The sequence below is a fragment of the Curtobacterium sp. MCSS17_006 genome, from assembly GCF_003234215.1.
Lineage (GTDB): Bacteria > Actinomycetota > Actinomycetes > Actinomycetales > Microbacteriaceae > Curtobacterium > Curtobacterium flaccumfaciens.
In genome coordinates this window covers 57,672-172,139 of record NZ_QKSO01000003.1, presented here as the reverse complement: position 1 = coordinate 172,139, position 114,468 = coordinate 57,672, and the positions used below count along the sequence as shown (strand labels likewise).

At 71.0% G+C, this 114,468-nt stretch carries 104 protein-coding genes, 2 tRNA genes, 1 pseudogene and 1 riboswitch (2 of these 108 running past the window's edge); of the genes and pseudogenes, 67 read left to right on the top strand and 40 right to left on the bottom strand.

Going from position 1 to position 114,468, the window contains the following annotated elements:
* The 9 genes from DEJ21_RS04660 to DEJ21_RS04620 form a co-directional block, all read left to right on the top strand.
* On the top strand, positions 1-486 hold the final stretch of the coding sequence (locus DEJ21_RS04660) for a CoA-acylating methylmalonate-semialdehyde dehydrogenase (RefSeq protein WP_110864410.1). Its footprint begins 1,026 nt before the window's first position; 486 of the gene's 1,512 nt are visible here — the last part of the coding sequence; the start codon falls outside the window, past its left edge; the stop codon is at positions 484-486.
* An 8-nt stretch (positions 487-494) separates the two neighbouring features.
* Positions 495-1,418, top strand: coding sequence for a 5-deoxy-glucuronate isomerase (iolB, locus tag DEJ21_RS04655; protein ID WP_111223855.1), 924 nt, complete (start codon positions 495-497; stop codon positions 1,416-1,418).
* Between the two features lie 17 nt (positions 1,419-1,435).
* Positions 1,436-3,325, top strand: a complete 1,890-nt coding sequence (gene iolD, locus DEJ21_RS04650) for a 3D-(3,5/4)-trihydroxycyclohexane-1,2-dione acylhydrolase (decyclizing) (protein ID WP_111223929.1) — start codon at positions 1,436-1,438, stop codon at positions 3,323-3,325.
* 33 nt (positions 3,326-3,358) lie between these two features.
* Positions 3,359-4,312 carry a sugar phosphate isomerase/epimerase gene (locus DEJ21_RS04645; protein WP_042539399.1) on the top strand — a complete coding sequence of 318 codons (954 nt, stop codon included), beginning with the start codon at positions 3,359-3,361 and terminating at the stop codon, positions 4,310-4,312.
* Between the two features lie 44 nt (positions 4,313-4,356).
* Positions 4,357-5,430: a Gfo/Idh/MocA family protein gene (locus DEJ21_RS04640; RefSeq protein WP_111223854.1), complete on the top strand. Its 1,074-nt coding sequence runs from the start codon at positions 4,357-4,359 to the stop codon at positions 5,428-5,430.
* Between the two features lie 3 nt (positions 5,431-5,433).
* Positions 5,434-6,303 carry a sugar phosphate isomerase/epimerase family protein gene (locus DEJ21_RS04635; RefSeq protein WP_110864413.1) on the top strand — a complete coding sequence of 290 codons (870 nt, stop codon included), beginning with the start codon at positions 5,434-5,436 and terminating at the stop codon, positions 6,301-6,303.
* A complete protein-coding gene (locus tag DEJ21_RS04630; protein WP_111223853.1) occupies positions 6,300-7,412 on the top strand; it encodes a transaldolase family protein in 1,113 nt (370 codons plus the stop codon). Before DEJ21_RS04635 ends, DEJ21_RS04630 begins: the two co-directional genes overlap by 4 nt.
* 225 nt (positions 7,413-7,637) lie before the next feature.
* Positions 7,638-8,831 (top strand): Gfo/Idh/MocA family protein, encoded by a 1,194-nt coding sequence (locus DEJ21_RS04625; protein ID WP_111223852.1) that lies wholly within the window; start codon positions 7,638-7,640, stop codon positions 8,829-8,831.
* A gap of 61 nt (positions 8,832-8,892) precedes the next feature.
* Positions 8,893-9,300 (top strand): tautomerase family protein, encoded by a 408-nt coding sequence (locus DEJ21_RS04620; protein ID WP_111223851.1) that lies wholly within the window; start codon positions 8,893-8,895, stop codon positions 9,298-9,300.
* A gap of 143 nt (positions 9,301-9,443) precedes the next feature.
* Here DEJ21_RS04620 and DEJ21_RS04615 read toward each other — a convergent pair whose 3' ends face one another.
* Both DEJ21_RS04615 and DEJ21_RS04610 read right to left on the bottom strand, forming a co-directional pair.
* Positions 9,444-10,202, bottom strand: coding sequence for a GntR family transcriptional regulator (locus DEJ21_RS04615; protein WP_071405736.1), 759 nt, complete (start codon positions 10,200-10,202; stop codon positions 9,444-9,446).
* A gap of 156 nt (positions 10,203-10,358) precedes the next feature.
* Positions 10,359-11,024 carry an exonuclease domain-containing protein gene (locus tag DEJ21_RS04610; RefSeq protein ID WP_181435780.1) on the bottom strand — a complete coding sequence of 222 codons (666 nt, stop codon included), beginning with the start codon at positions 11,022-11,024 and terminating at the stop codon, positions 10,359-10,361.
* A 44-nt stretch (positions 11,025-11,068) separates the two neighbouring features.
* Between DEJ21_RS04610 and DEJ21_RS04605 the strand changes: the two genes are divergently transcribed.
* The 3 genes from DEJ21_RS04605 to DEJ21_RS04595 are packed head-to-tail and all read left to right on the top strand — an operon-like array spanning position 11,069 to position 13,195.
* Positions 11,069-11,638 (top strand): hypothetical protein, encoded by a 570-nt coding sequence (locus tag DEJ21_RS04605; protein ID WP_111223850.1) that lies wholly within the window; start codon positions 11,069-11,071, stop codon positions 11,636-11,638.
* Between the two features lie 59 nt (positions 11,639-11,697).
* A complete protein-coding gene (gene ychF, locus DEJ21_RS04600; protein ID WP_111088238.1) occupies positions 11,698-12,771 on the top strand; it encodes a redox-regulated ATPase YchF in 1,074 nt (357 codons plus the stop codon).
* A gap of 37 nt (positions 12,772-12,808) precedes the next feature.
* The gene (locus tag DEJ21_RS04595) at positions 12,809-13,195 is read left to right on the top strand and encodes a DUF2510 domain-containing protein (protein WP_111223849.1); all 387 of its coding nucleotides are present in this window, start codon (positions 12,809-12,811) and stop codon (positions 13,193-13,195) included.
* A 163-nt stretch (positions 13,196-13,358) separates the two neighbouring features.
* Here DEJ21_RS04595 and DEJ21_RS04590 read toward each other — a convergent pair whose 3' ends face one another.
* Positions 13,359-13,646, bottom strand: a complete 288-nt coding sequence (locus DEJ21_RS04590; protein ID WP_017887091.1) for a hypothetical protein — start codon at positions 13,644-13,646, stop codon at positions 13,359-13,361.
* Positions 13,647-13,918: 272 nt separating this feature from the next.
* Entirely contained in the window at positions 13,919-14,530 is a 612-nt protein-coding gene (locus DEJ21_RS04585) for an HD domain-containing protein (RefSeq protein WP_111223848.1), read from the bottom strand.
* Positions 14,531-14,669: 139 nt separating this feature from the next.
* Between DEJ21_RS04585 and DEJ21_RS18115 the strand changes: the two genes are divergently transcribed.
* Positions 14,670-15,479 (top strand): hypothetical protein, encoded by an 810-nt coding sequence (locus tag DEJ21_RS18115; protein WP_111223847.1) that lies wholly within the window; start codon positions 14,670-14,672, stop codon positions 15,477-15,479.
* Positions 15,476-17,347, top strand: coding sequence for an amidase family protein (locus DEJ21_RS04575; protein ID WP_111223846.1), 1,872 nt, complete (start codon positions 15,476-15,478; stop codon positions 17,345-17,347). Before DEJ21_RS18115 ends, DEJ21_RS04575 begins: the two co-directional genes overlap by 4 nt.
* An 82-nt stretch (positions 17,348-17,429) precedes the next feature.
* Here DEJ21_RS04575 and DEJ21_RS04570 read toward each other — a convergent pair whose 3' ends face one another.
* Positions 17,430-18,206: an isocitrate lyase/phosphoenolpyruvate mutase family protein gene (locus tag DEJ21_RS04570; protein WP_111223845.1), complete on the bottom strand. Its 777-nt coding sequence runs from the start codon at positions 18,204-18,206 to the stop codon at positions 17,430-17,432.
* Between the two features lie 112 nt (positions 18,207-18,318).
* Here DEJ21_RS04570 and DEJ21_RS04565 point away from each other — a divergent pair, with 112 nt between their 5' ends.
* From DEJ21_RS04565 to DEJ21_RS04555, 3 genes are all read left to right on the top strand, one after another.
* On the top strand, positions 18,319-19,506 hold the full coding sequence (locus tag DEJ21_RS04565; protein WP_258374877.1) for a MalY/PatB family protein: 1,188 nt from the start codon (positions 18,319-18,321) through the stop codon (positions 19,504-19,506).
* A gap of 191 nt (positions 19,507-19,697) precedes the next feature.
* A complete protein-coding gene (locus DEJ21_RS18460) occupies positions 19,698-19,904 on the top strand; it encodes a type II toxin-antitoxin system HicA family toxin (RefSeq protein WP_204166201.1) in 207 nt (68 codons plus the stop codon).
* Positions 19,901-20,281 (top strand): hypothetical protein, encoded by a 381-nt coding sequence (locus DEJ21_RS04555; protein ID WP_071404182.1) that lies wholly within the window; start codon positions 19,901-19,903, stop codon positions 20,279-20,281. Before DEJ21_RS18460 ends, DEJ21_RS04555 begins: the two co-directional genes overlap by 4 nt.
* A gap of 28 nt (positions 20,282-20,309) precedes the next feature.
* On the opposite strand, the gene DEJ21_RS04550 is transcribed toward DEJ21_RS04555, so the two are convergent.
* Entirely contained in the window at positions 20,310-20,495 is a 186-nt protein-coding gene (locus tag DEJ21_RS04550) for a hypothetical protein (protein WP_017887087.1), read from the bottom strand.
* A gap of 63 nt (positions 20,496-20,558) precedes the next feature.
* The gene (locus DEJ21_RS04545; protein ID WP_111223843.1) at positions 20,559-21,047 is read right to left on the bottom strand and encodes a GNAT family N-acetyltransferase; all 489 of its coding nucleotides are present in this window, start codon (positions 21,045-21,047) and stop codon (positions 20,559-20,561) included.
* Between the two features lie 68 nt (positions 21,048-21,115).
* Between DEJ21_RS04545 and DEJ21_RS04540 the strand changes: the two genes are divergently transcribed.
* On the top strand, positions 21,116-22,000 hold the full coding sequence (locus DEJ21_RS04540) for a LysR substrate-binding domain-containing protein (RefSeq protein ID WP_111223842.1): 885 nt from the start codon (positions 21,116-21,118) through the stop codon (positions 21,998-22,000).
* A gap of 46 nt (positions 22,001-22,046) precedes the next feature.
* On the opposite strand, the gene DEJ21_RS04535 is transcribed toward DEJ21_RS04540, so the two are convergent.
* The 4 genes from DEJ21_RS04535 to DEJ21_RS04520 are packed head-to-tail and all read right to left on the bottom strand — an operon-like array spanning position 22,047 to position 23,943.
* On the bottom strand, positions 22,047-22,301 hold the full coding sequence (locus DEJ21_RS04535; protein ID WP_111223841.1) for a hypothetical protein: 255 nt from the start codon (positions 22,299-22,301) through the stop codon (positions 22,047-22,049).
* Complete coding sequence (locus DEJ21_RS04530) at positions 22,298-22,780, bottom strand: FBP domain-containing protein (protein ID WP_027464546.1); 483 nt, start codon at positions 22,778-22,780, stop codon at positions 22,298-22,300. The genes DEJ21_RS04535 and DEJ21_RS04530 overlap by 4 nt, the downstream gene beginning before the upstream one ends.
* Before the next feature lie 37 nt (positions 22,781-22,817).
* Positions 22,818-23,555, bottom strand: coding sequence for a M56 family metallopeptidase (locus DEJ21_RS04525; protein ID WP_111223840.1), 738 nt, complete (start codon positions 23,553-23,555; stop codon positions 22,818-22,820).
* Between the two features lie 13 nt (positions 23,556-23,568).
* A complete protein-coding gene (locus DEJ21_RS04520; protein WP_111223839.1) occupies positions 23,569-23,943 on the bottom strand; it encodes a BlaI/MecI/CopY family transcriptional regulator in 375 nt (124 codons plus the stop codon).
* 247 nt (positions 23,944-24,190) lie between these two features.
* Positions 24,191-24,296, top strand: a riboswitch (glycine riboswitch).
* Between the two features lie 49 nt (positions 24,297-24,345).
* On the opposite strand from DEJ21_RS04520, the gene gcvT reads away from it, so the two are divergent.
* The 8 genes from gcvT (at position 24,346) to DEJ21_RS04480 (ending at position 35,370) form a co-directional block, all read left to right on the top strand.
* Complete coding sequence (gene gcvT / locus DEJ21_RS04515; protein ID WP_111223838.1) at positions 24,346-25,491, top strand: glycine cleavage system aminomethyltransferase GcvT; 1,146 nt, start codon at positions 24,346-24,348, stop codon at positions 25,489-25,491.
* 4 nt (positions 25,492-25,495) lie between these two features.
* Positions 25,496-25,873, top strand: coding sequence for a glycine cleavage system protein GcvH (gene gcvH, locus DEJ21_RS04510; RefSeq protein WP_111223837.1), 378 nt, complete (start codon positions 25,496-25,498; stop codon positions 25,871-25,873).
* Positions 25,870-28,791, top strand: a complete 2,922-nt coding sequence (gene gcvP / locus DEJ21_RS04505; RefSeq protein WP_111223836.1) for an aminomethyl-transferring glycine dehydrogenase — start codon at positions 25,870-25,872, stop codon at positions 28,789-28,791. The genes gcvH and gcvP overlap by 4 nt, the downstream gene beginning before the upstream one ends.
* A gap of 554 nt (positions 28,792-29,345) precedes the next feature.
* Positions 29,346-30,971 carry an ABC transporter substrate-binding protein gene (locus tag DEJ21_RS04500; RefSeq protein WP_110864434.1) on the top strand — a complete coding sequence of 542 codons (1,626 nt, stop codon included), beginning with the start codon at positions 29,346-29,348 and terminating at the stop codon, positions 30,969-30,971.
* A gap of 221 nt (positions 30,972-31,192) precedes the next feature.
* On the top strand, positions 31,193-32,122 hold the full coding sequence (locus tag DEJ21_RS04495) for an ABC transporter permease (RefSeq protein ID WP_027464553.1): 930 nt from the start codon (positions 31,193-31,195) through the stop codon (positions 32,120-32,122).
* The gene (locus tag DEJ21_RS04490; RefSeq protein WP_071404174.1) at positions 32,112-33,062 is read left to right on the top strand and encodes an ABC transporter permease; all 951 of its coding nucleotides are present in this window, start codon (positions 32,112-32,114) and stop codon (positions 33,060-33,062) included. The genes DEJ21_RS04495 and DEJ21_RS04490 overlap by 11 nt, the downstream gene beginning before the upstream one ends.
* On the top strand, positions 33,059-34,801 hold the full coding sequence (locus DEJ21_RS04485) for an ABC transporter ATP-binding protein (RefSeq protein WP_071404173.1): 1,743 nt from the start codon (positions 33,059-33,061) through the stop codon (positions 34,799-34,801). Before DEJ21_RS04490 ends, DEJ21_RS04485 begins: the two co-directional genes overlap by 4 nt.
* A 62-nt stretch (positions 34,802-34,863) precedes the next feature.
* A complete protein-coding gene (locus tag DEJ21_RS04480; RefSeq protein ID WP_111223835.1) occupies positions 34,864-35,370 on the top strand; it encodes a PH domain-containing protein in 507 nt (168 codons plus the stop codon).
* Positions 35,371-35,474: 104 nt separating this feature from the next.
* On the opposite strand, the gene DEJ21_RS04475 is transcribed toward DEJ21_RS04480, so the two are convergent.
* The 3 genes from DEJ21_RS04475 to DEJ21_RS04465 are packed head-to-tail and all read right to left on the bottom strand — an operon-like array spanning position 35,475 to position 39,534.
* Complete coding sequence (locus DEJ21_RS04475; RefSeq protein WP_111223834.1) at positions 35,475-37,619, bottom strand: dipeptide ABC transporter ATP-binding protein; 2,145 nt, start codon at positions 37,617-37,619, stop codon at positions 35,475-35,477.
* The gene (locus tag DEJ21_RS04470; protein ID WP_071404170.1) at positions 37,612-38,550 is read right to left on the bottom strand and encodes an ABC transporter permease; all 939 of its coding nucleotides are present in this window, start codon (positions 38,548-38,550) and stop codon (positions 37,612-37,614) included. Before DEJ21_RS04470 ends, DEJ21_RS04475 begins: the two co-directional genes overlap by 8 nt.
* 3 nt (positions 38,551-38,553) lie before the next feature.
* Complete coding sequence (locus tag DEJ21_RS04465; RefSeq protein ID WP_110864437.1) at positions 38,554-39,534, bottom strand: ABC transporter permease; 981 nt, start codon at positions 39,532-39,534, stop codon at positions 38,554-38,556.
* Between the two features lie 255 nt (positions 39,535-39,789).
* On the opposite strand from DEJ21_RS04465, the gene DEJ21_RS04460 reads away from it, so the two are divergent.
* Entirely contained in the window at positions 39,790-41,508 is a 1,719-nt protein-coding gene (locus DEJ21_RS04460) for an ABC transporter family substrate-binding protein (protein WP_111223833.1), read from the top strand.
* A gap of 87 nt (positions 41,509-41,595) precedes the next feature.
* Here the strand turns inward: DEJ21_RS04460 and DEJ21_RS04455 are convergent, their stop codons facing one another.
* The 3 genes from DEJ21_RS04455 to DEJ21_RS04445 all read right to left on the bottom strand — a co-directional run bounded on the left by DEJ21_RS04455 (position 41,596) and on the right by DEJ21_RS04445 (position 43,696).
* Positions 41,596-42,147 carry a PH domain-containing protein gene (locus DEJ21_RS04455; RefSeq protein WP_111223832.1) on the bottom strand — a complete coding sequence of 184 codons (552 nt, stop codon included), beginning with the start codon at positions 42,145-42,147 and terminating at the stop codon, positions 41,596-41,598.
* 193 nt (positions 42,148-42,340) lie between these two features.
* Positions 42,341-42,820: a peroxiredoxin gene (locus tag DEJ21_RS04450; protein ID WP_111223831.1), complete on the bottom strand. Its 480-nt coding sequence runs from the start codon at positions 42,818-42,820 to the stop codon at positions 42,341-42,343.
* 126 nt (positions 42,821-42,946) lie between these two features.
* Positions 42,947-43,696, bottom strand: a complete 750-nt coding sequence (locus DEJ21_RS04445) for a CPBP family intramembrane glutamic endopeptidase (protein WP_035807570.1) — start codon at positions 43,694-43,696, stop codon at positions 42,947-42,949.
* Positions 43,697-43,817: 121 nt separating this feature from the next.
* Here DEJ21_RS04445 and typA point away from each other — a divergent pair, with 121 nt between their 5' ends.
* The 7 genes from typA (at position 43,818) to DEJ21_RS04410 (ending at position 51,848) form a co-directional block, all read left to right on the top strand.
* A complete protein-coding gene (gene typA, locus DEJ21_RS04440) occupies positions 43,818-45,740 on the top strand; it encodes a translational GTPase TypA (protein ID WP_111223830.1) in 1,923 nt (640 codons plus the stop codon).
* 97 nt (positions 45,741-45,837) lie between these two features.
* Positions 45,838-47,031, top strand: coding sequence for an amidohydrolase (locus DEJ21_RS04435; protein WP_027464563.1), 1,194 nt, complete (start codon positions 45,838-45,840; stop codon positions 47,029-47,031).
* 117 nt (positions 47,032-47,148) lie between these two features.
* Positions 47,149-47,697, top strand: a complete 549-nt coding sequence (locus tag DEJ21_RS04430) for a hypothetical protein (RefSeq protein ID WP_071404165.1) — start codon at positions 47,149-47,151, stop codon at positions 47,695-47,697.
* A gap of 19 nt (positions 47,698-47,716) precedes the next feature.
* Positions 47,717-48,901, top strand: coding sequence for a PIG-L family deacetylase (locus tag DEJ21_RS04425; RefSeq protein ID WP_111223829.1), 1,185 nt, complete (start codon positions 47,717-47,719; stop codon positions 48,899-48,901).
* 35 nt (positions 48,902-48,936) lie between these two features.
* A complete protein-coding gene (gene fdxA / locus DEJ21_RS04420; RefSeq protein WP_017887060.1) occupies positions 48,937-49,254 on the top strand; it encodes a ferredoxin in 318 nt (105 codons plus the stop codon).
* A gap of 12 nt (positions 49,255-49,266) precedes the next feature.
* The gene (dapC, locus tag DEJ21_RS04415; protein WP_111223828.1) at positions 49,267-50,385 is read left to right on the top strand and encodes a succinyldiaminopimelate transaminase; all 1,119 of its coding nucleotides are present in this window, start codon (positions 49,267-49,269) and stop codon (positions 50,383-50,385) included.
* 164 nt (positions 50,386-50,549) lie between these two features.
* Complete coding sequence (locus tag DEJ21_RS04410) at positions 50,550-51,848, top strand: citrate synthase (protein ID WP_111103151.1); 1,299 nt, start codon at positions 50,550-50,552, stop codon at positions 51,846-51,848.
* A 397-nt stretch (positions 51,849-52,245) separates the two neighbouring features.
* On the opposite strand, the gene dapD is transcribed toward DEJ21_RS04410, so the two are convergent.
* Positions 52,246-53,211 carry a 2,3,4,5-tetrahydropyridine-2,6-dicarboxylate N-succinyltransferase gene (dapD, locus tag DEJ21_RS04405; protein ID WP_111223827.1) on the bottom strand — a complete coding sequence of 322 codons (966 nt, stop codon included), beginning with the start codon at positions 53,209-53,211 and terminating at the stop codon, positions 52,246-52,248.
* 152 nt (positions 53,212-53,363) lie between these two features.
* On the opposite strand from dapD, the gene dapE reads away from it, so the two are divergent.
* From dapE to DEJ21_RS04375, 6 genes are all read left to right on the top strand, one after another.
* Positions 53,364-54,446 carry a succinyl-diaminopimelate desuccinylase gene (gene dapE, locus DEJ21_RS04400; protein WP_071404160.1) on the top strand — a complete coding sequence of 361 codons (1,083 nt, stop codon included), beginning with the start codon at positions 53,364-53,366 and terminating at the stop codon, positions 54,444-54,446.
* Positions 54,431-55,675 carry a hypothetical protein gene (locus DEJ21_RS04395; protein WP_111223826.1) on the top strand — a complete coding sequence of 415 codons (1,245 nt, stop codon included), beginning with the start codon at positions 54,431-54,433 and terminating at the stop codon, positions 55,673-55,675. The genes dapE and DEJ21_RS04395 overlap by 16 nt, the downstream gene beginning before the upstream one ends.
* Positions 55,676-55,822: 147 nt before the next feature.
* The gene (locus DEJ21_RS04390) at positions 55,823-55,993 is read left to right on the top strand and encodes a DUF3117 domain-containing protein (protein WP_017887054.1); all 171 of its coding nucleotides are present in this window, start codon (positions 55,823-55,825) and stop codon (positions 55,991-55,993) included.
* A gap of 114 nt (positions 55,994-56,107) precedes the next feature.
* A complete protein-coding gene (locus tag DEJ21_RS04385; RefSeq protein ID WP_111223825.1) occupies positions 56,108-56,836 on the top strand; it encodes an AAA family ATPase in 729 nt (242 codons plus the stop codon).
* A gap of 39 nt (positions 56,837-56,875) precedes the next feature.
* Positions 56,876-57,382: a helix-turn-helix domain-containing protein gene (locus DEJ21_RS04380; protein ID WP_111223824.1), complete on the top strand. Its 507-nt coding sequence runs from the start codon at positions 56,876-56,878 to the stop codon at positions 57,380-57,382.
* 2 nt (positions 57,383-57,384) lie between these two features.
* Positions 57,385-57,933, top strand: coding sequence for a PIN domain-containing protein (locus DEJ21_RS04375; protein WP_111223823.1), 549 nt, complete (start codon positions 57,385-57,387; stop codon positions 57,931-57,933).
* A 3-nt stretch (positions 57,934-57,936) separates the two neighbouring features.
* On the opposite strand, the gene DEJ21_RS04370 is transcribed toward DEJ21_RS04375, so the two are convergent.
* A complete protein-coding gene (locus DEJ21_RS04370; protein ID WP_017887052.1) occupies positions 57,937-58,569 on the bottom strand; it encodes an O-methyltransferase in 633 nt (210 codons plus the stop codon).
* 64 nt (positions 58,570-58,633) lie between these two features.
* On the opposite strand from DEJ21_RS04370, the gene DEJ21_RS04365 reads away from it, so the two are divergent.
* Positions 58,634-59,002, top strand: a complete 369-nt coding sequence (locus tag DEJ21_RS04365; protein ID WP_027464570.1) for a twin-arginine translocase TatA/TatE family subunit — start codon at positions 58,634-58,636, stop codon at positions 59,000-59,002.
* A gap of 82 nt (positions 59,003-59,084) precedes the next feature.
* Here the strand turns inward: DEJ21_RS04365 and DEJ21_RS04360 are convergent, their stop codons facing one another.
* From DEJ21_RS04360 to DEJ21_RS04345, 4 genes are read right to left on the bottom strand one after another with little or no spacing between them, the layout of a single operon-like run.
* Positions 59,085-59,933, bottom strand: a complete 849-nt coding sequence (locus tag DEJ21_RS04360; RefSeq protein ID WP_111223822.1) for a bifunctional 2-polyprenyl-6-hydroxyphenol methylase/3-demethylubiquinol 3-O-methyltransferase UbiG — start codon at positions 59,931-59,933, stop codon at positions 59,085-59,087.
* A 10-nt stretch (positions 59,934-59,943) separates the two neighbouring features.
* Positions 59,944-61,104: a P-loop NTPase gene (locus DEJ21_RS04355; RefSeq protein ID WP_111223821.1), complete on the bottom strand. Its 1,161-nt coding sequence runs from the start codon at positions 61,102-61,104 to the stop codon at positions 59,944-59,946.
* Positions 61,097-61,594: a DUF1003 domain-containing protein gene (locus tag DEJ21_RS04350; RefSeq protein ID WP_111088261.1), complete on the bottom strand. Its 498-nt coding sequence runs from the start codon at positions 61,592-61,594 to the stop codon at positions 61,097-61,099. The genes DEJ21_RS04355 and DEJ21_RS04350 overlap by 8 nt, the downstream gene beginning before the upstream one ends.
* Positions 61,595-61,646: 52 nt before the next feature.
* Complete coding sequence (locus DEJ21_RS04345) at positions 61,647-62,966, bottom strand: magnesium transporter MgtE N-terminal domain-containing protein (protein ID WP_111223820.1); 1,320 nt, start codon at positions 62,964-62,966, stop codon at positions 61,647-61,649.
* A gap of 104 nt (positions 62,967-63,070) precedes the next feature.
* On the opposite strand from DEJ21_RS04345, the gene DEJ21_RS04340 reads away from it, so the two are divergent.
* Positions 63,071-63,952, top strand: coding sequence for a general stress protein (locus DEJ21_RS04340; protein WP_111223819.1), 882 nt, complete (start codon positions 63,071-63,073; stop codon positions 63,950-63,952).
* Positions 63,953-64,317: 365 nt separating this feature from the next.
* Here the strand turns inward: DEJ21_RS04340 and DEJ21_RS04335 are convergent, their stop codons facing one another.
* The gene (locus DEJ21_RS04335; protein ID WP_181435787.1) at positions 64,318-64,788 is read right to left on the bottom strand and encodes a GNAT family N-acetyltransferase; all 471 of its coding nucleotides are present in this window, start codon (positions 64,786-64,788) and stop codon (positions 64,318-64,320) included.
* Positions 64,789-64,803: 15 nt separating this feature from the next.
* Entirely contained in the window at positions 64,804-66,288 is a 1,485-nt protein-coding gene (locus tag DEJ21_RS04330) for an aminopeptidase P family protein (RefSeq protein WP_111223817.1), read from the bottom strand.
* A 70-nt stretch (positions 66,289-66,358) separates the two neighbouring features.
* Between DEJ21_RS04330 and DEJ21_RS04325 the strand changes: the two genes are divergently transcribed.
* A complete protein-coding gene (locus DEJ21_RS04325; RefSeq protein ID WP_111223816.1) occupies positions 66,359-67,231 on the top strand; it encodes a PHP domain-containing protein in 873 nt (290 codons plus the stop codon).
* Between the two features lie 150 nt (positions 67,232-67,381).
* Here the strand turns inward: DEJ21_RS04325 and DEJ21_RS04320 are convergent, their stop codons facing one another.
* Entirely contained in the window at positions 67,382-68,893 is a 1,512-nt protein-coding gene (locus DEJ21_RS04320; RefSeq protein WP_111223815.1) for a DEAD/DEAH box helicase, read from the bottom strand.
* A gap of 191 nt (positions 68,894-69,084) precedes the next feature.
* On the opposite strand from DEJ21_RS04320, the gene DEJ21_RS04315 reads away from it, so the two are divergent.
* Positions 69,085-69,798 carry a ferritin-like domain-containing protein gene (locus DEJ21_RS04315; protein WP_258372448.1) on the top strand — a complete coding sequence of 238 codons (714 nt, stop codon included), beginning with the start codon at positions 69,085-69,087 and terminating at the stop codon, positions 69,796-69,798.
* A 19-nt stretch (positions 69,799-69,817) separates the two neighbouring features.
* Here the strand turns inward: DEJ21_RS04315 and DEJ21_RS04310 are convergent, their stop codons facing one another.
* Together DEJ21_RS04310 and DEJ21_RS04305 are read right to left on the bottom strand one after the other, a co-directional pair.
* On the bottom strand, positions 69,818-70,114 hold the full coding sequence (locus DEJ21_RS04310) for a hypothetical protein (protein ID WP_111022629.1): 297 nt from the start codon (positions 70,112-70,114) through the stop codon (positions 69,818-69,820).
* 4 nt (positions 70,115-70,118) lie between these two features.
* Complete coding sequence (locus DEJ21_RS04305) at positions 70,119-70,343, bottom strand: DUF3107 domain-containing protein (protein ID WP_031259670.1); 225 nt, start codon at positions 70,341-70,343, stop codon at positions 70,119-70,121.
* A 127-nt stretch (positions 70,344-70,470) separates the two neighbouring features.
* Between DEJ21_RS04305 and DEJ21_RS04300 the strand changes: the two genes are divergently transcribed.
* Both DEJ21_RS04300 and DEJ21_RS04295 read left to right on the top strand, forming a co-directional pair.
* Complete coding sequence (locus tag DEJ21_RS04300; RefSeq protein WP_181435779.1) at positions 70,471-73,626, top strand: UrvD/REP family ATP-dependent DNA helicase; 3,156 nt, start codon at positions 70,471-70,473, stop codon at positions 73,624-73,626.
* The gene (locus DEJ21_RS04295) at positions 73,623-76,904 is read left to right on the top strand and encodes an ATP-dependent DNA helicase (protein WP_258374876.1); all 3,282 of its coding nucleotides are present in this window, start codon (positions 73,623-73,625) and stop codon (positions 76,902-76,904) included. The genes DEJ21_RS04300 and DEJ21_RS04295 overlap by 4 nt, the downstream gene beginning before the upstream one ends.
* A 171-nt stretch (positions 76,905-77,075) precedes the next feature.
* Here the strand turns inward: DEJ21_RS04295 and DEJ21_RS04290 are convergent, their stop codons facing one another.
* Positions 77,076-78,074, bottom strand: a complete 999-nt coding sequence (locus tag DEJ21_RS04290) for a phosphotransferase (RefSeq protein WP_111223813.1) — start codon at positions 78,072-78,074, stop codon at positions 77,076-77,078.
* Positions 78,075-78,190: 116 nt separating this feature from the next.
* On the opposite strand from DEJ21_RS04290, the gene nudC reads away from it, so the two are divergent.
* Entirely contained in the window at positions 78,191-79,126 is a 936-nt protein-coding gene (gene nudC / locus DEJ21_RS04285; RefSeq protein ID WP_111022633.1) for an NAD(+) diphosphatase, read from the top strand.
* Complete coding sequence (locus DEJ21_RS04280) at positions 79,123-80,889, top strand: ATP-dependent helicase (protein ID WP_181435778.1); 1,767 nt, start codon at positions 79,123-79,125, stop codon at positions 80,887-80,889. The genes nudC and DEJ21_RS04280 overlap by 4 nt, the downstream gene beginning before the upstream one ends.
* On the opposite strand, the gene DEJ21_RS04275 is transcribed toward DEJ21_RS04280, so the two are convergent.
* Together DEJ21_RS04275 and DEJ21_RS04270 are read right to left on the bottom strand one after the other, a co-directional pair.
* Positions 80,780-81,637, bottom strand: a complete 858-nt coding sequence (locus DEJ21_RS04275; protein WP_111223812.1) for a TOMM precursor leader peptide-binding protein — start codon at positions 81,635-81,637, stop codon at positions 80,780-80,782. The genes DEJ21_RS04280 and DEJ21_RS04275 overlap by 110 nt on opposite strands.
* 60 nt (positions 81,638-81,697) lie before the next feature.
* The gene (locus tag DEJ21_RS04270; protein WP_071246537.1) at positions 81,698-83,116 is read right to left on the bottom strand and encodes a zinc-dependent metalloprotease; all 1,419 of its coding nucleotides are present in this window, start codon (positions 83,114-83,116) and stop codon (positions 81,698-81,700) included.
* 152 nt (positions 83,117-83,268) lie between these two features.
* Here DEJ21_RS04270 and DEJ21_RS04265 point away from each other — a divergent pair, with 152 nt between their 5' ends.
* The 4 genes from DEJ21_RS04265 to DEJ21_RS04250 all read left to right on the top strand — a co-directional run bounded on the left by DEJ21_RS04265 (position 83,269) and on the right by DEJ21_RS04250 (position 88,709).
* Complete coding sequence (locus tag DEJ21_RS04265; RefSeq protein WP_111022636.1) at positions 83,269-84,378, top strand: PDZ domain-containing protein; 1,110 nt, start codon at positions 83,269-83,271, stop codon at positions 84,376-84,378.
* A 165-nt stretch (positions 84,379-84,543) separates the two neighbouring features.
* Positions 84,544-87,531 carry a UPF0182 family protein gene (locus DEJ21_RS04260; protein ID WP_181435777.1) on the top strand — a complete coding sequence of 996 codons (2,988 nt, stop codon included), beginning with the start codon at positions 84,544-84,546 and terminating at the stop codon, positions 87,529-87,531.
* Positions 87,532-87,594: 63 nt separating this feature from the next.
* Positions 87,595-87,671, top strand: a tRNA-Met gene (locus tag DEJ21_RS04255).
* Positions 87,672-87,869: 198 nt separating this feature from the next.
* Positions 87,870-88,709, top strand: a complete 840-nt coding sequence (locus DEJ21_RS04250) for a carbon-nitrogen hydrolase family protein (protein WP_111223811.1) — start codon at positions 87,870-87,872, stop codon at positions 88,707-88,709.
* 32 nt (positions 88,710-88,741) lie between these two features.
* Here the strand turns inward: DEJ21_RS04250 and DEJ21_RS04245 are convergent, their stop codons facing one another.
* Positions 88,742-89,950: an aminotransferase class I/II-fold pyridoxal phosphate-dependent enzyme gene (locus DEJ21_RS04245; protein WP_111223810.1), complete on the bottom strand. Its 1,209-nt coding sequence runs from the start codon at positions 89,948-89,950 to the stop codon at positions 88,742-88,744.
* 191 nt (positions 89,951-90,141) lie between these two features.
* Between DEJ21_RS04245 and DEJ21_RS04240 the strand changes: the two genes are divergently transcribed.
* From DEJ21_RS04240 to DEJ21_RS04220, 5 genes are all read left to right on the top strand, one after another.
* Entirely contained in the window at positions 90,142-92,148 is a 2,007-nt protein-coding gene (locus DEJ21_RS04240) for a S1C family serine protease (RefSeq protein ID WP_258374875.1), read from the top strand.
* 182 nt (positions 92,149-92,330) lie between these two features.
* Positions 92,331-93,374 carry a glycosyltransferase family 2 protein gene (locus tag DEJ21_RS04235; protein ID WP_071405450.1) on the top strand — a complete coding sequence of 348 codons (1,044 nt, stop codon included), beginning with the start codon at positions 92,331-92,333 and terminating at the stop codon, positions 93,372-93,374.
* A gap of 4 nt (positions 93,375-93,378) precedes the next feature.
* Complete coding sequence (locus DEJ21_RS04230; RefSeq protein WP_111038793.1) at positions 93,379-94,200, top strand: CDP-alcohol phosphatidyltransferase family protein; 822 nt, start codon at positions 93,379-93,381, stop codon at positions 94,198-94,200.
* Positions 94,201-94,244: 44 nt separating this feature from the next.
* Entirely contained in the window at positions 94,245-95,120 is an 876-nt protein-coding gene (locus tag DEJ21_RS04225; RefSeq protein ID WP_111223925.1) for a glycosyltransferase family 2 protein, read from the top strand.
* Between the two features lie 42 nt (positions 95,121-95,162).
* Positions 95,163-96,395, top strand: a complete 1,233-nt coding sequence (locus DEJ21_RS04220; protein WP_111029536.1) for a CDP-glycerol glycerophosphotransferase family protein — start codon at positions 95,163-95,165, stop codon at positions 96,393-96,395.
* A 47-nt stretch (positions 96,396-96,442) separates the two neighbouring features.
* On the opposite strand, the gene DEJ21_RS04215 is transcribed toward DEJ21_RS04220, so the two are convergent.
* The 4 genes from DEJ21_RS04215 to DEJ21_RS04200 form a co-directional block, all read right to left on the bottom strand.
* A complete protein-coding gene (locus DEJ21_RS04215) occupies positions 96,443-96,745 on the bottom strand; it encodes a hypothetical protein (RefSeq protein WP_071405447.1) in 303 nt (100 codons plus the stop codon).
* Positions 96,746-96,861: 116 nt separating this feature from the next.
* On the bottom strand, positions 96,862-97,632 hold the full coding sequence (locus DEJ21_RS04210; RefSeq protein ID WP_071405446.1) for an ABC transporter ATP-binding protein: 771 nt from the start codon (positions 97,630-97,632) through the stop codon (positions 96,862-96,864).
* On the bottom strand, positions 97,632-98,456 hold the full coding sequence (locus tag DEJ21_RS04205; protein ID WP_258374874.1) for an ABC transporter permease: 825 nt from the start codon (positions 98,454-98,456) through the stop codon (positions 97,632-97,634). Before DEJ21_RS04205 ends, DEJ21_RS04210 begins: the two co-directional genes overlap by 1 nt.
* Before the next feature lie 44 nt (positions 98,457-98,500).
* On the bottom strand, positions 98,501-99,196 hold the full coding sequence (locus tag DEJ21_RS04200) for an NTP transferase domain-containing protein (protein WP_017887019.1): 696 nt from the start codon (positions 99,194-99,196) through the stop codon (positions 98,501-98,503).
* A 297-nt stretch (positions 99,197-99,493) separates the two neighbouring features.
* Here DEJ21_RS04200 and DEJ21_RS04195 point away from each other — a divergent pair, with 297 nt between their 5' ends.
* From DEJ21_RS04195 to DEJ21_RS04185, 3 genes are all read left to right on the top strand, one after another.
* The gene (locus tag DEJ21_RS04195) at positions 99,494-100,801 is read left to right on the top strand and encodes an ABC transporter ATP-binding protein (RefSeq protein WP_258374873.1); all 1,308 of its coding nucleotides are present in this window, start codon (positions 99,494-99,496) and stop codon (positions 100,799-100,801) included.
* Complete coding sequence (locus DEJ21_RS04190; RefSeq protein WP_111223808.1) at positions 100,777-102,348, top strand: ABC transporter permease; 1,572 nt, start codon at positions 100,777-100,779, stop codon at positions 102,346-102,348. The genes DEJ21_RS04195 and DEJ21_RS04190 overlap by 25 nt, the downstream gene beginning before the upstream one ends.
* A gap of 129 nt (positions 102,349-102,477) precedes the next feature.
* Positions 102,478-102,738 (top strand): DUF3039 domain-containing protein, encoded by a 261-nt coding sequence (locus DEJ21_RS04185; protein WP_099051947.1) that lies wholly within the window; start codon positions 102,478-102,480, stop codon positions 102,736-102,738.
* A gap of 170 nt (positions 102,739-102,908) precedes the next feature.
* Here DEJ21_RS04185 and DEJ21_RS04180 read toward each other — a convergent pair.
* Positions 102,909-104,201, bottom strand: a pseudogene (locus tag DEJ21_RS04180) (nicotinate phosphoribosyltransferase); the annotation flags it as partial.
* Between the two features lie 112 nt (positions 104,202-104,313).
* Between DEJ21_RS04180 and murI the strand changes: the two are divergent.
* Genes murI through rdgB form a run of 3 tightly spaced genes read left to right on the top strand, consistent with a single transcriptional unit; the run spans position 104,314 to position 106,483 of the window.
* Positions 104,314-105,159 (top strand): glutamate racemase, encoded by an 846-nt coding sequence (murI, locus tag DEJ21_RS04175; RefSeq protein ID WP_111223924.1) that lies wholly within the window; start codon positions 104,314-104,316, stop codon positions 105,157-105,159.
* Complete coding sequence (gene rph / locus DEJ21_RS04170) at positions 105,156-105,893, top strand: ribonuclease PH (protein ID WP_111223806.1); 738 nt, start codon at positions 105,156-105,158, stop codon at positions 105,891-105,893. The genes murI and rph overlap by 4 nt, the downstream gene beginning before the upstream one ends.
* Positions 105,890-106,483 (top strand): RdgB/HAM1 family non-canonical purine NTP pyrophosphatase, encoded by a 594-nt coding sequence (gene rdgB / locus DEJ21_RS04165; protein WP_027464602.1) that lies wholly within the window; start codon positions 105,890-105,892, stop codon positions 106,481-106,483. The genes rph and rdgB overlap by 4 nt, the downstream gene beginning before the upstream one ends.
* A 95-nt stretch (positions 106,484-106,578) precedes the next feature.
* Here the strand turns inward: rdgB and DEJ21_RS04160 are convergent, their stop codons facing one another.
* The 3 genes from DEJ21_RS04160 to DEJ21_RS04150 form a co-directional block, all read right to left on the bottom strand.
* A complete protein-coding gene (locus DEJ21_RS04160; protein ID WP_027464603.1) occupies positions 106,579-107,286 on the bottom strand; it encodes a DedA family protein in 708 nt (235 codons plus the stop codon).
* Positions 107,287-107,430: 144 nt separating this feature from the next.
* Positions 107,431-107,511 (bottom strand) — tRNA-Leu (locus DEJ21_RS04155).
* A gap of 166 nt (positions 107,512-107,677) precedes the next feature.
* Positions 107,678-108,985, bottom strand: coding sequence for an MFS transporter (locus DEJ21_RS04150; RefSeq protein WP_111223805.1), 1,308 nt, complete (start codon positions 108,983-108,985; stop codon positions 107,678-107,680).
* Between the two features lie 56 nt (positions 108,986-109,041).
* On the opposite strand from DEJ21_RS04150, the gene mnmA reads away from it, so the two are divergent.
* The 4 genes from mnmA to DEJ21_RS04130 all read left to right on the top strand — a co-directional run.
* Positions 109,042-110,148 carry a tRNA 2-thiouridine(34) synthase MnmA gene (gene mnmA / locus DEJ21_RS04145; protein ID WP_031259645.1) on the top strand — a complete coding sequence of 369 codons (1,107 nt, stop codon included), beginning with the start codon at positions 109,042-109,044 and terminating at the stop codon, positions 110,146-110,148.
* Between the two features lie 66 nt (positions 110,149-110,214).
* The gene (gene ligA, locus DEJ21_RS04140) at positions 110,215-112,545 is read left to right on the top strand and encodes an NAD-dependent DNA ligase LigA (RefSeq protein WP_111223804.1); all 2,331 of its coding nucleotides are present in this window, start codon (positions 110,215-110,217) and stop codon (positions 112,543-112,545) included.
* Between the two features lie 193 nt (positions 112,546-112,738).
* Entirely contained in the window at positions 112,739-114,163 is a 1,425-nt protein-coding gene (locus DEJ21_RS04135; protein ID WP_111223803.1) for an alpha/beta hydrolase, read from the top strand.
* 260 nt (positions 114,164-114,423) lie between these two features.
* Positions 114,424-114,468, top strand: the 5' portion of a protein-coding gene (locus DEJ21_RS04130; RefSeq protein ID WP_111223802.1) for a transglycosylase domain-containing protein. 2,301 nt of this gene lie beyond the right edge of the window; the window shows 45 of its 2,346 coding nt (coding positions 1-45); the start codon lies at positions 114,424-114,426; the stop codon falls past the right edge of the window.

Here is a 114,468-nt window from a genome sequence, read left to right as displayed (position 1 = left end):
GAGGTCGCAGAGCAGGACGGTGCGGTGGTTGTGGTGGACGGCCGCACCGTCCGACCCGACGGCGACGAGAACGGCTTCTGGCTGGGCCCGACGCTGATCGACCAGGTGCCCACCACCAGCCGCGTCTACACCGAGGAGATCTTCGGTCCGGTGTTGAGCGTCGTGCGGGTCGCCACCTACGAAGAGGGCCTCGAGCTCATCAACTCCGGCGCGTACGGCAACGGCACCGCCATCTTCACGAACGACGGTGGCGCCGCCCGACGGTTCCAGCGCGACGTGCAGGTCGGCATGATCGGCATCAACGTCCCGATCCCGGTGCCGGTCGCCTACTACTCGTTCGGTGGCTGGAAGAACTCGCTGTTCGGTGACCACAAGGCGTACGGGGCCGACGGCGTGAGCTTCTTCACCCGCCAGAAGGCGATCACGAGCCGCTGGCTCGACCCGTCGCACGGCGGCATCAACCTCGGCTTCCCGTCGAACAACTGACCCGCGGCATGGCGAACGAACAGCACCAGCACGACCAGTGGTTCATCCCGGCGGGCTCCCGGCCCGAGGCGGGCTGGACCGACGTGGTCGACGGTCGCATCGAGGGGTGGGCGCACACCGGGCTCCGGACCGGGGCGCTGACCGACGGGGGCGAGCTGCGCCTCCCGGCCGACGCCGTGGAGCGCATCGTCGTGCCGCTCGCCGGGTCGTTCCACGTGACCCATTCGGGCGCCGCCGGTGACGGCGAGCAGACCCTGCAGGGGCGGGGGAGCGTCTTCGACGGCCCCACCGACGTCCTGTACCTGGGATCGGGCTCCACGGCCACCATCACCGGCAGCGGCCGGTTCGCCGTCGCGGAAGCCCCCACCGACACCGTCAAGCCGACCACCTACGTGGCCCGGCCGGACGTGCCCGTGGAACTCCGCGGTGCCGGGCAGTCGAGCCGCCAGGTGCACAACTTCGGCACCCCGGCCGCGCTCGACGCCGTCAAGTTCATCGTGTGCGAAGTGATCACGCCGGCCGGCAACTGGTCGTCGTACCCGCCGCACAAGCACGACACGAACGTGCCCGGTTCGGAGTCGAACCTCGAGGAGATCTACTACTACGAGGCGGCGGTGTCCCGTGGGCTCGAGTCGATCGCGCCCGAGGCCGCCGACCCGTTCGCCCTGCACCGCACGTACGCCTCGGACGACCGCGCCATCGACGAGTTCCGGCAGGTCCGGACCGGCGACGTCGCCCTGGTGCCGTACGGCTGGCACGGTCCGGCGGTCGCCGCTCCGGGCTACGACATGTACTACCTGAACGTGATGGCCGGGCCCGACCCGGAGCGCGTCTGGAACATCACCGACGACCCCGCCCACGGGTGGGTCCGGCAGGCGTGGGCATCGGAATCGATCGACCCACGACTGCCCTACGAAAGGAAGCAGGCGTGACCACCACCACGCGGAAGATGACCGTGGGCCAGGCACTCGTCGAGTTCCTTGCCAACCAGTGGACCGTCGACGGCGACGTCCGCGAACGCACCATCCCGGGGATCTTCGGCATCTTCGGGCACGGCAACGTCGCCGGGGTCGGTCAGGCCATCAAGCAGCTCCACGTCGAGCAGCCCGGGCTGCTGCCGTACCACCAGGCCCGCAACGAGCAGGCGATGGTGCACGAGGCCGTCGGCTTCGCCCGCATGCACCGCCGCCGCGCGACCTACGCGTCCACGGCGTCGGTGGGCCCGGGCGCCGCCAACATGCTGACCGCCGCGGCGCTCGCCACCACGAACCGGCTGCCGGCCCTGCTGCTGCCGTCGGACACCTTCGCCACGCGCACCACCGACCCGGTGCTCCAGCAGATCGAGCTGCCGCACGACACGTCGTTGCAGGTCACCGACGCCTTCCGTCCGCTCTCGCGCTACTTCGACCGTGTGGAGCGTCCGGAGCAGCTGTTCTCGATCGCCCTCGCCGCGATGCGGGTCCTCACCGACCCGGCCGAGACCGGTGCGGTGACGATCGCCCTGCCCGAGGACGTCCAGGCCGAGGAGTTCGACGTCCCCGTCGCGTTCCTGCAGCCGCGCGAATGGCACATCCGCCGTCCGCTGCCCGAGCGTGGCCCGCTCGAGCGAGCCGTGGCCGCGATCCGCGCCGGCCGGCGTCCGGTCATCGTGGCCGGCGGCGGGGTGCTGTACTCCGACGCCGCCGACGAGCTCCGCGCCTTCGTCGAGGCCACCGGGATCCCGGTCGGCACGTCGCAGGCCGGCGGCGGATCCCTGGTCTGGGACCACCCGCAGTACCTCGGCGGGATCGGCGCGACCGGCACCGCGGCCGCCAACGCGATCGCCGCCCAGGCCGACGTCGTCATCGGGATCGGCACCCGCTACAGCGACTTCACCACGGCGTCGCGCACGGCGTTCCAGAACCCGGACGTCACGTTCGTCAACGTCAACGTCGCCGCGTTCGACGCCTACAAGCACGGTTCGCAGCTGCCGCTGATCGCGGACGCCCGGGAGGCCCTGGTCGCCCTGACCGAGTCGCTCACCTCGGACACGGCGTACGTCGTCGAGCCCGGCTACGCGTCCGAGATCGCCTCGCTGAAGGCGGCGTGGGACGCCGCCGTCGACGGCGCGTTCGCGCCGACCGGCGCGGACCTGCCCGGCCAGCCCGAGATCATCGGCGCCGTGCAGTCGGTCTCCGACCCGCGCGACGTCGTGATCCAGGCCGCGGGCTCGCTGCCCGGCGACCTGCACAAGCTCTGGCGGGTGCGCGACGAGCTCGGCTACCACGTCGAGTACGCGTTCTCCTGCATGGGCTACGAGATCGCCGGTGGCATCGGGGTGCGACGCGGGGCTCCGGACCGCGACGCGATCGTGATGGTCGGCGACGGCAGCTACCTGATGCTGCACACCGAGCTCGTCACCGCCGTGGCCGAGGGCATCAAGATCATCGTCGTGCTCATCCAGAACCACGGGTACGCGTCGATCGGGCACCTGTCCGAGACCGTCGGCTCCGAGCGCTTCGGCACGAAGTACCGGTACCTCGACGAGACCGAGTCGTTCGAGAACGGCGAGCCCCTGCCCGTCGACCTCGCAGCCAACGCCCGCTCGTACGGCGTCGACGTCATCGAGGTGCAGCCCGGTCCGGACAGCATCGAGGACCTGAAGGCCGCGCTGCGTCAGGCGAAGGCGAACGACCACACCACCCTGGTGCACATCAACTCCGACCCGCTGGTCTACGCCCCCGAGGGCGACGGCTGGTGGGACGTGCCGGTCGCGCAGACCTCCACCCTCCCCAGCACCCAGGCCGCCCGCGCCGAGTACGAGCAGCAGGTCGCCACGCAGCGTCCGCTGCTCGGCTGAACCGTTCACGAGACAGAAAGCGACAGCGACGTCATGACCGACACCGCCACCCCCATCGGCAGCCCCGCCACCGACGCGGCGCCCGCCTCGATCCGCATCGGCACCGCCCCGGACTCGTGGGGCGTCTGGTTCCCGGACGACCCGAAGCAGGTGCCGTGGCAGCGCTTCCTCGACGAGGCGTCCGCCGCCGGGTACGAGTGGATCGAGCTCGGGCCGTACGGGTACCTGCCGACCGACCCGTCGCAGCTGTCCGACGAGCTCGAGTCCCGCGGGCTCAAGCTGTCGGCCGGCACGGTCTTCACCGGGTTCCACAAGGGCGAGGACCAGTTCCAGCGTGCGTGGGACCAGGCCGTCGCGGTCGCCGGTCTGGCCGCGAAGCTCGGCGCCGAGCACCTGGTGACGATCCCGGACCTGTGGCGCTCGGACGCCACCGAAGAGGTGCTCGAGGCGCGCACGCTCACCGACGAGCAGTGGGAGCGTCTCGGCAAGGGACACGACCAGCTCGGCAAGGCGCTGCTCGAGGAGTACGGCGTCCACCAGCAGTTCCACACCCACGCGGACAGCCACGTCGGCACCTACAAGGAGACCGTGCGGTTCCTCGAGGTCACGAACCCCGAGTACACCAACCTCTGCCTCGACACCGGCCACTTCGCCTACTACGGCGGCGACAACCTCAAGCTCATCGCCGCTCACCCGGAGCGCATCGGCTACCTGCACCTCAAGCAGGTCGACACCGACCTGCTGTTCGACGTGCTCAAGAACGACGTGCCGTTCGCCACCGCCGTGTCGCAGGGCATCATGACCGAGCCGCCGCACGGCACCCCGGAGCTCGCCCCGATCATCGAGGCCGTCGCCGCGATCAACCCGGACATCTTCGGCATCGTCGAGCAGGACATGTACGGCTGCTCCGTCGACGCCCCCGGCCCGATCGCCGAGCGCACCTTCCAGCACATCTTCGGCTCGACCTCGGCCGCCCGCGCCTCCTGACGCGCCGTCCACGCAGCGTCAACAACCCCCAGGAGAACACCACCATGACCACCACGCAGAACCTCCGCGTCGCCGTCGTCGGCGCCGGCATGATGGGCGCCGACCACGTCCGTCGCATCACCGCCAAGATCTCGAACGCCGACGTCGTCGCCGTCGTCGAGCCCGACCAGGCCCGTGCCGCTGCGGCAGCCGCCCTGGCGCCCGGCGCGATCACCGCCGCGTCCTTCGACGAGGCGCTCGAGCAGACCGAGATCGACGCCGTCATCATCGCGACGCCGGGTTTCCTGCACGAGCCGATCCTGGTGACCGCGCTCGAGCGCGGCCTCACCGTCCTGTGCGAGAAGCCGCTGACGACCAGCGCCGAGGACTCGCTGCGCATCGTCGAGCTCGAGCAGCGGCACGCCGCCCGGCCCGTCATCCAGGTCGGCTTCATGCGCCGGTTCGACGCCGGGTACCAGGAGCTCAAGGCCCTGCGCGAGTCGGGGGCGAACGGCGCCCTGCTCGCCCTGCACCACGCGCACCGCAACCCGACGACGCCGCCGAACTTCAGCGAGTCGATGCTCATCCACGACTCGGTGATCCACGAGATCGACATCATCCCGTTCCTGACCGGCGAAGCCATCACGAGCGTCGAGGTGAAGAAGCCGCGCAAGAACTCCCTCGCGCCGGCCGACCTGCCCGAGCCGCAGTTCGTCCTGTTCACCACCGAGTCCGGCACGATGGCGATCGTCGAGATCAACGTCAACGCCCAGTTCGGCTACCAGGTCACCACCGACGCCGTGTTCGAGTCCGGTGTCGCGTACATCGGCCGCGACACGTCGCTCTCGCTCGTCGCAGCCGGAGCGACCTCGCAGGGCGTCACGCCGTCCTTCAAGGAGCGCTTCGGTGCCGCCTACGACGAAGAGGTCCAGCGCTGGGTCGACGCTGCCCGGACCGGTGGCATCGACGGGCCGAGTGCCTGGGACGGCTACACCGCATCCGTCGTCGCCGAGGTGGCGGTCCGGGCCCAGCAGTCCGGCGCGCACGAAGCGGTCGAGTACGCGGTCACGAAGCCGGCGTTCTACGACGAGACGAGCGACGCGACGAGCGACGCGACCGCCGCGCTCGCCGGGGCCTGATCGATGCCGAAGATCGCGCTCGACCCGACCCCGTTCCACCACGACCTGTCGCTGCTCGAGTTCCCGCGCAAGGTCGCGGAGCTCGGCTACGAGTACCTGCAGCTCACCCCGCACAAGGACTTCATCCCTTTCTACCGGCACCCCAAGGCCGACGACGACCTGGTCGACGCGTTCGCCGCGGCCTGCCGTGACGCCGGGGTCCAGGTGGCGAGCGTGCTGCCCGTGCTGCGCTGGTCGGGTCCGGACGAGGACGCCCGACAGGCTGCGGTGCGGAAGTGGAAGCGGGTCATCGAGATCACGAAGCGCCTCGGCGTGGACACCATCAACACGGAGTTCTCCGGCCGCCCCGAGCGTGCCGAGGAGTCCGAGGACCAGTTCTACCGGTCGATGGAGGAACTGCTGCCGATCATCGAGGACGCCGGCATCCGTGTGCTCATCGATCCCCACCCCGACGACTTCGTCGAGGACGGGCTCGAGGCGCTCCGGGTGATCCGCGGCCTGAACTCGAAGCACGTCGGCTTCGTGTACGTCGCCTGCCACACGTTCCACTACGGCGGCAACATGGACGAGATCATCGACGCGGCCGGTGACTCGCTGCAGCTGGTCCACGTCGCCGACGCGTACGACCACCGTCGCTCGCACGGCCTGCGCTACATCACGAACCCGCCCGGCAACCCGGTCCGCGTGCACCAGCACCTGCCGGTCGGCCAGGCGGACGTCGACTTCGACGCCTTCTGGGCAGCACTCGACCGGGTCGGTTTCTCGGCGCGCGAGGACACCGTCGCCGTCTCGAGCGTCTTCGCCGAGGACGAGAACGCCGACGCGGTGTCGCGGTTCCAGCTCGACACGATCACGAAGGGACTCCACCGATGACCACCACCCTCGAGACGCAGGCGTCCACCGACGCCGACTCCCGTCCCGTCACCCTGCAGGCCGCGGAGCAGACCCCGACCGCCCTGTGGAACGACTCCGCCGACCCGCGCGAACTGTCGACCGCCATCCACGAGTACGGTGCCGTCGGTGCGACCTGCAACCCGGTGATCGCGTACACCTGCATCCAGCAGGACCCGGAGACCTGGGTCCCGCGCATCCGCGAGATCGCCGAGGAGCACCCGACGGCGGGGGAGTCCTGGATCGGCTGGAAGGCCGTCGAGGAGCTCTCCATCGCCGCCGCGGCGCAGCTGCTGTCCGCGTTCGAGGCGTCCGGAGGCCGGAACGGTCGACTGTCCATGCAGACCGACCCCCGGTTCCACCGCGACGCCGACGCGCTCGTCGAGCAGGCCGTCCGGTTCTCGCAGCTCGCGCCGAACATCATCGTGAAGATCCCCGCCACCAAGGTCGGCATCGCCGCGATCGAGGAAGCCGCCTACCGCGGGGTCTCGATCAACGCCACGGTGTCCTTCACCGTGCCGCAGGTCGTCGCCGTGGGCGAGGCCATCGAGCGCGCCCTCGACCGCCGTGCTGCCGAGGGCCTGCCGGAGCAGGAGTTCGGTCATGTCGTCACCCTGATGGCCGGCCGCTTCGACGACTGGCTGAAGACCGTCGTCAAGCGCGACCACGTGATGGTGGACCCGGGCATCCTCGAGTGGGCCGGTGTCGCCGCGGTGAAGAACGCCTACCGCGTCTTCCAGGAGCGTGGGTTCCGGTCGCGCGTGCTGGTCGCCGCGTTCCGCAACGCACTGCAGTGGTCGGAGTTCCAGGGCGGGGACCTGGTGGTGTCGCCGCCGTTCCAGTGGACGAAGGACATCAACGACAACGCGTTCCCGTTCCGTCCGCACGCCATCGACGACGAGGTCCCCGTGCACGTCATCGAGGCGCTCCGGGCCGCGACGCCGGAGTTCGCCCGCGGTTACGACGTGGACGGCATGACGATCGACGAGTTCGACCGCTTCGGTGCGACCGTGACGACGCTCCGGCAGTTCCTGGACGCCGACGCGAAGCTCGACGCCCTGGTCCGCGACATCATCGTCCCCGCGATCTGAGACGCGATCCGAGTCGCGGTCTGATGCGCGGCGCGATCCGCGGTCGCAACCACGGGTCGCGCCCCGCGCCCCGCGCGCTGACGCACCAGCCTGGAGGCCCGGTGCCGGTCCCCGAGACCGGCGCCGGGCCTCCAGACGGTTGCGTCATGTGCTGACAAAGGCCGCCGCATCGGCTACGCTCGTTGTCGCGCTCCAATGCGTGTCACCTGAACGAAGGAGTTCTCCATGGACAGCATCGGCGTCGGGCTGATCTCGGTCGGCTGGATGGGGCGGTTGCACTCGCGTGCCTACCGAGCGTTGCCGGACCACTTCCCGGAGCTCGGCGTCCAGCCGCGGCTCGTCGTCGCGGCCGACCCGATCGAGGCGGCCCGTGACCAGGCGGTGACGCGGCTCGGGTACGAGCGGGCCGTCGCCGACTACCACGAGGTCCTCGCCGACCCGGCGGTCGACGTCGTGTCGATCTGTTCGCCGAACTTCCTGCACCGCGAGATGGCCGTCGCCGCGGCCGAGGCGGGCAAGCCGTTCTGGATCGAGAAGCCGATGGGCCGGTACGCCAGCGACTCGCGCTCCATCCACCAGGCGGTGCAGCGGGCCGGCGTCATCACGAGCGTCGGCTTCAACTACCGGCACGCCCCGGCGATCGAGCGCGCCCGTGAACTCGTCCGCAGTGGGCGGCTCGGGCGCATCACGAACGTGCGCGGCTCGTTGCTCGCCGACTACTCGTCCGACCCGGCGGCCCCGCTGACCTGGCGCTTCGAGCGTGAGCGAGCCGGATCAGGTGTGCTCGGCGACCTGCTGTCGCACGGACTCGACCTGGCGCAGTACGTGGTGGGGCGGATCGCCTCGGTCAGTGCGCTCGCCGAGACGTTCATCGAGTCGCGTCCCCGCCCGGGTGCCGGCATCGTCGACCGCAGTGCGGCGGCCACCGGCGAGCTCGGTGCCGTCGAGAACGAGGACTACGCCGCCCTGCTGTTCCGGTTCGAGGACGGTGCGGTCGGCACGATGGACTCGAGTCGGGTCATGCGTGGGCCGCACGCCGAGTACACGCTCGAGATCTACGGCACCCGCGGCTCGGTCCGGTGGGACTTCCAGCGCCTCAACGAGCTCGAGGTGTACCTGGACGGGCAAGAGGTCGACGGGTACGCGACGCACTACGTCGCACCCGGGGACGGCGACTTCGGTCGCTTCCAGCCCGGCGCCGGGACCGCGATGGGCTACGACGACCTGAAGACGATCGAGGCGGCGCAGTTCATCGCGAGCGTGCGGCGCGGGGAGCAGCTCGCACCCTCGGTCGCCGACGGGCTGGCTGCCGCGTCGATCGTCGAGGCGGCAGAGGCCTCGCTGGTCGACGGCGCGTGGCACGACGTCGATCGTGTCGACGGACCGCTGACGTACGGGGCGCCGACGCCGAGGTTCTAGACACGTGGCGGTGCCGTCTTGTTAGTATGTAAGGACAAAGTCCGAGCAACCAGGAGGCACCATGCCGCTCGTCCGTATCGACCTCGCCACCGGCCGCTCGCCGGAGGCCGTCCGTGGCATCGCCGACGCCATCCACCAGGCCATCGTCGACGTGTACGGGATCCCGGTGCGGGACCGGTTCCAGGTGATCACCGAGCACCCGGCGCAGCAGATCATCGCCGAGGACGCCGGCCTGGGGTTCGAGCGCACCGAGGGTGTCATCGTCATCCAGGTGTTCACGCAGCGCGGGCGGACCGACGAGGCGAAGGCGGCGCTGTACCGGGCGATCCACGACGCCCTCGCGGCGGTCGGTGTCGCGTCCGAGGACGTCTTCATCGGCTACGTCGAGAACGGGCCGCAGGACTGGTCGTTCGGCTTCGGGCGTGCCCAGTACGTCACAGGTGAGCTCGGGGTGCCCGCGCTCGGTTGAGGCCGTGCGGGTGCGAGGCGGTCACGACACCCCGCTCAGTTCCGCCGAGTGGTCACGAACTGTCGGTTGCCGGGCGTCCGGGCGACAGTTCGTGACCACTCGGCGCATCGCTGACAGCGTGTCCTGACCTCTCGCCGAGCGACCTACTTGTCGACGAGCGTGACCTCGAACGAGTACCGGTCGGGGCGGTAGCAGTGCACGCCGTACTCGACCGCACGGCCCGAGGCGTCGTACGCGGTACGGCTCATCGTGAGCACCGGGTCGCCGTCCTCGATCTCGAGCAGGCCGGCCTCTTCGTCGGTGACCGCACGGGCGCCGATCCGCTGCTTCGCCACCCGCATCGTCACGCCGCGGCCGCGCAGCAGCTGGTACAGCCCGTACGCCTGCAGGTCCTCGTCGGTCAGGTCGAGGAACTCCGGCGGCAGGTAGTTCTCGAGGATCGCCATCGGGACGTCCTCGGCGAACCGCACCCGCCGGATGTGCGCGACGGTCGTGCCGGGCTCGATGCTCAGTGCCGCGGCGACCTCGTCGGACGCGGGGACGTCGTTGCGCTGCAGGAGCTTCGTCGCCGGAGCCTGCGCACCCTGCGCCAGGTCGTCGTACAGGCTCGTCAACTCGACCTTGCGGGTCACCGGCCCGTGCACGACCTGGGTCCCGATGCCACGGCGGCGCACCAGCAGGCCCTTGTCGACGAGGTCCTGGATCGCCCGGCGGATCGTCGGCCGCGACAGACCCAGTCGCTCGCCGAGGGCGATCTCGTTCTCGAGCCGGGCCCCTGGAGGCATCGCGCCGGAGCGGATCGACTCCTCGATGCGCGAGGCGACCTGGAAGTAGAGGGGCATGGGACCCGACCGGTCCAGGTCCATGAACAGGTCGGACGGCAGCTGGCCTTCGTTGGTCATCGCGGTCCTTCACACGTGCGGAGATACCGGCGTCGGTGCCGACGGCATTGTCGTGACAATACCACCGGGGATGTGACACCCCGGCCGCGCGCAGCGGGCGTTGCGTCAGTCGGCGAACACCGTCAGCCAGCGCAGACCGTCAGTCAGCGAAGACCCTCAGTCGGCGAACACCATCGGCCGGTTCGACAGCCGCGGCTGGTTCGCGGCCTTCGGCTTCTCGGCACGCGCGCGGACCGGGGCGATCGTCACCCGGGTCACCGCGCCGAGCGCCTCGACCGTCTCGACCCCGTGGTGCCCGGCTGCGTGCACGACGATCGCGGCGCAGGCCTCGGCGTCGGCGGCGGCGTCGTGGTGCTGGAAGCCCTCGAACCCGGCGGCCATCGCGGCGACCGGCAGCCGGTACGAGTCGAGCGTGTAGGTCTTGCGGGCGACCGCCAGGGAGCACAGCGAGTGGTGCTCGGCCAGGTCGATGCCCGTCGCGGAGCACCCACCGGCGATGACGCCCATGTCGAAGCGGGCGTTGTGGGCCACCAGGACGTCACCCTCGGCGAAGGCCACCAGGTCGGGGTACTGCTGCTCCCACGTCTTGGCGTGCGTGACGTCCTCGGCGACGATGCCGTGGATCCGCGTGTTCCACTCCAGGAACGCGTCGTGCCCGAACGGCGGGCGGATGAACCACGACGCCCGATCGACGACCCGGCCGGCGCGGACCTTCACGAGCCCGACGGAGCAGGCGCTGGCGGGCGAGCTGTTGGCGGTCTCGAAGTCGATCGCGGTGAAGTTCAACGGCACGGTCCCGATCGTCGCACGGGGTTCCGACATCGCCCTCCGTTCCCCTCGGCGTTGCGTGTGGCTACTGTCGGCGCATGGGGAACGAGACCGACCGCCGTCCGCTCGTCCTGGTGCTCGCCGGGTCCGGCTACGGGCAGCAGGCGCCGCTGCTCTGGTGGACGAGCGAGATCGCCGCCGGGGCAGGCTGCGAGGTCGTCGCGCCACGATGGCAGGTCGACGACGCTGCCGGTGCCGATCCGGTCGGGTTCGTCGAGACCGCTCTCGCCGCCGCCCTGGGGGACCGGCTGCCCGACCTCGTCGTCGCGAAGTCGTTCGGCTGCTTCGCCCTGCCGTGGGCGATCCGCCACGAGGTGCCCGGGGTCTGGCTGACGCCGGTCCTCACCCACGACGACGTCGCGGCAGCGCTCGCCGCCGCCACCGACGTGCACGTCGCGATCGGGGGTGGAGACGACACCATGTGGCGGCCCGAGCGGGTCTCGGGGACTGCTGCGCGCCTCCAGACCGTCGACCGTGCCGACCACTCGCTCCAGGTGCCGGTGGACTGGCGGCGATCGCAGCGGCTGCAGGCCGACGTCTTCGACGTCGTCGAGCGCCGCATCACGGCCCTGCGGCCCCCGATGGACGGGCCGCGTCCGCTGTACTGACGGACGGACTGGAGGCCCGGGTCGGCTCCGACAGGCCGCCGCCGGTAGGCTCTTCTTCCGTGGCTCTCACCATCGGAATCGTCGGACTCCCGAACGTCGGCAAGTCGACCCTGTTCAACGCCCTGACCAAGAACCAGGTCCTCGCCGCGAACTACCCGTTCGCGACGATCGAGCCGAACGTCGGGGTGGTGAACCTGCCCGACTCGCGGCTCGACCAGCTCGCCGAGCTCTTCCACTCGGAGAAGACCGTGCCGGCACCGGTGTCGTTCGTCGACATCGCGGGCATCGTCAAGGGCGCGAGCGAGGGTGAGGGCCTGGGCAACAAGTTCCTCGCCAACATCCGCGAGGCCGACGCCATCGCGCAGGTCGTCCGCGGCTTCACCGACGACGACGTCGTGCACGTCGCGAACAAGGTCTCCCCGAAGGACGACCTCGAGGTCATCAACACCGAGCTGATCCTCGCCGACATGGAGACCATCGACAAGGCGCTCCCGCGGTACGAGAAGATGCTCAAGCTCAAGCAGGCCGAGCCGGTCGTGCTCGAGACCGCTCGCGAGGCCCGTGCCGCGCTCGAGCAGGGCACGCTGCTGTCCGCCACCAAGATCGACCTCTCGCCGATCGCCGAGCTCGGCCTGCTCAGCGCCAAGCCCTTCATCTTCGTGTTCAACGTCGACGAGGCGATCCTGACCGACGAGTCCCGCAAGGCCGAACTGGCCGCGCTCGTCGCCCCGGCGCAGGCCGTGTTCCTCGACGCCCAGGTCGAGTCGGAGCTCATCGACCTCGACCCGGCCGACGCCGCCGAACTGCTCGAGTCGACCGGGCAGACCGAGTCCGGGCTCGACCAGCTCGCGCGCATCGGCTTCGACACCCTCGGGCTGCAGACCTACCTGACGGCCGGTCCGAAGGAAGCCCGTGCGTGGACGATCGGCAAGGGGTGGAAGGCTCCCCAGGCTGCCGGCGTCATCCACACCGACTTCGAGAAGGGCTTCATCAAGGCCGAGGTCATCTCGTTCGACGACCTGGTCGAGACCGGCTCGATCGCTGAGGCCCGCGCTGCCGGCAAGGCTCGCATCGAGGGCAAGGACTACGTCATGCAGGACGGCGACGTGGTGGAGTTCCGCTTCAACAACTGATCTGCCGGCGTGGTTCGTCGTACGCCAGGATGAGCGCATGACGAATGCACAGGCAGGGTGGTACGACGACGGCTCCGGCGCCATGCGGTGGTGGGACGGTTCCGCGTGGACGGAGCAGGTGCAGCAGCAGGCGCCCGCGTCGGGTGCCGGTGGAGTGATCGGCCGGATCCAGGCGGAAGCCGCTTCGGGTGGTCAGCCGCGTCCGGCACAGAACGGCATGAGCTACGTCGTGCTGCAGGTGGTGCTCAAGGAGAAGTTCTTCGGGACCGGTTCGGGCAACCTCACCGAGCTCGAGAAGGCGATCAACGCGCAGGCTGCGCTCGGGTACCGGCTGCACACGATCACGACGGCTTCCTCGGGGAGCACGGGTTTCGGCGGCGGAGACCGAGTGCAGGCCACGATGGTCTTCGAGCGCCTGAACTGAGTCGATGCCACGAACGGTGCGAGGTTCCGTGAACGGTGCGACGACCGCCGCCTCGCACGATTCACGGAACCTCGCACGAAGCCCGCAGTCACCCACGCTGCCTCGGGAACGACGAAGCGCCGCCGAGCGAACTCGGCGGCGCTTCGTGGTGGTGCTGGTGGACCTAGGCCGCGAGGGCCATCTCGCCCGCCTGCACGGACTGTGCCTGCAGCAGGGTTCGGCTGGCCTCGCCCGCCCAGGAGCGGCCCGGGACGGTCCAGCCGGCTTCGCCGACGGCGTCGAGCCGGGTGCCCCGGGTGACGAAGGTCCCCAGGTCGTCGGCCGCGATGCGGACGAGGTACTCGCGCTGCGAGCGGTCGTCGCGCACCGGGAACTCGGCGATGCGGTCGGGGGTGATCGTCGGGGCCGCGAGTGCGGTCCCGAACACGGTGATTCGTTCGTTGCTGGTCATGGTGCTGTACTTCCTGGTCATTCGGCGCCAGGGCGACTCGGTGTCGGCGGACGTCTCAGTCCAGCGCGACGCATCGAGTGCGGGGCGCGCACGTCGAGTTTCAACGTGCAGCTCGTCCGTTCGGATCGAGCGGTGTCTCGAGTGGAATGCGACTCGGGTGAGTCGGTGTCGAGAGGTTGGTGTGCGCGAGTCAGATGGGTTCGCTGCAGTGCACCAACCAGAAACTATACGCCCACCCCGCCGAGAAGTCCAGCGAGCGACCGGAACGGGCGTCAGGACGCCAGGATGGCTGCCCAGCGTTCCCCGCCTGCGACCACGTTGCCCGAGCCGTCGAGGCGAGCGGCCGCGGACGACGGCTTGCGCGAGGCCTGCTCGCGGATCAGCCCGTCGAACGACGCCGAGAAGTCCAGGCGGGGCAGCGCGGCCGTGACGTCCCGCAAGGCGTCCGACGACCAACTGTCGAAGCCCACGCCGGAGACGTCGAGCGAGGTCGCCACCTCGAGCAGGTGCCCCTCGGCGTCGAGCTCCGGGTCGACGGACCGCCACATGTGCCGCTCGATGATCTCGCCGACCCGACGGGCTCGCACGGCGTCCCACCCGGCACCGAGCGCGAAGACCGAACCGACGGCGCCGCCGGCGTCCTCGAAGGGCACCCCGTGGGCGTCGAACGACGGGGTCACGCCGAGGTCGTGGAGCATCGTCGCGACGAAGAGCAGCTCGGGGTCCGGTTCGAGGTCGACCGTCGGGGCGAGCAGGACGGCCCAGGCCCACGAGCGCAGGCAGTGGTGCACGAGGGCGGGTTCGGACCATGCCCGCACGACGTCCAGTGCGCGCGCAGCCACGGGGGAGGGCGGGGTGAGCAGGGCTTCGACATCGACCGACATGGCACGACAGTAGCGGCAGGGACGAGCCGTAACGGGGCGGAAACGTGCCGGGCCAGAACCGGAAACAGCGCCCCGTTAGCTTTCGGTTCACTGAGTACCCGCTCAGCACCCCTCCACCCCACCCGAAGGAACTGCGCCCATGCAGCACCGACCACGGCTGCGCCCACGCGCGACGATCGTCTCCTCGACGCTCGTCGCCGCCGGGGCGTTCGGCCTCGCCGTCCTGACGGCCGCTCCGGCCCAGGCAGCGCCCACCGCCACCACCGCCACCATCGACGCCCCGGCCACCGTGACCGTCGGCACGGCGTTCGACGTCGACCTGACGATCCCGGACACCGCCGACGTCTACGCGTACGAGATCACCCTCGAGGCCGACTCGGTGCAGTACCGGGACGACAGCGTCACCGGCCCGGACGGCGGCTTCGACACAGTCGAGCAGGACGGCGACGCCCTGACGATCGTGCACACCCGCCTCGGCACCTCACCGGCACTCGACGGCGACCTGACCACCTCGATCTCGCTGACCCCGACCGCGGTCGGCAGCGTCGACCTCGACGTCACGAGCATCACCCTCGTCGGCTCCGACGGCACGTCGACGACCCTCGACGACCCGGCGAGCACCACCGTCGTGGTCGCCGCGGCCGCGACCACCGCCCCGACGGCCACGCCGACCCCGGGAGCGACCACACAGCCCGGTGCCGGTGGCGGAACGGATGCACCCACTGCCCCCGGTGACCCGACCGCCCCGGGCACCGACCCGACCAGCGGCGCCACCGCCGTGGCGGCAGCCGGCGGGGACGACCGTCCGACCGGCGGCGACCTCGCCTGGACCGGCGCCGACGTCGCGCCGTGGATCGCCGCGTCCATCGCCCTGCTCGCAGCCGGCGGCACCCTGATCACCCTGCGGGCCCGTCGTGCCCGCCGCGACCGCACCGGAGCCTCCGCATGACCGCCACGAAGCAGGCCGCCACGAAGCGGGCCTCCAGCAAGAAGCGCACCACCGTCGCCGGCGCCTCGCTGATCGCCCTCGTCGGCACCGTCCTCGCCGCGACTCCCGCGATCACGGCCGCCGCAGCACCCGCGGCCGTCGACGCCAGCCCCGCCGCCATGCTCGCGCCGTACTACACGGACCTCGACCTGACCGGCGACGACCAGGTGACGAAGGCCGACCTCGCCGTGCTCACCGACCACCTCGGTGCGACGACCGCGAGCACCGACTGGGCGACGGTCAGCGCCGCGGACACCGACGGCGACGGCACCATCACCGTCGCCGACCTGGCCGGGTTGTCCCAGCGGATGATCTACGACGACGGCCCCTTCCAGCTCGTCGAGGCGTCGACCATCGACATGCAGGCCGCGATGAACGCCGGCGTCACCACGTCGGTCGCGATCACCGAGGACTACCTCGACCGCATCGCCGCCTACGACCGCGCGAAGGTCGACACCGCGTCGACCGGTCGCCCGCTCAACTCGATCGTCACCACCAACGCCGACGCCCTGGCCGCCGCGAAGACCGCGGACGCCGAGCGCGCCGAGCACGGGATGACGAGCATGCTGCTCGGCGTGCCGATCGCGGTGAAGGACAACTACGACACGAAGGACATGCCGACCACCGGTGGCTGCGGCTGCTGGGACGACAACCAGACCGACACCGACGCCGCCATGGTCACCGGCCTGCGCGACGCCGGCGCCGTGATCCTGGCGAAGGCCAGTCTCGACGAGTTCGCCTTCGGCTTCGTCTCCGAGTTCTCGTCGAACCAGTCCGCCGGCTCGTCGCTCCTGGTCGCCAGCCCGTACAACACGGCGCAGACGGCCGGTGGCTCGAGCGGCGGCACCGGTGCGGCGATCTCCGCGAACCTCGCGGGGATCGGCTTCGGCACCGACACCGGCGGCTCGATCCGTGTGCCGTCGACGTACAACCAGCTCGTCGGCATCCGGCCCACGGTCGGACTGACGAGCCGTGACGGGATCATCCCGCTCGCCCTGTCGCAGGACACCGGCGGCCCGATCACGCGCTCGGTCACCGACGCGGCGGTCGCGCTCGACGCCGTCACCGGCGTGGACGCAGCGGACCCGGCGACGAGTGCGCAGGCCGGCAAGGTGCCGACGTCGTACACGTCATCGCTCGACGCCGACTCCCTGCAGGGCGCCCGCATCGGCTACGTGACGAGCATGGTCGGGACGAACGCCACGACGAAGCGCCTGTTCGACGCCTCCGTCGCGAAGCTCGAGGCCGCCGGTGCCACCGTCGTCCCGATCACCGCGACGACGGCCTTCAACCGGGTCCTGTCCGAGGGCAGCGGCAGCACGAACGAGTTCAAGCAGGACCTGGACGAGTACGTCGCCAAGCACCTCGACCCCGACGTCACCGCACGTTCCCTGCAGGGCATCCTGGCCTCGGGTGAGTACGTACCGAGCCGCAAGAGCACCTACCAGTCGCGCGATCTGATCACCGACACGCAGTACCAGGCGTGGGCCGGACCGACGGGGTCGCACACGACACAGCTCGCCACCGGCAAGCAGCTCGTGACGCAGATGCTCGACGACCAGGGCCTCGACGCGCTCGTCTACCCGTCGGGCACGCCGTACGGCACGCAGTCGACGAACATGCGGCTCAGCCCGAACACCGGTATGCCGGCGATCACCGTCCCGATGGGCCAGGCGACCGCTGACGACAACACCATCACCGGTGCCGGCGTGAACCTGGAGTTCCTCGGCCGCTCGTTCGACGAGAGCACGGTCATCGGCCTCGGCTACGCCTTCGAGCAGGAGACGCACGCGCGCACCACGCCCGCGCTGTACCCGGCGCTCGGCTGAGCTGAGCGAGTCGCGTGACGCGACCACATGCAGACGGGAGGCCCGGTGCCAGCTGGCACCGGGCCTCCCGTCTGCACTGGGCTCAGTTCAGGGTCGGGGTGTCCTCCGGCACGACGCCGTCGGCGTACAGGTCGGTCGCCAGGTCGCGGAGCGCGCGCAGCGCGACCCGCTGCGTGAGCGGACCGTAGGAGATGCGGGCGACGCCGAGGGCCTCGTACTCCGCGGCGGGCAGGGCGCCGGGCAGGCCGATGACCGAGAGCTTGCCGCGGCCCAGACCGGCCACGAGTCGCTCGACCACGGAACGCTCGATCGCTCCGGGCACGAAGACCAGGGCGGCGCCGTTGTCCAGGAACGCCTTGCCGCGGGCGATCGCGTCCTCGATGCTCTCGTCGATCGGGCGCTCGCCGCCCCGCACGATCGCGTCGGTGCGGGCGTTCAGCTGGAAGTCGACGCCCTCGGCCTGCGCCGCTGCGGTGATCGCGGCGACGCGGGCGACCGCATCGTCGAAGGGACGCAGCCGGTCCTCGACGTTGGCGCCGACGATGCCGGAACCGATGGCGCGGCGTATCGTCTCGGCGGGGTCCTCGTAGCCGTCGTCCAGGTCGGCGGTGACCGGCAGGTCCGTGGCTGCGGCGACGATCGCCGCCCCGGACAGGGCGAGGTCGAGGGACATCCCGCCGTCCTCGTACCCGTACGAGGCGGCGATCGAGTGCCCGGCGGTGGCGATCGCCTTCGTGCCGGGCAGGTCGCTGACGACCTTGGCGGTGATCGCGTCCCACACGTTCACGACGCGCAGGATCTCGGGGGCTTCGTGCAGCTGCTTGAGGGTGACGGCCTTGTCGGCGGTGCTCGTGCTCATGTTGCCGACAGTAGGCCGACGGGGCGGCCCCCGGCCGCAAGCCCAGCCGAAGACGACGTGGGATGACGTCGGGAGTCGCGCCGGGCCTCCTGGCAGGGGCATGCTGGGACGCATGGCGAGCGACGAGCAGGACCCGGTCGGCACGCTCCGCGGGGTCCGGACGAGCATCAAGTGGACGCGGTCCGCGCCCGACGTGCTGCCCCTGTTCGTCGCCGAGATGGACCACGACGTCGCCCCGGCGATCCGGCAGGCCCTGATCGAACGGGTCTCGCAGTCCGACCTCGGGTACCTCGACGGCCCCGGTCCGCTCGCTCCCGCGTTCGCGCAGTTCGCGCTGGACCGCTGGGGCTGGCAGATCGACCCGTCGCGGATCCACCTGGCCACCGACGTCAGTGTCGGGATCGTCGAGTCGCTCCGGCTCGCGCTGCCCGACGGCGGCCGCGTCGCGATCACGCCGCCGGTGTACCCGCCGTTCTTCGAGCTCGTCCAAGAGGCCCGATGTCAGGTCGAGGAGGTCCCGCTGCTCGAGCAGTGGGGGCAGTACCGGCTCGACCTCGAGGGCCTCGAGCGCGCGTTCGCCGGCGGGGTCGGCGTCTTCCTGCTCTGCAACCCGCACAACCCGGTCGGGCTCGTGCACGACCGGGCCGACCTCGTCGCGATCGCCGAACTCGCTGCGAAGTACGACGTCCTCGTCATCAGCGACGAGATCCACGCACCCCTGACCCACCCCGGCGTGCAGTTCACCCCGTTCGCCGCCGTCGCCGAGCCGCTCGGTGCCCGGAGCGTGTGCGTGACCTCGGCGAGCAAGGGCTGGAACCTCGCCGGTGTGAAGTGCTCGGTCATCGTCGCCGGCGATCCCAGGACCGCCGCGCTCCTCGACACCCTGTGGGAGGAGGTCGCCTGCCGCACGAGCATCCTCGGGCTGCACGCGAACCTGGCGGCGTTCACCCTGGCGACGGACTGGCTCGACGACGTCGTGGCGCGCATCGTGGCGAACGACCGGCTGCTCGCCAAGCTCCTCGCCGAGCACCTGCCCGGGGTCGTCTACACGCGGCCGCGCGCCGGGTACCTGGCGTGGCTCGACTTCCGCGGCATCGGCCTCGGCGACGACCCCGCGGTGCCGCTGCGCGAGAACGCGTACGTCGCGCTCAACTCCGGGCTGGGGTTCGGGTCCGAGGGGCGCGGGTTCGTCCGGCTCAACCTGGCGTGCTCACCGGAGACCCTGCGCGAGGCCGTGTTCCGGATCGCCTCGGCGTACCCGTCGAGCGCGCAGGAGGGACTGGTCTGGCACGTCGCCTGACCTGCTCCTGACCGGCGCGTGCCGGGAGGCTCGTCCTCCACAACTCGCCGTTGCTGAAATCTGTCCACAGATCACGTTGGGTGTCCTGGATCGTGCTCCGCGGAGCGCCACGGTCGGTGCATGCAGAGATCCGATCCGACCATGTCCAATCGAGATAGGCAAGATTGCCTCGTCACGGTTGGCCAGCTACGGTGAAGCGCACGGAGTTGCTCCGCCGGCTCGCTCGGAAGGCTGACGAGAACGACGTCGAGTTCGTGTTCCACCGCCACGGCGGGAGCCACGACCTGTTCCGCTTCGGTCGGAACACGGTCGTCGTTCCGAGACACCGAGAGGTGGAGGAGATGACGGCGCGCGGCATCCTCCGTGACTGCGACCGACGAGGAGATGGGCGACGATGAGCCGACACACCGTGCGCGCGGAGCGCGGCAAGAAGTACTGGGTGATCTGGATCGACGGCGTCATCCGGACCCAGGCGAAGCGCGAACGAGAGATCGAGCTGATGGCCCGCGACTGGCTCTCGCTGATGAACGACGACCGCGATCCGGAGTCCTTCGAACTCGTCGTCGAGGTGGCGATGCCCGAAGCGGCGCAGGCGCACCTGGACCGTGCAGTGGCGCTCCGCGAGGAGTCCGAGCGCGCACGCATCGAGGCAGCCAAGGAGACGGCCGCCGCGGCGTTGGTCCTGCACGAGTCCGGACTCACGGTGCGTGAGATCGGACCGCTGCTCCACGTCTCGCACCAGCGAGCACAACAGCTCGTCGCCGCGGCTCGCTGACCGCCCGGGTCATCGCGCTCCGCCGGGGTCAGGCCACGTACTGGTTGCGGCCGACGACGCGGATGCGCAGGTCGTCGTCACGGTCCATCGCGAGGAGCTCGCGGGCCACGAACCCGACGGACGGCCACCGGGACACCTCGGTCACCATGAAGCCGTCGATGAAGACCTGCCACGCGCCGGCCTCGCGGACCGCCTGCACCTCGTACGTCGCCATGCCGCGAGCGTACCGGGACCGGGCCGCCGTCAGTGCAGTTCGAACGTCGGCGCAGGTCGAACGTCAGCGCAGGTCGAGGGTCATGTGCACATCGGCCCGCACGTACGGGCTCGGGGTGATCTCGTCCGCGCGCAGGTGCCGGAACCCGAACGCCTCGTACAGGTGCACGGCGCTGGTGAGCTGCGCGTTGCTCTCCAGGTCGATGCGGCGGGCGCCGAGCTCGCGTGCCCGGTCGAGCGCCGCGGCGATGAGCTTCCGCCCGGTGCCGTGCCCCTGGTGGTCGGGGGAGACCGCCATCTTCACGAGCTCGAACACGCCGGGGGTGGTGGGCACGACCCCGATGCACCCGACGACCTGGTCGTCGAGCCGGGCGACCAGGACGGCCCCGCCCCGTTCCACGACCCGGCCGACGGGATCGGAGAGGAACACGCGGTCCTCGTCCTCGAGGGTGAAGTACCGGGTGATCCAGGCCTCGTTGAGCGTGCGGAACGCCGCGGCATCCGCGGAGGTGGCGAGGTCGGTGATGGTGACGGTGGAGGTCGCTTCGGGCATGCATCCATCCTCAATCGACGATGCAGTCACGTCCAATACTCGTTCGAGCTGATCGATAGCCTGTGTGCATGGATCGAGAACCGGACGTCGACCTCAGGCAGCTGCGGGCGTTCCTCGCCGTCGCCGACGAGCTGCACTTCGGCCGCGCGGCCGAGCAGCTGCGGATCGCGCAGCCCGCACTGTCCCAGCAGATCCGGCGGACCGAACGCGCGCTCGGCGTCGACCTGTTCGTCCGGACCAGCCGCAGCGTCGCCCTGACCGCCGCCGGCCGGGTGCTGCAGGGCCGTGCGCGGTCGTTGCTCGGGCAGGTGCGACGGGACCTCGACGAGACGGTGCGGGTCGGGCGGGGCGAGGTCGGTCGGCTCGACGTCGGGTTCGTCGTCTCCGCGCTGCCCCTCGGCCCGATCGAACGTGTGCAGGCGTTCCGGGAGCGCTACCCCCTGGTCCGGGTCGAACTGACCGAGGGGTACTCGTCGACCCTGTTGGCACGGATCGTGCGCGGCGAACTCGACCTCGCCGTCGTCCGCGATGCCGACCCGGACCCCGCCGTGCGGCTGCTGCCGTTCCGTTCCGAGGCCTTCGTCGCCGCTGTGCCGCGCGGCCACCGGTTGGCAGATCGGGATCGCATCCGCGGCACGGAGCTGGTCGACGAGCCGTTCGTGTTCTTCCCTGCGGTCGCGGGGGCCTTGGCGACCGAGCGCAACCTCGCGCCGGTCACCGCCGGTGGCCGGCTGCCTGTCATCGTGCAGGAGGCCACGACCTGGGCGACCGTGCTGCACCTGGTCGGGGTCGGCCTCGGTGTCACGGTGGCGCCGGAGAGCGCCGCGCTCGCTGCACCCGACACGGTGGCACTCCTGCCGCTCGAGGGCAGCGACCACCGCAGCGAGCTCGCCTGGGCGATGCGCGCCGACGACGACCGCGAGATCCTGCGCAACTTCGTCGCCGCGGACTGACCGAGCGGACCGGCTGCGCGAGCGAACGCCGGTCGGGCGTCCTCGCTCAGCCCAGCGACAGGACGGGCGCCCGGTGGTCACCGAGTTCGTCGATGTGCCACGGCCGAGCTCCGCGCAGCGTCAAGCCGAGCTGCACGAGCACGAACCCGACGTGCGGCTCGACGTCGGGGTCCCACGGCCCCTCGACGCCCAGACCGAACGCGCCGAGTTCGTCGTCGGCCTCGTCCCGCAGCGTCAGCCGCCACCGGCCGTCGCCGAGTTCCTCGACCACGGCCCAGCGGGCGGTGCCGAACCGGCTCACGCCGTCTTGGTGATGTCCGCGGTGAAGTTCTGCACGCGCTGCAGCAGGGAGGCGCCACGCATCGCGATGGTCGCGGGCGGGTTCAGGTGCGGGGGCGCGGTGCGGATGAGCATCGGGCACCCGAGGTCTTCGCAGATGTACGTGCCGATCGTGTTGCCGTTGCGCCCTGACTCGCCGGCACGCGCTGCAGAGAACAGCCGGACCTGGGTCGCGGGCTGCGGCGAGTGGCAGAACGAGCACATCGCTGCGATGCCGGGGCGCAGCGAGCCACCGGCGGACCGGACGACGATGCCCACGGGGCGCTCGTCGATCCAGGACACGATGTACCCGCGGCGGGCGGCCTGCGGGTCGCGCCAGCCCAGGAACTCGCGTTCGTCCCAGAGCGTCTCGTGCAGGCCCGGGATGGGCAGCTGTGCGAGTTCGTCGGGGGTGGCGTTCACGAACGACGATCGGATGTCGGCTTCGGTCAGTGGCTTCACGGTGCGATCACCCTATGCCTCGCCTCCGACAGGGGCGCTACGACAGCCTGGAGGCGCGGATCGCCCCGAGCGCGCTGCTGCCGTCCGCCACCAGCACCGCCCGGCGCAGGGCGTCGCGTCCGACGCGACGGGCCGCCGCGTCGTCCGCGGCGAACTCCACGAGCACACGCGTCGACCGCGCCATGGCGCGCGCACCAGGCACCCACGGGACCGCACGCTCGATCGATTCCGCGACCGCGACCGCAGCCGCGTGGTGCTGGGTCAGGTGGGCGCGTTCGTGGGCGACCACGGCCTCCAGCTCGTCGGTGCGCAACCGGTCTGCCAAGCCGGTGCTGACGAGGACGCCACCGCTCCGACCCGGCACGGCGCACGCCAGTGCGTGGTCGGCCTCGACGACGGCGACGGGGGTGCCGTCGATCTCGCGGTGCGGGGCGACGCCGGAACGCATCGCCTGCCGGACGGCCTCGTGTTCCGGGCCGGGGCGCACCCGGACCGCGACGACGAACGCGACGACCGCGAGGAGCGCGACGCCGACGTTGAAGCCGTGCGTGGGGGAGCCGTCCCCGCCGAACAGCTCGGTGACCGGACGGTCGGCGAGCACCACGAGGGTGATGCCGGCCACGAAGCCGACGACGCCGAGCAGGACAGCGACCGACCAGCAGACCAGCGCGGTGCGGGGCAGGTCGATCGTCCAGGCGGAACGGGTCAGGATCCGGGGCGCGAACACCACCACCGCGAGTGCGAGGACGATGAGCGCGATGCCGGCGACGACCACGGTGTGCGGCCGGTCAGGAGCGGGCGCGGGCGTCGAGGGCGCGGCGCAGGGCCTCGAGGTCGTCCGAGGCGAGCGAGCCGGTGAACTGCAGCAGTGCGGCCTCGCGGTCGGACGACGCGGCCAGTGCGCTCGACATCAGCGACGCGGTCTGCTCGTCACGACTGTGCACGGCGCGGAATGTCAGGGGAGCGTCGTCGTGCTGCTCCCGTTCCACCTGGCCCTTGCGGCCGAGTCGGTCGAGCACGGTGAGGACGGTCGTCAGCGCGGGGCGGGGTTCCGGGAACGCGTCGAGCACCTGGCGCGCGGGGAGCCCGGCGTCGGCGGAGCGGAGGGCATCGAGCACCGCCTGCTCCAGCTGCCCGCGGGGGCGCGATCGTTGTCCGGCCATCCCCGCATTCTACGAGATGTCGAAGGCCCGCTTGCGACACACGCTCGAAACGCGGCCTCGGTATGCTCGTCGCGGACAACTGAACACACCGGCCGTTCATCCGTCGCGGGAGACGCCGTGCACGTACCTCCGGGTACGTCGTGCCTCTGGGTACATCGTGCCCTCGGGTACGTCGTGCCCTCGGGCGCACGCACGGCACCGAAGGAGCAATCCCCCCGTCAATCTCTCAGGTCCCACACCGCAGCGGACAGGCCACTCTGAAAAGCAGACGCTCGGTCGTCTCGCCCACGGTGAAAGCCGCCGGACCTCACGGGCCGCGGTGAAACTCTCAGGCCCATGACAGAGGGGGAGTTCCACCCGGCGATCGTCGCCGGGCCCTGCCGATGCCAGGAGAACTCCGCCATGAGTCCGTCCCCACTGCCCACGCCGGGTCAGCGTTCGTCGCCGCTCGAAGCCGTGCACGAGGCCGCCGGTGCGACCTTCACCGACTTCGCCGGGTACCGCATGCCCGTGCGCTACTCGTCGGACCTCGCCGAGCACCACGCCGTGCGCCAGGCCGCCGGCGTCTTCGACCTGTCGCACATGGCCGAGATCGGGGTGACCGGCAGCGATGCCGTCGCCTTCCTCGACCACGCGCTCGCCGGCTCCTTCGGCACGATGCCCATCGGCCGCGCCAAGTACTCGCTGCTGCTCGCCGAGGACGGCGGGATCCTCGACGACCTCGTCGTGTACCGGACCGACGACGACGTCTTCCTCGTCGTCGCGAACGCGTCCAACCGCGACGTGGCCGTCACCGCGCTCACCGCCCGGGCCGACGGCTTCGACGTCGAGGTCTCCGACGACTCCGACACGACGGCCCTCGTCGCGATCCAGGGCCCCGCGGCTGCCGGCACGCTCGACGCGCTCGTCGTCGCCGACCGCCTGCAGCCCGAGACCCCGCTCGACGAACTCGGCTACTACCGCGTGCTGCACGCGCTGTTCGACGGTGCCGACGTGCTCGTCGCCCGGACCGGGTACACCGGCGAGGACGGCTTCGAGGTCTACACGGACCCGGACACCGCCCCGGTGCTCTGGGACGCCCTGCTCGAGGCCGGTGCCGACCGCGGCGTCGTCCCCGCCGGGCTCGCCGCGCGCGACACCCTGCGACTCGAGGCCGGCATGCCCCTCTACGGGCACGAGCTCGGCACCGACGTCCGTCCGGCCCAGGCCGGCCTCGGCCGCGTCGTCGCCAAGGACGGCGACTTCGTCGGCGCGGCCGGCGCCACCCCGTCCGCGGACGCCCGGGTGCTCGTCGGTCTGGTGACCGAGGGCCGCCGTGCTCCCCGCGCCGGCTACGACGTCGTGCTCGACGGCACGGTCGTCGGCACCGTGACCTCGGGCGCGCTCTCGCCGACGCTCGGACACCCCGTCGCGATGGCCTTCGTCGACCCGGCCGCGCTCGCCGCCGTGTCGGACGGGGCACAGGTCCTCCACATCGACGTCCGCGGGACTGCCGTCCCCAGCACGGTCTCCGCGTTCCCCTTCTACCGCCGCGCCTCGAAAGGCTGACCCCATGACCGACCAGACCGCACTCCAGTACACGGCCGACCACGAGTGGCTGCTCGTCGAGGGCGACACCGTCACCGTCGGCATCACCGACCACGCCGCCGAGCAGCTCGGTGACGTCGTCTACGTCGAGCTCCCCGCCGTCGGCACGGCCACCACCGCCGGCGACCAGATCGGCGAGATCGAGTCGACCAAGAGCGTCGGCGAGCTCTTCGCCCCGATCGAGGGCGAGGTCGTCGAGATCAACGACGCCGTCGTCGACACCCCCGACACCGTCAACCAGGACCCGTTCGGTGCCGGCTGGCTCGTGAAGATCAAGGTCGACGGCACCTCGTTCCCCGAGGACCTGATGGACCACGAGGCGTACCGGGCCTCCATCGCATGACCGCGTTCGAGAACCTCCAGACGTCCTTCGCCGACCGCCACATCGGCACCACCCCGGCCGACCAGCAGGCCATGCTCGACGTCGTCGGGCAGCCGTCGCTCGACGCCCTGGTCCGTGCGGCGATCCCGGAGTCCATCCACGTCGGCCCCGTCGCCGACTCGGTGATCCCGGCCGCCGTCGGCGAGACCGAGGCGCTCGCCGAACTCCGCGCCAAGGCCGGCCGCAACACCGTCCGGCGCGCCATGATCGGCCTCGGCTACCACGGCACCCACACGCCCGCGGTGATCCAGCGCAACGTGCTCGAGAACCCGAGCTGGTACACGGCGTACACGCCCTACCAGCCGGAGATCTCGCAGGGCCGCCTCGAAGCACTCATCAACTTCCAGACGATGGTGTCCGACCTGACCGGCATGGCCACCGCCGGCGCCTCGATGCTCGACGAGGGCACCGCAGTGGTCGAGGGCATGCTCCTCGCCCGCCGTGCGTCCAAGGTCAAGGGCGACGCGTTCCTCGTCGACGCCGACCTGCTGCCGCAGACCCGTGCACTGCTCGACCACCGTGCCGACGCCGTGGGCATCACACTGCGCGCGTTCGACGCTGCCGCCGGCCCGAGCGACGACCAGCTCGACGGCGCGTTCGGCGTCATCCTGCAGTACCCGGGCGCCTCGGGCCGCATCGTCGACCCGTCGTCCGTCATCGAGCGGGTCCACGCCGGTGGCGGCATCGCCGTCGTCGCGGCCGACCTGCTCGCGATGACCCTGCTCGCCAGCCCCGGCGACCTGGGTGCCGACGTGGCCGTCGGGACGAGCCAGCGCTTCGGCGTCCCGCTCGGCTTCGGCGGCCCGCACGCCGGCTACCTCGCGGTGCGCGCCGGCCTCGAGCGCCAGCTCCCCGGTCGCCTGGTCGGGGTGTCCTTCGACGCCGACGGTCAGATGGCCTACCGCCTCAGCCTGCAGACCCGCGAGCAGCACATCCGCCGCGAGAAGGCGACGAGCAACATCTGCACCGCGCAGGTCCTGCTCGCCGTGATGGCATCGATGTACGCGGTCTACCACGGGCCCGAGGGCCTGCGGTTCATCGCCGGCCGGGTCGCGCGGACCACCGGTGCGCTCGCCGCCGTGGCGCGTGACGCCGGGGTCGAGGTCGTGCACGACGCCTTCTTCGACACGCTCACCCTGCGGGCCGTCGGTCGCTCCGAGGCGATCGTCGCGGCAGCGCAGGACGCTGGCTACCTGCTGCACGTCGTGGACGCCGACACGTTCCAGCTGTCCGTCGACGAGACGACCACGCCCGACGACGTCGCGGCGCTGGCGGGCGTGCTCGGGGCGGTGGACGTGACCGTCCCCGCGACCGAGACCGCCGTGCGCGACGCGGCCATGGGCCTCCCGGCCGCCCTGCAGCGCGAGAGCGACTACCTGACGCACCCCGTGTTCAGCGCACACCGCAGCGAGACCCGCATGATGCGGTACCTCAAGCACCTGTCCGACAAGGACTACGCGCTCGACCGCGGCATGATCCCGCTCGGCAGCTGCACGATGAAGCTCAACGCGGCGACCGAGATGGCCGCCGTGACCTGGCCGGAGTTCGCGAACATCCACCCGTTCGCACCGCGCGAGGACGTCGAGGGGTACCTCGACATGATCGGCGACCTCGAGTCGTGGCTCGCCGAGGTCACCGGCTACGACACCGTGTCCCTGCAGCCGAACGCCGGCAGCCAGGGTGAGCTCGCCGGCCTGCTGGCCATCCGTGGGTACCACCAGGCTCGTGGCGACGAGGACCGGACGGTCTGCCTGATCCCGTCGAGCGCGCACGGCACGAACGCCGCGTCCGCCGTGCTCGCCGGCATGAAGGTCGTCGTGGTGGCCTGCGACGAGAACGGCAACGTCGACCTCGAGGACCTCCGGGCCCGCGTCGCCGCCAACGCCGACACCCTCGCGGCGCTGATGATCACGTACCCGTCCACCCACGGCGTCTACGAGCACGACATCCGCGAGATCTGCGACGCCGTGCACGACGCCGGCGGCCAGGTCTACGTCGACGGCGCGAACCTCAACGCGCTGCTCGGCCACGCCCGCTTCGGTGACTTCGGCGGCGACGTGTCGCACCTCAACCTGCACAAGACCTTCTGCATCCCGCACGGCGGTGGCGGCCCCGGCGTGGGCCCCGTCGCCGCGAAGGCGCACCTGGCACCGTTCCTGCCCGGTCACCCGTTCGCGCAGCAGGCCGACCGGCGCTCCGGTGCGACCGCTGCCGAGGCGGACGACCGGCTGGCCCACGCCGGCGGCCCGGTCAGTGCGGCGCCGTACGGCAGCCCGAGCATCCTGCCGATCACGTGGACGTACGTGCGGATGATGGGGCTCGAGGGCCTCACCCGTGCGACCGAGGCCGCGGTCCTCGGGGCGAACTACATCGCTGCCCGTCTGCGCGACGCGTTCCCGGTGCTGTACACGGGCGACGACGGACTGGTCGCGCACGAGTGCATCCTCGACCTCCGCCCGCTGCGGGACACCACCGGCATCACGGTGGACGACGTCGCGAAGCGCCTGGTCGACTACGGGTTCCACGCGCCGACGATGTCGTTCCCGGTGGCGGGCACGCTCATGGTCGAACCGACCGAGAGCGAGGACCTCGCCGAGCTCGACCGCTTCGTCGACGCCATGCTCGCGATCCGGGCCGAGGCAGCGGCGGTGGAGCGCGGGGAGTGGCCGGCGGACGACAACCCGCTCGTGCACGCGCCGCACACCGCCTCGTCGGTGATCTCGGGGGAGTGGGCGCACGCCTACACCCGCGAGCAGGCCGTCTACCCGTTGCCGGGCATCAGCGGCCGCAAGTACTGGCCGCCGGTGCGCCGCATCGACCAGGCGTACGGGGACCGCAACCTGGTGTGCGCGTGCCCGCCGATCGAGGCGTTCGCCTGATCCCGACCGGCGCCGACACCCCGTCGTCGCCGTGCGCTCCGTCACCGAGCGCCTCGTGCCCCGTCCGGTCCTCCGGGCGGGGCACGGTCGTGTCCGGCCGGGGTCGGCCGGGGTCGGGCGGGGTCCGACGCGGCACGGTCGTGTCCCGGGCGGTCACGACACCCCGCTCAGTTCCGCCGAGCGGTCACGAACCGTCGTCCGGACCCGCTCCCACCGACAGTTCGTGACCACTCGGCGCGCCACCCACGGCATGTCCTGACCGCTCGACGCAGCCCCCGAGCCGTACCCCTGAGCGATGCTCGGCCGTCCCCCGACTTGCACAGAAGTGTGACGGAGTGCAATGGATTTCATGCGGATGCAACAAAAACGCACCCTTCACTGGCACGCGCGCGAATGTTGCATCTTGTCGCAAGGATCGTGCAAGTTGGTTACCGGCGTGTAACCGTTCGCCCCTGGGTTTGGACGCCGCTGTTCACCTTGCCTACGCTGCAAAGGTCAAACGCGCCCGGGCGACACCGCTGTGCCCTTGCGCGTCCCATGCACCAGGAGGAACCTTGATCAAGAAGCGCGCCGGGCTTTCCGCCCTCGCCGTGCTCGGGGCCACAGCACTCGCCCTGACCGCCTGCTCCAGCAACAGCTCCGACGGGGGTGGCTCGGGCTCGGCGAACGCGTCCGGGATCGTCACCACCAACGGCAGCGAACCCCAGAACCCGCTGATCCCGTCGAACACCACCGAGACCGGTGGCGGCAAGATCATCGACTCGCTCTTCGAGGGCCTCGTCTCGTACGACGCCGACGGCAAGCCGGTCAACGAGGTCGCCAAGAGCATCGACACCGATGACTCGAAGACGTTCGACATCACGCTGAACACCGGCTACACCTTCACCAACGGCGAGAAGGTCACGGCCGAGTCGTTCACCAAGGCGTGGAACTGGGCAGCCCAGAAGTCGAACGCCCAGGGCGCCAGCTACTTCTTCGAGAACATCGAGGGCTACAACGCCGACAAGGACTCCGAGCTCACCGGCCTCAAGGTCGTGGACGACGACGAGTTCACCGTCACGCTGAAGTCGGCGCAGTCCGACTTCCCGCTGTCGCTCGGCTACTCGGCGTTCGTGCCGCTCCCGTCGGCGTTCTACGACGACACCAAGGCCTTCGGTGAGAACCCGATCGGCAACGGTCCGTACAAGCTCGACGGCAAGAAGGCCTGGACCCACAACCAGTCCATCAAGCTCGTCACCAACAAGGACTACGAGGGCAAGCGCAAGCCGAAGAACGGTGGTCTCACGATCACGTTCTACGCCTCGCAGGACACCGCGTACTCCGACGCCCAGGGCGGCAACCTCGACGTCCTCGACGCCGTGCCGGACAGCGCGTTCAAGACCTACAAGTCCGACTTCCCGGACTCGAACGTCAACCAGCCCGCCGCGATCTTCCAGGCGATCTACCTGCCCTACTACCTCGACCACTGGAAGGGTGAAGAGGGCAAGCTGCGTCGCGAGGCCGTCTCGATGGCGATCAACCGCAAGCAGATCACCGACAAGATCTTCGACGGCACCCGCACCCCGGCCAAGGACTTCACCTCCCCGGTGATCGCCGGCTGGAACGACGACCTCGACGGTTCGGACGTCCTGGACTACGACGAGTCCGAGGCCAAGAAGCTCTGGGCCGAGGCCGACAAGATCTCGAAGTACGACGACACGCTCACCATCACGTACAACGCCGATGGTGGCCACGAGGCCTGGGTGACCGCGGTCACGAACTCGATCTCGAACACGCTCGGCATCAAGGCCGAGGGCAACGCGATCCCGACGTTCCAGGAAGCCCTGGACCTCCAGACGAACGACAAGCTCACGGGCGGCAGCCGCACCGGTTGGCAGGCCGACTACCCGTCGCTGTACAACTTCCTCGGCCCGACCATGGGTGAGGGCTCGTCGAACAACTACTCGCGGTACGACTCCAAGGAGTACAACGAGCTGCTCGCCAAGGGCCGTTCGGCTGCAACCGTCGAAGAGGGCAACAAGTCCTTCGACCAGGCACAGGAACTCCTGTTCGAGGACCTGCCCGAGATCCCGCTCTGGTACTCCAACGTGACCGGTGTCTGGAACGCGGACAACGTGTCGAACGTCAAGTTCGGCTGGAACTCGGTGCCGCTGTACTACGACATCGAGGTCAAGAACTGATCCAGGTCTCCTAGAGACCGAAGCGCGAGCAGGTATCCTGCTTCGCGATCACCGGACGGGGGTTCGGGGACCGCACAGGTCCCCGAACCCCCGTACCACGGTGGCAACACCCCCACACAGCGGGCGCCCTCCCGCACCGGACATCCGTGCCGACCCTCGGACCGTCCACCCCTCACCACAATGAACCTGATCGACATCGCTCCGGACCGGGCAGTGATCTGATGCTCTGGTACCTCGGCAAGCGCCTCCTGCAACTCATCCCCGTGTTCTTCGGGGCCACGTTCCTCATCTACTTCCTGGTCTTCTCGCTGCCCGGCGACCCGATCGCCGCGCTGTTCGGCGACCGGCAGCCGTCGCCGCAGGTCATCGAGACGCTGCGTCAGCAGTACAACCTCGACAAGCCGTTCATCGTGCAGTACCTGCTCTGGATCGGCGGCGTGTTCCGCGGCGACCTCGGCGTGACCTACTCGGGTCTGCCGGTCAGCCAGCAGCTCGCATCGGCCTTCCCGATCACCGCGCGCCTGGCGATCCTCGCGCTCGTGTTCGAGGCCGTCGCCGGCATCGTCGTCGGCGTCATCGCGGGTCTGCGCAAGGGCAAGCTGTTCGACGCCACCGCGCTCGTCGTGTCGCTCCTGCTCATCTCGGTGCCGACCTTCGTCGTCGGGTTCGTGCTGCAGTACGTCTTCGGCATCAAGCTCGGGCTGTTCCGGGTCACGGTGTCCGGCGAGGCGCCGTGGAGTGAACTCGTCCTGCCGGCGATCGTCCTCGCCTCGGTCTCGTTCGCGTACATCGTGCGTCTGACCCGGGCCAGCGTCGCCGAGAACATGAGCGCCGACTTCGTGCGCACCGCCACGGCCAAGGGGCTGCCCCGTCGTCGTGTCGTCGGCGTGCACATCTTCCGGAACTCGCTCATCCCCGTGGTGACCTACCTGGGTGTCGACATCGGCAACCTGATGGTCGGCGCGATCGTGACCGAGGGCATCTTCAACATCAACGGTGTCGGCGGCACGGTGTTCCGCGCCGTCAAGCTCGGCGAAGGCCCGACGGTGGTCTCCTTCGTCGCCGTGATGGTCATCATCTTCATGCTCGCCAACCTCCTGGTGGACCTGCTCTACGCCGTCCTGGACCCGAGGATCCGCTATGCCAAGTAACGCCGCACCCCGCTCGGCGACGCACTACGTCGCCCCGCTCGAAGAAACCCCCCTGCAGGCGGTCGACCAGGTCAACGAGGACGAGAAGACCCGTTCCCTGTGGACCGACGCCTGGGAGTCCATGCGGACCCGCCCGACGTTCTGGATCTCCTCGATCCTGATCCTGCTGATCATCGTCGTCGCGGTCTTCCCGGGGCTCTTCGCCCACGTCGACCCGCGCGCGTCGAACCTCGACAACAGCGACGGCGGACCCGAGGCCGGGCACATCCTCGGCTTCACGCGTCAGGGCTCGGACGTCTACGCCCGCGTGATCTGGGGCGCCCAGAACTCGCTCATCGTCGGCATCGTCGCGACGATCCTGGTGTCGATCGTCGGCATCGTGATCGGTTCCCTGGCCGGCTTCTACGGCGGCTGGCTCGACACGATCGTGTCCCGCATCGGTGACATCTTCTTCTCGATCCCCACCGTCCTCGGTGCGATCGTGATCATGTCGGTCATCCCCGCGCGGAACGCGATCACCGTCGCGCTCGTCCTCGCCGCGTTCGCGTGGCCGCAGATCGCCCGCATCATGCGTGGCGCCGTGCTGAGCGCCAAGCAGGCCGACTACGTCATGGCGTCGGCGGCCCTGGGTGTCAACCGGTTCCGGACGCTCGTGCGCCACGTCATCCCGAACTCGCTGGCTCCGGTCATCGTGGTCGCGACCGTGTCGCTCGGCACCTTCATCGTCGCCGAGGCGACGCTGTCGTTCCTCGGCATCGGTCTGCCGCCGTCGGCCCTGAGCTGGGGCCTCGACATCGGCACCGCCCAGACGTCGATCCGCACGAACCCGTCGACGATCTTCTGGCCGTCGGCAGCCCTGTCCATCACCGTGCTCGCGTTCCTGCTCCTCGGTGACGTGGTGCGCGACGCGCTCGACCCGAAGGCGAGGGCCCGCCGATGAGCGAGACACTGACCCAGACGAACAGCAGCCGCACCGGCGGTTCCGGCGCCCCGCTGCTCGAGATCACCGACCTGCAGGTCGGCTTCAAGACCCAGAGCGGCCTCGTGCAGGCCGTCCGCGGCGTCAACCTCACCCTCGAGCAGGGCGAGCGGCTGGCCATCGTCGGCGAGTCCGGTTCGGGCAAGTCGACGAGCGCCCAGGCGATCATCAAGCTGCTCCCCGGCACCGGTGAGGTCACCGGTGGCTCGATCAAGTTCAACGGGCGCGAGCTCGTCGGGCTGAGCGACAAGGAGATGTCGGAGATCCGCGGGAAGGAGATCGGCTACGTCCCCCAGGACCCGATGTCGAACCTCAACCCGCTGTGGTCGATCGGCTTCCAGGTCGAAGAAGCGATCCGTGCGAACGGCATGGCGACCGGCAAGAAGGCCGTCCGTGACCGTGCTGTCGAGGTCCTGCAGGAGGCCGGCCTCGGCGACGCCTCGACCCGCCTGAAGCAGTACCCGCACGAGTTCTCCGGCGGCATGCGCCAGCGCGTGCTCATCGGCATCGGTCTGTCGAGCCGCCCGCAGCTGCTCATCGCCGACGAGCCGACGAGTGCGCTCGACGTCACCGTCCAGCGCGTCATCCTCGACCACCTCGAGAGCCTGACCCGCGACTTCGGCACCTCGGTGCTGTTCATCACGCACGACCTCGGCCTCGCCGCCGAGCGTGCCGAGAAGCTCGTCGTGATGTACAAGGGCCAGGTCGTCGAGGCCGGTCCCTCGAAGGAGATCCTGGCCAACCCGCAGCACCCGTACACGCAGCGGCTCGTCGCGGCGGCCCCGTCGCTGGCCAGCCGTCGCATCCAGTCGAAGGTGCAGCACGCACGCGTCGACATCGCCGACGCCGGCAACGACGACGCCGAGCTGATCGCCCGGGCCCAGGAGCGCGAGCACCGTCCGGCCGAGGACCTCATCGTGGTGAAGAACCTCGAGAAGGTCTACAAGCTGCGCGGCAAGAGCCTCGCCACCCGCGAGCTCAAGGCCGTCGACGACGTGTCGTTCTCGATCCAGAAGGGCACCACCACGGCGCTCGTCGGCGAGTCCGGTTCGGGCAAGTCGACCGTCGCCAAGCTGGTGCTGCAGCTCGAGAGCATCACGAGCGGCACCGTGCAGTTCGACGGAATCGACATCGGCGCGCTGAAGGGCAAGGACCTCTTCGACTTCCGCCGCCGCGTGCAGCCGGTGTTCCAGGACCCGTACGGCTCCCTGGACCCGATGTACAACGTCGGGAACACGATCGCCGAGCCGCTCGCCACGCACAAGGTGGGCGACAAGGCCTCGCGTCGCGCCCGGGTGCTCGAGCTGCTCGACCAGGTCGCGCTGCCGAAGTCGATGGTGAACCGCTACCCGAACGAGCTGTCCGGTGGCCAGCGACAGCGCATCGCCGTCGCGCGCGCACTGGCGCTCAAGCCGGAGGTCATCGTCCTCGACGAGGCCGTCTCCGCGCTCGACGTGCTCGTGCAGGGCCAGATCCTCGACCTGCTCACCGAGCTGCAGACCGAGCTCGGCCTGACGTACCTGTTCATCACGCACGACCTCGCGGTCGTCCGCCTCGTCGCGGACAACGTGTGCGTCATGCGCCGTGGGCAGATCGTCGAGAAGGCGACGACCGACGAGGTCTTCGCCGCCCCGAAGGAGCAGTACACGAAGGACCTCCTGGCCGCCATCCCCGGCGCCGGGTTCGAGTTCGGACGCTGATCCACCTGGACACGAACGAGGCCGGACGCCCCGTCGTCCTCCGCGCTGGTCGCGGGGGCGCGGTGGCGTCCGGCCTCGTCGCCGTCCTGGGCCTGTTCCTGCTCGGCGATGCGGCGTTCCGGGGGAGCTGGGACGTCGTCCTCCGTGCCGCCGGCCCGATCGCCGTGCTCGTCTGGGCGCTCTGGGTCCTGACCTACCGCCCGTGCATCGTCATCGACGGGCGCGCGGTCACCGTGGTCAACCCGCTCCGCCGCACCGTGGTGCCGTGGCAGGCCGTCGCCGACGTCCGGCTCCGCTGGCAGATCGTGATCGAGACGGTCGCCGGCCGGAAGGTGCAGTGCTGGGGCGGGCCGTCGCTGCCGCGGCCGAAACCGGCCCGGCGCGGTGAGCGGGCCGTCCTGCGACAGCCCGACGAGATGACGGTGCTGCTCGACCGCTGGTCCGAGCACCGCGACGGCACCGGCGCCGGCGACGCCGTGCGCGGCTGGGACGTGCCGGCCCTGGCGGTCGGCGCAGCGGCGCTGGCGCTGCTCGCCGCCTCGCTGCTCAGCCTGTGGCTGGGGGGCTGACGCGGCTCGCGATCGCGACCACACGACGGACGGGAGGCCCGGTACCAGCTGGTACCGGGCCTCCCGTCCGTCCGTTGGTCACGTCCACGGCGTGACCGGCGTCGTCAGACGACCGCGCCGACCCGCTCGGTGAGCAGGTGCTCCTGGTCGGTCTGGATGCAGGCGACACCGCGGCCGTGCACGGGCTCGAGACCCGGGTCGATCGTGCGGCACTGCTCCTGGCGGCCCTCGTCGAGGAGCTGGTAGAGCGGGCATCGTGTGCGGAACCGGCACCCGTCGATGCGCTCCGTGGGGGAGGGCAGGTCACCGTCGAGCAGGATGCGCCCGCGGGCGGCCTCGGCCATCGGGTCCGGCACCGGCACGGCCGACAGCAGGGCCCGGGTGTACGGGTGCTGCGGGTCCGAGAAGACCGCGTCGCCGTCGCCGTACTCGACGATGCGGCCGAGGTACATGACCGCGACGTCGTCGGCGATGTGCCGGACGACGGACAGGTCGTGCGCCACGAACAGGTAGGACAGCCCGAGGCGGTGCTTGAGGTCCTCGAGCAGGTTGATGACACCGGCCTGCACCGAGACGTCGAGCGCGGAGACCGGCTCGTCGAGCACCAGGATCTTCGGCTCGACGATGAGCGCTCGGGCGATGCCGATGCGCTGTCGCTGGCCGCCGGAGAACTCGTGCGGGTACCGGTCGATGTAGCTCGGCTCGAGTCCGACCAGCTCGAGGACCTCGCGCACCCGTCGGCGGATCTCGTCCTTCGCGACGCCGTGCACGGTGAGGGGTTCGCCGATCACCGAGCCGATGTCGAGGCGCGGGTCGATCGACGCCATCGGGTCCTGGAACACGACCTGGATGTCGCGACGCAGTGCCAGACGGTCCTTCTTGGACAGCGAGGCGGTGTCGACGCCGTTCACCCGGATGGTGCCGTGCTGGGCACCGGCGAGCTCGAGGATCTCCATGATGGTGGTCGTCTTGCCGCAGCCGGACTCGCCGACCAGACCGAGCACCTGCCCGCGCTTGAGGGTCAGGGAGATGCCGTCCACCGCGTGCACCTCGCCGATCTGCCGGCGGAACAGCGCGCCCTTAGTGAGCGGGAACGTCTTGACGACGTCCTGCAGCTCGAGCACGACCTCGTCGCCGTGGTCGACCACTGCCTCGGGGACGTCCTCGGGGCGGGGGAAGATCTCCGAGCGCTCGAGGGTGCCCGCGGCGATCTCGTCCCGACGGATGCACGCGGCGGTGTGGTCGTCGAGCAGGGTGCCGTTGCCGATCGTCTGGACGGCACCGGTCAGGACCGGGTTGTCGGCGCTCTGCGGCACCGACGGTGCGACGAGGGCGGGTTCGCCCTCGCGGCAGGCGTCGAGGACGGCGGGGCAGCGGTCGGCGAAGGGGCAGCCGGTCGGCTTCTGCGTGAGCAGGGGCGGGCGGCCGTCGAGCGGGACGAGCCGCTCGGTGCGGGCGGACGTCATGTTCGGCATCGAGCGGAGCAGCCCGATCGTGTACGGCATCACCGGCTCGCGGAACAGGGGGAGCACCGGCGCCGTCTCGACGATCCGGCCGGCGTACATCACGGCGACGCGGTCGGCGTTGCCGGCGACGACGCCGAGGTCGTGCGTGATGAGCACGACGGCCGCACCGGTCATGTCCTTTGCGGTCTGCAGCACGTCGAGGATCTGCGCCTGGATCGTCACGTCGAGCGCCGTGGTCGGCTCGTCCGCGATGATCAGCTTCGGGTCGTTCGCGATGGCGATGGCGATCATCGCGCGCTGGCGCATGCCGCCGGAGAACTCGTGCGGGAACGCGTCGAGTCGTCGCGCCGGGTTCGGGATGCCGACGATGCGCAGGAGTTCCTCGGCGCGGGTGCGTGCGGCGTGCTGAGTGAGGGAGCGGTCGTGCAGGCGCAGGCCCTCGATGATCTGCTGGCCGATCGTGTACACCGGCGTCAGGGCGGACAGCGGGTCCTGGAACACCATCGCGATGTCCCGACCGCGCAGCGCCGACATCTCGCGGTCGTTCCTGCCGACGAGCTCCTGCCCGTCGAACCGGATGCTGCCCTGCACCTGGGCGGACGACGGCAGCAGGCCCATCACGGCCATCGAGGACACCGACTTGCCGGAACCCGACTCGCCCACGATGCCGAGGAACTCACCGGGGGCCACCGAGTAGTCGACACCCCGGACCGCGTAGACGGGCTTGGTCTTCGGGTTGAACGTGACCGACAGGTCGGACACGGTGAGCAGCGGCTCAGTCACGGTTGGCTCCGGAGGTGGGGTCGATGGCGTCGCGCAGGGCGTCGCCGAGCAGGCTGGTCGAGAGCACGGTCGCGACGAGCGTCGCGGCGGGCAGGACGAACAGCCACGGACGGGTGACGGCGGACTGGCTGCCGGCGGCGAGCAGGGTGCCGAGCGACACGTCGGGGATCTGGATGCCGAAGCCGAAGAAGCTCAGCGAGCTCTCCGCCAGGATCGCGGCGCCGACGCCGAGCGTGGCGTCGATGATGAGCAGCGACGCCACGTTCGGCAGGATGTGCCGACGGATGATCGTGAACGCCGGGACGCCCATGAACCGGGCGGCCTTGACGTAGTCGCGTTCGCGGAGCGACATCGTCTGACCGCGGATCACCCGGGCCATCACCATCCAGCTGAACACCGCGAGGCCGACGATGAGGGCAACCCACGTCAGGTTCTTGAACACCGGGCTGAGCAGCACGAGCGCGTAGAACGAAGGGATCACGAGCAGCAGGTCGATGACCCACACGAGCAGCCGGTCGGTGAGGCCGCCGAAGTACCCGGCGATCGCGCCGACGATGCCGGCGATCAGGGTCGCTGCCGGTCCGGCGATCAGGCCGATGAGCAGCGACTTCTGCAGGCCGACCAGGGTCTGCGCGTAGATGTCCTGGCCGATGTCGTTCGTGCCGAACCAGTGCGCAGCGCTCGGCGGCATGCCGAACGCCAGCCCGTCGGAGTCGACGGCGTTCCAGTGGTACAGGTACGGGCCGAGGAACGCCCAGAGGATGATGAGGAGCAGGGCGCTGCCACCGATGCGTGCGCGCCAGGTGCCGAACACCTTGCGCCAGAGCGGGGTGCGGCCGCCCTTCACCTCGATGACGTGCGCCGGCGTCCCGGCGTTGCCGTCGCCGGGGTCACCGGCGGTGGTCGTGGTCGTGGGGTCGAGAACAGACACGGGTCACACCCTCACTCGCGGGTCGAGCGCGGCGTACAGCAGGTCCGCGAGGGTCCCTGCGATGAGCACGAGGATCGCCGTGAAGAGGATCGTGCCCGACGCCGCGTTGATGTCGTTGTTGCTGATGCTCTGGACGAAGTACTCGCCCATGCCGTGCCAGCTGAAGACCAGCTCGGTGATGCTCGCGCCGGTCAGGATGAGTCCGAACGAGTACGCGAAGAAGGTCGACATCGGGATGAGGGCGACCCGCACACCGTGGCGCATGATCGCCGAGCCGCGGGTGCGGCCCTTCGACCGTGCGGTCCGGATGAAGTCGTTCGACAGCACGTCGAGCATCGCCGAGCGCTGGTAGCGCGAGTAGGTGGCGACGGCGCCGATGGTCAGCGAGATCGTCGGTAACAACAGGTGCACGAGCCGGTCGCCGAGCACCGGGAAGAACCCGGTCACCCCCGGCGTGTACTCGCCGGTGAACCGGATCACCTGCGTCCCCACGCCCTGGTTGAGCGTGGTCGCGAGGATCATCAGCACGACCGCGATGACGAAGGTCGGGGTGGCGAGCACAGCGAACGACAGGTACGTCGACACCTGGTCGGAGGTGCGGTACTGCCGGACCGCGTTCCAGACGCCGAGGAGCACCCCGAGGATCGCGCCGAGCAGTGTGCCGATCACGAGCAGCCGCAGGCTCGTCCCGGAGCGGGCGATGATGTCGGCCGTCACCTCGGTGCCGCGGGTGCTCATGCCCAGCGAGCCGTGCGTCACCAGCCCGACCCACCAGTCCCAGGTGCGGACGAGGAGCGGGGTGTCCGGATCGGCGCCGAGCTTGCGGAGCGACGCCTGGATGGTGCCCGGCGGCACGGCCGGGTTGCGCCCCAGGAACCGGGCTGCCGGGTTGAGCGTCGTGCTGGCGAGGATGTACCCGAGCGTGGTCGCCACGATCGTCAGGACGATGTAGTTGACGATCCGCTTTGCGATGAAGGCGAGCATGTGGTTCGTGACCTCTGGGTGCGGCCGTCCGACCGGACGGCGTTGTCGGTGGCGACAGGCTAGCCGTTCGAGCGACTGGGTGGGACAACGGAAGTGACGCTATGCAACATTCGTTACGAGCGTGTTTCGATTCATCGCACAGACCCTTGTGCCGCCTTCGGATGTGGCTAGGGTTCTCAACCAACAGGCGCGACGGCGGGGGCCGCCGCGGTCCAGCGCGATCTGCGCGAACCACAACGAAAGGGAATCCTCGCCATGCGAAAGAGGATCAAGGGCATCGCCGTCCTGGCCACCGCTGCGGCAGCTGCCGTCGTGCTGGCAGGCTGCTCCGGCGGCGGAGAAGCGGGCGGCGACAACTCCGCGGTCGCCGAGTCGTCGCTGAAGTCGACCGGCTGGACCGTCGCGGACCGCGCCGACGTCAAGGACGGCGGGTCGATCACCCTGCCGATCGACACCGCTCCGGCGAACTGGCAGCTGGCCAACCTGGACTCGGGGACCGTCGACGACACGACGATCTCGCAGACCTACCTGCCGGGCTTCATCCAGTTCAAGGAGAACGGCGAGTGGGAGGCGAACAAGGACTACGCGACGTCCGTCGAGCTGACCAAGGACTCGCCCCAGACCGTCGAGATCAAGATCAACCCGAAGGCAGTGTGGTCGGACGGCACCCCGATCAGCGCGAAGGACGTCATCGCGAACTGGAAGGCCCTGAACGGCACGAACAAGGCCTTCGCGCCCCTCGCCACCAACGTGTGGGAGGACGTGGACTCGGTCAAGCAGGGCTCCGACGAGCGTGACGTCATCATGACGTTCTCGAAGACCAACGCCGACTGGGCGAGCGTCCTGACCGCCATCTACCCGTACTGGGCCGTCGACACCCCGGACCACTTCAACAAGGCCTGGGCCAAGGCGCCGTACGCCGCCGACGGCAAGACCTACGTCTCCGGTGGTCCGTACATCCTGAAGTCCTTCGACACCAACGGTGGCGTCGTGACCTTCGAGAAGAACTCCAAGTGGTGGGGTGACCCGGGCAAGCTCGACACGATCGTCTTCAAGACGGTCTCGCGTGACGGCGTCGCCCAGGCGTACGGCAACAAGGAGCTCGACGCCTTCAACCTGAACGGCAGCGCCGACAACCTCAAGACGGCGAACTCGCGCTCCGACTCGAAGATCGAGCGCTCGCTCGGCACCACGCAGCGCCAGATCACGCTGAACGGCACCTCGGACGTCTTCAAGGACCAGGACGTGCGCCAGGCGTTCGCGCAGGCGATCAACCGCAAGGTGATCGCCCAGGCGATCCTGTCGCCGGTGAAGAGCCCGGGCGACGTGCTCAACAACCTCACGTACCTCCCCGGTCAGGAGGGCTACCAGGACGACGTGTCGAGCGTCTACGGCTACAGCACCGACAAGGCGAAGTCGAAGCTCGAGGACGCCGGCTGGAAGATCGGTTCGGACGGCTACGCGACCAAGGGCGGCAAGGAACTCGACGTCCGCTTCGTGATCCCGTCGGACAACCCGAACTCGGCGAACGTCGCGCAGCTCGTGCAGCAGCAGACCAAGCTCGCCGGCTTCAAGGTGACCATCGACACCGTGCCCACCGACGACTTCTTCACGAAGTACATCACCACGACGACGCGTGACTTCGACGCCACGTACTTCGCGTGGCAGGGCACGCCGTTCCCGATCTCGTCGCTGAAGTCGATCTACTACCCCGCCGACGCCGGCCAGAACTACTCCGGCGTGACGGACGACTCGCTCGGTGCCGCGTGGGACAAGGCGAACGGCGAGCTCGACCCGGATGCCCGCATCAAGGACGCGCAGGCCATCGACAAGAAGATCGTCGCGGTCGCCGGCACCATCCCGCTGTTCGCCGAGCCGTACGCCTGGGGTGTGCGCAAGGACCTGGTGAACTACGGTCCGGCGCAGTTCCAGCAGTCCTCGGTCAAGTGGCAGGACGTCGGCTACACGAAGTAGTCGGCACCGCGTTCACGAACGACACCGTTCACGAACGACACCCTCGACGTCGCACGACGTCGGGGGTGTCGTTCTGCGTCGTGACCGCTAGAACCGTGCCGCCGCCAGCGACGCCGCGACCCCGAGGACGACCATCGCCAGGATCGTCCAGCCGTGGGTGCGGTGCGTGATCGGCGCAGCCGTCACGGTCGACGGGGGCGGGCCGTCCTGCTCGGCCGGGGCGGGCACGTGGGCCAGCATCCGCGCGGCCGCAGCGTCGACGTCCAGGCGATCCGGGCCTCCCGGCTGGTCACCGGTGTGCGCGGCGAGACGCGCCGTCGGGCGGGTCGCGATCCAGACGCGGCGGACGCCCTCGCTGGTGACCACCTCGATGCCGTACTTCGTGCGCACCTCGCTGATGCGGGACCAGGTGTAGGTGCTGGTCCGCCGGACGTCCACGATGCGCAGGTGCTCCGGCGTCAGCTCGATCCGGGGACGCCAGAGCGCAGCCCAGGCGACGAACGCGACGGCGATGCTCGGGATCGGCACGAGCCAGGGGGCGCCGCCGCCGAGCAGCGCCAGTGGGACGAGCACGACGGCCACGACCCAGAGGACGACGGCGAGGGCGCGCAGGCCGGGGGCGACGATGGTGGAGGGCACCGGACGAGGGTACGAGATGCCTCCCCGGAGACGCCCGGGGAGCGGGTGTGACACACCGGCGCGTATCTCCGGACGACCCGATTCCCCGGGGAGGCAGATCCTGGACGGACCCTCGTGCCGTCAATGGTCGTCGCCCCCAGTTGGGGTGTCAATACCCCATCGCGACGCGTTCAGGGGAATCCCACGCCGGGGGCTAGGAAACGAGCAGTTCGATCTGTTCGCGGATCGTCTCGGCCTTCGGGAACCGCAGGCCGACCAGACCGACGTGCCGCCACCGGACCACGCCGTCTGGGCCGATCACGAAGACCGACCGACGCAGACCGATGCCGGGGGCCTGCACCCCGTAGGCGCGGATCACCGAGCCCGCGGTGTCGCTGAGCAGTGGGAACGCGAGCGAGGACCCGCGGGCGAACCCCTCGTGCGAGTCGAGTGCCTGCGGACTGATGCCCCACACGGTGGCGCCGAGGTCGGTGAACTCGTCGAGTTCGGCCTGGTAGCTGCAGAGCTGGGCCGTGCAGACCGCCGTCGCGTCGCCCGGGTAGAAGGCCAGCACCACGGTGCGGCCGATCTGGGCGGACAGGTCGTACTCGTCGTCGGAGCGGACGCCGCCGCGCACGACCATCCCCGGCAGGGTGAACGACGGGGCGGACTCGCCGATCGCGGGGATGCTCATGCGTCTCACGGTAGGGCGGCCCGGCGGTGGTTGCCCCTCGGCGCGCTGAGCGGGGGCTGTGGATGCGCCCGCGACGCGCTGAACGGCCAGCGGCGCGTGCGCGAGCTGCCAGCGGCGCGCAGCTGCCTACGAGAACAACTGCGGGAACGCGTGCGCCACCCAGGGGTACCCGACGAAGACCACGGCGTCGAGCAGGGCGTGCGTGATGACGAGCGGCAGGAGTCGGCCCCACCTCGTGTAGATCCAGCCGAACACGACGCCCATCACCGCGTTGCCGATGAACGCCCCGAACCCCTGGTACAAGTGGTAGCTGCCGCGCAGCAGGGCGGTCGACAGGATCATCTGCCAGCGGCCCCAGCCCAGGTCGCCGAGTCGGGCGTAGAGGTACCCGATCACGATCACCTCTTCCTGCAGGCCCGAGCGGATCGCGGAGAGCAGCAGGACCGGGACCGTCCACCAGTACGAGTTGAGCGCGGCGGGGTCGACCGCGACCGTGATGCCGAGCGCCCGCCCCGCGAAGTACAGCGCGAGCCCCGGGATCCCGATGCACAGGGCGATGAGTGCCGGGCCGCCCAGGTCCGGCTTCGCCCGGAACCGGTCGATCCCGAGCCGGCCGAGGTGTGGTCGCGACGTGCTCCACAGCAGGTAGCAGACGAGCGCGACCGGGGCCAGGTCCACCGCGATGCCGAGGAGCTGCCGGGCGAGGTCGACGTACTGCACCGTCGTCGACGAGGTGTTCAGCGCCGTCGACTGCTCGCCGAGCGGGGTCGTCTGGGACAGGTCGTCGATGATCTGCAGGATCGAGTAGAGGGCGCTGGCACCGAGCGAGAGCAGCAGGACGATGGTGATCTCGACCCACGTTCGCCGACGGCTCATGCGCTGTACTCCTGTCGCTTGCGAACTACCGGTAGACTGGCGTGTCGGGCGTTCTGCCCACGGGTGCGGTGCTGTGAAAACACTGGCCCGACACTCTCCCAGAAATTGAAGGATGTCCTGTATGGCGCTCGCCACCCGGTCCGACCTGCGCAACGTCGCCATCGTGGCACACGTCGACCACGGCAAGACCACCCTCGTCGACGCGATGCTCACGCAGACCAACTCGTTCGACGCCCACTTCGAGGGCGAAGACCGCATGATGGACTCGAACGACCTCGAGCGCGAGAAGGGCATCACGATCCTCGCGAAGAACACGTCGGTGCTCTACAACGGCAAGCACGCGACCGAGTTCGGCGCGGACGGCCCCATCACCATCAACGTGATCGACACGCCCGGCCACGCCGACTTCGGTGGTGAGGTCGAGCGCGGCCTCTCCATGGTCGACGGTGTCGTGCTGCTCGTCGACGCCTCCGAAGGTCCCCTGCCCCAGACCCGCTTCGTGCTGCGCAAGGCGCTCGCCGCGAAGCTCCCGGTGATCCTGCTCGTCAACAAGACGGACCGGCCCGACTCCCGCATCGACGAGGTCGTCTCCGAGTCCCAGGACCTGCTCCTCGGCCTCGCCTCCGACCTGTCGGACGAGGTCGACGACCTCGACCTCGACGCGATCCTCGACGTCCCGGTGGTCTACGCCTCGGGTCGCAACGGTGCCGCGTCGCGCAACAAGCCGAACGACGGCGAGCTGCCCGACAACGACGACCTCGAGCCGCTGTTCGAAGCGATCCTCCAGCACGTCCCGGCCCCGAAGTACGACGACGAGCACCCGCTGCAGGCGCACGTCACGAACCTCGACGCCTCCCCGTTCCTCGGTCGCCTGGCGCTCCTGCGCATCTTCCACGGCACCATGAAGAAGGGCCAGACGGTCGCGTGGGTCAAGCACGACGGCGCCGTCGTCAACGCCCGCATCACCGAGCTCCTCATCACGAAGGCGCTCGACCGCTACCCGGCCGAGTCGGCTGGCCCCGGTGACATCGTCGCCGTCGCCGGCTTCGACACGATCACCATCGGCGAGACCCTGACCGACCCCGAGGACGTCCGCCCGCTGCCGACCATCACGGTCGACGACCCGGCGATCTCGATGACGATCGGCACGAACACCAGCCCGCTCGTTGGCAAGGTCAAGGGCCACAAGCTGACCGCCCGCATGGTCAAGGAGCGCCTCGACCGCGAGCTCGTCGGCAACGTCTCGCTCAAGGTCCTCGACATCGGCCGCCCCGACGCGTGGGAGGTCCAGGGCCGTGGTGAGCTCGCACTCGCCATCCTGGTCGAGCAGATGCGTCGCGAGGGCTTCGAGCTCACCGTCGGCAAGCCGCAGGTGGTCACGAAGCGTGACGAGAACGGCAAGCTGCAGGAGCCGTACGAGCACATGACGATCGACACGCCGGAGGAGTACCTCGGCGCGATCACGCAGCTCATGGCCGCTCGCAAGGGCCGCATGGAGAACATGACGAACCACGGCACCGGCTGGGTGCGCATGGAGTTCATCGTCCCGTCGCGCGGCCTGATCGGCTTCCGCACGTCGTTCCTCACGGAGACCCGCGGCACCGGCATCGCCAACGCGATCTTCCACGGCTACGACGAGTGGGCCGGCGCGATCCAGACCCGCATCAACGGCTCGATCGTCTCCGACCGCTCCGGTGTGGTGACGCCGTTCGCCATCACGAACCTCCAGGAGCGGATGTCGTTCTTCGTCAACCCGACCGAAGAGGTCTACGAGGGCATGGTCATCGGCGAGAACTCGCGCGCCGACGACATGGACGTGAACATCACCAAGGAGAAGAAGCTCACCAACATGCGGTCGGCCAACGCCGACACGTTCGAGTCGATGACGCCGTCGCGTCAGCTCTCGTTGGAGGAGTGCCTCGAGTTCGCCCGTGAGGACGAGTGCGTCGAGGTCACCCCCGCCGCCGTGCGCATCCGCAAGGTCGAGCTGGACGCTTCGGCTCGCCAGCGCTCCTACGCGCGTCTCAAGCGCCAGGACGCGTAAGCACCAGCGGCAACACCCGCGGAGGCCCGTCCTCCGTCCGACGGCCCGGTCACCTGCAACAGGTGGCCGGGCCGTTCGCGGTTGTACCGTGGTCAGCGTGACTCTCGACCTGCTCTCGATCTACCAGGACCTGCACGCCCACCCGGAGCTCGGCTTCCAGGAGCACCGCACCGCCGGTGTCATCACTGCGAAGCTCGCCGAGATCGGTGGGATCGAGGTGACGACGGGCGTCGGCGGCACCGGCGTCGTCGGCGTCGTGTCGAACGGCGAGGGCCCCGTGGTCTGGCTCCGCGCCGACATGGACGGCCTGCCCGTGCAGGAACGCACCGGCCTGTCCTACGCCAGCGAGCACGTCGGCACCGACGACGAGGGCCGCGAGGTCCCGACCATGCACGCCTGCGGCCACGACATCCACGTCACGTGGCTGCTCGGCACGCTCGAGCGCCTGGTGGCGACCACGGGGGACTGGCGCGGCACGGTCGTCGCCGTCTTCCAGCCTGCTGAAGAGGTCATCTCCGGCGCCCGCGCGATGGTCGAGGACGGCCTGGTCGAGCGGTTCCCGAAGCCGGACGTCGTGCTCGGGCAGCACTCCGCACCCGCACCGGTCGGCATCGTCGCGGTCGGCACCGGCCCCGTGATGGCGTCGAGCGACCGGCTGACGGTGACCTTCAACGGCCGTGGGGCGCACGGTTCGGCGCCGCAGGCCTCGCTCGACCCGGTCGTCACCGCGGCCTCGGCCGTCGTGCGGCTGCAGACGGTCGTCGCCCGCGAGGTCTCGCCGAGCGACGCGGGGGTCGTGACCGTCGGCAGCTTCCACGCCGGCACGCGGGCGAACATCATCCCCGACGAGGCCGTGATCGAGATCTCGACCCGGGCCCGCAACGAGGAGACCCGCCAGCGCATCATCGCCTCGATCGAGCGCATCGTCCGGGCCGAGAGCACGGCCGGAGGCCTGTCCGAGCCGACGATCGTGCGCGCGCCGGGCGCCGAGGTCACCGTCAACGACGCCGAGGCCGCCGCCACCGTGCTCGAGGCCATCCGCGCCGAGGTGCCGGGAGCCCGCGACCTGGAGATCGGGCTCGCCATGGCGTCGGAGGACGTCGGCCAGCTCGCCACCGCCGCCGGAGCGCCGCTCGTGTACTGGTTCACGGGTATCACCGACCCGGAGCGTTTCCGCCGCGGCGAGGAGATCCCGAGCAACCACTCGCCGTTCTACGCGCCGCAGGCCGAGACCGCGATCCCGGTCGGCGTCGACGCCCTGGTCGCGGCGACGCGCGCCTACGTCGCCTGACACGTTCGCCGGGAAGGAGGCCCGGGGCGGCCCCGCCGCGCACGTGACCGCCCCGGGGACGGCACGTTCACAGCCAACTCGCGCCGGGCCTCCCGGCTCGTCCGTTACGGTCGCGCCATGCGTTCCCTCCGTACCCCGCTGATCGCCGCCGTCGCTGCCGGCATCGCCCTGGCCGGACTCACCGGCTGCTCGACCCAGGCCGTGCAGCAGGCCACCGACCTCGGGTCCTCCGTCGCGTCGAACGTCGCCGACGGGGTCGCCGGCATCGACGGCAAGGCGATCCAGGACGGCATGTCGTCGGTCGCCGGGGGCATCGACGGCGCGCTCGACACGGCGCTCAAGGGCGCCGACGTGACCTCCGACGGCAAGGTGCCGGACGGGTTCCCGTCGGCCGACGTCCCGCTCGTCGACGGCACCGTGCTCGGTGGGGGAGCCGGACCGAACGGCTCGGGGTGGGTCGCGCAGGTCCGGGCGGCCTCCGTCGACGACTTCCAGGCCGCTGTCCAGCAGCTCACCGACGCCGGGTACACCGAGTCGGCCAAGCGTGCGGACTCGTCGAGCGCGTTCGGGATGTTCCGGAGCGACGCCTACCGCGTCGTCCTGACCTTCTCGGAGACCAAGGACAGCGGCGGCGTCACGGCGACCTACATCGTCACGCCCCGCTAGTCCCGTACCCTTGGGGACGATGTCGAAGGCCCCTGCCACGCGCCCCGAGCGCGTCCTGATCGTGCACGCCCACCCCGACGACGAGACGCTCTCGTCGGGCGGGACCATCGCGACCCTGCTCGAGCGCGGCGCCGAGGTGACCGTGCTCACCGCGACCCGGGGCGAGCGCGGCGAGATGCTCACGGAGCAGTTGGCCCCGCTGGCCGGCGACCCCGCGCGGGTGGCGCGGCACCGGGAGACCGAGATCGCCGCGGCCCTCGCCGCCCTCGGCGGGCCGCAGCACCTGTGGCTCGGCGGGCGCGGTGCCCGACCGACCGACCTGCCGGAGCGTCGCTACGTCGACTCCGGCATGCAGTGGGCCCCGGACGGGCGGGCCACCGCCGCGGACGACGCCCCGGCCGACTCGCTGACGGCGGCGGACCTGGGCGAGGTCGTCGACGACGTCCGTGCCGCCATCCGCTCCACCGGTGCCGACGCCGTGATCAGCTACGCCGACGACGGCGGCTACGGGCACCCCGACCACGTGCGGATGCACCACGCGGCGCAGTACGCGGCCCGTGCCGAAGAAGTCCCGTTCTCGATGATCGTCGACCCCGCCAGCGGTCAGGCCGACGTCACGGTCGACGTCCTGCCGGTCCGGGCCAAGGTGCGTGCGGCGGTCGAGCAGTACCGCTCCCAGGTCGCCGTCGACCCCGTGGACCCCGCCGACCCGAGCGCTCTGTCGTGGGTGATGCCGCACGGCGTCCGGCAGCACGCCCCGGCGGTCGAGGCGTTCCGGCACGACGCGGCCCCGCAGCCGACGGCGCCGCAGACCTACGCCGAGATGTCCGGCCAGGGCAAGGCCGCGGCGGTCGTCGTCTCGCTGCTGCTCGGGCTGCTCGCCGGCGGGCTCGGGACGGTCACGCACCAGCAGACGATCGGCGCGTTCCCGGTCGGACTCGTCGTCACCACCCTCATCGTGCTCGGCCTGACCGTGGGCGTGCGGCTCGTCTACCGCTCGCGGACGATGGTCGCTGCGATCGGCATCGGGATCCTCGTCGCGACGCAGGTGCTCGTGTCGGTCGGCGGGGAGAGCTCGCCGCTCGTCCTCGCCAACGCGGCCGGGTACGTGTGGACCTTCGCCCCCGCGGTCATCGCCGCCCTGGTCCTCGCGTGGCCGGACCTGTCGGGGCTGCGGTCCCGGACGGCCCCGGGCCGCGAGTAGACTCGAACCCGCTCGTCGAAGGGAGCACCCGAACCGTGACCTACGTGATCGCCCAGCCGTGTGTCGACGTCAAGGACCGTGCCTGCATCGACGAATGCCCGGTCGACTGCATCTACGAGGGTGACCGCTCGCTCTACATCCACCCCGACGAGTGCGTCGACTGCGGTGCGTGTGAGCCGGTCTGCCCCGTCGAGGCCATCTACTACGAGGACGACCTGCCCGACCAGTGGGCCGACTACTACAAGGCCAACGTCGAGTTCTTCGACGAGGTCGGGTCGCCCGGCGGCGCTGCGAAGGTCGGCGTGATCCACAAGGACCACCCCGTCGTCGCGGCCGAGCCCGTCCGCGGCTGACCGGACCCCCTCGTGGCGCTCGACCTCCCCGACTTCCCCTGGGACCAGCTCGTCCCGTTCAAGCAGCGCGCCGCGGCGTACGAGGGCGGCATCGTCGACCTCAGCGTCGGATCGCCCGTCGACCCCACGCCCGAGGTCGTCCGCACCGCCCTGGCCACCGCGACCGACGCGCACGCCTACCCGCAGGTCGCCGGCACCCCGGCGCTGCGGCATGCCATCGCCGACTGGTACGGCCGTCGGCACGGCTTCGCCCTGACCGAGGCGAACGCGCTGCCGACGATCGGGTCGAAGGAGTTCATCGCGGGCCTGGCGCTCTGGCTCGGCATCGGGCCCGGTGACACCGTGGTATTCCCGGCCGCCGCGTACCCGACGTACGAGCTCGGCGCCGCACTGGTCCGCGCCGAAGCCCTCGCGTCGGACGACCCCGCGGCGTGGCCGTCCACCACGAAGCTCGTGTGGCTGAACTCCCCGGGCAACCCGGACGGCCGCGTGCTGACGATCGACGAGCTCCGTGCCGCCGTGGTGCGCGCCCGCGAGCTGGGGGCCGTCATCGTCGGCGACGAGTGCTACGCCGAGCTCGGGTGGGACCCGGAGTACGCGACCACCCCGACGCCCACGATCCTCGACCCCCGCGTGGTCGGTGACTCGCTCGACGGCGTGCTGAGCGTCTACTCGCTGTCGAAGCAGTCGAACCTCGCGGGCTACCGTGCGGCCTTCGTCGCCGGTGACGCCGCGATCCTGGCCGACGTCCTTGCCGTCCGGAAGCACGCCGGGCTCATGCCGCCGCTGCCCGTGCAGCAGGCCATGGTCGTCGCGCTGCAGGACGAGACCCACGTGCAGCAGCAGAAGGCCCGCTACCGAGCGCGACGGAACATGCTCCGGCGAGCACTCGAGGATGCCGGGTTCCGGATCGACCACAGCGAGGCCGGGCTGTACCTCTGGGCCACCCGTGGCGAACCCGCACTCGACACCGTGGCCTGGCTCGCCGACCGCGGGATCCTCGTCGCACCGGGCACGTTTTACGGCGCAGCGGGGGGCGAGCACGTCCGCGTGGCCCTCACGGCGACCGACGAACGCATCGCCGCAGCGTCGCAGCGACTGGCGAGCAGCCGTCGCCTCGGCACCGCGTAGCACGGACCCAAGTGGTTCCGGTGGTGCCCGCAATCCGTGGGAACCACCAAATCGTCACCTGGGATGTGTGCACGACCGACAGGTGCCGCGATTAGGCTGTCCTCGTGACTGACACTGCCAATGACGCTCAGAAGACGGCCACACCGCCCACCACGCCCGTCCCCGTGAGTCCCGCCGCCGAACAGCAGGGCGCGACCGCGACGCTGACGTTTCCGGGTGGCACGGCGGAGTTCCCGATCCTGCAGAGCGTCGACGGCGCGTCCGCGATCGACATCTCGACCTTCAAGAAGCAGACCGGGATGAACACGCTCGACTACGGGTTCGTGAACACCGGTGCGACGAAGAGCGCGATCACCTACATCGACGGCGACCAGGGGATCCTGCGCTACCGCGGGTACCCGATCGACCAGATCGCCGGCAACTGCACCTTCCTCGAGGTCGCGTGGCTCCTGATCTACGGCGAGCTGCCGACCCCCACCGAGCTCGAGCAGTTCGACGCCCGCATCCGTCGGCACACCCTGCTGCACGAAGACCTCCGCCGCCTGTTCGACGCCCTGCCGCACTCGGCGCACCCGATGTCCGTCCTGTCGAGCGCCGTGAGCGCCCTGTCCACGTACTACGAGGACGACATGGACGTCGACGACCCCGAGAAGGTCGAGCTGCAGACCGTCCGGCTCCTCGCCAAGCTCCCGGTCATCGCCGCGTACGCCCACAAGAAGGCCATCGGGCAGGCGTTCCTGTACCCGGACAACTCGCTGTCGTTCGTCGACAACTTCCTGCGGCTGAACTTCGGCACCATGGCCGAGACCTACAAGCCCAACCCGGTGCTCTCGAAGGCGCTCGAGCGGCTCCTCATCCTGCACGAGGACCACGAGCAGAACGCCTCGACCTCGACGGTGCGCATGGTCGGCTCGACGAAGGCGAACATGTTCGCCTCGATCTCGGCCGGCATCAACGCCCTGTACGGCCCGCTGCACGGCGGCGCGAACGAGGCCGTGCTCGAGATGCTCCAGCAGATCAAGGACTCGGGCGAGCCCGTCACGCGCTTCGTCGAGCGGGTGAAGAACAAGGAGCAGGGCGTCAAGCTCATGGGCTTCGGGCACCGTGTCTACAAGAACTACGACCCGCGCGCGAAGCTCGTCAAGGAGTCCGCGCACGAGGTCCTCGAGTCCCTCGGCGTGCAGGACGACCTGCTCGACATCGCGATGGAACTCGAGCAGATCGCGCTCGAGGACGAGTACTTCGTCAGCCGCAAGCTCTACCCGAACGTCGACTTCTACACCGGCATCATCTACAAGGCGATGGGCTTCCCGCCGCGGATGTTCACCGTCCTGTTCGCCATCGGTCGTCTGCCGGGCTGGATCGCCCAGTGGCGCGAGCTGAACAACGACCCGCTCAACAAGATCGGTCGCCCGCAGCAGCTCTACGTGGGTGCGCCCGAGCGCGACGTCCCCGAGCGCTGAGCGACTCCGAGCGCCCCGCCCCACGGTTCCGTGGCGCGGGGCGCTCGTGCGTGTGCGCCGCGTGCCGCCGTCCGGCGGGACGCGCCGCTCACCTCCGCCGAGTGGTCGAGAACTGCCGTTCGGAGGGCGCCGTACCGACGGTTCGTGCGCCCTCGGCGCACGCGGACGGCGTGTTGTGACCGCTCGCGGGGCTCTGGACGCGACCGCCTGGAGGCCCGGTGCCGGTCTCGTGGACCGGCACCGGGCCTCCAGGCGGGTGCGTCGGTGGGTGCGCGATCGTGGGACGCGCCGCTCACTTCCGCCGAGTGGTCGCGAACTGTCGTCCGGCAGGTGCCGGAGCGACAGTTCGTGCGCCCTCGGCGCGCGCAGGCGGCGCGTCGTGACCGCTGGCCGAGCGCTACGCGTGCAGCGCGGTGTTCAGCTGGATGCCCTCGCCCTTGCGCTGCAGTGCCTCGACGGCGCCGCTGATGCTGTTGCGGCGGAACAGGATGTTCGGGGTGCCGGAGAGCTCCGCGGCCTTGACGGTCTTCGGGGTGCCGTCGGGGTTCGGTGCCGCGCCGACGAGCACCACCTTCGTGCCGGCCGTGACGTAGAGACCGGCCTCGATGACGGAGTCGTCACCGAGCGAGATGCCGAGGCCCGCGTTCGCGCCGAGCAGCGCGCGCTCGCCGAGCGAGACACGGTGGGTGCCGCCGCCGGACAGTGTGCCCATGATCGAGGCGCCGCCGCCGATGTCGGTGCCGTTGCCGACGACGACGCCCTGCGAGACGCGGCCCTCGATCATGGCGTCACCGAGGGTGCCGGCGTTGAAGTTCACGAAGCCCTCGTGCATGACGGTGGTGCCCGGCGCCAGGTGTGCGCCGAGGCGGACGCGGTTGGCGTCGCCGATGCGGACGCGGTCCGGCACGACGTAGTCGAGCAGGCGCGGGAACTTGTCGATGGCGTGCACGGCGATGCCGGCGCGCTGCAGGGACGGGCGCAGGCGCGTCAGGGAATCGGGGTGCACCGGGCCGGCGTTGGTCCACGCGACGATCGGCAGGTGGCCGAAGACACCGTCGAGGGAGACCTCGTTCGGGCGGACGTGCAGGTGGCTCAGCAGGTGCAGGCGGAGGTACGCGTCCGGGGTGCTCGTCGGAGCGGCGTCGATCGTGATCTCGGTGGTGACGGCCTCGATCCGGACCTCGCGGCGGGGGTCGTCACCGACGTGCGCCTGCAGCTCGGCGGGGAACACGGCGTCGGCGGGCAGCGCGCCGAGGTGCGTCTCCGGGTACCAGGTGTCGAGCGTCGTGCCGTCGGCGGCGATCGTCGCGAGGCCGTGGCCCCAGGCGTGGGTCGGGCGGTCGGAGGCAGTCGTGTCGGTCACGGCTCCAGGGTACCGAGAGCCGGTCTGCGGGCACCGTCCGTCCGGACTGCCGGGGCGGTGCGGTCGCCGACCGTCCCGCCTGCTGGGTCGGTGGGGTTCCCGACCGTCCGGACTGCCGGGGCGGTGCGAGGGGCGGCCGGTAGGCTGCCCGCATGCCGGAGCACCTCGACCTCACCGCCTCGTCCATCGACATCACCCGTGCCATCTGCGACATCGAGTCGGTGTCCGGCAACGAGCAGGCCCTCGCCGACGCGATCGAGGCCGTGCTCGCACCGCTGCCGCACCTCGAGGTGATCCGCGACGGCGACGCGATCGTGGCGCGGACGAACCTGGGCCGCGACCGCCGCGTCGTCATCGCCGGTCACATCGACACGGTGCCGCTCAACGACAACCTGCCGACCGAGTTCCGGACCACCGAGGACGGCACCGAGATCCTCTGGGGCCGCGGCACCGTCGACATGAAGGCCGGCTGCGCGGTGCAGCTCAAGCTCGCGTACGACCTGGTCGACCCCTCGGTCGACGTCACGTGGGTCTGGTACGACCACGAAGAGGTCAGCGATGCCCTGAACGGCCTCGGCCGCCTGGCCCGGACTCGACCCGAACTGCTCACCGCCGACTTCGCGATCCTGGGCGAGCCGTCCGGGGCGCAGATCGAGGGCGGGTGCAACGGCAACCTCCGTGCCGAGATCCGCACGTTCGGCAAGCGTTCGCACAGCGCCCGGAGCTGGATCGGCGACAACGCGATCCACAAGACCGCCCCGATCCTGGCCACCCTGGCCGCCTACGAGCCCCGCACCGTCACGGTCGACGGGCTCGAGTACCGCGAAGGCCTGAACGCGGTCGGCATCAGCGGCGGCATCGCGGGCAACATCATCCCCGACGAGGCGATGGTGCACGTGAACTACCGGTTCGCCCCCTCGCGCTCGGCCGACGAAGCCGTCGCCCACATCCGCGAGCTGTTCGACGGGTACGAGGTCACGATCGTCGACCTCGCCGCCGGTGCCCGCCCCGGACTCGACGCCCCGCTCGCGCAGGACTTCGTCGCGGCCGTCGGCGGACCGGAGCCCCGTCCGAAGTACGGCTGGACCGACGTCGCACGCTTCTCGGCGCTCGGGGTCCCCGCGGTCAACTACGGCCCCGGCGAGCCGGTCTTCGCCCACCACGACGACGAGCAGGTCCCGGTCGCGCAGATCACCGCGGTCGAGGCCGGGCTGCGTCGGTGGCTGACGGCCTGACGACGGCGGGGGCCACCCGGAGGACCCCTGCTCGGAACCGCTGGCGGGCCCGGTACCGGGTCGTCCCGTGGTGGGTGCGCATCACGGTCGTGTACGTGCTGGCGCGGCTCGTCACGGGCGCCATGATGCTCGCCTTCGCCCGGGTGCAGGCGGCGAACTCGTTCACCGTGCAGAGCCCGGGCTACCTGTCGTTCGCGTCGATCTGGGACGGCGCCTGGTACCGCGTGATCGCCACGGGCGGGTACCCGTCGACGCTGCCCGTCGACGCCGCCGGACACGTGACCGAGAACGCGTGGGCGTTCATGCCCGCGTACCCGTTCCTGGTGCGCGCGCTCACGCTGCTCACCGGAGCATCGTTCGAGTTCGTCGCGGTCTCGGTGTCGTTGCTCGCCGGACTCGGGGCCGCGCTGGTGTTCCGCAGGCTCATGGGACGGTTCCTCGATCCCGTACGGGCGACGTTCGCCACGGTGCTGTTCTGCGTCGCACCGGTGTCGGCGATGTTCCAGGTGGCCTACGCGGAGTCGATGGGTCTGTTCCTGCTGCTCGTCGCGCTGCTGCTCATGGTGGATCGACGGTGGTGGGCGATGCTGCCCGTCGTGCTCCTGCTCGGCATGACCCGACCGACGGGGCTCGCCTTCGCGTTCCTGGTGGTGCTCTTCGTGGCCGCGTGGGCGATCCGCCCGGCGTGGGTGCGCTCGTCGGAACCGCTGACCCTCCGCCGGCTCGTCCCACCCGCGGTGGTCGCCACGGTGTCGGGTCTGGTCGGTCTGGCCTGGCCGGCCATCGCGTGGGCGGTCACCGGCGTGCCGAAGGCCTACACGGACACCGAGCTCGCCTGGCGGTCGTCGTACATCGGGTGGAAGGAACTCGTGCCGTTCGCGCCGTGGGTGCAGGGGTTCGGCTGGTGGTTCGGGCAGCCGGCCGGCACGGTGCTGCTCGTCGTCGTGCTCGTCGGGTTCGCCGCGTTCGTGTGCATGCCCGCCGCGCGCCGGATCGGCATCGAGCTCCGACTCTGGGGCGTGGCGTACCTGGTGTACCTGCTGGCAGTGTTCTTCCCGCAGTCGAGCACCTGGCGCATCCTCGTGCCGATCGCGCCGTTGCTCGGCATCGTGGCGCTGCCGCGGTCGCGGGTGTACCGCGTGGCCGTCGTCGTCGCGTTCGTCGGGCTGCAGTGGGTCTGGCTGTACTACACGTGGTGGATCGACGGCTACGACTGGACCCCGCCGTGATCGATGCGGGGCGCCGGAGGCCCGTGGATCCGCGCTCTGCGGAGCATCTGGACGCCACATCCGACACCCCCAACCTGGGCGGTTTCGCAGTTGCCCCCTCCATACGGGATAATGGGACAGCATTTACTGCACGAAAGGGGACATCTGATGGCAGCCATGAAGCCGAGGACCGGTGACGGGCCGATGGAGGCTGTTAAGGAGGGTCGACTCATCATCGTGCGGGTTCCGCTCGAAGGTGGAGGCCGCCTGGTCGTCTCGGTCAACGATGCCGAGGCCAAGGAACTCCACGACGCACTCGCTGAGGTCGTCTCGGCCTAGTACGTCGAAGCACCAGAACGGAAGGCCCGGAGCGTGTACGCTCCGGGCCTTCCGTCTGCCCGCCGGTAGCGGGCGTCCACACGCGGTGTCGGTCGGCTCCGGCAGGATGGGGCCGTGCCGAGGACCCACCTGCCCATCCGACGCGTCGAGGAGTACCGCGACCCGGACCCGATGCCGCGCGACGAATGGCCGGCCACGCTCCCGCCGATCCGGCAGCTGCTCGACGAGGGCCTCGACCTGGACCCGGTGACGGTGTTCGTCGGGGACAACGGTGTCGGCAAGTCGACCCTGATCGAGGCCATCGCGCTCGCGTTCGGGATGTCCCCGGAAGGCGGCTCGACCGGGGCACACCACTCGACCCGTCCGTCCGAGTCGGACCTGTGGCAGCACATCGCCCTGCGACGTGACTTCGGTGCGCCCCGCGGTGGCTTCTTCCTGCGTGCTGAGACCATGCACGGCTTCTTCACCTACCTCGAGGAGCACCCGAACCGCAGTCGCCCGGAGCCGGTGTTCCACGAGCGCAGCCACGGCGAGGCGTTCCTGGACTTCGTCATCGACCGGGCGCGTTGGCCCGGGCTCTGGATCCTCGACGAGCCGGAGTCCGCCCTGTCGTTCTCTGGGTGCCTCACCCTGATCGCACTGTTGCGCTCGATCGTCGAGAGCGGCGTCGGCCAGGTCGTGCTCTCGACCCACTCGCCCGTGCTCGCCGCGTTCCCGGGCGCGACGATCCACGAGGTCGGCGAGTGGGGCCTGCGGCGCACCGAGTGGAGTGAACTCGACCTGGTGCGGAACCAGCGGGCGTTCCTCGAGTCCCCGGAGCGGTACCTGCGGCACCTGGACTGACCCTGGCCTGCTTTCGGTTCTTTCGAATAGAGTGCTCCCATGACGATCACCGACCCCGCTGACCGGCGCGCGTCGTCGCGGACGTACTTCCCGGGCGACGACCGGGAAGACCTCGTCGGACTCGCGCAGCTGCTCCACGAGATGGATCGAGACACTCTCGTCGGTGGCACGGCTGAACTGCGTGCCCCGGACGGTCGCGTGCGCACGATCCCGAACGAGGTGTTCGAGGTGCTCGAGCAGGTCGCCGACGCACTGGCGAGCGGCAGTGGCGTCACGGTCGCGCGCAACGACACCCAGATGACCACGCAGCAGGCTGCGGACTTCCTCGGTGTCTCGCGCCCGACGCTCGTGAAGTACCTCGAGGACGGGTCGATCTCCTTCGAGAGACGTGGGCGCCATCGACGGGTCCTGCTGCGCGACCTCGTGTCCTTCCAAGAACACTTCCGCATCCGACGTCGGGCAGCCCTGCGCGCGGCGGCACGGGACGGGCAGGCGCTCGAACGCGAGCAGCAGCGCCAGCAGCACGACGGGCGTACGGAGACCTGACGGTGGCGTTCCCGGCCTTCTTCGACGCCTGCGCCATCTACGGGATCACCATCTCCGATCTCTTCCTCCGGCTCGCCGACGAGGGCGTCTTCCGCCCCCTGTGGTCGGAGAGCGTGCTCGACGAAGTCCGTCGGAACGCCATCCGCGGCGGGGTCGACGCCGCGGGGATCGATCGCCGCCTGACGATGATGCGGACCTACTTCCCGGATGCGCTCGTCACCGGGCACGAGGACCTGATCGCCGGGCTCACCTGTGATCCGAAGGACCGGCACGTGCTGGCAGCGGCAGTCCGTGCGGGTGCCGACGTCCTCGTCACCTTCAACCTCCGGGACTTCCCACGCACCTCGCTCGCGGCGCTCGACATCGAGGCCGTGCATCCGGACGACTTCCTGCTCGACCAGCTCGACCTGTTCCCGGGGATCGTGACACGGGTGCTGCGGGAGATCGCCGAGGACTACGTCGACCCGCCGCAGACCGTTGCCGACGTCCTCGACACCCTCCGTCGGGCGGGTGCTCCACGATTCGCGGTGGACGTCCGCCGGTACCTCTGAGCGCTAGTTGGTGACCTTCGTCAACTGCAGCAGCCCGTCACCGGCAGGCGACAGCGCGCTGCGCACCGCACCTGAGGTCGACACCTCGGTCAGGAGCAGCCGGAAGTCCGTGGTGGCACGGTCGCGCTTCACCGGGTCGGCCACGCGTCCGCGCCACAGGGCGTGCGGCACCAGGACGGTGCCGCCCAGGCGCGCGAGGCGCAGCCCGTGCTCGACGTACTCGATCACGTGCTCGGGGTCGGCGTCGACGAGGACGACGTCGTACGAGGCCTCGTTCATGCGGGGGAGCACCTGGTTCGCCCGACCGGGGATGAGCCGGATCCGTGCGGGAGCGGTGCCGGCGCTGATGTAGGCGTCGCGGGCGAACTGCTGGTGGTCGACCTCGACGTCGATCGTGGTCAGGGTTGCGTTCGGGGCACCGGCGAGCAGGTACAGGCCGGAGACGCCGAGGCCGGTGCCGATCTCGATGATGCTCGTGGCTCGCGAGGCTGCGGCGATGACCCCGATCTGTGCACCGATCGCGGGCGAGATCGCTTCGACCCCGAGTTCCAGGGAGTGCTCACGAGCACGGGCGATCGCCTCGGTCTCCGAGACGATGTCCTCGGCGAACTTCCAGTTCGACTCTTTCTCTGACACGCACACTCCGTTCGGGAGACAACTCTAGAGGTGCAACGCAGCAGCACGCGTTAGGCTCGCTCGCGTGGACATCCCGCTCGACAAGATCCTGATCATCGGGGTCATCGGCGTCCTCTTGCTCGGGCCGCAGCGCCTGCCGATGTACGCCCAGAAGCTGGCCGAGTTCGTCAAGGCCGTCCGTCGGTTCGCCGACACCGCGAAGGAGCGGATGCGCGACGAGATGGGCCCCGAGTTCGACGACATCGAGTGGCAGAAGCTCGACCCGCGCCAGTACGACCCGCGCCGCATCATCCGAGACGCACTCCTCGACTCCGGCACGAGTGCCGCAGCCGTCCAGACCGCGCAGGTCACGGCCTCGAAGGTGCGCGCGACGGCTCCCGTCGTGCCCCTGGCCGCCGGTGAACCGGCACCCTTCGACGCCGAGGCGACCTGACGCCCGTCACGTCCCCACGTGACGGACTGGAGGCCCGGTGCCAGCTGGCACCGGGCCTCCAGTCCGTCTGGGGGTCGCGTCGTCAGTCGCGGGTGGCGACGATCGTGTAGGTGGTCGGCATCCGGTCGCGGTCGTGTTCCGGCCAGGCCCACGAGCCGGTGTCGGTCTCGACCATGCGGGTGCTGAAGCGCCACGGCAGGGTCCGGCCCTCGTCGAGCCGTCGGAGCCGCAGCCCGGCACCGAGCAGGGCGTTCACGATCTCGGACAGCGGGTGCGGCCACTCGAAGGTCCGGGTGTTCGCCACGGTCCCGTCACCGACGTAGGTGCCGGCGTCGTCCCACTGCTGCGCGGTGCCGTCCGGGAAGTACCGGTACCGGGTGACGAGCTCGTCGGCGTCCTCGTCGAGGGCGTACAGCGCCGGGTGGCCGTCGCGGATGAAGAACACCCCGCCGGGGCGGAGCAGGCCGGCGACCTGCGCAGCCCAGCGGTCGAGGTCGGGGAGCCAGCAGATCGTGCCGATGCTCGTGTACACGACGTCGAAGTCACCGGTGACGGCGGCCCGGGCATCGAGGACGTCGGTCTCGACCCAGGTGACGTCGAGCCCGAGGCGTGACGCGAGTCCGGCGGCCGAGGCGAGGGCGGCGGGGGAGAAGTCGACGCCGGTCAGTCGGGCACCCTCGCGGGCGAGTGACACCGTGTCGGTACCGATGTGGCACTGCAGGTGACAGACGTCGAGGCCTGCGAGCGAGCCGGTCGGCAACCAGGGCGTCAGGGCCGGCAGGTCCTCGCGGACGACGTCGGAACGGTGGCCGGGGTCGGCGAGGGCGTCGATCGCGTAGGCGCCCTCGTGGATCGGCACCCGGTCGTCCCAGTTCGCGCGGTTGGTGGCGCGTGCGTGGTCCCAGTCGACATCGACGTGATCGGTGCTCATGACCTCGAGCCTAGGACAGCGACAACCCGAGCTTGCGGCCGGCGAGCCCGCGTCCCATCGTGGTGATCCGGTCGGCGATCGCCGTCAGGGCCACGGCGGACGGGTCCTCGGGGGCACCGAGCACCACGGGCACGCCTGCGTCGCCGCCCTCGCGCAGCGGCACGGACAGCGGCACGCTGCCGAGCACCGGGACGGGGGCGTCCTGCCCGCGGGACAGCCGTGTGGCGGTCTCGGCGCCACCACCCTCGCCGAACAGGTGCAGCACCGAGCCGTCGGGCTGCACGAGCCCCGCCATGTTCTCGACCACGCCGATGACCCGCTGCCCGGTCTGCCGGGCGACGATCCCGCTGCGCTCGGCGACGTCGGCCGCAGCGGCCTGCGGGGTCGTGACGACCAGGACCTCGGCGTGCGGCAACAGCTGCCCCACCGAGATCGCGACGTCGCCGGTGCCCGGCGGCAGGTCGAGCAGCAGGACGTCCAGGTCGCCGAAGAACACGTCGGTGAGGAACTGGTTCACGGTGCGGTGCAGCATCGGTCCGCGCCACGACACCGCGGTCGACACGTCGTCGACGAACATGCCGATCGACACGACCTTCACGTCGTGCGCCACCGGCGGCAGGATCATGCTGTCCACGCGGGTCGGGCGGGGTGCGACCCCGTGCTCGTCGGTCAGACCCATCAGGCCGGGGACACTGAAGCCGTGCACGTCGACGTCGACGACCCCGACCCGCAGGCCCCGGCGGGCGAGCGCGACGGCGAGGTTCACGGTGACGGTGGACTTGCCGACGCCACCCTTGCCGCTCGTGACGGCGATGACGCGCGTGAGCGAGTCCGCGGTGAACTGGACGCCCTTGGGACGGCCGGCGCGCAGCCGCTCGGTCAGCGCGGCACGAGTGGCCGGGTCCATCACGGACACGTCGACGTCGACTGCGACGACCCCCGGGACGGACCCAGCGGCGACGCGGACCTCGCGCTCGATGGTGTCGGCGGCGGGGCACCCCACGATCGTGAGCTGCAGGTCGACGCGCACCGCGCCTCCTGGCTGCACGTCGACACCACGGATCATGTCGAGCTCCGTGACGGGGCGGCGGATCTCGGGGTCGATGACGCGGCCGAGCGCAGCGAGGACCGCCGTGCCGAGCTGTTCGTCGGTGGGGACGGCCTCAGCCACGGGTGGAGCTGTCGTGTTCGTCCACGTAGCCGGCCTCGTCGGCGTCGCGGCGGTCGAGCTCCTCGAGCAGGGAGCGGAGCTCGGCGCGGATGAAGTCCTTCGACGCCATGTCCCGCATCGCCAGGCGCAGGGCCACGACCTCGCGGGCCAGGTACTCGGTGTCGGCCAGGTTGCGTTCGGCGCGCTGGCGGTCCTGCTCGAACTGCACGCGGTCGCGGTCGTCCTGCCGGTTCTGCGCGAGCAGGATCAGCGGGGCGGCGTACGAGGCCTGCAGCGAGAGCACGAGCGTCAGAGCCGTGAAGCCGATGGCCGCCGAGTCGAACTGCCACGGCTTCGGCGCCAGGGTGTTGTAGCCCATCCAGACCACGCAGAACAGCGTGAGGCCGATGAGGAACCAGGGCGTGCCCATGCCGCGGGCGATGCCCTCGGTCGCACGACCGAAGGTGTCCCCGCGACCACGGCGGCGGCTGGGGAGCACACGCGTGCGCATGCCCTTGGGGGAGTCGAGCCGGACCTCTTGGCGGTCACGGTCGCGACGGTTGTCATCCGTTCGAGCCACGGGTGGTCCTCCTTCCCGTCGTCACGGGTGTCCTGCGCGGGCGTTGGCGTGGAAGCGGTGAGGGTTCCCCCTCGCCCTGACTTCGCCAGTCGTCCGGCAGGACGTGGTCGAGGACATCGTCGATCGTCACCACCCCGACGAGACGGTGGGCGTCGTCGACCACGGGGACGGACAGCAGGTTGTAGGTCGCCATGATGCGGGTGACCTCGGCGGCGCTCGCGTCGACCCGGACCGGTTCGGTCTGCTGGTCGATGAGCGTGCCGAGCCGCTCGTTCGGCGGGTAGCGGAGCATCCGCTGGAAGTGCACGAGCCCGAGGAACCGACCGGTCGGCGGCTCGTACGGCGGCAGGGTGACGCAGACGGCGGCGCCGAGCACCGGTGCGAGCTCGTGGCGGCGGACCAGCGCGAGGCCCTCGGCCACGGTGGCGTCGGCCGAGACGATCACCGGTTCGGTGGTCATCAGACCACCGGCGGTGTCCGGCTCGTACTCCAGGAGCATGCGGACGTCCTGCGCCTCCTCCGGCTCCATGAGCTGCAGGAGGGCCTCGCTCCGCTCGTCGGAGAACTGGGCGAGGACGTCGGCCGCGTCGTCCGGCTGCATCTGGTCGAGGACGTCGGCGGCGCGGGCGTCCACCAGCCGGGTGAGGATCTCGATGCGCTCCTGGTCGGGCATCTCCTCGAGCACGTCGGCGAGGCGGTCGTCGGGAAGTTCCTCGGCGACCTCGAACCGGCGCTCGGCGGGCAGGTCGAGCAGCGTCGACGCGAGGTCGGCGGGCAGCAGGTCGGAGTAGGCGGCGATGACGTGCTCGGCGGACTGGGCCTCGCCGGGGAGCTCGTCCTCGGTGACCTCGTTCCACGTCGCGAACGTCGTCGGGCCCTTGCCGAACGGTGACGGCGTGGTCTTCGGCTTGCGGAGGAAGAGCTGCGCGACCTCCCAGTCGCCCTGCCCGCGGTCCTCGATCGCGACGTCTTCGATCGTGGCGCGGATCCGCTGGTTCTTGATGAGCACCTTGCGGCCGAGCATCTCGGCGATGACGCGGACCTCGCCGCCGCGCTGCTCGAAGCGGCGCATGTTGACCAGACCGGTCGTGATGACCTGCCCGGCACCGATGGAGGTGATGCGGCCGATGCTCACGAAGATGCGGCGCTTGCCCGGCACCTCGACGATGAGCCCGACGACGTGCGGGGGATCGGCCCGGCGGTAGACGACCAGGACGTCCCGGACCCTGCCGACGCGGTCGCCCGCGGGGTCGAAGACGGAGCACCCGGCGAGGCGGGCGACGAAGACCTTCGTGGCGCTCACCCGACCCAGCGTAGTCGCTCGGGTGTGGGCGTTCGCCCGCGCCGGTCGGCTGCTTCCCTGAGAGTGCACGTGCGATTGCAAGGTGTGCGGTGAATGATGGCTGTGTGAGCAATCAGAGCCCCTTCGCCGGCAGGACCGCCCAGGCGTTCCCGACGCTGCCCAAGGGCGACGTCCTGGGAACGTACGACAGCTACCCCGACGCGCAGCGCGTGGTGGCGAAGCTGGCCGAGGCCGACTTCCCCGTCAACCAGCTCTCGATCGTCGGCAACGACCTGAAGACGGTCGAACGGGTCACCGGCAAGATGACCTACGGCCGTGCCGCCATCGCCGGCGCGCTGTCCGGCCTGTGGCTCGGCATCTTCTTCGGCATCGTGCTCACGCTCTTCTCACCGAGCGCCGGCAGCCTGATCCTGGCCGCCGCGATCATCGGCGCCGCGTTCGGCATGCTCTACGGCATCGTCTCGTTCGCGATCACGAAGCGCCAGCGTGACTTCACGAGCGTGCACCAGGTGCTCGCCACGAACTACCAGATCGTCGTCAACCCGCAGCTGACCGGGCAGGCGCAGCGGATCCTCGGCGAGCACGGGGCGACCCCGTCCACGCACTGGAACGACGCTCCCCAGCAGCAGCAGCAGTGGCGTCCGGGCCCCGGTGGGGTCCCGCCGCAGCAGCAGTCGCCGTACGGCGGCCACGCCACGCCGCACCAACAGCCGGGAGGCCCGCAGCACCCCGGCACGTCGACCCCCGGCACGCAGACGGGTGCGCCTTCGGGCCCGCCGCGCTACGGCACGAACGACGGACCCCGGTACGGGGAGACCCCCGAGACGGCTGCCGCCCCCGCGGCCCCGCCGGTGCCGGAGCGTCGACCCGAGGAGCCGCCGCGCTACGGCGAGCGGGTCGCCGGTGCCACGCCGCCGGAGCCCTCGTCCTCCTCGCAGGACGCCCAGCGCGACGGTGACGGCGACGGGAACAGCGACCGCCGCTAGCGGGGCTCCGGCTGGCGCGACCGGGCTTCGTCCTCGGGTCGTCCGAGATCGGGTCGTGCGAGGTCGCTCGACACGCCGTTCGCTTCCGCCGACGTCGCACGAACTGTCGCCGCCGAGTTCCGCGGGCGGCACTTCGTGCGACCTCGGCGGCGGGGTCGGGATGGTCGGGTGGTCGCAACCCCCCGCGCGCACGGCGTTGAGCGGTCGGAGATCGTCGTTCGGCGCCGGCTCAGACGACGGTTCGTGACCGCTCGGCCTCGGGCCGACGGCACGTTGTGACCGGGCGCGGTGCCGGCTCGGGCGCGCCGCAGCAGAGCACGGCACGGCACCGCGCGGCACGGAACCGCCGGGCAGGCTCGGCGCGGCTAGAGGACCTTCGAGAAGCAGACCGACAGGGGCGCCCCGACGTAGGGCCCGAAGTTCGCGATCCGCCGGAACCCCTCGCGCTGGTAGAACCCGACGGCGCGCTGCTGCGCCGTCCCAGTCTCGAGGACGAGCGCCGGGGACCCGAGGTCGAGCGCGGCCTCTTCCAGCCGTCGCAGCAACGCAGCCGCGACGCCGGACCCGCGGGATTCCGGTCGGACGTACATCCGCTTGATCTCGGCGATGCCGTCGTCGACGATGCGCAGGCCCCCGCACCCCAGGGGAGTACCGGACTCGTCCCGCGCGACGAAGAACACTGCTATGGAGTCGGCGGTCGGCTTCTCACCCGGCTCGGTGTCCCCGCCGTGCGCCCGGTCGATCTCCAGGCGCTGGGCGGCGCGGAGTCGTTGGGCGTCGGGGGAGTCGAAGTGCTCGACCTCGATCGCGAAGGTGTTCGGGGAGGCCTCGGGCATGGTCACCCGATCAGGCTAGCGGCCCGAGCGGGCGATCCACCCCTCCACTTCCGAGGGGGTCCGGGGGATGCCGACGGACAGGTTCTCGGCGCCGTCCTCGGTCACCAGGATGTCGTCCTCGATGCGGGCACCGATGCCGCGGAACTCCTCCGGCACGGTCAGGTCGTCCTGCTGGAAGTACAGCCCGGGCTCGATCGTGAAGACCATGCCGGCCTGCACGGTGCCGTCGAGGTACATTTCGCGGCGGGCCTTCGCGCAGTCGTGCACGTCGAGCCCGAGGTGGTGGCTCGTGCCGTGCACCATGTAGCGGCGGTGGAACTGGTTGTCCGGCTCGAGCGACTCGGCGGCCGAGACCGGCAGGAAGCCCCACTCGGCGGTCTTCCGCGCGATGACCTCCATCGCCGTCGCGTGAACCTGGCGGAACGTGATGCCCGGCTTGACGATCGCGAACGCGGCGTCGGCGGCTTCGAGCACGGCTTCGTAGACCATGCGCTGCACGGGCGAGAACGTGCCGCTCACCGGGAGCGTGCGGGTGATGTCGGCGGTGTAGAACGAGTCGACCTCGACCCCGGCGTCGATGAGGATGAGGTCGCCCGGCTGCACTGCGCCGTCGTTGCGGGTCCAGTGCAGGATGCAGGCGTGGTGGCCCGAGGCAGCGATGGTGTCGTAGCCCACGGTGTTGCCGTCGGCGCGGGCCCGGCGGTTGAACGTGCCCTCGACGATGCGCTCGCCACGCGGGTGCGCGAGCACGGCGTCGAAGTCGCCGATGACGTCGTCGAACCCGTGCTTCGTGGCGTCGACGGCCTTGCGGAGCTCACGGACCTCGTACGCGTCCTTCACCAGTCGCAGCTCGGACAGGTCGCGGGAGAGCAGGTCGTCGGTGGCCGGCGACCCCTCGGTCTCGTCTGCGCCACCGATCGCCGCGCCGATGCGGGCGTCGAGGGAACGGGTCAGGTCGTCGTCGGCTTCGCGCACGAGCAGCGCCGACGCGTCGAGTGCTTCGGCGACGGCCGTGAACGCCCCGAGGTCGGCGGTGGCAAGCCCGAGGTCGGCGGCGACGGCGTCGAGCGAGGGGCGCGGACCGACCCAGAACTCCCCGATCTCGGGGTTGGCGTAGAACTCTTCCGAGTCGCGGCCTGCGGTGGCGCGGAAGTACAGCGTGGCGTCGTGCCCGGAGCCGTTCGGCGTCATCACGAGCACGGAGCCGACGACGGTGTCGGTGCCCCAACCGGTCAGGTGCGCGAAGGTGGAGTGGGGGCGGAACGGGTAGTCGCAGTCGTTCGAGCGGACCTTGGCCTGCCCGGCCGGCACCACGATCGTGCGGCCCGGGTGCAGCTCGGAGATGCGTGCGCGACGCTCGGCGGCGAACGCGGCCTGCTCGCGGGGCTCGGGCTGCGCTTCCGAGCGCTCGGCCCACTGCGACCCGATGAAGTCCTTGAAGGTCGAGGACCCGGGGGTCGTGGATCGGTTGCTCGTCGCGCGGGGAGTCGTGTCGGCCATGCGTCCATCATCGCACCGCCCGGGGACACCCGGCCTGTGCGGCCGCTCACCTGTGGATAGCATTGGCCACGTGCCAGACCCGTTCATCGACCTGCACGCGCACTCCAGTGTCTCCGACGGCACCGAGCGTCCCGCGGAGCTCGTCCGAGCGGCCGCGGCCGCCGGACTCGACGCCGTCGCGCTGACCGACCACGACACGACCGCGGGGTGGGCGGACGCCACGGCCGCGGCGCACGAGCTGCCCCTGACACTGCTGCCGGGCCTCGAGCTGAGCACCCGGATCGGCTACCGCAGCGTGCACGTGCTCGGCTACCTGGTGGACCCCGAGCACCGCGGACTGGTCGAGGAGACGACCCGGATCCGCGACGGTCGGCTCTCCCGCGCGCACCGCATGGTCGACCGCATCGCCGAGGACCACCCGATCACCTGGGCGGACGTCCTGGCCCAGTCCAGCCCCGGTGCCACTATCGGCCGTCCGCACATCGCCGACGCCCTGGTCGCCCGCGGGCTCGAGTCCGACCGGTCCGCGGCGTTCCGCGGCATCCTGCACCCGGCGTCCGGCTACTACGAACCCCACGAGGCACCGTCGCCCCTGCGCGGCGTCGAACTCATCCGGCAGGCGGGCGGCGTGCCCGTCATCGCGCACCCCGCGGCGTCCTCGCGCGGGATCGTCATCGACGAGCCGATGCTCCGCGACCTGGTCGACGCCGGGCTCGGCGGGCTCGAGGTCGACCACCGCGAGAACCTGGCACACGGCAAGCGCACCCTGCTCGACTGGGCGACACGCTACGGCCTGTTCGTCACCGGGTCGAGCGACTACCACGGCACCGGTAAGCCGAACCGGCTGGGGGAGCACCGCACCGCACGCGTCTCGTTCGACGCGATCGTGTCCGAGGCCACCGGCAGCGCCCCGGTCGTCGGCCCCGGTTCGCGCCTGGCCTGACGGCAGGGACCGGCCGCCGAGTCTTCGGCCTGGCCGACAGTCCACGCGTCGGCGTCCGCGTGAACTGTCGCTGCGCGCGTGACGCCGGTCCGCGGGTGGGGACGACGAAGGGCCCGTCGCGTCAGCGACGGGCCCTTCGGTCTGGAGGCGCTACTCGCCGTCCGACGTGCCCTGCGGTGCCGAGGCGGTCGCCGAGGCATCGCCGGTGCCGGCTCCGCGACGGCGGCGACGGCGACGACGCTTCGCGGCGCCGTCGGTGGAACCACCTTCGACGGCCGAGCCGTCCTCGGTGCCCGCCGCGGTGGTGGAGGCGACCGACTCGGTGGCCGGAGCCTGCGGGGCGGACTGCTCCGAGCCTCCTGACCGGGTGCGGCTGCGCGACCGCGAACGCGACGCGTCACGCGAACCCGAACCCGAGGCCGGGCGGTCGCTGCTGCGCTTCTCGACGGGGGCGCCAGCCGAGGCGGCGTGCGACGACGAGCCGGGCAGACGGCCCTTGGTGCCCTTGGGGATGTCGAGTTCCTCGAACAGGTGGGGCGACGACGAGTAGGTCTCGACGGGCTCGGGGATGCCGAACTCGAGGGCCTTGTCGATCAGCGTCCACTTGTGCAGGTCGTCCCAGTCGACGAAGGTGACCGCGATGCCGGTCTTGCCCGCACGGCCGGTGCGGCCGGCGCGGTGTAGGTACGTGTCCGGGTCGTCCGGGATCGTGTGGTTGATCACGTGCGTGACGTCGTCGACGTCGATGCCGCGGGCGGCGACGTCGGTGGCGATGAGCACGTCACGCTTGCCGGCCTTGAACGCCGCCATCGCGCGCTCGCGCTGCTCCTGGTTGAGGTCGCCGTGCACCGCTGCGGCGTTGAACCCGCGGTCCTTCAGCTCCTCGACGAGCTTCGCCGCGGCACGCTTGGTGCGGGTGAAGATCACGGTCTTGCCGCGGCCCTCGGCCTGGAGGATGCGGGCGATGACCTCGTCCTTGTCCAGGGAGTGCGCACGGTAGATGAGGTGCTTGATGTTGGCCTGCATGAGGCCCTCGTCCGGGTCGGTCGCCCGGATGTGCACCGGACGGCTCATGAACCGGCGGGCGAGGGCGACGATCGGCGCGGGCATCGTCGCCGAGAACAGCATCGTGTGCCGCACCTCGGGGACGGCCTGGAAGATGCGCTCGATGTCCGACAGGAACCCGAGGTCGAGCATGCGGTCGGCCTCGTCGAGCACGACCTCCTGCACGTGGGAGAGGTCGAGCAGCCGCTGCCGCTGCAGGTCGATGAGTCGCCCGGGCGTGCCGACGACGATCTGGGCACCGGCCTTGAGCTGCTCCACCTGGCCCTCGTAGGCCTTGCCGCCGTAGATCGAGACGACCGTGGTCGGACGGTTCGACGCCGCGAGCTCGAGGTCCTCGGTGACCTGGACCGCGAGTTCACGGGTCGGGACGACGACGAGCGCCTTCACGCCGTGCGCCGGGTCGGCACCGAGTCGCTGGATCAGCGGCAGGCCGAAGCCGAGCGTCTTGCCGGTACCCGTCTTGGCCTGGCCGATGATGTCTTGGCCGGTCAGGCCGAGCGGGATGGTCTGTTCCTGGATCGGGAAGGGCTCGATGATGCCCTTGCCGGCCAGTGCATCGACGATGTCCTGGTCGATGTTGAGGTCTGAGAAAGTCAAAGAATCACCTTAGTTCTGGTGGAAGTCCGGGCCAGTCTACCGACGGGCGCGTGGTCCGGGGCACTCCGGCTACCGACGGGCGCGTGGTCCGGGGCGCTCCGGGGTGCCGCTGGGCGTCGGGGCAGGCGTCCGGCGGGCGCCGCTGGGCGTCGGGCGGGTGACCGGCGGGTGCCCTCTATGCTGGTCGAGTGGTGTCGTGGTGGAACCGGAAGCGCGCGGCGCAGCTCGCTGCCGCATGGCTCGCGTCGCGGAACCCGCGCGGAGCCGCGCAGGTCAAGCGTCTCGCGCTCGACGACGTCACCCCGGAGCTCGACGTCTACCTGGGGCAGGCCGCGTACCTGCAGCTCTCCGTCTACGAGACGATGGGACGAGCCGGCGCTTCGGCCCCGACGCTCTCCGGGCGTCTGGTCACCGGGGTGCTCGCGACCACGGCGCTCGAGCGGCACCGCACGATCGTGGCCGAGATCGAGCGCACCGGCGGGGACCCGGCAGCGCTGATGGCTCCGCACCGCGAAGCGATCGACCTGTTCCTCGAACGGACGAGCGGCGCCGACTGGTACGAGTCGATGCTGACCGGCTACGTGACGGCCGGCATCCTGAACGACCTGTTCGGCAACCTGCTCCGCTCGCTGCCGCTCGACGTGCGGCAGCGGCTGCGGTCGGTGTTCGACGCGCGCGAGGAAGCGGCGGTCGTCGAGGAGCTGACGGCCCACATCGAGGACGACCCGCAGATCGGTTCGCGTCTGGCGATGTGGGGACGTCGCCTGGTGGGCGACACCCTGCTCGTCGCCCGGTCGGCGCTGGCGTCGCACGCCCGCGAGGACCAGGAGCGGCTCGAGCCGGTCTGGACCGAGCTCATCGCCGCGCACACCCGACGGATGGACGCGCTCGGGCTGACGGCCTGAGCGGTCAGGTGATCGGGCGTCAGGCGCCGCGCGTCTTGAGCAGCTCGTAGTACTCGGCGTCGCGCTTGTCGCGCTGGGTGCCGAGGAGCCACTCGACGACGAGGGTGATCGCGCCGGACCCCACGAGGGCCACGACCCAGATCCAGGTGCCGTCGTACCGCCACCCGGCCCAGGTCAGCGCTTCCCAGAGCACTGCTGCGGCGATGCCGCCGACCGCTGGGCCGACGAGCACGCCACGGTTCGACCGCCACGGCAGGATCACGTGCGCGACCGCACCGATGATGACGCCGCCGAGGACGGCGAAGAGCAGTTCCACGTCGTCAGGCGACGAAGCCGATGCGCCGTGCCTCTTCCGCGCCGACCTCGACGTACGCCAGGGCCGAGACGGGGACGATGAAGCGACGGCCCTTGTCGTCCTGCAGCGACAGGTGCGTCGACTTGGCGGTGAGCGCCTCGGACACTGCCTTCTCGACCTCGTCCGCGGTCTGGGCGGTCTCGAAGGCGATCTCGCGGGGGCTGTTGATGATGCCGATCTTGATGTCCACGAGCACAGCGTATCCGAGCGGTCCCGTACGGCATCGGGCGTTCGCCGCGGGCGCACTCGACGGCGTGACGACCGGTGCCCCGCGCGTCCGCAGCGGTGCTGTCGGCGGTCCTGGGTACCGTACGAGCGTGCCGCAGACCACGCTGATGCCCGCTCCCGAGGACACCGGGTTCGCGCGCGCACTGGTCGACGACCCCTCGCAGGCCGCGGTGCTCGCGTTGCCGGACGGCCGTCACGCCGCGGTGATCGGTGCGCCGGGCAGCGGCAAGACGACCACGCTCGCGCGGCTCGTCGCCGACCGGCTGACCCGTCCCGACGCGATCACCCCCGACGGCCACGCGACGGTGCTCGCCCTGACCTCGGCGCGGACGGCCGCGACGGCGCTGCGTGACCGGCTCGCTCGGGCGGTCGACCGGGTCGTGCCGGGTGCCCTCGCACGCACCGTGAACTCGCTGGCGTTCCAGATCGTCACCCACGCGGCGTCGGTGCAGGGGCAGGAACCCCCGACGCTGCTGACCGGCGGGGAGCAGGACCGGATCATCGCCGACCTGCTCGCCGGGCACGAACTCGACGGGGCCGGACCGACCTGGCCCGACCCCATCACCGCCGTCGTCCGGGAGCGCGCGGGGTTCCGAACCGCCCTGCGCGACGTCATGATGCGTGCCGTGGCGGCCGGCGTCGAGCCCGACGACATGCGGGAACTCGGCGACGAGCTCGGACGGCCCGAGTGGCGGGCCGTCGGGGACTTCGTGGACGACTACCGCGCGTCGGTGACCGCGTTCCGACCGACCGGACTCGACTCCGGCGAACTCGTGGCGTACGCCACCGCCGCGGTGCTGCGGCACGAGCTCCCCGCGAGCATCGCCGCCCTGCGCCTGGTCGTGGTCGACGACACGCAGGAACTGGTGGAGGGTGAGATCGCGCTGCTCGGGGCACTCGCGCGCTCCGGCGTGCAGGTCGTCGCCTTCGGCGACCCGGACATCGCCGCCTCGGCATTCCGCGGCGCCGAACCGGACGTGCTCGGTCGGCTGGCCGTGCGACTCGGGGTGGACCGCGTCGACGAGCTGTTCCTCGGCGCAGTGCACCGGCACCCCGCCCCGATCCGTGCCCTGGTCACCGGCGTCACGGGTCGCATCGGCACCGCGGCGGCCGGTCGGCAGCGCAGCGCGTCGGCGGGCGACCGGGATGCGCGGTCCGACGCCGTCGTGCACCTCGAGGCCGCCAGCCGGTCCGCGCTCGTCGTGGCGATCGCCCGTCGACTGCGCGAACACCGGCTGCTCGACGGTGTGCCGTGGCACCGGATGGCCGTGGTCACCCGCAGCGGTGCTGCCATCCCCGAACTCGTCCGGGCACTCTCCGTGGCCGAGGTCCCGGCGACCGCCGGTGCCGCGCCCGTCCGTCCGCGCGACGACTCCGCGGCGCGGGCGCTGCTCGACGCAGCTGCGGTGGCGCTCGACGTCCTGCCGTTGGACGCTGCCCTGGCCACTGCGTTCGCCACCGGTCCCCTCGGTGGCCTCGACACCCTGGCGATGCGGCGGCTCCGGCTCGCCCTGCGGCGCGAGGAACTCGCGGGCGACGGCAGCCGCACCGCCGACGAACTGCTGGTCGACGCCCTGGGCGCACCGGAGCGCCTGGCGACGGTGGACGCCGGGTTTGCACGCCGGGCGACCCGGCTGGCCCGGAGCCTGGTGCAGGCGCGTGCCGACGCCCAGGCGGGATCGAGCATCGAAGAGATCCTCTGGGGCCTCTGGGAGCGCAGCGGTCTCGCGAAGTCATGGGGTGCCCAGTCCGCCGCCGGTGGGGTCGGCGCCGGGGAAGCCGACCGGCACCTGGACGCCGTCGTCGGCCTGTTCACCGCCGCCAAGCGCTTCGTCGAGCGCACGCCGGACGCGCCCGCGCGGGTCTTCGTCGACGACCTGCTCGGCGCGGATCTGCCCGAGGACGCGATCGGCCCCGACCGGACCGCCGGCCGGGTGCGGGTGCTGACGCCGTCGGCGATGATCGGACTCGAGTGCGACGTCGTCGTGGTGCTCGGTCTGCAGGACGGCGTCTGGCCCAACACCCGGGTGCGCGGTAGTCTGCTCGACCCGGACGGCCTGGTCCGCGCCGCTGCCGGGGTCGAGCGATCACCCATCGACGACCGAGCCGCCGTGGTCGCTGACGAACTGCGGCTGTTCGCCCGGGCCGTTTCTCGGGCCACCACCCAGGTCGTCATCGGCACGGTCGCGAACGACGACGAGTCGCCGTCTTCCTTCGTCCGACTCGTCCCGGTGCCGCCGGACCGTCAACCAACCGTCCACCCGCTGTCCCTGCGTGGGCTCGCCGGGTCGCTGCGCCGCCGGGTGGTGGGCTCCGGCGACCACGAGGCCGCGTCCGCGCTGGCCCGCCTGGCCGAGGCCGAGGTCCCCGGGGCGGCTCCGGACGAGTGGTACGGGCTCGCCGAGCCGACTACGGACGACCCCCTGGTCGACCTCGACGCCGAGCCCGCGCCCGAGATCGAGTGCGGCGAACCCGTCGCCCCGGCCGTTTCGGTGTCGCCGTCGCGGATCGGCACCTTCGAGGAGTGCCCGGTCCACTGGTTCGCGCAGACCTTCGGCGGCGGTGCCCCGAGCCCGGCGATGGGCATCGGCACGATCGTGCACGAAGCGATGGAGCACGCCACCGAGATCGACGTCGAGTCGCTGTGGGAGCGGGTCGAGGCGCGGTGGGACGAGCTCACGTTCGAGTCGCCTTGGGTCGCCGACCGCGAACGTGCCAGGACCCGGCGGATGATCGAGGGGCTGAGCGACTACCTCCGCACCTTCGCCAGCGCCGGCCGCAGGTTGCTCGGCGCCGAGACCTCGTTCGCGCTCGTGACCGGTCCCGCCCGGATCCGGGGGAGCATCGACCGCATCGAGGTCGACGCCGAGGGGCGCGTGAGCGTCGTCGACCTGAAGACCGGCCGTTCGATGCCCAGCGAGAAGAACGACATGCCGGAACACCCACAGCTCGGCGCCTACCAACTCGCGGTCGAGGACGGCGCGGTCGAGGGCGTGCCGGCGGGGTCTCCGATGACCGACGCTCGGCTGGTCTTCGTCCAGAACCCCCGCGGCGGGCAGGCGTACTCCGAGCGGACCCAGCACGCGTTCGACGCCGAGGCGCGCGAGGCCTACCGCGAGCGGTTGCACGGGGTGGCGCGAGGCATGGCCGGACGCACGTTCGTGGCGAACGTGGACGACCACTGCGAGAAGGCCCGGACCGGGGTCGAGTGCCGGATCCACGTGGTGGCGGAGGTGACCTGGTGAGCGACACGACCGACATGACCGACGCGGGTGACGCGACCGGCACGGCTGCTGCGGCTGGCTCGGCTGCCGCTGCACCGCCCGTCATCCGGCACGGCGCCGACGCCATCGCCGACGCTCTCGGCCGCCCTCGCCCCACCGCCCAGCAGCGTGCCGTCATCGAGTCACCGCTCGTGCCGGCGCTGGTCGTCGCCGGTGCCGGCAGCGGGAAGACCGAGACGATGGCCTCGCGCGTCGTCTGGCTGCTGGCCAACGGACTCGTCCGCCCCGACGAGGTCCTCGGACTGACCTTCACTCGCAAGGCCGCCGGCGAGCTGTCCGTCCGCATCAACGACCGCATCCGTGCGCTCGAGGAAGTGGGGTTGATCACCCCCGGGGACGCCTTCGAGGCACCCACCGTCTCGACGTACAACGCCTTCGCCAACGCGGTCTTCCGCGAGAACGCCCTGCTCGTCGGGCGTGACGGCGAGTCCCAGGTGCTGACCGAACCGTCGGCCTGGCAGCTCGCCCGTCGGGTGGTGGTGGCCGCCCGCGACGACCGGCTCGCCGGACTCGACCGCGACGTCGACACCCTGACCGCAGCCGTGGTCGCGCTCGCCGGTGCCACCTCGGAGCACCTCGTCGAGCCGGAGGACCTGCGCCGTTTCGCGATCGAGTTCTCGGAGCTGCTCGAACTCCCCGGCAACCGCGGCAAGCCCTACAAGGCGATCACCGATGCGGTCGCCGCGATCGGCGCCCTCGAACCCCTGGCCGACCTCGTCGCCGAGTTCCGACGACAGAAGGTCGACCGAGGATTCGTGGAGTTCTCCGACCAGATCGCCCTCGCGCTCGCCGCGGCCGAGTCGGCCCCTCGTGTCGTCACGGACCTGCGGAACCGGTACGGGGTGGTGCTCCTCGACGAGTACCAGGACACCTCGGTGGTGCAGACCCGGTTCCTCGCCCGGCTGTTCCGCGGGCACTCGGTGATGGCGGTCGGCGACCCGCACCAGTCGATCTACGGGTTCCGCGGTGCGAGTGCCGCGAACCTCGCCCGGTTCCCGCACGACTTCGGCGGCGACGAACCCGGCGTGGCCGAACCCGTCACCTTCGCGCTGTCGACCAGCTGGCGGAACCCGGTGGACGTGCTCGCGGGGGCGAACGCGATCGTGTCGCCGCTGTCCGAGGCGTCCGAGGTCGACGTCGAACGGCTCTCGCCGCGGCCGGGCGCGGACGCCGGCACGGTGCGGGTGGTGTTCCCCGAGACCCTGCCGGAAGAGGCCGACGAGGTCGCGGCGTGGTTCCAGGACCACCGCAGGCAGAACCCGGCGGGCTCGATGGCGCTGCTGCTGCGGGCTCGGAAGGACCTCGCGGCGTTCACGGCGGCGCTCGGTGCCCGTGGGGTGCCGTACCACGTGCTCGGCACGGGCGGACTGCTCCAGCGTCCGGAGATCGTCGACCTGGTGGCGTGCCTGCGCGTCCTGCACGACCCGGCGGCCGGCAACGACCTGATCCGGCTGCTCGCGGGTGCACGGTGGCGGGTCGGGGCGGCGGACATCGTCGCCCTGCACCAGCTCGCCCGGTGGCTGTTCCAGCGCGACCACACCCAGCAGCGCCTCGACGACGACCTGACCGCGGCCTTCCGTGCCTCGGTGGCTGCCGGGGAGCACGGCTCGATCGTCGACGCCCTCGACTTCGTCGCGACCGCACCCGACGAGCACGGCGCGCTCGAGGGCATCACCCCCGCGGGTCGCAGCCGGATGCGCGCGCTCGGCGGGCAGCTCGCGATGCTCCGCTCACGCGCGGGGAGCGACCTGGTCGACTTCGTGACGCTCGTCGTGCAGGAGATGCGGCTCGACATCGAGGTCGCCGCGCACGAACAGGGCAGCGGCGCGTACCTCGACGCCTTCATCGACGAGCTCGCCGGTTTCGTGTCGACCGACGACCGCGCCGACCTCGGTTCGTTCCTCGGTTGGATCGACGCCGCCGCCCGGCGTGACGACATGGGCCCGCGGTCCGAGGAGCCCGAGGCCGGCACCGTGCAGATCCTGACGATCCACGGGTCCAAGGGGCTCGAGTGGGACGCCGTCGCGGTGCCCCGGATGGTCGAGGGCGGCCTGCCGGCGCGTCCGCAGGAGGGCTCGTCGGGCTGGCTCGGGTTCGGCCGGCTGCCGTACGAGTTCCGCGGGGACGCCGCCGAGCTGCCGCGACTCGCGTGGCGCGGGCAGGAGACCCAGAAGGACGTCACCACGGCGATCGACGCCTTCAAGGAACAGGTGAAGGCCCGCAACGAGGACGAGGAACGCCGGCTGACCTACGTCGCCCTGACCCGTGCCAAGCACGACCTGCTGGTGTCCGGCTCGTTCTGGGCGGGCGGAGTCCGACCCACCGAGCCGAGCCGCTACCTGCGCGACCTGGTGGACGCCGGCGTCATCGACGGCGCGGCGATCCCGGAGACGACGGTGCACGACGAGAACCCGATGGGGGAGAGCGGCGCGACCCAGACCTGGCCGCACGTGCCGTTCGGGCAGCGTGCGCCGCGGGTCCTGGCTGCCGCCGAGCGGGTGCGGAACGCGAACCCCGGTGCTGCGGGGCGCTTCGCCGCCGACATCGACCTGCTGCTCGCCGAACGGCACGCCACCCGGAACGCGAAGCACGCGGTCGCCGTCCCGCACCGGGTCCCGGCGTCGGGCTTCAAGGACTACCTGACCGAACCCGACTCCGTGGCCGAGCGGCTCCGCCGGCCGATGCCGGAGCGCCCGTACCGCGCCACCCGGCTCGGCACGCTGTTCCACCAGTGGGTGGAACAGCGGGCACGGAGCGGCGGCGCGCTCGAGACGCTCGACGTGTGGGACGGCGAGCTCGACCTCGATGCCGACGACCTCGCCGATTCGTCGCCGGACGCCGTGGTCACCGACGACGATGCCCGTCGCCTCGCGGACTTCCAGGCGACGTTCGCCGGCTCACGGTGGGCCGGGCTGACGCCGATCGAGGTCGAGCGCGAGATCCACATCCCGTTCCTCGGCCACAGCGTTGTCTGCAAGCTCGACGCCGTGTACGAGATCGACGGGCGCGCCGAGGTGGTCGACTGGAAGACTGGCAAGGCGCCGTCGGGGGCGGACGACCTGGCCCGCCGCACCCTGCAGCTCGCGTTGTACCGCGTCGCCTACGCCGAGTTCACCGGGCGACCGCTCGACCAGGTCGACGCGGTGTTCTACTTCGTCGCCGACGACCTCGAGGTCCGTCCGACCGAGCTGCTCGACCGCGCCGGACTCGAGCGCGCGTGGTCCGAGGCCGTCGGCTGACGTCCTACGGGCGCGCTGCGCCCGTGTCGCGCGCCGCCCTGGAGGCCCGGTGCCGGTCCGCCGGGCCGGCACCGGGCCTCCAGGCGGTCACGTCCACGACTCCTGCCGCACTTGGTGAGCAGGAATGGTCGGGTGCGCCGCAGCGACCCGACCATTCCTGCTCACGAAGCGTCAGCCGTGGCGGCGTTCGGTGGAGGACAACAGCTGCTCCACCTCGCCGATCTCCATCGTCTCCGGCGACACGGACTGCAGCGGTTCCGCACTCGGGGCGTGCACCGCGTCGACCAGGCGGTGCATCATCGCGACGGCGTCGTCGACGACCTCGGTGCTCTTCGCCTGCACGCCGTGCAGGAGCCAGTGCGCCGTCTCGAGTTCGTGGTGCACGCGTGCACGCTGTGCGAGCTGTCGGTCACGACCGCCGCCGTTCGCCTCGTAGGCGCTGAGGACGGTGTCGAAGGCGTCGCGGCGGCCGGCGAGCACCCAGGCGAGGTCCTTCGCCGGGTCACCGAGCCGCAGCTCGCCCCAGTCGAGGATCCCGGTCACCGCGTCGCCGTCGACGAGCAGGGCGCCGGTACCCAGCGAACCGTGCACGACGGTCGGCGTGAACTGCCAGAGCTGCTGGTCGCGGGCGGCACCCTCCCAGCGTTCGACGAGCGCGGCGGGGACGAGCTTGGTCGCCACGGCGCGGTCCATCACCGAGACGGCGGACCGGAGCACCTCGAACGGCGTGAGCGACGGCAGGCCGGCGTCGGAGACGAAGCTCGTCGGCAGCTGGTGGATCGAGGCGACGGCACGGCCGACGCTCGTGGCGAGGTCGGGGCGCTCGACGAGCGACGCGAGGGTCGGGTGGGCCCCGGCCAGCCGCGTCGTGACGATGGCGCGCGTCGACCCGATCGGCGCCTGGCCGCGGTACTCGGCGACGCCGAACGGCAGGCGTGTGCGGATGCCGGCGCTCAGCGCACGGATGGCGACGAGGTCGGCCGACTGCCTCGCCTCGGCGCGCTGGTTCCGGGGACGGCGGATGACGATCTCGGCGCCGTCGGCGTCGCGGAGGAGCGCCGACTCGTAGTCGCCGGCCGCGGCCGAGCCGAGCGTGCGCGTGCCCGTGACGAGGAGACCTGGAACGGCCGTCGTCGCCAACGCGGCTAGAGTGAACTGGGATCCCGCCATGCCCCTCAGGGTAAGCGCGTGACGCGTGCACGGCTGCACGCCACGCTGTTGGGCGGCCCGCACGCCCACCGCACGTCTCCTGCACGTCCGCACCCGATCCGAGGAGCTCTCCCGCCGTGACCGTCGAGTTCGCCGCCCGGCTCCCGCTCTCCCGCAACGAACTCGACCGCGACGCCGAGTTCCGCACGACCGACGACGTCGAGCGGGTCCTGCGCGAGGACGAGCACACCCGGTACCTGCCGGTGCGTGGTGCCGAGATGCTCCGGAACGCCGACGGCACCCTGCGCTTCGTGACCGCGGTGGAGATCCCGGCCGACACCGTGACCCTGTACCTCGGCCGTGCTGTGTCGGACGCCGCCGATGCCCCGGCGGGTACCCGCTTCGTCGCCGCCCTGATCGACAGCGCGACGGCGTCCGCCATCGAACCCGACGACGACGCCTGGCAGAGCCTCCGGATGTTCGGCACCGAGCTCTCGCCGCGCGACCAGGGCCTGGCGGTCGAAGCCGTGGCGATGGCCAACTGGCACGCCGTGCACGGCTTCTCGCCGCGCACCGGCTCACCCACCGCCGTCGTGAGCGGCGGATGGGTCCGCCGCGACCCCGAGGGACACGACCTCTTCCCGCGCACGGACGCGGCGATCATCGTCGGGGTCGTCGACGCCGACGACCGGATCCTGCTCGGTTCCAACGCCGCGTGGGACGCCGACCGGTACTCGCTGCTGGCCGGGTTCGTCGAGCCGGGGGAGTCGCTCGAGGACGCCGTCCGCCGCGAGGTCTGGGAGGAGTCCGGCGTCCGTGTCGAGGAGCCCGAGTACCTCGGCTCGCAGCCGTGGCCGTTCCCCGCGTCGCTGATGGTGGGCTTCCGCGCCCGCGCAGCCGGCGGTGACCCCACGACCGCCCGACCCGACGGCGTGGAGATCCTGGACGTCCGGTGGTTCTCGCGCGACGAGATCCGCGAGCGCGCCGGCGACACCCTGCTGCTGCCGGGACGCACCTCGATCGCCCGCGCCATCATCGAGGAGTGGTACGGCGGGCCGCTGGACCTGCCGTGAGCGTCACCGGTCCGCGCGGTGCAACGGGTGCCGGGGCAGTCGACCCCCGGCCGCCGTCGCCCGACGAACTGCTCGCCGCGCTCGACGCCGAGCAACGGACGGTCGCCCGCACCCTGCTCGGTCCGGTCGCGGTGCTCGCCGGCGCCGGGACCGGCAAGACCCGCGCGATCACACACCGGATCGCCTACGGCGTCGCCACCGGGACCTACGCGCCGAACCACGTCCTCGCGCTGACCTTCACGACCCGTGCCGCCGGCGAACTGCGGTCGCGCCTGCGCGCGCTCGGGGCCGGGACGGTCCAGGCACGCACCTTCCACGCCGCCGCGATGGCGCAGCTCAGCTACTTCTGGCCGGACACCGTCGGCGGGCACGCCCCGAAGATCGTCGAGTCCAAGGGTCGGATGATCGCCCACGCCGCGGACACGGTCGGCATGCACGTCGACACCCCGGTGCTCCGCGACCTGGCCGCCGAGGTCGAGTGGCGCAAGGTGCAGATGCTCTCGCTCGACGAGTACGAAGCCGCCGCCGCCGACCGGGTGATGCCGCGCGACACCACGCCGCGCCGGGTCATCGACCTGATGAAGGCGTACGAGCGGCTGAAGGACGACCGGCGGCAGCTGGACTTCGAGGACGTCCTGCTGGCGACCCTCGGCATGGTCGAGTCCGAGCCCCGCGTGGCGTCGTACGTGCGGCAGCAGTACCGGTTCTTCGTCGTCGACGAGTACCAGGACGTCTCGCCCGTGCAGCACGACCTGCTGCGGGCCTGGCTGGGCGGCCGGGACGACCTGTGCGTCGTCGGCGACGCCAGTCAGACCATCTACTCGTTCGCCGGCGCCTCGAGCGACTACCTGCTCGGGTTCGGGTCGGAGTTCCCGCGCGGGTCGGTCCTGCGCCTCGAGCGGAACTACCGCTCCACCCGCGAGGTCGTGTCCGCTGCCAACACGCTGATGCGCGGCCAGCCCGGCGCGCTGGACCTGGTGGCCCAGAGCCAGGAACCGGGCCCGGAACCGGTCGTGCTGGCCTGCGTCCACGACGGTGACGAGGCACAGACCATCGCCCGGCGCATCGCCGAGCTCGTCGGGGCCGGAGCGTCCTACGGGGACTGCGCCGTGCTCTTCCGCGTCGGAGCGCAGTCCGCTGCGCTCGAGTCCGCGCTCGGCCGGAACGGCATCCCGTACCGCGTGCAGGGCGGGACCCGGTTCTTCAACCGCCCGGAGGTCAAGCTCGCCGTCCACCACATGCGCGGCGAGGCGATCCGGCAGACCGACGACGAGCTGACCCGACGTGTCCGGCTGGTGCTGCAGGTCAGCGGCTGGACGGAGACGCCGCCGGAGGGCACCGGCGCAGTCCGCGAGCAGTGGGAAGCGCTGCAGGCGATCATGGGCCTGGCCGAGGACGCCCCCGCCGGCACGACGATGCAGCAGTTCACCCAGGACCTGGTGGACCGTGCGGCGACGCACCACGAGCCCGAGGTCGACGCCGTCACGCTCGCGACGCTGCACTCGTCGAAGGGTCTGGAGTGGCCGCACGTGGTCATCGCCGGCGCGGCCGAGGGGCTCCTGCCGATCTCGCACGCGTCGACCGACACCGAGGTGGACGAGGAACGACGCCTGTTCTACGTCGGGCTGACACGCGCCCGCCGTTCCGTCACGATCACGTGGTCGCAACAGGGCTCCACGCGTGGGGGAGCCCGGGCTCCGAGTCGGTTCCTGGCAGTGCTCGGCACGCGCACCGCGGATGGGGCCGGACCGGCGAACGGCTGACCGACAGGTCGTCGCGCTCGAAGACGAGCTGGTCGGGGTCGGCTCGTTGCGTCCGGAGCGGGAGCCGTTCCAGCAGCATCCGCGTCGTGGCGGCGGCCACCGCCGCCGACCGCCACGGTGACAGCGGTGTCGGGTGCCGCCCCCACACCTGGGCGGCGATGGCCGGCCAGGCCGGGTCGTCGTCGACGCGTGCGTACTCAGCGCACTGGAGGCACGGCCCGGCTCCCGGCACGACGAACGGCCCGAGACGGACGCGTCCGTCTCCGACGACGACCGCCAGGTGCGGCACGCCCCGGCGGGTCCACGCGGCGCGGAGCGCCGGGTCGACGACGTGGTCGGCCACCACCACGGCGAGGCGCGGTTCGGGCTCGGGCAGCACGATCGGGCCCCCGGCGGGCGCGGTGGTGCGGCTGACCGTCACACCCTCGCCGGACAGGAACGTCGCCACGGCGTCGGCGAGGACACCGGCGCCGTGCACCTCGATGCGTTCGAGCGGCTCGGGCAGGACCTCGACCACCGCGGGCGACGCGGCACCGAGCACACCCGCAGCACGTTCCGGCGAGCACCCCGACGCGGCCGCCAGGCCTGCCAGCACGTCGTGGCCGGTCTCGCGTCGCAGACCGTTGAGGAACCGTTCTTCCCCCGTGGTGGGCACCGCGACGACGGCGCGTGGAGGATCGACCCCGAGCTGGACCGTGGCGGGGTCACGCCAGACGAACTCGAGCGTCGGATCGATGCGGATGCCCATGACCCCACGGTGCCGGAGTGCGCGGCACGCGTGGGGTCACCAGGAGGATCTGTGGAGAACTCAGCGGGGCTGGTCGCCCGTGTCGTTCCCGGGCTCGTCGCCCGCTCCACCCTCGGGGTCGTCGGCCACGCGGCCGGACTCGTCCTCGTGCGGACGCGCACCGGTCGAGTCGTTCAGCAGGTCCTCGAGGGCCTTGTCGAACGCGTCGTCCTCGTCGGTCTGGGAGGGGTTCCGCAGCCGTGCGACGAGGGCATCGGGTGCGTCGACGTCGTCCGAGGTCGGCACCAGGTCGAAGTGCGACCAGAGAGCGTCGCGCTGTTCGGCGCCGAGCTCGTCGGTCACCCGCTGCCACATCGCCGCGGCCTCACGCAGACGACGCGGACGCAGCTCGAGGCCGACGAGTGTGGCGAACGCCGACTCGGCCGGGCCGCCGGCCGCGCGGCGACGGCGCACCATCTCGGCGATCGCTCCGGCCTTGGGGAGACGGACGGTGGCCGCGGCGGTGACCGTGTCCACCCAGCCCTCGACGAGGGCGAGCATCGTCTCGAGCCGGGCGAGCGCGGCGTCCTGCTCGGCGGTCCGCGGCGGGATGAGGGCGCCCGAGGCGAGTGCGTCGCGCAGCTGTTCCTGGTTGGTCGGGTCGATGTCGGCCGCGAGCTCCTCGACGCGGTCGAAGGGGATGTGGATGCCCCGCGCGTAGTCCGTGATGGACGAGATGATGTGCAGCCGGAGCCACCGTGCCGACCGGAAGAGCCGGGCGTGGGCGAGTTCGCGGACCGCGAGGTAGATGCGGACCTCGTCCTCGGAGACGTCGAGGCCCTCGGCGAACTCGGCGACGTTCTGGGGCAGGAGTGCCGCGACCTGCTCGTCGAGGAGCGGCACGCCGACGTCACCGCCGGAGACGACCTCCTTCGACAGCTGCCCGACGACCTGGCCGAGCTGGATCGCGAACAGCGCCCCGCCGATGCCGCGCATCGCCTTCGAGACGTCGCCGAGCATCGCCTTGAGCTGCTCGGGAGCACGCTGGTCGATCGCCTCGGTCAGGGCATCGGCGATGCTGAAGGCCACCGGCTCGGCGATCTGCGTCCACACCGGGACGGTCGCCTTGGCCCACTGCTCACGCGTGTAGAGGCTCGGGGTCGCGGTCAGCTCGGCGACCGTCGTGACCTCGTCGAGCCACAGCGCGGCGACCTGGAACGCCTGGTCTGCCGCCTGCGAGGTTGCCGGGTCGACGGGGTGGCCGCCGTCCCGAGCGATCGCGGTGGCGCGTTCGGCGGTGGCCGAGAAGTCGATGCCGTCACCGCCGGACTGCGCGGCACGCTGGAGCTGGCTCATCAGGTTCGCCACGGAGGCCGGGTCGTTCGGCAGACCGGCGGCACCGGCGAGCTGCGACGGGTCGATCTGCCCCTCGCCCGAGAGCAGCTTGCGCAGCATCTCCTGGAAGTCGTCGTCCGGCCCCGGCTGTGGTTCATCAGGCATGCCGACTACGCTAATCGCTGCTCACGGGGCCGCACCTGGGATGCCCCCGTGGGAACGCCCGAAGCGCTGCGCCCAGGGCGAACAGCCCCGTCGCGAGACGCGGGCGACCACCCTGCCGCCAGGCGCGGGTGCCCACCTCGGAAGGACCCCGCGTGACCCTCTTCGCCCCCGCGCCCCGTCGTCGCTCGCGTGCCCGGACCGTCGGGTGGGCGTTCCTGATCGGCGCGGTCGTGCTGGGACTGCTGGCGAGCCTGCTGCCCAGCCCGTACCTCATCGAGGTCCCCGGGCCGGTCTACAACACGATCGGCACGCAGGAGCAGGGGACGGGCAAGGACGCGAAGGACGTCAAGCTCATCCAGGTGTCCGGCCACGAGACGTACCCGACGGCCGGCGCCCTCGACATGCTCACCGTCGGCATCCAGGGCGACGCAACGAACCGCCCGTCGTGGACCAGCGTGATCCGCGCGATCTTCACCAGGTCGCAGGCGGTGATCCCGGTCGAGGCGATCTACCCGAGCGGCACCACGACCGAGCAGGTGAACGAGCGGGACTCCGCCGACATGCAGGCGTCGCAGCAGTCAGCCGTCGCCGCCGCGCTCATCCAGCAGGGGAACGACCTGCCCACCGAACTCGAGGTCAGCGCCGTGCAGGAGGGCTCAGCGGCCGACGGCGCGATCGAGAAGGGCGACGTCATCACGGCGTTCGACGGCAAGTCGCTCACGACCAACGCCGACGCGGTGAGCCTGCGTGAAGCCGTCGCGCAGCACGGTACCTCGAGCCCAGCGACCGTCACCGTCGAACGGGACGGCGCGACGAAGGACGTCCGGGTGACGCCCCGCAGTGAGCAGGGCACGGCGCTGCTCGGGGTCGGCGTCACCGAGCGCTACGAGTTCCCCTTCAAGGTGTCGATCCGCCTGCAGGACGTCGGCGGTCCGTCCGCCGGCATGATGTTCGCGCTCGGGATCATCGACGAGATCACGCCGGGCAAGCTCAACGGCGGCAAGCACGTCGCGGGCACCGGCACGATCACGGCGGACGGCGAGGTCGGGCCCATCGGCGGGATCCGGCAGAAGCTCTACGGTGCCGCGGACGCGGGCGCCACGGTGTTCCTCGCCCCCGCGGACAACTGCGACGAGGTCGTCGGGCACGTGCCGGACGGGCTCGACGTCTACAGCGTCTCCACGCTCGACCAGGCCGTCACCGACCTGCAGACGATCGCCGACGGCGGGAGCACCGCGAAGCTCGCCCGCTGCGGGTCCTGACCCGGTCCTGAGTCCCCGTACAGGTTCACGCTCGGTCCGGTCCCATAGGATCAGTGTCACTGACGGCCCGCCGCGAGCCGGGCCCGCCGGTCCGACACGTCTGGAGCACATCAAGTGACGACAACCTCGTCCACCTCGGGGCGGCGTTCGCCGCGGGTCCCCATCGTGGTCACGATCATCGTGCTGGCCGCACTGGTGATCGCCTTCTTCATCTTCGCCAGCCTGTACACCGACTACGCGTGGTTCGCGCAGCTCGGGTTCCAGCAGGTCCTCACCACGCGGTGGATCGCCGGGACCCTGATGTTCCTGGCGGGCTTCCTCGGCATGGCGGTTCCGGTCTTCGTGAGCATCGCGCTCGCGTTCCGGTTCCGGCCGGTCTACGCGAAGCTCAACTCGCAGCTCGACCGCTACCAGCAGGTCATCGAGCCGCTGCGGCGCGCCGTGATGATCGGCATCCCCGTGGTCCTCGGCATCTTCGCCGGGCTCTCGACCGCGGGCCGCTGGAGCATGGTCCTCGAGTACTTCAACCGCACGCCGTTCGGCAAGACCGACCCGCAGTTCGGACTGGACATCGGGTTCTACGTGTTCGAGCTGCCGTTCTGGCGCTCGATCGTGGCCTACTCGTCGGCCGTCGTCCTCATCGCCGGCCTCGCCGCGCTCGCTGCGAGCTACCTCTACGGTGCGCTCCGCTTCGGTGGTCGTGAGGTCCGGATCTCCCGTGCCGCACGCATCCAGCTCGCGGTCACGGCGGCGCTCTACATCGCGCTGCAGGCCGTCAGCCTCTGGCTCGACCAGTACGCGGCCCTGACGAAGTCGAACTCCCTCATCACCGGTGCCCAGTACACCGACGTCAACGCGGTCATCCCCGGCCGGGAGATCATGGCGGGCATCGCGGCGATCGTCGCGCTGCTCTTCATCGTCACGGCGGTCATCGGTCGCTGGCGCATCTCGATCGTCGGCACGGGCCTGCTGCTCGTCGCCGCGATCGTCGTCGGCGGCATCTACCCGTGGGTCGTCCAGCGTCTGCAGGTGAAGCCCTCGGAGCGCACCTTCGAGTCCGCCTACATCGAGCGGAACATCAAGGCCACGCGAGACGCCTACGGTGTCGCCGGCGTCGAGGAACAGAACTACGACGCCACGACCGAGACGAGCTCGGGTGCGCTCGCGAAGGACGCGCAGACCACGGCCAACATCCGTCTCATCGACCCGAAGATCGTCTCCGACACCTTCAGCCAGCTGCAGCAGTACCGGCAGTACTACCAGTTCCCGAAGGAGCTGGACGTGGACCGCTACGACGTCAAGGGCGAGACCGAGGACACCGTCATCGCGGTCCGCGACATCGACCTCGCCGGGCTCAGCTCGGCCGCGAACACGCAGTACAACCGGGCGTTCGTCTACACCCACGGCTACGGCGTCACCGCGGCCTACGGCAACCAGCGCGCGAGCGACGGCAAGCCGGTGTTCCTCGAGTCCGGGATCCCGTCGAACGGTGCGCTGGGTGACTTCCAGCAGCGCGTGTACTTCGGTGAGACCTCGCCGCCCTACTCGATCGTGGGTGCGCCGAAGGGCACGAAGGACGTGGAGCTCGACTACCCGGCCGGTTCCGACGACGACAACGGCGGCAACGCGACCACCACCTACGCCGGCGACGGCGGTCCGAGCCTCGGCAACTTCTTCAACCGGCTCGTCTACGCCGCGAAGTTCCAGTCGGAGCAGATCCTGCTCTCGAACGCGGTGAACAAGGACTCGCAGATCCTCTACGACCGCGACCCGATCACCCGCGTGCAGAAGGCGGCGCCGTACCTGACCGTCGACAGCGACGCCTACCCGGCGATCGTCGACCACCGCATCCAGTGGGTGGTGGACGGATACACCACGAGCGACGCGTACCCGTACTCGCAGAGCCAGAGCCTGTCGGACAGCATCGCCGGCGCCGAGTCCTCGACGTACCGCACCGACCAGGTGAACTACATCCGGAACTCGGTGAAGGCCACGGTCGACGCCTACACGGGCAAGGTGACGCTGTACACGTGGGACACGAAGGACCCGGTCCTGAAGACGTGGCAGAAGATCTTCCCGACGTCGATGAAGCCGGTGTCGAGCATGAGCGCCGAGCTCCTCGACCACGTGCGGTACCCGACCGACCTGTTCAAGGTGCAGCGCTCGATCCTCGGCACGTACCACGTGACCAACGCCAACTCGTTCTACTCGGGCGACGACGCGTGGAACACCCCGCAGGAACCGACCAGCACGGCGACGTCGGACAGTGACGCCGACACCGCGGCGACGTCGACGAACGCGCTCGGCGCGCAGACGACGACGACCGCCAACAGGGCGAACCTGCAGGACCCGTACTACCTGACGATGAAGGTGCCGGGGCAGGGGACGGCGTACTCGCTGTACACGACCTACATCCCGCAGCAGTCGGCCGGTGCGAACAACCGCAACGTGCTGACCGGGTACCTGGCGGTGAACTCCGACGCGGGTGGTGCCGGCAAGGGCGAGAAGGCGTCGGGCTACGGCAAACTCACGCTGTTGACGATGCCGAAGACCGACAACATCCCAGGCCCCGGACAGGTGCAGAGCCTCTTCAACGGTGACTCGACCGTGTCACAGGAGCTCAACATCCTGAAGCGGGGCAACTCGACCGTGAAGCAGGGCAACCTGCTCACGCTCCCGGTCGGCGGTGGGTTCCTGTACGTGCAGCCCGTCTACGTCCAGTCGACCTCGAGTGGTTCGTACCCGCTGCTGCAGAAGGTCCTGGTGGCCTTCGGTGACAAGATCGCGTTCGAGGACACCCTCGACGAGGCGCTGAACTCGCTGTTCGGCGGCGACTCCGGTGCCGCGGCGGGCGACTCCGGCGCGAGCGGTAGCGGTTCCGGTTCCGGTTCCGGTTCCGATTCCGACAGTGGATCCGGCTCCGACACGGGATCTGGTTCCGACACGGGTTCCGCGGGCTCCGGCTCGACCGGCTCCACGGGTTCCGGCTCGACCGACAACGACGCCCTGCAGGAGGCCCTGGCCGACGCCAAGGCAGCCCTGCAGGACCGCCAGGAGGCCTACGCCGACAACGACCTGGTCGCTGCGGCGGAAGCCGACCAGCGCCTCCAGGACGCGATCGAGGCCGCCACGGCAGCCGAGAACGGCAACTGACACACCGTGGCGGGGCACTCGATTTGTGTCCCGCCGCGGCCCCGTGTAGGCTTCTAAACGTGCCGCGGGGTGGAGCAGTTCGGTAGCTCGCTGGGCTCATAACCCAGAGGTCGTAGGTTCAAATCCTGCCCCCGCAACCAAGCGTCACATGAAGGCCCCGGTCCAACAGGACCGGGGCCTTCTTCGTGTCCCCGCCGCGGGACGCCCCGACGGGAGACGCGAGACGCGAGACGCGAGACGCGAGACGCGAGACGCGAGACGCGAGACGCGAGCCGCCCCGGCGCAGGACGCCCAGCCGCAGGCCCGCCCGCCGCAGGCCCCCCGGGTACGCTCGCCCCATGGCCACCCTCACGATCGCGGCGGCGCAGTTCGCCCCCGTGGACGACCCCGTCGCCAACCTCGACACCGTGCGCACCACCGCCGTCGACGCGGCGGCCCGTGGCGCGGACCTCCTCGTCACGCCGGAGTACACCTCCTACTTCACCGCCGACATCGACGATCGGTTCGTCGCGGCCGCGCAGTCCCTGGACGGTCCGTTCGTCTCCGGCCTCCGCGACATCGCCCGCGAGACCGGCATCGCCCTGGTCGTCGGGGTCGCCGAGTCGGCAGACACGCCGGAGCGTTTCCGGAACACCCTGGTCGCGGTGCTCCCGTCGGGCGACCTGGCGGCGACGTACCGGAAGGTCCACCTCTACGACGCCTTCGGCTCGCGGGAGTCGGACCGCATCGAGTCCGGCGTCCCGGAGCAGCTGCCGGTCTTCGACCTCGGCGGGGTCCGCGTCGGGCTCGAGACCTGTTACGACCTGCGCTTCCCCGAGGTCACGCGACGGCTCGCCGCTCCCGAGACCGGCGCGGCCGACGTCGTCGTCCTCCCCGCCGAGTGGGTGCGCGGCCCCGGCAAGGAGCACCACTGGCGCACGCTCCTCACCGCCCGCGCGATCGAGAACACCGTCTGGGTCGTCGGGGTCGGGCAGACGCCGCCGATCGGGATCGGCGGCTCGGTCGTCCTCGACCCGTCGGGCGTCGCGGTCGCCTCGGCCGGGGCCTCGCCGACCACGCTCACCGCCACGATCGACACCGCCGTCACCGACGCCGTTCGGCGGGTGAACCCGTCGCTGTCGCTGCGGCGCTACGACGTCGCACTGCGCACCCTGCCTGGAGGCCCGGGGCAGCCCTGACGCGTCGGTCGCGTCCCCGATGCGGTCGCGTCTCAGGCGCGGGGGCGCGCTCCGAGGGTCGCCAGGCGTGCGGCGGCGTCCTCGAGGACACTCCGGCGCTTGCAGAACGCGAAGCGCACCAGGGACCGGTAGCCGGCGACCCGGTCCGGGCGGACGAACGCCGAGACCGGCACGCCCGCGACACCGGCCAACGCGGGCAGTTCGAGGCAGAACGCACGGGCGTCGTCGTACCCGAGCGGCGCGGCGTCGGCGAGCACGAAGTACCCGCCGTCGGGTCGCATCACGTCGAAGCCCGCCGCCGTCAGTCCGTCGGCGAGCAGTTCGTGCTTCGCGCGCAGGTCAGCGGCGATGCCGGCGAAGACCGCGTCGGGCAGGCGGAGTCCCACGGCGACGGCCGGTTGGAAGGGCGCGCCGTTCACGAAGGTCAGGTACTGCTTGACCGTCGTGATCGCGTCGACGAGTGCCGGGGGAGCGGTGAGCCAGCCGACCTTCCACCCGGTCGTGTTGAAGGTCTTGCCCGCGCTCGACACCGACACCGTCCGCTCGGCGGCGCCCGGCAGGGTCGCGATGGGCGTGTGTGGGACGTCGAACGTCAGGTGCTCGTAGACCTCGTCCGTGATGATCACCGCGTCGCGCTCGGTGGCCAGGTCGACGATCGTCTGCAGCACCTCGGTGGGCAGGACCCGGCCGGTCGGGTTGTGCGGGGTGTTCACGAGCACGGCGCGGGTGCGGTCGGTGAAGGCCGTGCGGAGCGTGCGCTCGTCGGGCAGGAAGTCGGGCGCGGTGAGCGGGACCGTGACGTGCACGCCGCCGGCCAGCCGGATGAGCGCTCCGTAGGCGTCGTAGAACGGCTCGAAGGTGATCACCTCGTCACCGGGTTCGACCAGCGCGAGGATCGTCGCGGCCAGCGCCTCGGTGGCGCCGGCGGTGACGAGGACCTCGCGGTCGGGGTCCACCTCGAGCCCGTACCACCGCTGCTGGTGCTCGGCGATCGCCGCCCGCAGGTCGGGGGTGCCCCGGCCCGGCGGGTACTGGTTCACGCCGTCGCGGATCGCCTGCACCGCGGCCTCGAGCACCTCAGCCGGCCCGTCCTCGTCGGGGAAGCCCTGCCCCAGGTTGACCGCGCCGGTGCTGGCGGCGAGGGCGCTCATCTCGGCGAACACCGTCGGTGCGGGGACCCCGTCCGGTCCCAGCAGCATCGCTCCGTCGGCGGCTCGCAGCCACGGTCCTGCCTGGCGCATGTGGTTCCCTCCCGTGCGGGCGACGACGTGTCGCGCTGAACGGACCCCAACCTAGCTGTCCGTCCCGCGGCGGACCGGGCCACCGTGTACAGCGCACGCATAAGATCGCCAGGGGTGGCTCGCAGCCTCGCCAGAAGGACCGCTCAGGTGCTTGCGACAGACTGCACGAGCTTGAAAGGAGCACGTCCAGCATGACCGACACCACGCCCAACGGGCAGGGCGACGACCGCCGTCCGGACGATGCGGCTCCGCCTGCCGCCAGTGAGGACGCCGCAGCAGCGGCCACGAGAGGGAACACGTCGATGCCGAACGACTCCGACCAGCCGGACGAGACCCCTCGCCCGAACCAGGACCAGAACCAGAACCAGAACGACGAGACGACCCCGGACCACACGGACGTGATCCCGTCGTCGACGGACCACCCGACCGACCGCTACACCGCGCCGTACCCCGCCGTCTCCGGCGACTCCTCGGGGGCGCAGCAGGGCGGCTACGGCCAGCAGACGTCGCCGTACGGCCAGCAGTCCCAGCAGAGCCAGAACCCGTACGGCCAGCAGTCGCAGCAGAGCCAGAACCCGTACGGCCAGCAGCCGCAGTACGGCCAGCAGACGCCGCAGGCCCAGAACCCGTACGGCCAGCAGAGCCAGTACGGCCAGCAGCCCCAGAACCCCTCCGGGCAGCAGAGCCAGTACGGCCAGCAGCCCCAGAACCCGTACGGCCAGCAGTCCCAGTACGGCCAGCAGCCCCAGAACCCGTACGGCCAGCAGTCCCAGTACGGCCAGTCGGGCGGCGAACGCCCCCGCTACGGCGAGTACGCCCAGCCGACGTCCTCGACCGCTCCGAGCTCGTCCTCCGAGTACGCGAACGCGTCCGCGCAGGCCCCCCAGTCGGCCACGAGCGCGTTCGGTGACGTCGACGGCGCGAACCAGCGCAACGGTCACTACTTCAGCGACGACGCCTCGGGCGCCGCGGCGACCACGACGACCAAGGACCGCTCGGGCCGCAGCAAGCTGCTCCTGCCGGTCATCGCCGCGGTCATCGCCGGTGGTCTGGTCGGCGGCGGTGCCGGTTGGGCCGTCTCCTCGGGCAACGACGGTGGCAGCGTGGTGTCCTCCGGTTCGTCGCAGGGCGGCAACCTGACCGTCAACGACTACGACTCCGCCACCGTGGTCACGGCCGTCGCGGCACAGGCGACCCCGTCCGTCGTCACGATCAACGTGTCCGCGAGCAACGAGGCCGGCACCGGTTCCGGCGTGGTGATGAGCAAGGACGGCTACATCGTCACGAACACCCACGTGGTCACCCTCGACGGCGACAGCTCGAACGGCCGGATCACCGTCACGACCTCGAACGGCAAGATCTACGCGGGCAAGCTGATCGGTACCGACCCGACGGTCGACCTCGCGGTCATCAAGATCGACGCGACCGACCTCAAGCCGATGGAGTTCGCGGACTCGTCCAAGCTCAACGTGGGCGACACGGCGGTCGCGATCGGCGCGCCCCTGGGCCTGTCGAACACCGTCACCGACGGCATCGTCTCGACGCTGAACCGCAGCATCCAGGTCACCTCGAGCGCCCCCAGTGAGGGCGGCGACTCGAACGAGGGCGGCAACGGCGGCTCGGGTCCCTTCGACTTCTGGGGCAACGGGGACAACGGCAGCAGCTCGTCCGCGAACACCACGGTGTCGCTCCCGGTCATCCAGACCGACGCATCGATCAACCCGGGCAACTCCGGCGGTGCGCTGCTCGACTCGAAGGGCCGACTGATCGGCATCAACGTGGCGATCGCCTCGGCCGGCAGCTCGTCGTCGTCGGAGTCGGCCGCCGGCAGCATCGGCGTCGGCTTCTCGATCCCGGCCAACCTGGTCAAGCGGGTCGCGAACGAGATCAAGGACAACGGGTCGGCGACCCACGGGCTCCTCGGCGCAACGGTCGGCGACGCCACCGAGGACGCCAGCGCCACCCAGGTCGGCGCCCTCATCAAGTCGGTGTCCAACGGCGGCGCCGCGGCGAAGGCCGGTCTGCAGAAGGGCGACGTCGTCACGAAGATCGGTTCGGCGTCGGTCTCCGACGCCACCGACCTGACCGCGCAGGTGCGCTTCTTCGCGGGTGGCGCCTCGACGACGATCAGCTACGTCCGCGACGGCCAGACCCGCCAGGCCGACGTGAAGCTGGGAACGTTCGACAGCAAGGGCTGACGCCACCACACGACGGACAGGAGGCCCGGGGCACGACGTGCGCCGGGCCTCCAGTCCGTCACGGGGCGCGTCCGGCGCCGACGCAGGTGGGCGGTTCGGCCTCTTGATAGGCTCATGGTCGCTCTGCGGGGCGGCACCGCCCCGGTGCGTCCCGTGCCGCCAGCCAGCACCCCGAGGTACGCATGCAGTCAGACGGACAGCCCCTGCCGGGCGTCTCGTACGTGATGCCCGTGCTCAACGAGGTCACCGAGGTCCGGGCCGCCGTCGGCAGCCTGCTCGACCAGGACTACACGGGCCCGTTCGAGGTCATCCTCGCGCTCGGGCCGTCGATCGACGGCACGAACGAGCTCGTCGCCGAGATGAGCGCTGCCGACCCCCGGATCCGCGCGATCGACAACCCCGTCGGGTCGACGCCCGCCGGGCTGAACGTCGCGATCCGTGCTTCCGTGCACCCCGTCGTCATCCGGGTCGACGCGCACTCGGTCCTGCCGACCGACTACACGCGGATCGCGGTGCACACGCTCCTCGAGTCCGGCGCGGACAACGTCGGCGGCATCATGCGCGCCGAGGGCCGGACCCCCTTCGAGCGGGCCGTCGCCCTGGCCTACGGCAGCCGTGTCGGGCTCGGTGGCACGCCGCACCACGTCGGCGGCACCGCGGGTCCGGCCGAGACCGCTTACCTCGGCGTGTTCCGACGCGAGCGGCTGTTCGACGTCGGACTCTTCGACGAGGGCATCAAGCGCGGACAGGACTGGGAACTCAACCGGCGGCTGCGCCAGACCGGTGGGACCGTCTGGTTCACGCCCGAACTCGTCGTCACGTACCGCCCGCGGCCGAGCCTGAAGCGCCTGGTGCGGCAGTTCGTCGCCACCGGGCTCTGGCGCGGCGAGCTCGCCCGTCGGTTCCCGGCGAACAACGGCCTGCGCTACTTCGTGCCGCCGGCCATGGTGGCGGCGATGGCACTGGGCATCGTCGCCGGGCTCGTCGGCATCGTCGGCGCAGTGCTCGGCACGCCGCTCGCCTGGGCGCTGCTCGGGTTCGTGGTGCCCGTCGTCTACCTGCTCTTCGTCGTCCTGGGGTCGATCGCCGTGGCGCGCCGCTCCGGGCTGCCGACGCTCCTCTGGCTGCTCGTCGTGCTGCCCTGCATCCACGTGGGCTGGGGGCTCGGGTTCATCATCGGGTTCCTGACCCGCACGTCCGAGCTGACCACCCACACGGGACGGTGACCGAATGACCGACCAGCCCACGACCGGCCGCGGATCCGCACGGCCGACCTCGATCGCCGAGCTCCGGGCCGTCGCCCAGCCGGACGAGGTCCGTGCCCGCGCCAACGCCGAGCACTGGACGGCCTCGCTGTACCTGCGCGACGTCTCGCCGTACCTGACCTGGGTGCTCCTGAAGACTCGTGTCAGCGCGAACCAGGTCACCGGCCTGATGATCCTGGTGGGCTGGAGTGTCGCCGCCGCCCTGCTCATCCCCGGCATCTGGGGCGCCGCGCTGGCGCTCGTGCTCGGCCAGCTGCAGATGCTCGTCGACTGCTCCGACGGCGAGGTCGCCCGGTGGCGCGGCACCAAGTCGCCCGCCGGGGTGTTCCTCGACAAGGTGGGGCACTACACGACCGAGGGCCTGATCCCGGTCGCGCTCGGCATCCGGGCAGCCACCTGGCCGATCCACGATGCTGACTGGATGTGGACCACGATCGGCTGCGCACTCGGCCTGGTCATCGTGCTGAACAAGGCCCTCAACGACATGGTGCACGTGGCCCGCGCGAACGCCGGGCTCGACAAGCTCGTCGACCGACGGGACGCCTCCACCGCGCCGTCGGGTCGGAAGCTCGCCTCGCTCCGCCGTCTGGCGAAGTTCCTGCCGTTCCACCGCCTGTACCACTCGGTCGAGCTGAGCATGCTCGCGTTCGTCTTCGCCCTGCTCGCCCTGGTGATCGGCGACCCGCTCGCCAGCCGGATCCTGGTCGGTGCGCTGTTGCCGCTCGCGGTGCTCGCGACGGCCGGGCACTTCCTGGCGATCATCGCCTCGAAGCGGGTCAAGGCGTGACCGAGGACACGACCGTGCCCGGAACGCTGCGCCGCCACGCTGTGGTGCACCGCGGACGACCACGCGTCGCCGTCGTGAGCCTGTCGCAGGGCACCCGGCCGGACGACCTGCGCCGCGGGCTGGACAGCGTGCTCGCGCAGCAGGACGTCGAGCTCGACGTCGTCTGCGTCGGCAACGGCTGGGCGCCGACCGGGCTGCCGGACGGCGTTCGGGCGCTGTCCCTGCCCGAGAACGTCGGGATCCCGGCCGGGCGCAACGCCGGGGCCGAGGTCGTCGACGGCGACTACGTGTTCTTCCTCGACGACGATGCGTCGGTGCCGTCGCCGACGTTCCTGCGCGACGCGATCGCGGTGTTCGAGCACGATCCGTCGCTCGGCCTCGTGCAGCCGCGGGTCGTCGACCCCACTGGCGCCGCGAACCCCCGCCGGTGGGTGCCGCGGATCCGGAAGGGCGAGCCGGACCACTCGTCGCCGGTCTTCTCGGTCTGGGAAGGCGCCGTCGTGCTGCCGATGGACGTGTACCGGGCCGTCGGCGGCTGGGGTGCCGAGTACTTCTACGCCCACGAGGGCATCGAGCTCGCCTGGCGCGTCTGGGACGCCGGCCGTCGGACCTGGTACGCCGGGGACCTCGTCGCGCACCACCCCGCGATCGACCCGGCGCGGCACACCGAGTACTACCGGTTGAACGCCCGGAACCGGGTGTGGCTCGCTCGGCGCAACCTGCCGACGGTGCTGCGACCGCTGTACGTGGGGTCGTGGGCCGCGATCCAGATCGCGCGCTGGTGGCGTCACCCCCGCCGACTGGCCACCTGGTTCGGTGGGATCCGTGAAGGATGGACGACCGACTGCGGTCCGGTCCGCCCGATGGGCTGGCTCACAGTCGCACGGATGACCATCGCAGGGCGGCCGCCGGTCGTCTGACCCGCCCGCCCCGTACCGCCCGAGCAGACCCGGAGAACGACCATGTCGATCATCAGCGACCTGCGGACCGCACTGCGGCTCGTCGAGCGACTCCTGACGTCGCGCCGGAGCCGGCGGCAGCTCGCACAGCGACTGCCGTCCGCGCCGAAGCCGACGCCCGGTTCGGTCGAGATCGCCGTGTACTTCGCCGACGGTCCGGTCAACATGTACCAGGTGCGCCAGTGGTACGCGCCGCTGGCCGAACTCGCGAAGACGCACCCGGTGGCGATCGTCTCGCGGAGCCCGGGCACCATGCTGACCCTGCTCGACGAGTCGCCCGTGCCCGCGGTCTACGCCCGGCAGGTGGTCGACCTCGAGCACTTCGTCGACACCCAGGCGCCGAAGGTGGTGCTGTACGTCAACCAGAACGCCCGCAACTTCCAGATGATGCGGTACGGGCGGATGTGGCACGTCTTCGTCAACCACGGCGAGAGCGACAAGATGTACATGACCACGAACCAGTTCAAGGCGTACGACTACGCCCTGATCGCGGGGGACGCAGCACGCGATCGGCTGGCCGAGGCGCTGTGGGACTACGACCTGGACGCCCGGACCATCGCGATCGGACGCCCGCAGGCCGACCACTTCGCCGGAGCGGCCCCGTACCCGGACGACGACCGGACCGTCGTGCTCTACGCCCCGACGTGGGAGGGCGACCGCGGTGCCGCAGCGTACGGGTCGATCGCGTCGCACGGCACGGTCATCGCCGAGCAGGTGCTGGCGTCGCCCCGCCACCGCCTGGTCTACCGCCCGCACCCGCGCAGTGGGGTGCTCGACCCGGCGTACCGCGCGGCGCACGAGCGGATCGTCGCGGCGATCAGCGCGGCCAACGCCGCCGACCCCGCCGCGCACCACCTGTACGACGACGGCGGTGACCTCGGCTGGCAGTTGGCGGACGCCGACGTGGCGATCACCGACATCAGCGCGATGATCTACGACCGGCTGGCGGTCGGCAAGCCGCTCATCGTCACGCGGCCGGTCTCGCCCGAGGCCGACGTCGACGAGCGGGGCTACCTGAGCGACGCGAACTGGCTGACCGCGGCCGACGCCCCGTCGGTGCTCGCCCGTGTCGACGCGGCCGCGAGCGACGCCGAGGAGCTCGCACGCCTGCAGCACTGGGTCGCACGGTACTTCGGCGACACGACCCCGGGTGCCGCCACGGAGCGGTTCCACGAGGCCGTGGAGTGGCTGCTCGAGCGGTGGCGGACCGTCGCGGCCGAACGCGACGGGCGCTGACGGCCGGTCGTCACCCCGGGTGCTCCGTGGCGCGGGTCGGCGCAGGGTCACGGTTGGAGCCCCGGCCCGACGAGCGACATCCGCCAGAGGTACTCGGACCGGTCGGGCCGACGCCACCGCACGATGACGACACCCGTGTCCTCGGGGTCGGCGCCGAACACCGCCAGCGACAACGACCTGCCCGGGTCGAGGCGGCGCACCGCGAGCGGCGGGCAGTAGCCGTTGCCCAGATGGGTGAGGGAGAGCCCGTCGACCGGCTCGGGGCCGGTGTTGACGAGGTCGTACCGACGCGGTGCGTGCGATCGGTCGACGGCGAACGGGACGGCGTACGCGGTTGGTGGGTGGTGCATGGGTGGAACGCTAGGGGGAGGGTCCGACGGCGGGACCCCGGGGGCGCGCACGAGGGCCGGGGCTGTGGAGGGAGCCAGCGATACCGGTGTTGGTGCAGGGGGAGTACCCCGGCCGGTCAGGAGCCGTAGTCGGCCGCGTACCGGGCCAGTGCGGCCTCGATGGTGCCGTCGAGCTGCAGACGACCCTTGTCGAGGTAGAGCCCCCGGTCGCAGAAGCGACGGAGGTCCTTGTCGCTGTGGGAGACGAAGAACAGCGTCCGGCCGCCGGCCAGGAGCTGCTCGATCCGCTTGTAGCACTTCTCGCGGAAGGCCTTGTCGCCGACCGCCAGCACTTCGTCGACCAGAATGACCGGTTCGTCGAGCCGCGAGATCACCGCGAACGCGATACGGACCTTCATGCCGCTCGACAGGTGCTTGTAGGGGGTGTCCACGAAGTCGGCGATCTCGGCGAAGTCGATGATCTCGTCGAAGGCGTCGCGGATCTCGGCCCGTGACATGCCGTGCAGGCCCGCCGTCAGGTACACGTTGTCGCGCACCGTGAGGTCCCCGACGAAGCCACCGGTGATCTCGATGAGCGGGGCGACGCCGGCACCCACGTCGACGCGGCCCTCGTCGGGCAGCATGACCTGCGCCACGAGCTTCAGCAGGGTCGACTTGCCCTGTCCGTTCCGCCCCACGACGCCGATCGCCTCGCCCGGGCGGACGTCGAACGACACGTTGCGGAGCGCCCAGAACTCATCGGCACGCTTGCGGCGCCCGCGTCCGGCGAACAGGTCCTTGAAGTTCCGGCTCGCGCGACGGTTGCGCTTGAAGCAGATACCGGCGTCGCGCACCGAGATGACCGGTGCGACGGTCTCGGTGCGACGGGTCTGGTCGGTCGCGGTCATCACAGCTCCTTCAGCACGCGGTGCTCGCTGCGGCGGAACACCGCGAACCCGATCACCAGGACGATGCCGGTCACGACCACCGAGGCGCCGACCTCGAGCCAGTCGAGCTGGCTGGGGAAGAACGCCGCGCGGTACATGCCGAAGATGCCGGTGAGCGGGTTGATCGCGGCGATGTCGCGCAGGGCGGAGGGCAGCGCGTGCGTGCCGTAGATGATGGGGGACGCGTAGAACAGGAATCGCAGCACGAGCTTGGTGGCGCGCTCAAGGTCGCGGAAGAAGACCACGAGCGGCGCGACGATGAGGCCCAGGCCGTAGACCAGCGCGCACTGCAGCACGATCGCCAGCGGGAAGAACACGACCTGCCAGTGCAGGTGGGCGCCCGTCGCGATCGCGAAGGCCGCCAGGACCGGCAGGCTCAGCAGGAACTCGATGCCCTTCGACGCGATGATCCGAGCGACCCAGATGGTGCGGGGGATCGTGGTCGAACGGATGAGCTTCGATTCCTTGATGAACGCCCGGGTGGAGTCCGAGACACCGCCGGTGAACCACATCCACGGCAGCAGCGCGGACAGCAGGAACACGATGTACGGATCCTCACCGACCGAGCCGCGGTGGAAGACCTGCGTGAAGACGAACCAGTAGATCCCCGACATCACGAGCGGGTCGAGGATCGACCACACGTAGCCGAGCGCCGACGTCGAGTAGCGGACCCGGAGGTCGCGGATGGTCAGCAACCACAGGGCCTGACGATAGCGCCGACCGGCGCTTCGGGCCTTCGCGGGTGCGGGAGCCACGGGCGCGGTCGGCGCACTCGCTGTGGTCACGGTTTCCCTCCGGGCGGAACCGCCGAGGGGGTCCTGACGGTGGTTCAGGCGAACAGGTTGTTCGCGCGCTCGAGGTCCTCGGCGAAGTCGATCTCGACCGCGTACAGGTCGGAGATGTCAATCGGCGTCCAGCGTAGCCCGTCCTCGGCGATGGCAGCTTCGATGCCGCCCTCGAAGTACTCCTGGTCGTCGACGCGCCCGAGCTGGCGGATGAGGGCCTGCTTGTCGGCGGCGGAGACGTAGTTGATGCCGACGGCTTCGCCGAGACCCCCGACGACCTGCTTGGAGAGCTTGTGGATGAAGCCCTCGGCGTCGACGGTGTACTTGACCTCTTCGTCGGAGACCTTGTCGGTGTTGACGCTGACGAAGGAACGGCCCTCGTCGATCATGTCGGCCGCACGGACGAGCGCCATCGGGTCGAAGACCACGTCGCCGTTCATCCAGAGGACACCGCTCTTGCCGGTGGCCTTGAGGGCGCGCAGCAGGCTCTTCGAGGTGTTGGTGGAGTCGTAGGACTCGTTGTAGACGAAGTTCGCTTCGGGGAACGCCTCGACGATGTGCTCCGACTTGTAGCCGACGACGATCGTCACGCGGGCGCTCGAACCGAACGCGGCGCGGATGTTGTCGAACTGCTGCTGCATGATGGTGCGGCCGTCACTGAGCTCCGTGAGCGGCTTCGGCAGGCTGCGGCCGAGACGGCTGCCCATCCCCGCTGCGAGGATCACGATCTGCGTGGTCATGCTGGTCCCTTCTGGTGTCCGCCCGCGCACCCTGGGGTACGGGCGGGCCTCGTCGAGTCTGCGCTTCCAACGTCCGAGTTGCCCGAGAACCGGTCGCGTCGACGTGGTCGTCGCAGCGAGGAGGCTGCCGGGATCGCCTGCTGGAGCAGGTTTCCAAGTGGTGAACACTCCTTCGTGCCCTGGTGAATGATACGGAAACACCCCCTCGCGGGGTACGGGTCTGCGTGCTTCGTACTCAATTCGTGACCCTGGCCGAGACGGTTCCCGACGGTCGGAGAGCGTTGGTACGGTGGGTCGATGCCAGCGCGAGCAGAGAACGAGGACGTGTACGCCACGGCCGACGCTGCCTGGATGACCGAGGCGGGGGACGCCGACGACGCGGACACCGCCGCGGCTGCTGAGGACGACGCAGCCGACGACGACACGGGGGACACTGATGCGGACGACGCCGCCACTGATGACGCGATGACCGACGGGACGGCCGTCCGCACCGACGCGACGACTGCGACCCACTCGGACGACGCGACGACCGGCACCGACGCGACGCCCGCCACCGACGCAACGACGGGCACCGACGCGACGACCGAGACCCGCACGGACGACGCGACGACGGACACCCGCATCGACGACACGACGGCCGCAGCGCCCCGCCCCGCGAAGGCGCGCAACGGCAAGGGACGCACCAAGCGCCCGACGAAGGCCGCCCCGCGGACCGACGCCGCGCCTCCCGTCCCGACCGACGCGGACGACGCGACGGACGTCGCCGACCGGGCGAGCACCGCCCCGCCCGCGGCGAAGAAGCGTGCGCCCCGCACCGCCGCCCCGAAGCAGCCGCAGACGCTCCAGCCCGTCGTGCTCGCGGCGAGCGGCCTGGTCAAGCACTACGGGCAGACCCTGGCCGTCGACGAGGTCGACCTCGAGATCCGGCAGGGCTCCATCTTCGGCGTGGTCGGCCCGAACGGCGCCGGCAAGACGACGACCCTCTCCATGATCACCGGACTGCTGCGTCCCGACGCCGGCTCGGTGACGGTGCTCGACCACGACGTCTGGGCCGACCCGACGGCGGCGAAGCGCAGTCTCGGTGTGCTGCCGGACCGGCTCCGCCTGTTCGACCGGTTGACCGGCGCGCAGCTCCTCTACTACTCGGCCACACTCCGCGGGCTCGACGGGACCACCGCCCGGAAGCGCAGCGCCGACCTCGCCGAGGCCTTCGGGCTGGGCGAGGCGCTGGGCCGCCAGGTCGCCGACTACTCGGTCGGCATGGCGAAGAAGATCGCCCTGGCCGCGACGCTGATCCACTCGCCGCGGGTGCTCGTGCTCGACGAGCCGTTCGAGTCGGTCGACCCGGTGAGTGCGGCGACGATCACGGACATCCTGCGCCGGTACACCCGGGGCGGCGGCACGGTCGTGCTGTCCAGCCACTCCATGGAGCTCGTGCAGCGCACCTGTGACTCGGTCGCCATCATCGTCGGCGGCAAGGTCCTGGCGTCCGGCACCATGGCCCAGGTCCGCGGGCGCAAGAGCCTCGAGGACAAGTTCGTCGAACTCGCCGGCGGTCGTGTCGTCGCGGAGAGCATGGAATGGTTGCACAGCTTCTCCGGCTGAGGGCGGACCTGCTCGCGGGCGAGGTCCGCGGCACCGCCCGCCGGTCCGTCGCCGTCGTGCTCGCCAGCCTCGTCGGACTCCTCGCCGCCGTGTTCGTCGCGTCGCAGACCATCGCCCTCGGTGACGCCGATCCGGACGTCGCGCGTGCCGTCATCGTGCCCGTCGGCACCCTGATCACCTTCGGGTTCACGGTCGTGCCGCTCGTCGTCGGGCGGAGCGACCAGCTCGACCCGCGGCGTTTCGCGGTCTTCGGCATCGAGCGCCGTCGCCTGGCGATCGGACTCGTCGTCGCCGGACTCGTCGGCGTCCCGGTGATCGGTGTGGTCGTCGTCGCGGTCGGCCAGGTCGTCGCCTGGGCCCGCGACCCCGGTCTCGGGCTGCTCGCAGTGCTCGGCGGGCTCCTCGGCGTCGCCACGTGCGCGCTCCTGATCCGGGTCTGCTGCACCGTCGGCTCCCGGCTGATCGGGCCGGACCGCTCCCGCGACGCCGGGTGGCTGGTGGCGCTCGTCATCATCGCGCTCTCGATCCCGACGGTGGCGCTGCTGCTGCGCGTCGACTGGCTCGACCCGCAGGGCGCGGAAATGCAGCGCGTCGCGGACGTCGCCGGGTGGACCCCGTGGGGTGCCGCGTGGGCCGTGCCCGCCGAGGTCGCGAGCGGCCACGTCGGCGCCGGTGTCCTGAAGCTCCTCGTCGCGGTCGCCGTCGTCGCGCTCCTCGCCTGGGCGTGGTGGGCACTCGTCGGCCGTGCGCTCGAGACCGTCGACGACCGTGCCCGCACCCGCCGCTACCAGGGCCTGGGCTGGTTCGACCGGTTCGGTTCGGCCCCGGTGTCGGCCGTCGCTGCCCGGGCGCTCACCTACTGGGTCCGCGATCCGCGGTACCGCACGTCGTACCTCATCATCCTGCTCGTGCCGATCGTCGTCATCCCGCTCGGTGTCGCCGGGGTGCCGTGGCAGTGGACCGCGCTCGTGCCGCTGCCGCTGATGGCGTTGATCGCCGGGTTCCTGCCGCACAACGACGTCTCGTACGACAACACCGCCGTGTGGCTGCACGTCGCCTCGGGTGCGCCCGGGTGGAGCGACCGGCTCGGTCGTGTCGTGCCCGTGCTGGTCGTGGGAGCGCCCGCGATCGTCGCCGGGGCCGCGCTGTCCGCCCGGCTGTTCGGAGACTGGGCCGCGTTCCCGCTGCTCATCGGCGTGAGTGCGAGCGCGCTGCTGTCCGGGCTCGGGTTGTCGAGCGTCCTGTCCGTGCTCATGCCCTACCCGACGGTGCGCCCGGGCGACCACCCCTTCCAGCAGCCCCAGGCCGCCGGCGTCACCGCCACCGTCGCGCAGGCGTCCATGGTGATCGGCATCGTGCTCTGCACGGTCCCCGCAGCCTGCCTCGCGGTGCTCGCCGTCGTGCAGGGTCCGGAGCCCTGGTCGGTGCTGACGCTCCTGGTGGGCATCGGGGTCGGTGCCGTCGTGCTCGTGATCGGTGTCTCCGCCGGCGGACGCCTGTTCGACCGCCGCGGACCCGACCTGCTCGCCGCGGCGCAGCGCAACTAGCGACACAGCGCAACGAGCGGCACAGCGCAACGAGCGGCGCAGCGCACCGAGCACCGAGCGACTCCGCGCGACGATCGCCCAGCGCGGACGAGCGGCGCGCCCGAGGGCGGACCGTCGTACCCTGGACCCATGAGCATGACGGAACCAGGCGGCGGCCTCGACGTGATGGACCGGGAGCTCGAGAAGCTCCTCGAAGACGAAGCGATCGAACCCGGTGACCACGAGCGGTTCTCGCACTACGTCAAGAAGGACAAGATCCTGCAGTCGGCCCTGTCCGGCAAGCCGGTCAAGGCCCTGTGCGGCAAGAAGTGGATCCCGGGTCGCGACCCGGAGAAGTTCCCGGTCTGCCCGGACTGCAAGGCCATCTACGAGAAGATGAAGGCCGAGTAGCCGCGACCAGCAGACGGACGGGAGGCCCGTGGCGACGCCGCCACGGGCCTCCCGTCCGTCCGTCGGTCGCTTCGTGAGCAGCAATGGTCGCGTCCCTCACGCAGACCCGACCATTGCTGCTCACGAAGCGGCGTCGCGTGACGCGCGCGCCACGCGCGCGTGCGTGCGCCCTAGATCACCAGGGTGGGGATGGCGGGGTCGCCGCGCCCGATGCGTGACGCGTCGGCGGGCAGCTCCGCCTTCGCGCGCTTGTGGTGTGCTCGTGCGGCCTCGACGCCCTGCGTGCCGAGGAACGCCGGGTCGACCTCGCCGCCGGTGACCACGGGGACCAGCAGCGGCCGCTCGTCCGGCCCGACCTGCGCACCCGTGAGCACGATCTCGGCGGTCGCGACGCCGTTGCGGAGTCGTCGGCCGGCCTCCTTCCGGCCGCCGATCGACGCCTTGTCGGCGGACTTCTTGGCGACGGGGACCCAGTCGCCGCCGTCCGCGTCCCGGTGCGCGACGAGCTTGAACACCATGCCGGCGGCCGGGTGCCCGGAGCCGGAGACGACCGAGGTGCCGACGCCGTACGAGTCGACCGGGGCGGCTCGGAGCGCGGCGATCGTGTACTCGTCGAGGTCGTTCGTCACCGTGATCTTCGTGCCCGTCGCGCCGAGGCGGTCGAGCTGTGCACGCACGGCGGCGACGACGGACGGCAGGTCGCCGCTGTCGATCCGGACGCCGCCGAGCTTGCCGTCGGTGAGCCGGACTGCCGTCTCGACCGCGGCCTCGATGTCGTAGGTGTCGACGAGCAGGGTCGTGCCGTTGCCGAGCGCGTCGAGCTGCGACCGGAACGCCTGCTCCTCGGAGTCGTGCAGCAGCGTGAAGGCGTGCGCGGCGGTGCCCATCGTGGGGATGCCCCAGGTGCGGCCGGCCTCGAGGTTGCTCGTCGCACCGAAGCCGGCGATGTACGCGGCACGGGCGGCGGCGACGGCGTTCCACTCGCCGGTGCGGCGGGAGCCCATCTCGGCGAGCGGGCGGCCGTCGGCGGCGGACACCATCCGGGCGGCGGCCGAGGCGATCGCGGAGTCCGCGTTGAAGATGCTCAGGGCGAGGGTCTCGAGCACGACGGCCTCGGCGAAGGTGCCCTCGATCTGCAGGATGGGGGAGTTCGGGAAGTAGACCTCGCCCTCCCGGTAGGCGCGGACGTCGCCGCTGAACCGGTAGTCGGCGAGCCACGCGGCGGTGCCGGCGTCGATGACACCGCGGTCGCGCAGGAACCCGATCTCATCGTCGCCGAAGCGGAAGTCGCCGAGGGCGGTGAGGAAGCGTCCGAGCCCGGCCGCGACGCCGTAGCGGCGGCCGTCCGGCAGCCGCCGGGCGAACACCTCGAAGACGCATCGGCGGTCGGCGGTGCCGTCCTTCAGGGCGGCGTCCACCATGGTGAGCTCGTACTGGTCGGTGAGGAGCGCGCTGGTCACGTCTCCGACACTAGTGACGTGACGGTGGGGAGGCCCGGATCACCCCGTGCGCCCGGCCTGCGTGGCGCGCGTGGTCGCGTCGGTGCTGGTCGGCCTGCGTCGGTACGCTGGTGCCGTGACGGATGCACCGATCGGAGTCTTCGACAGCGGGGTCGGCGGCCTCACCGTGGCCCGCGCCATCATCGACCAGCTCCCGCGCGAGAGCATCCGGTACGTCGGCGACACCGTGCACTCGCCCTACGGCCCGAAGCCCATCGCCGACGTCCGCCGGTACGCGCTCGAGGTCATGGACGACCTGGTCGAGCAGGGCGTGAAGGCGCTCGTGATCGCGTGCAACACCGCCTCGTCCGCCGTGCTCCGCGACGCCCGCGAACGGTACGAGCAGGCGTACGGCATCCCCGTCGTCGAGGTCATCCAGCCCGCGGCCCGCGCCGCCGTCAAGCAGACCCGGACGGGCCGCGTCGGGGTGATCGGCACCGTCGGCACCATCGCGTCGCGCGCCTACGAGGACGCCTTCGCGGTCGCCGCCGACGTCACGCTGACCACCGCCGCGTGCCCCCGGTTCGTCGAGTTCGTCGAGGCCGGGGACACCTCGTCGCCGTCGCTGCGCGAGATCGCGGCCGGCTACCTCGACCCGATCCGTGCCGCCGACGTCGACACCCTCGTGCTCGGCTGCACCCACTACCCGCTCATGTCCGCCGCGATCCAGTTCGTCATGGGTCCGGAGGTCACGCTCGTCTCCAGCGCCGAGGAGACCGCGAACGACGTCTACCGCCGGCTCGTGGAGCACGGGCTCGAGCGCACCGCGCCCACCGCCCCGACCTACTCGTTCGAGGCGACGGGCGACGACAAGAACGGCTTCATCCGGCTCGCCCGGCGCTTCCTCGGTCCCGAGGTCTCGAGCGTCGGCCACCTCCAGACGGGGGCCATCACGCTGCCCCGCACCGAAAGGACCCCATGACCGACACCCTCCGCGTCGACGGCCGTACCGCCACCGACCACCGTCCCGTCACCATCGAGCGGGGGTGGAGCACGCAGGCCGAGGGCAGCGCGCTCATCTCCTTCGGCAACACCAAGGTGCTCTGCACCGCGTCGTTCACCAACGGCGTGCCCCGCTGGCTCGCCGGCAAGGGCACCGGGTGGGTCACCGCCGAGTACTCGATGCTGCCGCGGTCGACGAACGAGCGCATGCAGCGCGAGTCCATCAAGGGCAAGGTCGGCGGCCGCACCCACGAGATCTCCCGCCTGATCGGTCGTTCGCTCCGCGCCGTCGTCGACACGAAGGCCCTGGGCGAGAACACCCTGGTCATCGACTGCGACGTGCTGCAGGCCGACGGCGGCACCCGCACGGCGTCGATCACGGGCGCGTACGTGGCGATGGCCGACGCGATCGAGTGGGGCCGCGCCAAGGGCTTCATCGCGAAGAAGGCCACCCCGCTCACCGACAGCGTGCAGGCGATCTCGGTCGGCATCGTCAAGGGGGAGCCGATGCTCGACCTCGCCTACACCGAGGACTCCGCCGCCGACACCGACATGAACATCGTCACGACGGGCTCGGGCAAGTTCATCGAGGTGCAGGGCACCGCCGAGCACGCGCCGTTCGACCGTGACGAGCTGAACGTCCTGCTGGACCTCGGCCTGGCCGGCAACCAGTCGCTCGCGGCGATCCAGCGTTCGGTCCTGGGTCTGGCGTGACGTCCCGCGAGGTGGTGCTGGCCACCCACAACCAGGGCAAGGTCGTCGAACTGCGCGAGATCCTCGGGTCGGCGCTGGGCGAGGGTGTCGAACTCGTCGGGTACGACGGCCCCGAGCCGGTCGAGGACGGCGACAGCTACGCCGCGAACGCCCTGATCAAGGCGCGTGCCGCGGTCGCCCACACGGGGCTGCCGGCGCTCGCCGACGACTCCGGGATCGCGGTCGACGCCCTCGGGGGCGCACCGGGCATCCACTCGGCCCGCTACGCCGGTACCCGCTCGGACGCCGACAACATCGCGCTGCTGCTCACGAACCTGCAGGGCGTCGTCGAGCGGACCGCCGCGTTCGTGTGCGCTGCCGCCTTCGTGACGCCCGACGGTCAGGAGCACGTCGTCGAGGCGGTCTGGAACGGCGAGGTGCTGACCGAGCCCGTCGGTGACGGCGGGCACGGCTACGACCCGGTGTTCCGGCCGGACGACGCCGACCGCTCGTCGGCGGAGCTCACCCGCGACGAGAAGAACGCCCTGTCGCACCGCAGCAAGGCGTTCCGCGGGATCGCGCCGATCGTGCGGGAGCACTTCGGGGTCTGAGTGCCCGCGCTCTTCCCGTTCCGCACAACCGCAGTCGCCCCGAACCACGTGATCGCGTGGTCCGGGGCGACTTTGGTTGTGCGCCGGTGCTGCGGCTAGAGCGTCGGGTCGACGGTCGGGGCCGTGGTGGCCTCGGCCTCGTTCGTGTGCTTCGCCTTGCGGGCGTTGCGCAGGTACGTCAGCGCCATCGGCACGACGGTCACGACGACCGCGGCGAGCAGGATGATGTCGATGTACTCGCGGACGATGTGCGCCACGAAGGGGATGTGCCCGATGAAGTACCCGAGGAACGTCACGCCGACGCCCCAGACCACGGCGCCGATCGCGTTGTAGAGCGAGTACTTCTTGTAGTCCATCCGGCCGACGCCCGCGGCGATCGGGGCGAAGGTGCGGACGACCGGCACGAAGCGCGCCAGGATCACGGCCAGGGGGCCGAAGCGGTGGAAGAACGCGTTGGTGCGCTCGACGTTCGCCTTCGAGAAGAGCCCGCTGTCCTTGCGCTCGAAGATCGGGGGCCCGGCCTTCTTGCCGATGTAGTACCCGAGCTCGCCGCCGAGGAACGCGGCGGCGCCGATCATCAGTGCCGCGACCCAGATCGGGATGCCGCCGATCTCGCCACCGCGGTCGAAGGCGAACAGGCCGGTGATGACCAGCAGGCTGTCGCCCGGGAAGATGAAGCCGATGAGCAGACCGGTCTCGGCGAACACGATCGCGCAGACCACGAGCACGGCGATGGCCCCGAAGTGGTCGAGGATGTACTGCGGATCGAGCCACGGGATCAGGGCGAGTGCGACGGAGTGCATGCTTCTTCCGGTCGTGGAGCGGGAGTCACGGGGAGGACTCCCGCGGGATGAGGGTACCGCCCGGAAGTGACCGGGCCATCCCTCGCAGGGTTGACCTGCACGAGGCGTGCGGATGACCGCAACGGTGCGCCAGGAGGGACTCGGTGCGGAAGGAGGGACTCGAACCCTCACGCCTGGGGCACAGGAACCTAAATCCTGCGTGTCTACCGATTCCACCACTCCCGCGAGCAGCGGCAGTCTACCGAGCGCGGGGTGCGGGGCGGACGTGCGCCGGGCCTCCAGACCGTGGGACGCACCGTGCGCGGGACGTGACCCGGTGCGAGGAACTGGACGTGGTGCGGGGCTGGCCGAGTGCCACCGAGTACGGAACCTCGCACGGGACGGCAGCGCGTCAGCGCAGCGGGCGCGGCAGGTACCGGGGCACGTACCGGAGCAGGATGCCCGCGCCGACCAGGCCGAGCACGCCCATCACCCCGCTCGCGACGGCGATGGACGCGACGGCGGTCACGCCGGAGATGAGGAGCGGCGCGGCCGCCGACCCGAAGTCGCCGGTGAACCGCCAGGCCCCCAGGAACGGTGCCGGGGCGTCGCGCGGTGCGAGGTCCGCGCCGAGCGTCATGAGGATGCCGGAGCCGACCCCGTTGGCCAGGGACATCCCCATCGCGATCGCGACGAACCAGCCGACCCGGGCGTCCAGGTGGCCGCTCCAGGCGAGCAGGAAGTAGCTGATGCTCAGGCCGAGCATGCAGGGCAGGGCGCTCGCGAGGCGTCCCCACCGGTCCATGATCTGCCCGCTCGTGTAGAACAGCGCGAAGTCGACGGCTCCGGCGATGCCGATCACGAGTGCCGCGGTCGAGTCGTCGAGGCCGACGCTCACCGCCCAGAGCGGCAGGATCACCTGCCGCCCGGCGCGCATCGCACCGATCAGGCCGGCGCCGCTGCCGAGCCGCAGCAGGACCGCCCCGTTCGCGCGGATGGTGCGGAAGAGCCCCTGCGCCTCCTGCTGGACGAACTGTGCGCCGGTGTCGGCTGGCGGTTCGATCGGTTGGTCGCTCGCGTCCGTCGTGTGGTCGGCCGACAGCCGGGAGGCCCGTGGCGGCAACCGCAGACCGCGTGTGCCCGTCGCGGGGTCGCGCAGCACCAGGAGCACGGTCGCCGCCGCCAGGCAACAGACGACGTGGATCCAGAAGGCGCTGCTGGTGGTGCCGGTCAGGTGGATGACGCCGGCGGCGATGAACGGGCCGACGAAGTAGCCGAAGCGGAAGACGCCGCCCAGGCTCGACAGTGCCCGGGCCCGGATCCGCAGGGGGATCGCGGTGGTCATGTAGGCGTGCCGGGCGAGGGCGAACACCGCGGTGGAGACACCGACCAGGAACACCCCGAGTGCCAGGACCCAGGCGTTCGCGGCCGTCGTGGCGACGACGAGCCCGACCACGGACACGAGCGCGGCGCCGATCATGGCGTTCCGCTCGCCGATGCGGGCGACGACGATGCCGGACGGCACGTCGCCGATGAGCTCCCCGACCAGGATGAGCGAGGCGACGAAGCCCGCGAACGCCAGGCTGGCACCGAGCGAGTCGGCCGCGATCGGGATGATCGGGATGATCGCGCCCTCACCGATCGCGAAGAGCGCAGCGGGCAGGAACCCGGACAGCAGGACGGACCGGAAGTCGAATGAGTCGTTCCCCGTCGTGGCCATCGCCCGACCAACGGTACGCCAGCGGTACCGCTTCGTCGGCGGGTTACCCTGGACGCATGCGTGTTCTTGCGGCGATGAGCGGTGGTGTCGACTCGGCGGTGGCCGCAGCCCGGGCGGTCGACGCCGGCCACGACGTGGTGGGTGTGCACCTGGCCCTGAGCCGGATGCCCGGCACCCTGCGCACCGGCAGTCGCGGATGCTGCACCATCGAGGACTCGATGGACGCCCAGCGCGCCGCGTCGGCCCTCGGGATCCCGTACTACGTGTGGGACTTCTCGGCCCGGTTCAAGGAGGACGTCGTCGACGACTTCGTGGCCGAGTACCAGGCCGGCCGCACCCCGAACCCCTGCATGCGCTGCAACGAGCGGATCAAGTTCGCGGCGCTGCTCGAGAAGGCACTCGCCCTGGGGTTCGACGCCGTCGCGACCGGGCACTACGCCTCGATCGTCACCGGTCCGGACGGCTCCCGCGAGCTGCACCGGTCGGCCGCGTGGGCGAAGGACCAGTCGTACGTACTCGGAGTCCTGACCGCCGAGCAGCTGCAGCACGCGATGTTCCCGCTCGGCGCGACGCCGTCGAAGGACGAGGTCCGGGCCGAGGCCGCCGAGCGCGGGCTGACGGTCGCCCAGAAGCCGGACTCCTACGACATCTGCTTCATCCCGGACGGCGACACCCGCGGCTGGCTGGCGGACCGCGTCGGCACCGCCCCCGGCGAGGTCGTCGAGCGTGACGGCACGGTCGTCGGCTCGCACGAGGGCGCCACCGGCTACACCGTCGGACAGCGCCGCGGCCTGGCCCTCGGTCGCCCGGCACCGGACGGCAAGCCCCGGTTCGTGCTCGAGATCCGCCCGAAGGACAACACCGTCGTCGTCGGCCCGAAGGAAGCCCTCGCCGTCACCTCGATGTCCGGCTCGCGGTTCACCTGGGCGGGCACTGCCCCGGCCGACCCCGCGACACCGTTCGCCTGCGACGTGCAGATCCGCGCGCACGCCGACCCGGTGCCCGCGACGGCCCGCGTGCAGGACGACGTGCTCGTGATCGACGTCGACGAGCCGCTGCACGGGGTCGCTCCCGGCCAGACGGCCGTGGTCTACGTCGGCACACGGGTGCTCGGCCAGTGCACGATCGACACCACGGTCAGCGCCGTCCCCGTCGACGCCTGACCCCGCCGCTCCCGGGGCACACGCTCGCTGCACGCCGCGTCGGTGGTGCACGGTAGAACTGATGCCATGAGCGAGACCGACGCGACGTTCGAGACCATCGACCCCGACGGGCTCGACGCCGCCCAGGCCGCGCGCGAGGTCGACCGGTTGCGCGCCCGCGTCACCGAGCTGCGCCACGACTACTACGAGGGCAACGCCTCGCCCCTGTCGGACGCCGACTACGACGCCCTGGTGCACCGACTCGACGCGATCGAACGGCGGTTCCCGGAACTCCTGACGCCCGACAGCCCGACGCAGACGGTCGGCGGGCAGGCGCAGACGACGCAGTTCGCACCGGTCGAGCACGCCGAGCGCATGCTCTCGCTCGACAACGTCTTCAGCCCCGACGAGCTGACCGAGTGGGCCCTCAAGGTGCAGCGGGACGCCGGTGCCGAGCGGGTGCGGTTCCTGACCGAGCTGAAGATCGACGGCTTGGCCATCAACCTGCGGTACGAGCACGGTCGGCTCGTCTCGGCCGCCACCCGGGGTGACGGCGTGGTCGGCGAGGACGTCACCGGCAACGTCCGCACGATGGGCACGATCCCGGACCGCCTGTCCGGCACCGGTCACCCGCCCCTGGTCGAGGTCCGCGGCGAGATCTTCTTCCCGGTCGCCGAGTTCGACGAGCTCAACGCCAACCAGCGCGAGGCAGGGGAGCGCGTGTTCGCCAACCCGCGCAACGCCGCCGCCGGGTCCCTCCGCCAGAAGGAAGAGGGCAAGTCCGACGCGAAGCGGGCCCTGATGGTCGACCGGCTGCGGCGTCTGCGGATGCTCGTGCACGGCATCGGCGCGTGGCCCGTCCGCGAACTCGAGCAGGGCACCGACGTCCGCAGCCAGTCCGAGGTCTACGAGCTGCTGCAGACCTGGGGCCTCCCGACGAGCAGCCACTACCGGGTGTTCGACACCATCGACGAGGTCAACGGCTTCGTCCGGGCCACGGGGGAGCGCCGTTCGTCGGTCGAGCACCAGATCGACGGCGTCGTCGTGAAGGTCGACGACCTCGCCCTGCACGAGGAACTCGGGTCGACGTCACGGGCGCCGCGGTGGGCGATCGCCTACAAGTACCCGCCGGAAGAAGTGCACACGACGCTCACCGACATCGTGGTCAGCGTCGGCCGCACCGGCCGTGCGACCCCGTTCGCGGTGATGGCCCCGGCCGAGGTCGCCGGGTCCGTCGTCCGCCAGGCCACGCTGCACAACCAGCAGGTCGTCAAGGCGAAGGGCGTGCTGATCGGCGACACGGTCGTGCTGCGGAAGGCCGGCGACGTCATCCCCGAGGTGCTCGGCCCGGTGGTCGAGCTCCGTGACGGCTCCGAGCGCGAGTTCGTGATGCCGACCAACTGCCCCGAGTGCGGCACCGAGCTCGCCCCCGCGAAGGAAGGCGACATCGACCTGCGCTGCCCGAACGCGAAGAGCTGCCCGGCGCAGGTGCGCGGTCGGGTCGAGCACATCGCCTCGCGCGGGTCGCTCGACATCGAGGGGCTCGGTGAGGTCGCGGCCGCGGCGCTCACGCAGCCCCTCCGCCCGGAGACCCCGCCGCTCGTCACCGAGGCCGGCCTGTTCGACCTGACGATGCAGGACATCGTCCCGATCGAGGTCATCGTCCGCGACGCCGAGACCGGCATGGAGAAGGTCGACGACGACGGCACCCCGAAGCGCGTCACGCCGTTCAGCCGGGCGCGCAAGAAGACCGACCCGCCGTTCGACCCCGAGGCACGCGGCGCCGACTACACCGGTGAGCCGAGCCGCTACCCGTCGAAGAACGCGTTCGAGATGCTCGCGAACATCGACGCCGCGAAGACGAAGCCGCTGTGGCGGATCCTGGTCGGCCTGAGCATCCGCCACGTCGGACCTGTCGCCGCCCGGGCCCTGGCGAACCACTTCGGGTCCCTCGACGCGATCCGGTCGGCATCGCGCGAGGACCTCGCCGCCGTCGACGGGGTCGGCGGGATCATCGCCGACGCCCTGCTCGCCTGGTTCGACGTCGACTGGCACCGCGAGATCATCGACCGCTGGACCACGGCCGGCGTGCAGTTCACCACCCCGGGCCACCCCGGCCCGGGCAGCGCCGACGTCGAGGGCGGCGTGCTGAGCGGCGTCACCGTCGTCGCCACCGGGTCGCTCGAGGGCTACACGCGCGAAGGTGCACAGGAGGCGATCATCACCGCCGGTGGCAAGGCGGCCTCGAGCGTGAGCAAGAAGACCGACTTCGTGGCGGCCGGTCCGGGTGCCGGTTCGAAGCTGACGAAGGCCGAGCAGCTGGGCGTCCGGATCATCGACGCCGAGCAGTTCCACCTGCTCGTGACCGAGGGGCCCGCGGCGCTCGCCGAACCGGAAGCGCCCACGACCGAGGACTGAGGACTGAGGACCGACCGGGGCGCGCAGCACGCCCGGTCGCATCCGCTGAGCGCGGCGCGCCGCCGAACGCGCCCAGTTCGGGGGACAAGTTGCATCGCGCATGGATGATCCGCGGACATCTCCATAGACTCGACCGAGCATCACCCGTCGTCTGCAGGGGGACGTCGGGACGGCCTTCCCGGGGGAGACCCGAATGCTGCTCATCGCTGCGGCTCTGCTCACCGCCTCGGTGCACTCGCTCGGAGTGATCGAGGCCCCAGGCATGCCCCCGGCGCACCAGGTCACGGTCGCCAGCACCGCCACGACCCGCATCGTCCCGGTCGACGACGTGCTCTCGTCGGCGTCCGTGTCGGCGTCGGCATCCGTGTCGGCTCCCGTGGCGACGCCGGTGGCGGCAGCGGCGTCGTCGACGACCGCGGTGCGGGTGGACGACCTCGCCGCCGCACACGGACGAGCCTTCGTCGAGGACCTCGGTGCGCTCGGTGCCGCCGACCTGCGGAGCGCGGCCACCGACCGCGGCGTCGTGGCGACGGTGCAGGACGATCCGCCGCCCGCGCAGACCGTCGCGCAGTGGTGGTCGCACCTGCCCGCCGACGAGCAGGACCGACTCCTCGCGCACGCGCCCGCCCTGGTCGGGAACCTCGAGGGCGTGCCGTACGCCGTCCGTGACCAGGCGAACCGTGCGACGCTGACGTCCGGCCTCGCCGACGCCGACCTCGGTGCAGCCCGGGCCGCGATGCTCGGGCAGGTCCGGGACTCCCTGGTGCAGCAAGCCGGCGACCCGCGGCGCTTCCTGGTGGCGCTCGACACCCGGGGGTCCGGGCGTGCGGCGATCAGCATCGGCGACCTCGACACCGCGGCCGACGTCACCGTCGTGGTGCCGGGCATGTTCTTCACGGTCACCGGGCAGATGACCGACTTCACGAACACCGCCAACGACCTGTCCCGCGAGCAGGCCACCCTGGCGCCGCTCGCCGCCACGGGCAACGGGTCGGGAGCCGCCGTCGTCGCGTGGATGGGGTACCGCACGCCGGACCTGTCCAACATCCTGTCGCTCGGGCTCGCCCGGACCGGGGCGGAGCGGCTCGAACGGACCGTCGCGGGACTGCGTGTGATCCGCGCCGGCGACCAACCGCGCGTGAACATCGTCGCGCACTCGTACGGGTCGACCACGGCGATGACGGCCCTGGCGTCCGGCCGGATGACCGCCGACACCCTGACCGTGCTCGGATCGCCGGGCAGCGACGTCCGGACGGCGGACGACCTCGCCGTCGCCACCGGGCAGGTCTTCGTCGGCGGTGCGCACAGCGATCCCATCGCGGGCTCCGGGTACTTCGGGACCGACCCGGGCGGGGCGTCGTTCGGGTCGACCGTGCTCGACCTCGCCGGGGGCGCCGACGCGCTGTCGGCCGGTGACGTGTTCCGGCGACCCGTGGGGCACAACGACTACCTCAAGCCGGGCACGGCATCGCTGCACGACGTCGCCCTGATCGGCATCGGACGCGGCGACCTGGTGCGCGAGCAGGTCCGACGCGGCAAGTCGGGTGGTGACGGCATCGTCGGCGCCTCGCCGGACATGTACCTCGTGCGCCCGCAGGACCTGCAGCCCCGTGACTGACGGGCCGTGACCGACGGGCGGTGGGTGGCCGGCCCTGACCGACCGGGCGGACCCGCCGGTCGTGGCGACGCGGTGGGCGTGACCCGATCGTGACCGGCGGCCGACGTGCCGGCGTCGACCCGGGCCTCCCGGCCGGATCCGCGCGCACGCACGGATCGCGACCCGTCCTCGGAACGGGCTGGGTGGCAACCTGAACGCGACCGCAGCCTGCACTCGTTCCAGGGCAGAACCAGTACAGCCCTGCTGCCTACGGTGCCGTCATGCGTGTGGTGCGATGGCCTGGTGCTCTCCTGATGTTCGTGGTG

Excerpts from the sequence above, each read along its gene's own strand:
- iolB (WP_111223855.1), top strand. The coding sequence starts at position 495 with ATGGCGAACGAACAGCACCAGCACGACCAGTGGTTCATCCCGGCGGGC.
- iolD (WP_111223929.1), top strand. The coding sequence starts at position 1,436 with ATGACCGTGGGCCAGGCACTCGTCGAGTTCCTTGCCAACCAGTGGACC.
- DEJ21_RS04645 (WP_042539399.1), top strand. The coding sequence starts at position 3,359 with ATGACCGACACCGCCACCCCCATCGGCAGCCCCGCCACCGACGCGGCG.
- DEJ21_RS04640 (WP_111223854.1), top strand. The coding sequence starts at position 4,357 with ATGACCACCACGCAGAACCTCCGCGTCGCCGTCGTCGGCGCCGGCATG.
- DEJ21_RS04635 (WP_110864413.1), top strand. The coding sequence starts at position 5,434 with ATGCCGAAGATCGCGCTCGACCCGACCCCGTTCCACCACGACCTGTCG.
- DEJ21_RS04630 (WP_111223853.1), top strand. The coding sequence starts at position 6,300 with ATGACCACCACCCTCGAGACGCAGGCGTCCACCGACGCCGACTCCCGT.
- DEJ21_RS04625 (WP_111223852.1), top strand. The coding sequence starts at position 7,638 with ATGGACAGCATCGGCGTCGGGCTGATCTCGGTCGGCTGGATGGGGCGG.
- DEJ21_RS04620 (WP_111223851.1), top strand. The coding sequence starts at position 8,893 with ATGCCGCTCGTCCGTATCGACCTCGCCACCGGCCGCTCGCCGGAGGCC.
- DEJ21_RS04615 (WP_071405736.1), bottom strand. The coding sequence starts at position 10,202 with ATGACCAACGAAGGCCAGCTGCCGTCCGACCTGTTCATGGACCTGGAC.
- DEJ21_RS04610 (WP_181435780.1), bottom strand. The coding sequence starts at position 11,024 with ATGTCGGAACCCCGTGCGACGATCGGGACCGTGCCGTTGAACTTCACC.
- DEJ21_RS04605 (WP_111223850.1), top strand. The coding sequence starts at position 11,069 with ATGGGGAACGAGACCGACCGCCGTCCGCTCGTCCTGGTGCTCGCCGGG.
- DEJ21_RS04595 (WP_111223849.1), top strand. The coding sequence starts at position 12,809 with ATGACGAATGCACAGGCAGGGTGGTACGACGACGGCTCCGGCGCCATG.
- DEJ21_RS04590 (WP_017887091.1), bottom strand. The coding sequence starts at position 13,646 with ATGACCAGCAACGAACGAATCACCGTGTTCGGGACCGCACTCGCGGCC.
- DEJ21_RS04585 (WP_111223848.1), bottom strand. The coding sequence starts at position 14,530 with ATGTCGGTCGATGTCGAAGCCCTGCTCACCCCGCCCTCCCCCGTGGCT.
- DEJ21_RS18115 (WP_111223847.1), top strand. The coding sequence starts at position 14,670 with ATGCAGCACCGACCACGGCTGCGCCCACGCGCGACGATCGTCTCCTCG.
- DEJ21_RS04575 (WP_111223846.1), top strand. The coding sequence starts at position 15,476 with ATGACCGCCACGAAGCAGGCCGCCACGAAGCGGGCCTCCAGCAAGAAG.
- DEJ21_RS04570 (WP_111223845.1), bottom strand. The coding sequence starts at position 18,206 with ATGAGCACGAGCACCGCCGACAAGGCCGTCACCCTCAAGCAGCTGCAC.
- DEJ21_RS04565 (WP_258374877.1), top strand. The coding sequence starts at position 18,319 with ATGGCGAGCGACGAGCAGGACCCGGTCGGCACGCTCCGCGGGGTCCGG.
- DEJ21_RS04555 (WP_071404182.1), top strand. The coding sequence starts at position 19,901 with ATGAGCCGACACACCGTGCGCGCGGAGCGCGGCAAGAAGTACTGGGTG.
- DEJ21_RS04550 (WP_017887087.1), bottom strand. The coding sequence starts at position 20,495 with ATGGCGACGTACGAGGTGCAGGCGGTCCGCGAGGCCGGCGCGTGGCAG.
- DEJ21_RS04545 (WP_111223843.1), bottom strand. The coding sequence starts at position 21,047 with ATGCCCGAAGCGACCTCCACCGTCACCATCACCGACCTCGCCACCTCC.
- DEJ21_RS04540 (WP_111223842.1), top strand. The coding sequence starts at position 21,116 with ATGGATCGAGAACCGGACGTCGACCTCAGGCAGCTGCGGGCGTTCCTC.
- DEJ21_RS04520 (WP_111223839.1), bottom strand. The coding sequence starts at position 23,943 with ATGGCCGGACAACGATCGCGCCCCCGCGGGCAGCTGGAGCAGGCGGTG.
- gcvT (WP_111223838.1), top strand. The coding sequence starts at position 24,346 with ATGAGTCCGTCCCCACTGCCCACGCCGGGTCAGCGTTCGTCGCCGCTC.
- gcvH (WP_111223837.1), top strand. The coding sequence starts at position 25,496 with ATGACCGACCAGACCGCACTCCAGTACACGGCCGACCACGAGTGGCTG.
- gcvP (WP_111223836.1), top strand. The coding sequence starts at position 25,870 with ATGACCGCGTTCGAGAACCTCCAGACGTCCTTCGCCGACCGCCACATC.
- DEJ21_RS04495 (WP_027464553.1), top strand. The coding sequence starts at position 31,193 with ATGCTCTGGTACCTCGGCAAGCGCCTCCTGCAACTCATCCCCGTGTTC.
- DEJ21_RS04490 (WP_071404174.1), top strand. The coding sequence starts at position 32,112 with ATGCCAAGTAACGCCGCACCCCGCTCGGCGACGCACTACGTCGCCCCG.
- DEJ21_RS04485 (WP_071404173.1), top strand. The coding sequence starts at position 33,059 with ATGAGCGAGACACTGACCCAGACGAACAGCAGCCGCACCGGCGGTTCC.
- DEJ21_RS04465 (WP_110864437.1), bottom strand. The coding sequence starts at position 39,534 with ATGCTCGCCTTCATCGCAAAGCGGATCGTCAACTACATCGTCCTGACG.
- DEJ21_RS04460 (WP_111223833.1), top strand. The coding sequence starts at position 39,790 with ATGCGAAAGAGGATCAAGGGCATCGCCGTCCTGGCCACCGCTGCGGCA.
- DEJ21_RS04450 (WP_111223831.1), bottom strand. The coding sequence starts at position 42,820 with ATGAGCATCCCCGCGATCGGCGAGTCCGCCCCGTCGTTCACCCTGCCG.
- DEJ21_RS04445 (WP_035807570.1), bottom strand. The coding sequence starts at position 43,696 with ATGAGCCGTCGGCGAACGTGGGTCGAGATCACCATCGTCCTGCTGCTC.
- typA (WP_111223830.1), top strand. The coding sequence starts at position 43,818 with ATGGCGCTCGCCACCCGGTCCGACCTGCGCAACGTCGCCATCGTGGCA.
- DEJ21_RS04430 (WP_071404165.1), top strand. The coding sequence starts at position 47,149 with ATGCGTTCCCTCCGTACCCCGCTGATCGCCGCCGTCGCTGCCGGCATC.
- DEJ21_RS04425 (WP_111223829.1), top strand. The coding sequence starts at position 47,717 with ATGTCGAAGGCCCCTGCCACGCGCCCCGAGCGCGTCCTGATCGTGCAC.
- dapE (WP_071404160.1), top strand. The coding sequence starts at position 53,364 with ATGCCGGAGCACCTCGACCTCACCGCCTCGTCCATCGACATCACCCGT.
- DEJ21_RS04390 (WP_017887054.1), top strand. The coding sequence starts at position 55,823 with ATGGCAGCCATGAAGCCGAGGACCGGTGACGGGCCGATGGAGGCTGTT.
- DEJ21_RS04380 (WP_111223824.1), top strand. The coding sequence starts at position 56,876 with ATGACGATCACCGACCCCGCTGACCGGCGCGCGTCGTCGCGGACGTAC.
- DEJ21_RS04360 (WP_111223822.1), bottom strand. The coding sequence starts at position 59,933 with ATGAGCACCGATCACGTCGATGTCGACTGGGACCACGCACGCGCCACC.
- DEJ21_RS04350 (WP_111088261.1), bottom strand. The coding sequence starts at position 61,594 with ATGCGCACGCGTGTGCTCCCCAGCCGCCGCCGTGGTCGCGGGGACACC.
- DEJ21_RS04335 (WP_181435787.1), bottom strand. The coding sequence starts at position 64,788 with ATGCCCGAGGCCTCCCCGAACACCTTCGCGATCGAGGTCGAGCACTTC.
- DEJ21_RS04330 (WP_111223817.1), bottom strand. The coding sequence starts at position 66,288 with ATGGCCGACACGACTCCCCGCGCGACGAGCAACCGATCCACGACCCCC.
- DEJ21_RS04290 (WP_111223813.1), bottom strand. The coding sequence starts at position 78,074 with ATGGCGGGATCCCAGTTCACTCTAGCCGCGTTGGCGACGACGGCCGTT.
- DEJ21_RS04275 (WP_111223812.1), bottom strand. The coding sequence starts at position 81,637 with ATGGGCATCCGCATCGATCCGACGCTCGAGTTCGTCTGGCGTGACCCC.
- DEJ21_RS04270 (WP_071246537.1), bottom strand. The coding sequence starts at position 83,116 with ATGCCTGATGAACCACAGCCGGGGCCGGACGACGACTTCCAGGAGATG.
- DEJ21_RS04250 (WP_111223811.1), top strand. The coding sequence starts at position 87,870 with ATGGCCACCCTCACGATCGCGGCGGCGCAGTTCGCCCCCGTGGACGAC.
- DEJ21_RS04245 (WP_111223810.1), bottom strand. The coding sequence starts at position 89,950 with ATGCGCCAGGCAGGACCGTGGCTGCGAGCCGCCGACGGAGCGATGCTG.
- DEJ21_RS04240 (WP_258374875.1), top strand. The coding sequence starts at position 90,142 with ATGACCGACACCACGCCCAACGGGCAGGGCGACGACCGCCGTCCGGAC.
- DEJ21_RS04235 (WP_071405450.1), top strand. The coding sequence starts at position 92,331 with ATGCAGTCAGACGGACAGCCCCTGCCGGGCGTCTCGTACGTGATGCCC.
- DEJ21_RS04230 (WP_111038793.1), top strand. The coding sequence starts at position 93,379 with ATGACCGACCAGCCCACGACCGGCCGCGGATCCGCACGGCCGACCTCG.
- DEJ21_RS04220 (WP_111029536.1), top strand. The coding sequence starts at position 95,163 with ATGTCGATCATCAGCGACCTGCGGACCGCACTGCGGCTCGTCGAGCGA.
- DEJ21_RS04215 (WP_071405447.1), bottom strand. The coding sequence starts at position 96,745 with ATGCACCACCCACCAACCGCGTACGCCGTCCCGTTCGCCGTCGACCGA.
- DEJ21_RS04210 (WP_071405446.1), bottom strand. The coding sequence starts at position 97,632 with ATGACCGCGACCGACCAGACCCGTCGCACCGAGACCGTCGCACCGGTC.
- DEJ21_RS04200 (WP_017887019.1), bottom strand. The coding sequence starts at position 99,196 with ATGACCACGCAGATCGTGATCCTCGCAGCGGGGATGGGCAGCCGTCTC.
- DEJ21_RS04195 (WP_258374873.1), top strand. The coding sequence starts at position 99,494 with ATGCCAGCGCGAGCAGAGAACGAGGACGTGTACGCCACGGCCGACGCT.
- DEJ21_RS04190 (WP_111223808.1), top strand. The coding sequence starts at position 100,777 with ATGGTTGCACAGCTTCTCCGGCTGAGGGCGGACCTGCTCGCGGGCGAG.
- DEJ21_RS04185 (WP_099051947.1), top strand. The coding sequence starts at position 102,478 with ATGAGCATGACGGAACCAGGCGGCGGCCTCGACGTGATGGACCGGGAG.
- rph (WP_111223806.1), top strand. The coding sequence starts at position 105,156 with ATGACCGACACCCTCCGCGTCGACGGCCGTACCGCCACCGACCACCGT.
- DEJ21_RS04160 (WP_027464603.1), bottom strand. The coding sequence starts at position 107,286 with ATGCACTCCGTCGCACTCGCCCTGATCCCGTGGCTCGATCCGCAGTAC.
- DEJ21_RS04150 (WP_111223805.1), bottom strand. The coding sequence starts at position 108,985 with ATGGCCACGACGGGGAACGACTCATTCGACTTCCGGTCCGTCCTGCTG.
- mnmA (WP_031259645.1), top strand. The coding sequence starts at position 109,042 with ATGCGTGTTCTTGCGGCGATGAGCGGTGGTGTCGACTCGGCGGTGGCC.
- ligA (WP_111223804.1), top strand. The coding sequence starts at position 110,215 with ATGAGCGAGACCGACGCGACGTTCGAGACCATCGACCCCGACGGGCTC.
- DEJ21_RS04135 (WP_111223803.1), top strand. The coding sequence starts at position 112,739 with ATGCTGCTCATCGCTGCGGCTCTGCTCACCGCCTCGGTGCACTCGCTC.